Below are 115,343 nucleotides of genomic sequence, written 5' to 3'. Positions count from 1 at the left end.
ATTGCATAGTCTAATCCGTTGAGCTCAATAAATTGGGTGGCTTTGAGCACCTCAAGTTTTATAGTCGTGTGTCCTGAAAAACGCTCCTTAGATGGATCTAAGTTAAATGTGACTGCTTGTTCTATCGGTTTAGCTACGGTGGCTAGACGATGAAGTTCAGCATTAGATTGGGCATCAACAGAAGCACTAGTAGCTAGTAAAATAGCACTGCATATCAGAGATTTAGATAGCATAAAAATCCTTTATCCATATTTGTTATTGTTGTAATCAATGTGCTGTATGTTGTCACTAGGTGTGAACAACACATAATGAATGCGATGTTCCATTTACTTTAACACAACTTGTTGCAAAAAGAGTGTGGATAAAGGTTTGCTATCCGAACAATATTTAAAATACTAAGTAATATCAATAAATTGTAGCGGTGGACTAGTCGACTTTTTGTGTAACAAAAATTGTAACAGGCTCCACCGTACTTAATTAACCTGAGGTTTGGATAAGGAATGTTCCAACTCATTGTTGCTAAAGCACAACTTAGTTTTTTCCTTGTCTAGCCAGAGAGTTTTAGGGAAAACACCGCTTCCGCGTCCTGCTCTCGCTAAGGTACCTACATCCTGTAGGCAAGGCGAATTTACGCACCAATAGCTGGCTATTGGAAGTGAATTCAACGCAGTTAGCGCTAAAACTGGCTGCTAGAAAGGCATTAATTATCCGCAGCTCAGGTTAATTATGTTCCCACATATTGAAACTACTTATGTTTCACTGTGTGTTCTAACTTCAGATAGGCTCCGATTATATTTAACCAGTGTAATAACCGTGACTTTGGCTTTGATTTGCAATAATTCATTGTTGCTCCTGTCGTAGTAGTGAGTAACCTGAGTTCAGGTTAAGTAATTTATGACTGTATCTTGGGTCAAAATATGGCAGGATACCAACGATAGTTAATTACAATTAATATAAGTTGAGCTTATGGATAAGAGATTAAGGCACTTAAGTGCACTACGCTGTTTTGAGAGTGCAGCTCGGCTCCAAAGTTACACTCAAGCTGCGCTCGAATTGAACATTACGCAAGCGGCAGTAAGTCAACAAATGCGGCAACTGGAAAATGCACTTGCAGTTAAGCTTTTTGTAAGAAAAGGCCGCAATATGCACTTAACTGAAGCCGGCGAAGTGTTGTTAATGTCTACTCAAAGTGCGTTTAAGCGCATTATTGGGGGATTAAATCAAATTCAAACGCAAGAATTGGCTGGTAGCTTGACCATAACGTCAACCCAGTCTTTTTGCTCTTTATGGCTAATGCCTAACTTATCTTCGTTTTACGAGTCTCATGACGACATCCAAATTCGTGTGCTTGGCTCTAATCGCTTTGAAGATATTCGTTTAAATCATATTGATATCGCGATCCGGTTTTCTACTAAGAAAGAATTAGCGTGTCCCGCCGGACTTGAGCAGCTATATCTGGGGGAAGATAGCAACTATCCTGTTTGTTCACCAAGCTACAAAGAAGCGCTGCAAATTAAGTCTCCGAGTGATTTAGCAAGATGCAACCTTATTCACCACGACGATGACAAAGTAAGCTGGGAGCAGTGGTTTGAGTCTCAGGGGATATGCGGTTCAAGTATTTGTGCCAAAGGCCCACACACTCGAGTCTCTTCTAATGACATGGCATTGAGTGCGGCGCTTAAAGGCCAAGGTGTTGCAATCGTCTCCAAAGAGCTATTTTTAGACTTTCAACAAGCTGGACTTATTGTGCAGCTTTTTGATATCCCTCACCCTGTGGTATGGCAACGCTATGTGTTATTCGATCCCTATTCACCAAAAAGAGCTCGGATCCAAGTATTTATTGATTGGCTTATTAACCACTTGCCATAAGGCCTAGTTATGGCTCATTAATTGAGCCACTTTCGTATTATTTCATGAATGCGGAAGTAAATGTGAACTTGAAATAAATATTAAACTAAAATTTAACATTGCCGAATTAGACTCCGTTCCCGCAAGGAAAACTAGCAAGGATGCCAACATTCAAATACCGAGGAAACGATGAAAACTTATACTCTCACGCCAGCCGTGTTGATGCTCATGAGCAGCGTCGTCAATGCCGAACCTGAAGTTCACTACGAGTCTTGTAAATCCACTTTTAACTATCTAGCCGCACAGTATCAAGGGACGACGGATAAAAATAATTCAGGTTCGCAGTGGTGCTATTTAAAACAAAGCATTGAAGGCGCAACATGGGGTCATGTCAGAACAGAAACCATCCCAGAATTCAAAACAGTAACCGGAAAAGCGTGTAAAACGCCATCGGAGTATCAGGGTGAAAAATTTTATGGCTGTACAACCCGAAATCACACCGCACCTTGGTGCTATGTTGAAGAAGGTGGCTGGGAAGAGTGCCAACCAGAAGCGCCGCCAGCGCTTTTAGCTCACACTCAACCCCTACAAAGTAAGCGATTAGATAGAGTTGCACTTGGCTCATGTTTCAAAACCAAAGGAGATATGCCCGAAGCGCTCGCTAAACTGATTGGTCAACAACCGGACCTATTTCTTTGGTTAGGGGACAATATCTACGCAGATACCACCGATATGGCAGTGATGCGCCAGAAGTACGATGATAAAAAGAACAATAGTGAGTATCGCAAGTTTTTAGAGGCTAAGATCCCAGTGATGGCGACTTGGGATGACCACGATTTTGGTTGGAACAATGAAGGCAAACATTATCCACAGAGAGTAAACGCACAGAAAGAATACTTACGTCACTTTGATGTTGATAAGGCTGATCCAAGACTAAACGGTCAAGCTGGTATTTACGAAGCCAAAATGCTGGGGGGCTCGGGGGAAACCACACATGTGATCACATTGGATGCCCGTTACTTCCGCTCTCCAACCTTTTCAAGTTACGGTGCGTGTGAAGGTGAAAGTAGCACCATATTGGGAGAGGCGCAGTGGCAATGGCTTGAGCAAGAGTTACAAAAGCCATCAGAAATCAAGCTCATTGCAAGCGGCATTCAAGTACTGCCTCCGCTGCATCAAGGCAGAAGTAAAACTAACTACTGTGCTTATGGAGACGGCAAAACATTTAATGCTGCCATCGCGTCATTAGAAGAAACAAATATGTCTGGTACTAGTTATGAGTCTTGGGCTGAAATGCCAGCACAAAGAGAGCGTTTGCTTAGGTTGGTACAGAAATCAGTGAACGAAGGTAAGACTAAGGCCGTCGTGTTTTTGTCTGGCGATCAACATTGGGGAGAGCTTTTGCAAAAGACTATTCCCGCAAGCAGCACATATGGTCAAGCAGTTAACGTCTACGAAGTGACGGCATCAGGGTTTGGTCAAAACTGGCCTTATCATATCGAAAACCCATTAAGGTTACCGATCTACGCAGATGACAAAGGGGATGGCAATTTTGCCAAAGCATGTCAGTTACCGTTCAAATATGCAGGTGTAACCTACCAAGGTTGTATTACGCGAGACAACGATAAGCCCTGGTGTTATACCCAAGTGGATGATAACCAAAAAGGTATTGAAGGTGAGTGGGGCAACTGTGCGCCAGCAGGTGCCAGTATTCCAACCGGACGAGTTGGTGCAATAAGCAAAGACATCGCAAAGTTGACAACATCTAACCGCCATTTGATTAATAAATCGGGAAGTAACTACGGCTTGATAGATATAGATTGGCAAAATCGTGAACTGAAAATGTCTATTGAAACGGCAAACGAGGAAGCGGTTTCAACTATTATCAAGTTTTGATGTTTCGTTATTAGCTGAGCTTAGTGCTCAGCTAATAAGATAGTAACTCTTTGTAAACTATCGAAATAAAATGTATATTGCGTGCAATCTAGGAAGAAAGCAGGTAAACTGCACTTCGGATAGTACTTCAGGCAAATTAAAAGGACATTAATTTGAAATTTGTTATTTCACTTTTACCCGCACTTTTTTTGACTAAATTAGTTTTTTATCTTACTGATTTTGAATATTTTTTATTCGAAGATCCCTTTGACTTCGGTAAATTGCTTATCGATATCAGCGTTTTTGGATTCTTTTATTTTATCGCTATTTTAGCTTACGAGTACTTCTTTGGTGAAAAGTTAGAGCTCAAGCGCCAAGTCTCGAACAAAAGAACGAAAGGTTCAACGTAAGTCTATTGAGAGCTCGAAGGTTTTTTATAAGGCTCTAGTAAGCGAAACACCAAAAAACCAACCGCGCTTAATACAATTGCAATTTCATATCGTTGATAAGCGCTTGAGATCCCTATTGCCCCGGTTAACCAAATACCTGCAGCGGTTGCTGTGCCATGTGTGGAATTATCATTTTTCACAATAGAGCCGCCACCAATAAAGCCAATTCCAGTAATGACACCGTACATTACTCTTGCTTGCGCTTCATGTGACTCAAATACATCCATACTTGTTAAAATAAAAGCACAACAGGAAATAGCGACTAATGGGAATGTTCTAAGCCCCGCACTATCAGAGCGACTTTCTCTATTAATAGCCAAAGGTAGGGGGGGAAGGTGTTTATTGAACTTATCGCTTTTAATAAGTTAACTAACTTCTTATCCCAAGCTCAGGTTAACTAAAAATGCAAAAATAATTTGGTAAAAGTGATACCAAATGAGTGCTAAATCAATATTAATCCAATCTGGCATTTTTTATCTCCTATACTGTTATTGGGTTAATGCAAAAGGCATTCCTTTGAGTTGGCATAACCCATGCAGAATGAAAGCGTCTATAACTTTTAGGAGAGAACAATGGATTTATTGAGGATCATAATTGCAATCCTGCTTCCACCACTTGGTGTATTCTTGCAAGTCGGTCTTGGCGGGGCTTTTTGGTTAAATATTTTGCTGACATTGTTGGGTTATATACCAGGAATTGTGCATGCAGTGTGGGTGATCGCCCGTCGGTAAAAAGCGGACAACAAGTAACAATAACACGGTAATCTTTGCAGGGGATTATCCTGCAAAGATCTCCAGCACGATTGGCATTACTGAAAGCACAAGTAATGCAGCCATCACAAAATTAAACCATCCAAGGCTTTGCTCATTTTTTTAATACATGTTGCAGCGATGAACCAAGCACTAACCTGATCCCAACACAAGGAAATGACACCAACAGAAAGACAATGGTGATCATCAAGTTTTGACTCATAAAGTTTGTACCAGCGGAGGTATAAGTTGAAATAGTACCTATTGCCACAATCCTGTTTTTGCGTTTACCCAAAGGCATTTTGTTATCTGCAGTTTAGTCTTTGTTTGGTCGTGACAATTGGATTTCATACTTCACTATTGAGTTTGTGTGTAAAATAGGTAATTAGTCGAGGTGTTGTTTTTGGTTTTGTTATAAGATAACATATTTAAAGTTATGGTATAACATAAATAAAAATAGGATCTCTCTCATGGTATTAAAAGGTAAACTTTTGGCAGTTGCCATTTCTGCAATTCTTCTTTCTGCATGTGGTGGTACTGAGCACACAATCGTAAAAGTAGACCCGCCAGCACAAGATAATGGCAACGATGACGATGGTCATGATGATCACGATCATGGAGATACGATCGCAGACGCAAATGGTCGTCTGTTAGTTACTAGCGCTGAAAGTAACGTTGTGAATGTGTACTCAACGGCGGATAAATCACTTATCGACTCGATTGGCGTTACCCACTATCCAAAATATGTATATAGCTCTGAAAATCACCGCTTTGCTGTCTTGGTGCAACGTGACCAAGGTTTAGTAGAATTTATTGATGGCGGTTTATATGAAGAGGAGCATGGCGATCATCACCATACTCATGAAGAAGCGCCTGCACTTGCTTCGTTCCATTTAGAATCAGTGAAGCCAACACACGTTACAGTGGGCGAGTCGGGTATTGCTGTGTTCTCAGATGGCGACAAAGACAGCCAACAAAATGCCAGTGCCGCGATGTTTAGTGAAGCGCATATTAGCGGCGAGCAAAGCGAAGTCGCTGCATTACATTACGACACTTACATGCACGGTGCAGCGCAAGCTAGAGGTGAATTTTTAATTAGCACAATCAGAGACCCTCAAACCGAAACTTCTCTACCTTCGCAAATTGGTTTGTATCATGCGCATGGTGACCATTTTCATCAAGAGCAGGTATTTAACGTAAGTTGTCCTGCACTTCACGGCAGCGCGCAAAATGAAGAAGCTGTGGCATTTGGTTGCGGTGACGGTGTTGCGCTTATCACTCAGCAAGGTGAAAGCTTTAGTGCAGTAAAACTAGCTAACCCAGATTACTTTGCTGACGGGCAGCGAATTGGCACCCTTAAAGGCCACCATGATGCAGAGCAGTTTATCGCATCAGCAGGTAATGATGTGCTGATGGTTGACCCTGAGCATGGCCATATCGAGAAGCTTGAATGGCAAGTAAGTGATAACTATCGCATTGCTAGTTTTGGATTTAGCTTTGCGGGTGAGCATGTTGTGGTGATGGATACCTCAGGTAAACTCAGCATTTTTGCCGGTCATGATCATGATGGCGAGCACCATTTTGAAGCCGCAGGTGAAGTACAAGTAAGTGATGCTGATTTAACTACGATGCCAGAAGGTCATGGCTTCCAAATTACATTTTCTCATTCAGAACAAGCAGTATATGTGAGCGACCCAATTGCAAAACAAATTAAAAAGTTTGATTTAGAAGAAGCCAAACTGGTAGACACATTTGAGCTAGATTACGTACCAGAAAAACTAGTATGGCTTGGTATTGCAGCAGAGGAGTCTCACGACCATTAATACTTAACCTGAGGTTCGGAAAAGGAATGAGCCTACTCATGTAGTCCCTGACAATTTTTAACACTGTAGATAGTGGCTTTGCCACCTTAGTTAAGCTAAGGTGGCTTTTTTTAAGGAAAAAATATGAGAATTAGACCAGCCACCATCAACGACTTAACTAACCTGAGGTTTGGATAACGAATGTTCCAACTCATTGTTGCTAAAGCACAACTTAGTTTTTTCCTTCTCTAGCCAGAGAGTTTTAGGGAAAACACCGCTTCCGCGTCCTGCTCTCGCTAAGGTACCTACATCCTGTAGGCAATGCGAATTTACGCACCAATAGCTGGCTATTGGAAGTGAATTCAACGCAGTTAGCGCTAAAACTGGCTGCTAGAAAGGCATTAATTATCCGCAGCTCAGGTTAACTAAACTTCTAGACTTAGAACAGCAAGTGGTTGAAGCAGAGCGTCCGTATAACGCAGCAATCAAATCGCAAGACGCCAAATACTATGATCTTGAGAAATTACTCACTTGTTCAAATACGTTAGTGGTTGTTGGTGAAGTGTCAGAGCAAATAGTCGCAACAGGATATGTGCAGATAAGGGCGTCTAAACAGCAGTTACAGCACACGCAGCATGGTTATCTTGGTTTTATGTATGTAACACCAGAGCATCGTGGTAAAGGTTTAAATCAAGAGATCATGGAGCACTTAATCGCTTGGTGTAAAACCCAAAACGTCAACGACTTTTACCTTGATGTATACAGTAGTAACGCCGCAGCAATTCGCGCTTATGAAAAAGCGGGATTTACACCTTGCCTGCTTGAAATGAAGCTGCACCTAGACTAACCAAAGATCACAGCCAACCTTTGTGTTTAAAGAATAAATAAGGCGCAAAACCAGAGAGCAGCATAATAGCAATGGCAAAAGGATAGCCCCATGCCCAGTTTAGCTCTGGCATATTATTAAAATTCATCCCATACACACTGGCAACCACAGTGGGCGGCAAAAATACGACAGAGGCAATGGAAAAGGTTTTAATAATTTGGTTTTGTTCGATATTGATAAAACCCTGCGTAGAATCCATCAAAAAATTCACCTTATCGAAGAGAAAGGCGCAGTGCGACATTAGGGTTTCGATATCTCGTGTGACTTCACGTAGCGTTTCTCGCTCTTCAGATTGCACCCCCACATGACGCATTAAAAACGAGATATTGCGCTGCGTATCCATCAAACATAAGCGCACTTTACCGTTGGCATCTTCTAGCCTTGAAATACGACTAACAGCTTCTTCTAGATCTGAGTCTTCTTCCTCAAGCACATAGGCACTGAGCTTTTCAAGCTGGTGGTGCATATCCTCAAGCATATCCGCATGGTTTTCGACTTTTTGGTCGAACAAAGTCACTAACAGCTGTTTTGGGTTATCGCACGCCACTTGCCCTTTACGCGCACGCAGTCGCAGCAACCTAAAATCCGCAAGTTCGTCATCACGAATGGTTAATAAGCAGTTTTTTTGTAATAAGCAGGCCACGGTCACCGTATTAAAACGCCCGTCATTGGGAGACATAAACAAAGCGTGTACATGCAGACCTTCGCTGTCGATAAAACAGCGCGAAGAGGCTTCAATTTCCTCTACGTCATCCGCACCAGGAAGGGTAATATTTAGCGTGTTTGCTAGGGCAACTCGCTCCTCCTCAGTGGGATTAATAGTATCTATCCAATGGGCGTTTTTGATTGCTATTTCAATCGGGGTGTCGGTGCTTGGTTCCATTTCGGAAATTACACCGTGTTCAATCGAAAAAAACCTCAGCATCTCATTACTCTACACGACGACTCTTTGGCAAAGTATAAGAGTGAATGTATTAATCAACAATGACAATCCAAGGATTATCCGCAGATTATTCAGCTTGATAGGTGTAGATATTACGCGCCGCAACCGAGTTATTCATAATTGTTGTGTAATTAGCAACCAATTTAAAGCCATGGCGCTGAAATAAATGATTCACTGCTAAGGCATCTACTCGACAACGAGTGTGGATAGGTTGGCGAGTAGCGGCTAAGGTGTCTTGTAGTAATTGCTTGCCAATTCCTTTGCCGCGAATATTCTCATCAACCATAAAGTTCGAAATATATAGGCCTGACGTAAGATCAAAGCGCGCTTTATCTTTAAAATGCGCGATTGGCACTAGCGACAAACTGCCTATAAGTTGCTGTGTTGAGTCATCAAAAATAACACGTACTTCGCCTTCTTCGATTTCCTTTTCCATAAGCAAGCGAATGGCTGCTTGGTCTATTTCTTCATTACGTGGCGGCGCTGAAAAGGTCGCGATGTATAGCTCAGTAAGCTGCTCAACAATATCGCGGGTTGGGGTAGAGATTATTTCAATCATGTAGATACACTCCGTGTTTTTGGATCAGCTTGATAACTTTCAAGTAAGTGCTCAATATTACGTTTAAACAACTCGCTGGCATGTTCTGTTAGTACCGTATTTTTTGCTATCGCATGCCCTAGATACAAGTTGTATAGCTCGTACGCCGCGCACTGCGCATCAAGCTCAGGATGAAAAATACCGCTTTCTATCCCTTGCACAATTTTATGCTTAATATAGCTAAATAATCGGTTATGTTGCTCGGTAACTTTGGTATGAATAGGGCTGTCTGTATGGCAATTAAATTCAACCAACGCTTTGATAAACGGGCAAGTTGAATGTGGCTCATTAAATAGTTCACGAGTCCAGTCTGCCCAAATAGAAAAGAGCATTTTGAGTTGCACTAGGGGATCTTGGTGCCGTGCCGGTGCGACGACATGCAGCATAAATTGATCTTCACAGTAATCGAGAATCGCCAACTGCATATCTTCTTTACTGTCAAAATGCGAGATAAGCCCGCTGCGAGACAAGCCACAAAGCTTTGCCATAGAACCAATAGTGACTTCTATCAAGCCATATTGGCTACTAAAGCGCATACCTTGCTCTAAAATGGTTTGTCTCGTTCTCTCTCCTTTATTCATCACTTATGCAGTTATTCTTTGAGTAATACGTTGAATAACGCCAGTATCGCCTAAAATGCGGCGATGTCCAAGGCCTGAGGTTTGGATTAAACGCTCAGGGGTGGCAGCGATAAGCGACTCTACGTGTTCAAATGGCGCAAATCGGTCCTCGGTATCGTGAATAAATGTCGGCTTAAACTTAAGTACACCGTCGTGGAATTTATCTCTGATCAAATGCCAATGCGTGCCATATCTTGTGGTGATAGCGCCCAATACTTGGTGTAGCATTTTTTCAGAAATGCCCGCTCGCGCAACGCGCTCAAACATCAGCTCAAAAAACTGCACGGGAGTTGCAACATTAATAACCACGCGATTTTCTAGCCGATAATCTGGTAAGTTCATCAGCGCCACAGCGCCCATAGAATGGCCCACCAAAGCCACGATATCATGGCGATCGGCTTCTAGCTTCTCAATCAGGGTATCCAGTGCTTCAACAAAAGCCAGCAAATGGGCTTGCTTACCATGAGATTGCCCATGACCAACATGATCAATCGCCACAACGCAAAATCCCGCTGCTACGAGTTCAGGGATCAAAGTATCAAAGCAACTGCTGTTATCGGCCCAACCATGACTTAACACAACGGTCTTCGGACCAAGGCCAAACACGTTTACATGAACGCGACCAAGCGAGGTAAAAATATTGAACTCACCATTGGGTTTTTTATTTTTAAACTGATACTGACGCTTACCATGCGGGCTCATCAGTAGTACCTGACCTAACCTCGAAGTGATAGGTGGCGCAAGCGTGCACATAAGCCCTGTAACACCCCGACTTATCTTGGTAATAAGCGAGCCGTCTTTGTCATTAAAGTAGCTGAATTTCATCCTGACCTCTAAAAAAGAACACTTGTACTTTATTAAAATAGAACAGCTGTACTTTTTTGTAAAGCATAACTACCACCTTTTAATATTGCAGCTGGTTTACCGAGCGATACACCTCCGCGTAGGAGCTGGTTCACCCAGCGATCTTTATGAGGCACCAACCGCTGCACAAAGCACTTTATACTGACTCCACACCCCGCGTAGGAGCTGGTTCACCCTGCGATCTTTATAAGGCACCAACCTCTGCACAAAGCACCTTATACTGACTCCACACCACCGCAAAGGAGCTGGTTCACCCAGCGATCTTTATAAGGCACCAACTGCTGCACAAAGCACCTTATACTGACTCCACACCACCTCGTAGGAGCTGGTTTACCCAGCGATCTTTTTAAAACGCCGGCTGCGGATTACTCACGGCTATGGGGGCATACCCTCAATAAGGTTTGTCTTTAAAGAACGGTTAAACGTGAAAAACGATGAAAATGTTTCAAATTACGTAAAGTTGGTGAAGTATTGAGTGTTTTATTGTTTTTTCATTGCAATTTATCGAGAGAAGCTTGTCTTTATATTTAACTAAATGTAATGTTTGGGTTAATTTCAAGGGAGCTAACGTAAAACAATGGTGGACAGATGCAAACGCCAGAGGAATATGAGGTAAGCCAGCGGATAGGTAGGTTAATACTTGGGTTAAAGCGTACTAGAGGTATGACCCGAGAAGATGTCTGTAAACGTTTAGGTATAGGCTCGCGCACGTTAGACAATTACTTAAACGGGGTGAGCTCATTTAAACTTGGGACATTGTTAAAGTTTGCGGATCTTTGCAAGGTAAAGCTGGCTGATATTTTGGATGATACCGACGCGCTGAAGCGCTTGTATCCTGAGAATTTTAAAGACAAAGGCAATATCTTTTTACTATTTATGAGTTCTATTGTCAGCGTTTTAGTATTTGAAGTTATCTTCATTGCACTACTGATCTTGTTATTTTTTTATGCGCGTAATGACAAGAATAGCCAAAGCATTGTTGCAATTTTTATATTTGCTTTTTCGTTAGAAATCGCCGTTGTTTACTGGCTTAAATTTGTATTGATCCCAGCTATTGAAAGCTATTACATTGAAAATATCTATGCTTTTGCGACTCAACTTTTACTGAGTTTACTGCTGGCGTTAATGATCAAATACAGAATGTTTTTAGGTGCGTGGTTTACCAAAGGGAATTCAGCCAGCATTTTTGAGAAGAACCAAGTAGACGCGCCGCTTTATGCACTCGCATGTACGTTAGCTTTGATTGATTTTGCCGCATTGATGGAAAACTTTATCCGTAACCTAGAGCATTTAGGTATAGATGAAGAAGTTGCCAAACCATTTTGGGAGCTGACCTTTATGTTTGATTACTTTGCTTATATTAAGGCCGTGCCTTATCTGCTCTGTATGTTTGTTTTATACGCAGGAATAACAGCGCGTCGTAAGCAGGTTTTAAATAAAGCAAATGCTGCGCCTACACAATAATGTGAACATTTTCACATAAAAATAGAGAAGTTTGTGTGTTTTTAATTATTGATTTTTTATGATCTGCAAAACAACAAATAAGCAGGTTTAGCGAGGGTTGCTTGAATCAATTGATACCAAAAATTCAAATATAGCGATAAGTTTGTTTATATTTTGGGTTGTTTTGCAAGTGTGCACCTAAAAATAGTACTGTCATCTACTTGTCTTTATATTTAACCGGATGTAAACTTTTGGTTAACTTGGTTGGGGTGATTGAGAGATATGGTGGGGCGATGCAGACGCCAGAAGAATACGAGGTGAGCCAGCGTATCAGCCGATTGATACGGGGGCTAAAGCGCAAAAAAGGGATGACCCGAGAAGAGGTTAGCCGGCGTTTAGGTGTGGGTGACAGGACCCTTGATAACTATTTAAATGGCTCTAGCTCCTTTAAGCTTGGGACATTGCTTCGGTTTGCTGAAATCTGTAAAGTAAAGTTATCAGATATTTTAGAAGATACAGATAAGCTCTCTGGCCTGTATGGAGAAAAAAGTGAGGAAAAGAACAATGAAGGCTGCACAGAAAAAGCCAATAAAAATAGATCTTAGTCGTTCATTGTGTAAACAGGTCTTCGGTGCAAGCGTACTATCTGGCGGAGGACCGAGAAACCAGAAAGTCGAATCGACAGAACAAAAATCAGATGGTTAGGATTGCTTTATGAGAAGTTTATTTAGTTTGGCGCTGCTAGCGAGTGTTTTTGCCCTAGTTCTTGCCTCAGTTGCTCAGGCAACAGTTTTTGAGCCAATTACATGTATTATGCTTTTTATACTTACGTTTCTGTCCAAGAGTGACGAAAATAGTTTGCTGTTGACATTGATTTTTGCGGTAGTTTTTGCCTTGGATGCAGTTTTAGTTTTTGGTTTAAAGTATGGAGTGTTTCCGGTTGTTGAAAGTTATTTCATAGAGAACATATATGCGTATGGAGCTCAGTTAGCTGTAAGCCTTTTACTTTTGTTTCTATTGCGTCATCGAATGACTGTAGCAGTTATACTCACACGTGGAAAGTCAGCTTCTGTATTTGAAAAGAACTATGCAGAAGGTCCTTTGTATTTATTGGTTATTATGCTTGTTTTTATCGATTTTATGGCTTTAATGGAAAACTTTCTTCGGAACTTAGATCGGATGGGAGTTGATGAAGAGGTTGCTAAAGCATTTTGGGAAGTAACCTTCTTTTTTGACTATTTTGCATATCTCAAAGCGGTCCCTATTATACTCTGTATTACGCTACTTTACGTTGGCTTAATCGTTAGAACTAAAAGACAACCAATTCAAAACTAGTCTGATATCTGAGGAAGCGTAATATCTTCGATATTGCGCTTATTTCTATATTTTAACTTCTCTCTACGATAAAGAATACAGTACCTTATCCTCTTAAGCGTAATTGTGACAGGTGTATCATCGCTACCTATTTGAATATTTGTGTTATTTCATAACCGAAGTGTTATTCCGCTTGTCTTCATATTAAACAAAATGTAATGTTTGGGTTAATTTGATGTTTTGGTTAAAGGGAAAAACGGGCGATGCAAACGCCAGAAGAGTACGAAGTAAGCCAGCGTATAGGAATACTAATAAAGGGCCTTAAGCATAAACGCGGGATGTCTCGAGAAGATATATGCCGCCACCTCGGGATTGGCATGCGAACGCTAGACAATTACCTTAATGGCGTTAGCTCTTTTAAGCTTGGTACGTTAATGAAGTTTGCTGACTTATGTAGAGTCAAACTCGCCGATATTTTGGATGATACCGAAGCGCTCTCAAGACTGTATCCTGACAATATGAAGGACAAAGGCAGTATCCTAACATTGCTTTTCGGCTCTCTTGCAACGGCAATGCTTTTTGAGTCAATCACTTTGTTTTTGTTAATTATGTTGCTTTGCTATTCATACAAAGACAAAAACAATCAATGCATGGTCGCAATTTTTGTAGTGATCTATGCATTAAGTAATGCATTTGGTTACTGGCTTAAATACGTTGTTTTCCCCGCAGCTGCTAATAGCTTCATTCAAAATGTATACGCTTTTTCAATAAACTTGGCACTAAGTTTATTTTTGCTCTTTTTAATTAAATATAGAATGAAATTTGCGGTGCTTATCACGCGAGGAAGATCTTTCGAAGTATTTGAGAAGAGCCTTGTTGAAGCTCCACTTTACTTCCTTGCTCTGATCCTAGCAGTTGTTGATTTTTGTGCGCTAATAGAGAATTTTATTCGCAATTTAGATCGATTAGGTATGGATGAAGAGAAGGTAAAAATATTTTGGGAGTTGACCTTCTTCTATGATTATTATGAATACCTTAAAGCCCCGCTGATGTTGCTTAGTATAGCACTTCTCTATGCAGGGGTACTTGCACGGAAAAGAAATATGCAGCAGCCCCAAAGCGCGTAGTAATAAGTCGATAAGTAAATCATGGAAATAGAAGGATAGCGAGGCGATGCAAACGCCAGAAGAGTACGAAGTAAGCCAGCGCATAGGGCTATTGATAAAGGGCCTCAAGCACAAACGCGGGGTGTCTCGAGAAGATATATGCCGCCACCTCGGGATTGGCATGCGAACGCTAGACAACTACCTCAATGGTGTTAGCTCTTTTAAGCTTGGCACGTTAATGAAGTTTGCTGACCTCTGTAGAGTTAAACTCGCTGATATTTTGGATGATACTGAAGCGCTCTCACGACTGTATCCGGACAATATGAAGGACAAAGGCAGTATTCTTACGCTTATCTTGGGATCTATTGCTGGGTATTTTCTTATTTTCGAATCTATCGTATTCCTCCTTCTATTATTTTTGTTTTTTTGCTGTTACAAAGATAAGAATAGTCAAACTATCACAGGCATTTTCCTTTTTATTTATGCACTTGAGGTCGCTGTCGCATATCTCTTGAAGTTCATTATTTTCCCAGCGGTTGAAAGCTATTATATCGAGAATATTTATGCTTTTGGACTGCAGTTAACTCTTAGTCTCATGTTACTGTTTTTGCTTAAACATAGAATGATGATTAGTGTATTTTTAACTCAGGGAAAATCTGCACCTGTATTCGAAAAAAATGGTATAGAGGCCCCAATTTATCTTTTGGCAATGACGTTAGCACTTATCGATTTTTTGGCTCTAATGGAAAATTTTATTCGAAATTTAGAGCGCTTGGGGGTTAGTGAGGAAACAGCAAAGGTATTTTGGGAGGTGAGATTCTTTTATGATTATTTCGAGTACCTCAAGGCAATCCCAATTTTTCTCTGCATCGCTTTACTTTATGTAGGGTTTATCGCGCGAAGAAATGCGCCGCTACAAGTTAGAGCTACACTGTAACTTTAGCAATAACGAATTCAGTATTAATAACAGTTTATATAGAAGGATCGCGAGGCGATGCAAACGCCAGAAGAGTACGAAGTAAGCCAGCGCATAGGGCTATTGATAAAGGGTCTTAAGCACAAACGCGGGGTGTCTCGAGAAGATATATGTCGCCACCTCGGGATTGGCATGCGAACGCTAGACAACTACCTTAATGGCGTTAGCTCCTTCAAGCTTGGTACGTTAATGAAGTTTGCCGATCTCTGCAGAGTTAAACTCGCTGATATTTTGGATGATACTGAAGCGCTCTCACGACTGTATCCAGACAATATGAAGGACAAAGGCAGTATTCTTACACTTATCTTGGGCTCGGCTTTTGGCGTAATTATTTTTGAGTCCACTTTATTTATCTTATTGTTGGTTTTGTTCTTTTACTCTTACAAAGACAAAAATAGTCAGCTGTTGACGCTTTGCTTTGTAGTAGTATTTTTGTGTTCAACGGTAGTTGCTTATGCGCTGGTAAATGTTATTTTCCCAATTCTTGATAGTGGATATCATAAGAATATCTGTGCGTTCACCATTCAATTTTCACTCAGCCTTTTATTACTTTTTTTGCTAAAATATCGGATGGCTTTTGCGGTGTTGCTTACCCGAGGAAGAAGCCCTTCTGTGTTTGAAAAAAACTATGCGGAGGGGCCATTACATTTCTTAGTTTTGACCTTAGCGTTAATAGATTTTTTTGCGTTAATGGAGAACTTTCTGCGCAATCTGGAGCATTTAGGTATAAACGAAGAAACCGCAAAGGTGTTCTGGGAAGTAACCTTCTTTTATGACTATTTTGCTTACTTAAAGTCAGTGCCTATGTTGCTGTGTGTCGCGGTACTTTATATCGGGTTTATAGCTCGAAGAAATGCTCCGCTACAAGTTGGGTATCTTGAGTCAGTACCAAAATAGGGCTGTTAACATATCGTGCTGTATGTGGATTAGCACTCTATGGGGTAAGCTATCTCGTCGCGAGTGTTAGGATGGTGTTTAGTGGATTTAAATTACCGTAATAGCCATCTATATTTGCTTGAACCCATTCATCTTTTGATATGTCTGGCTAATTGACAGAAAAGCCTAAGAAAAATAGTAGCTCCTCAAAGAAAAAACGTTGAGTTCTACCATTGCCCTCTCTAAAGGGATGAATAATATTTAATTCACAGTAGATATCCGCAAGCTGGGCTAAGATTTCTGGTTTAGCTGCGTTTATATCCAATGTTTCAATTTGCTGGAACTGCTTTTGTACTTCAACATTGATTCGTGAACAAGTACAAAACCGAGTTTCCCCTTTGGAAATGTCAACAGTGCTAATCTCGCCAGCCCAATCATATACATCTTGAAATAAATCAGTGGAGATGTCGTAAATGATTTAAACTAAATTCGTGGAGGGATTTGATTGTAGAAGAGTATTTACTATATCTAAAGGCGGTAAACGCTAGCTCAGCTTCCGCTAACTCATTTGCATCTGTAATATTAAGCTTATTAACTAGTACGTCAGATTTTGGATAACAATAGCTATCCTGAGCAACGCCGTATTTATCTCGCATATTTTGCTTTTAAATCAGCAATTGATTTGCTCAAGCTCTCTTGTTTAAAACTTAGACCTTCGTATTTAGCGCTTATTTCAAAGTTGCTCATTTTAGGTATAAATATTTGAACATTTTTGCTTTTTTCACCGAAGTAACAGCCATAAATAGACCTCTTGTCTGACTTCTTAAGTATAACTTAGCACTATAGTTATGCCAATAGTTCAAAACAGTCCGCTTCTTTTATTTACAGCCTAGCTTGGCGTATATGAAGCGCTATTCGACTTTGATAGTTTGATATGATATTTGATGACTTAGGCTCCTGGCAAAGCTAGCTTCGTGCGTGGGTCATTCTGTCTATGTGCCTAAAAAACTCAGAGGACAACATGTCTAATAAAAGTCTTAGTGCTCGAATTCCTGCCTATAAAATGGTATTAGCAACTGGCGAACTGCAGAGAACCTATAAGGATCTCGTCGCTATTGTTCAAAGTCTCAGAGCTGAATTCAGTAGGCAGTATAAAGGCCAGTTTACAGTCGGAAACGTATTACACGGGTATATTGACTTTACATACTTTTATCTGCAAAACGATTACCTTAAAAAACACAAACTCAAATTGGCAGTGGTGTTGAACCATCAAGAGGTGCAATTCGAACTTTGGCTCCTTGGGCAAACAAAGGATGTTCAAATTGAATATTGGACAAAGTTACAGGGTAACAAATGGGTGAATCAAGAGGTTATGCCTGAGTGGTCAATCTTTGAAATTCTAATGCTTGCTGACCCTGATTTCGACAATGTAAAAGTGCTATCAGAGCGGATCCATGGTGTGTTTGCTGAACTGTCTGAGGAGATCTTTGCCACATTGAAAGCGTACCAGTAGCACACATAACATTCTGAGTTTTCGCAGGCTATCTGCGTCGTGAAGTTTAAGCTGCTAATTTTCAAGCTTTAAATTTGTTTAACCCCATTTCTAGCGAAAAAAAGAGTGCTAGTAGTAGCACTCTTGTCAATGCAAAACTCAACAGCAATAACCTTATAGTTGCTAGTCCATGCTTGGGGCGCTGGAGTACACCAACTCAATTAGGTTATTCATCGTTCTTGATTTTTGCATATAAGCCTTTTCCATATGGGCAAGCTCTTGTAGTTCAAATAAGGTCGTTTCTACGAGTGCCAGCCATTTTTCTGTGGTGTCTGGTACCGCTTCACTTTGCTTTGTTGCTTTTTTTAGTGCGTCGTAATAAATAGTTAAGTCACGATATTGGCTTTGATAGTCCATTGTTGTTCCAACCCGTCTCTTTTAATTTACAGCAAGGTAACAGGAATTCTCAGCAGAAATCTGCGGAAAATAATTTTTTTACAACTTTTTAATTCGAAAGATAATTAATATTAGCAAAGGCGGAGATCACATCTTTCGCAAAGGCAATGCGAGGGTGTTTTAACGCGCCCTTTTTCCATACCAAATAGATATTGTTTTCAGGGCCTACGGGGCCAAGTTGGATCAGTTCACCTGCTTTTATGAGATCTCGGCAGAGATAATCGGGGAGGACGGAGTAACCTATTCCAGAGCGAATAATGTTAGCAATTGCTCTAATGTCTGGACAAATGGCGATGACATTAGAGTTGCAGCTCGCATTAAATACACGGTCAAAGTATTGTCTAACTAAAGGTAAGTCTTGATCGTACGTGACGACGTTATAGCTTGAGAGTAAGTCGGCGGTAATATCGCTGTCTTGAATTTCTCTGCCCTCTAAACGGTTCATCACTAGCCACAATTGCTCTTTGTCTAGAACGAGATAGTCAAAGGTTGTGGGATCTGGCGCAGAGGCGGCAATGGCGATGTCGGCGGTGTCGTTTATTAGTGCGTCGAAAATGTTAATTTTATTGCCAATATGAAGTACCACGTTAATGTTGCCCGCTTGCAGTAAGTTGGCGATTTGTGGACCAGAGACAAAGCTTAAATACTCCGCGGGGCCAGCAATATTTAGTGTGCCAAACACCGCATTGGAGCGTGCTCGAATTGAAGTGATCTTCTGCTCTAAAATATCGATATGACCAGATACCTGCAGCGCTAAGTCATGTGCTGTTGGCGTTGGCTTTACCCCTCTTGCTTGACGTTCAAACAGGGCTTTTCCTACTACCGCTTCCATGGTTTGAATATGTGCCGTGACAGCCGGCTGCGACATCCCCAAGTTGGCCGCTGCCTTGGTGATATTTTTGCAGCGGTATACTTCCACAAAGGTTTTTAGTTGGGTGAGATGAGACATAAAATACTTGAGCCATAAATATTCTGATTGCTCCTACCAATTTATCCGAATTCTCCTGTGTCCGCAAATCGCCTAAACTCGTCGATATTGAACTGGTATGAGGAGCCGGGATGAAAAAGGGTATAGTGAATACGTTGGGCTGGGTGTCATCGTTATTGGGTGCCGCACTTACGCTTAGCGCTCATGCAAGTGAAGGTGAGGTATTAGTGTTACTTTCGAGCGAAACCTCGATGGAACTTGCCAGTGGCGAGACAATAGAAACAGGTTACTACCTCAACGAGTTTGGGATACCTGCAAAGGCATTGGTGGATGCTGGATATAAACTGATATTAGCAACACCAAAAGGCAATGCCCCTGCTGTTGATCAAAAGTCAGTGACGGTTGATTACTTTGGCGGTGATGAGACTAAATTACAAAGCATCAAAAAATTTATTGCTAACCTGCCAGATATTAATGACACCGCAAGTTTTAGCGAGATCCTTGCAGCGGGGTTAGACGAGTTTGATGCGGTATTTATTCCAGGCGGACACGCACCGTTAATTGACTTGGCGAATAATCCGCAGGTGGCTGAAATTTTGCGCCATTTTAACCGCGAGAATAAACCAACAGCCGCGATTTGCCACGGCCCAATTACGTTGCTATCGGCGCAAAGTGAACCAAAAGCGTATTATAAGAGTTTAACAACACAGTCACCTGTTCAAGCGAAAAACTGGATTTATGACGGATATCAAATGACGATATTTTCGAACCCAGAAGAAGAGGTATTTGAAAGCACGTTAAATGGCGAAAAGCTCAACTTTTACCCAGCAGCAGCTATGTCTCAGGCTGGAGGAAAAATGCAGTTTGCAAATGCATGGCAGCCAAAAGTGGTTGTTGATAGAGAGCTAATTACAGGGCAAAACCCGTTTTCAGACTCATTACTAGCAGAAAAGCTGCTAGAAATGTTAGCGAAAGAACCGAATATTAAACAGTAAGGAATTGAGCATGCTTAATTTTGTATTTAAAAATCAAACCGAAATTCTTTTTGGTAAAGGCCAAATGAGTGAAATCACCTCACGATTACCGGAGGCTGCAAAGGTGCTGCTACTGTACGGCGGTGGCTCGATTAAAAACAATGGGGTATACGACCAAGCAATGAGTGCGCTGACAGGTGTTGAGGTTGTGGAATTTGGTGGTGTGGAGCCAAACCCAACATATGAAACACTAATGCAAGCGGTCGCGACAGCAAAGCAAAACGATGTGAACTTTATTCTTGCGGTTGGCGGCGGCAGTGTTATTGACGGCGCAAAGTTTGTGGCGGCAGCTTTTAATTTTGACGGTGAGCCTTGGGATATTTTGGTAAAAGGCGCAAGCTTTAGCAACCCATTGCCGATTGGTGCTGTACTTACTTTACCTGCGACTGGCTCTGAGAGTAACGGCAACTCAGTAGTTACTAAAAAGGCAACTTCGCAAAAGCGTGCGTTTTCGTCACCAACGGTACAGCCGCAGTTTGCGGTACTCGACCCAGAATACACTTATTCACTGCCGCCTCGCCAAGTGAGTAATGGGGTAGTGGATGCGTTTGTTCACGTGATTGAGCAGTATTTAACGTATCCAGTAAATGCGCCACTGCAAGACAGATTCGCAGAAGGTATTTTACAAACGCTTATCAGCGAAGGGCCAAAGGCGTTAAGCGAGCCTAACAATTATGATGTAAGAGCAAACGTTATGTGGTCTGCAACTATGGCGCTAAATGGCCTTATTGGTCAAGGCGTGCCACAGGATTGGTCAACGCATATGATTGGTCATGAGCTAACGGCATTGTATAACCTTGACCACGCGCAAACGCTTGCGATTGTATTACCTGCGGTGATGTATGTGCAACGAGACAAAAAAGCCGAGAAAATCAAGCAACTTGGTGAGCGTGTATTTGGTATTGCAGCCGCAGACGAAGCACAGCAAATTGACCAAACGATAAAAGCAGTTCAAGACTTTTTTGAGTCGATGGCGGTGCAAACGCGTTTAGCTGATTACCAATTAGACGAAAAAGCAGTACAAGAAGTTATCGCTAATCTAGAAAAGAACGGCATGACGGCGCTAGGTGAGCACGGCGATATTGATTTAGCGAAGGCGAAAGAGATTTTAATGTTGGCGTTGTAAGCTTATTAAAATCACAAGAGCAGGCGGATCAGCGTCTGCTCTTATTTTAGCCCAGATAACATACAAAAAATTGCGTGATTGATATCGCTTTAAACACAAAACTTTAATCTATTATTGAAATTGGTTGCGTGAAATACTTGGTTTACCTCGCCTATCTTCAGTGCTAATCTACGGCAGTATTCAAAAAAGTTTAAGGAGAATTTGATGATTGTTTTATTGAGCCACCCGGTAAAAGTTGTAGCTAGGTGTGATTAGTAGACGCTAACTTTCGTCTCTTCTAAATTTTTACTCCTTTTACCCGGTGTGATGCCTAACGGGCTTCTCCGGGGTCAATGATATTCATTAACCCTGCTTGATTTTTGCAGTCTTTCTGCATTTTTGAGATTTTATAATGAATACATCTTATTCGCCAACACAGCTTGGTTGGCAAGCATTTTTTCAACAGCAACTGACACTCACAGAACTGGAATCATCAAATCTTGGCCGCGTGATAGCGCACCACAGAAGTAATTATTTAATCCAGTTGCAATCACGGCAAATTTCTTTAGCTACTCATGTATCACTGCCTAGTATGACGGTTGGTGATTGGGTTTTGTTGGATGAAAATTATCAATTTATTAGGCTATTATCCCGCAAATCGGTTATTTCAAGGAAAGCTGCGGGCAGTAAAGTCGCGGAGCAATTGATAGCCGCAAATATCGATAGCCTGTTTATTGTTTGCTCGCTAAATCAGGATTTTAATCTAAACCGGATCGAACGTTACTTAGCACTGGCTAATGAAGCGCAAGTGGAGCCAATAGTTGTTTTGACTAAGAAGGATTTGGTTGACGGTTGGCAACAGCAAGTACAACTTGTTCAGGAGTTGGACCCATTTTTGACAGTCGAAGCGATTAATGCGTTGGAGCCGAGCTCCGTTGAGTGCCTAAAAGCTTGGTGTAGCACGGGAAAAACGTTGTCATTTGTAGGTTCTTCTGGTGTGGGTAAGTCCAGCTTGGTGAACACGCTGTTAGGGTGTAAAGAGCAGCTCACCGGTTCAATCCGTGAAGATGATGCAAAAGGGCGGCACACAACAACTGCTCGCTCGTTACATTTTATGGACAATGGCTCAGTGTTGCTCGATACGCCAGGAATGAGAGAGATCCAACTAGCCGACTGCCAACAAGGGATCAGTAAAACATTTGCAGAAATTGAAGTGTTAGAAAGCGCCTGCCGTTTCAGTGATTGCTCACATCAAAATGAGCCCGGGTGTGCTGTTCAGCAAGCGATAGAGAGTGGAGAACTTGAAGTTAGGCGCTTCAACAACTTCATAAAACTAAGAAGTGAACATCAAAGAAACAACGTCAGCCTAAAAGATAAGAGAGACAAGGAAAGAGCACTTGCAAAGAAGTATCGTTTTGTACAAAGCGATACTAGAAGACTAAAAAAGGGCTACTGAGCAGTACTAGCTAGTTCTGTTTTATCTTAAAGCAAAGTGGACTCGCTCCACTTTGGTTTCGTTTTCTACGCTAAAGTACAGCTAAAGCGAAAAGCGGCTAAAAAGACACCCATTTAAATTTAGAAGAAACAGGGGGAGGCATTTAACGCTGTGACTACTCAAAAGCTATGTAAACTAAAAAGTAAACTCTAGATCTTTAATAACCCTTGATTGGATACTCCTAATTAAACTATTGTCTTTAAGTGCACCAGAAAAGCGGCCAGTTCTAACTCTCTGAACTTCCATGTCAAATTCACATGGTTTTGAAGTTGCAATCTGCTCTAGATCTATGAGGCTAGCGCTTTTTGCATTAAATGTATTGCTTGTCGAGTTTCCAAATTGTGTTGAGAAAGAGCCTGTCACTAACCCGCCCGTATTATTCGGGCATGCATAGTTAACGATAAGAGATGTCTCACTCGCTAAGTCTATTCCATCAATATGAATTTCAATATCTTCATCATATCGAAAAGTTTTCTCTGCTTCGGGGGTAAGTATCAGAAAGCCTAAAGGAAGCTCAACTGATGCAGAAGCATTTTCTTCCTTCTTCCGATTTAACTGGATAGTATATAGGCTGTTACCAGTTACAACTGAGGATCTGCCCTCGTAATCAATATCTAGAATGTCGGTATCTTTAATCAGTTGAATCGTCTGACCATTTACGATCGCTCTTAGTGTATCTCCTTCGCTTAAGTTTACATTAGAGCCGAACGAGTCCCCAACATTTAACTCGGCCACGATTCGGGCTCTTTCTCCATTTGAATTTATTGATATATCTGCACTAATTGCGTTTGTTTTCAAAAGATTAGATTCTGTTTCAGATGTGCAGGCCGTGAGAAATGTGCTGATACTGGCTACTGTTATAGGTAGCAGATAAAGTTTAGATGATTTCATTTTTTACCCGTGATTCATTTAAAAACAGATTCTCCAATTTAGAAACAGAGATTGCAAGTTAAAAAATGTAATGGAATTGTACGAAAAAAAGAAACAAAGTAGCACCCAGTCGAATTATGAGTCACACTTCAGGACTCAATTTACAAGGGGTCTCTGGCTATGGCAGAAACCAAAAAAACCTTCGTTCGTGCAAGTTTTGCAAGGTAGTGAGTTGAGTAACTTCCCCATCTGTCAGGGGGTTTCAAACACCAGAGAAGTTAGAATAAGATAGTCAGAATGAATATGTAGCGTACATAGCTATTTGGTACAGCAACGTGGTTGTACTTAATATTGTAGGTATAAAGTTCTTCAAGCTAAATCTCTCCTGTTTATGGATAATTAGCCATAATTCAAGATTATAGAGAAAGCTATGTACTGCTGCGCAGAAAATGGCAAAGCTTATCGACATCCACTATAACTTCAGCTCTGATTGATCAGCAAATAGTTAGCCAAGCATGTGTGTAGCCATTGTGCCGGTGAGAATCAATTGCACTGGGTTATTAGCGTCTCATTCAGAGAGGTAACTGCGCAATAAATTGGGGCCATACTATAGGAAATTCCAACATATTCAATCATGTAGAACTGAATCAATTAAAATGAGAGACTGCCTTAAAAACCAGTGTACGATGAAAGCAACGCCGCGTTGGACACTGAATATTTAGATAAGGTGATTAGGGCTTAGCTGTTAACAGGGCAGAGCTTATCTTCGGTTAATGGTTGTTAACGAAGTATGCTCTCACCCTGAATGAAAAAGTAACTCAAAACGCAGAAGAATTATTTAAGGCGAGTCATGAAAGATATTCTGAGAAAAATCACAGAGCAACCGAGTGCAAAGTTTATTAAAAAGTTACGCCAAGCAGAGCGGCTGTTAAAGCAAACAAAACGAGTAAAAACAAACTCTATAGCCTACACGAACCGGATGTTGAATGTATCTCTAAGGGAAAAAGTGCGAAGCCGTATGAGTTTGGTGTTAAAGTGAGTGTCGCGACAACATTGAAAGAGCAGTTTGTGGTTTGCGCTCATGCAATGAACTGTCGATAAAGATAATGCTCAGTCTGGATTGATTACTGATATAGTTCAGCCAGTCTGAGCATCAAAACCTCAATATTCAGGATCGACCACTTACTAACTCACTCACGCGTGAGTTTCTGATTATCCTAGCATGGCTATAACGCACCTGTATTTTGTAGCTTTAGGTTGATCACTTGTACCGTTTGCTCTGAGTGCGAATGGATGAAAAAATGAACGCCTTCACACAGAACTATCTCACTGTGGACAGCAAACTGATGCCATGAGTCCAACTGAGCTGAGGTGATAGTATCTTTTTTACCTGAAAGTATTGTCATGTGCTCTGCAATTAGGCTGCTTTGTTCGCATTTATGCTGCTCTGCGAGGTAAAAATCGCTCCTCAGTGTCGGCAGGAAAAGCTCGAGTAGCTCCATGTTACCCAATACTTCTGGCGGTGTACCATTGAGCTCCTTTATCACCTGAATGAATTGCGCATCATTCAGGCTGGTACAGTCTTTATCTAGGCAAGGTAATTTGGGCCCGGGACTGCCAGGTGCAACAAAGTGCTGAGGTTTACGATAACCTAAGTGAATTGCTCGGCGCACAACCTCAAGTGCGACTCTGCTGCCTAAGCTATGGCCAAATACCGCGTAATTACCATTCAAATCAGAGCTTAATTCAGGCTTCAGTGCGTCAACCAGTTGCGTCATCTCTGCGAACGGTGCAAGCTCGAAGTTTGATCCTCGGCCTGGAGGTTGAACAATACACAGTTCTATATGAGGGTGCAGCAGCTGCTGCCATGGGATAAATACGTGTGTACCTCCGCCTGCATAGGGAAAACATATCAGCTTAACTTTGGCTGCGGGTTTTTTACTGGTCTTATAATCCATTTATTCATTTTTAAATCAACTTATAGAGCTGACGTATTGATAATCATACATTGAGGCAATGCCTGACACTCATTATGAACTGCTTATCCAATGTAAAAAATATCGCGAGGATTCAACTCCTGTGACAAGAAATTCATTCATTGCTGATCTGAGTGAGCACAGATTAAATAAAAGACGTGTTTATTGTTCACCGCAGCTCAGTTGACTTGCTGCAACAAAAATTGCTGTGTTACTTTTAATTGCCCGAAAAATGTTAGAGCAAGTATCTACTGTAAGTTTATGAGTTTGTTTATCAAACTAGCTTGTACTGATATTAGGCTAAGGTAATACAGGCGAACGCCAGCATTATCAGTACAAAGCAGCCTGTAGGACAGACGACACGGTTAGGTATAAATGCGTAGTGAGGTTTACATGGAACTGAATATTAAGGACAGCATTGAAAGACACAAGCGTTCCACATCCGCTATTCAGGTAAAGCGTTTATTACTGTGTGCGGTTATTTGCTTACCACTGCTTGGCTATATGTTCTTTCCAACTGTACCAGTTATCAAGAAAGAAGAACTGAGGATCTCCAGTGTAAAGCAAGGAGAGCTGAAAATTGAAGTCGCAGGTTATGGCAAATTGCGCTCCTGAGATTTGCACGTGATTAGCAGCGATGACAAAGCGATTGTTGAAAAAGTATTTTACTATCCCGGTGATCGTGTTGAAGCCAATACCGTGATCGTAGCAATGAACAACCCAGAATTGGTGCGCAAGGTAGATCAAGCGAGGTTTGAACTAGTTAAGCATAAAGCGAGCATGGAAGAAAAAAGCTTCAGGATCAATACACGCTACTCGAGCAAGAGCAGGCGGTTCACAACTTGCGTAGCCAAATTCAGCTGGAAAAACTCAATCATGACGCACAGCTTGAGTTACATAAGAAAAATATTGTTTCAGACATTGATTTTGAGCGTACAACGTTAAAGCTGTCCGATCTTGAGAAGCAACTTGAAACCTGTATCGGCCGTCTAGCGTTTTTAAAAATTCTTCATGCAAAACGAATTGAGCTACAACAAAAAATTGAAGAGCAATTCCAGCTTAATTATGATACGGCTAAACAAATGCTGGATAGAATGCAAGTGACCGCGGGCATTGCGGGTATTCTCCAGGAACTGACGGTGGATATCCGCAGCAGCGTATCTGCCGGGGAAAAAAATAGCCTTGATGGGGTCTGACAGCAATCTGGTCGTAAGGTTAAAGGTTCCTCAATTTAATGCGGATAGAATCAATTTAGGTACACCTGGTCATATCCAGACCTTGGCGGGCAAGGTAGGCACTGTGGTACAGCGGAGCGATCCGACGGTCATTGATGGCAAAGTGAACATTGAAATGGCCTTGGTCGGCCAGTATGTTCCTGGGCTAAGGCCTGAACTCACGGTCGATGGTAATATTGAAATTGATACAATCAAAAATGCCCTCTACATTGAGTTACCTGAAAGTGTTAGGGCAAACTCGGAACAAGATTTGCTCAAAGTGGTCGATGACACCGGGCATTGGCAAAAGCTCCGGTTTGGTATGCAGTCAGACAGCCTTATCGAGATTAAAGGCGGTGCGGCTGTTGGGGATCGGTTTGTATTATCTCCCTTGGCTAATTTTAGTGACGCAGTAAGCCTGAAATTAGAATAACAAGCGTTCAGATATAAAGATGCATCTAAATTGACATTAGCATGCGTTTTGCTAGGTACTTGATGTGTCTGAATTATGAGCTGGAATATGCAGTGTTAAAGCATGCCATCTATAGTATTATAAATAAAATTTAACAATCAATAGTTTAAGGCATGAAGTATTTTTTTATAACAACAATATTTTTAAGCTCATTTTTGCTATTTGGGATCCAGCCCATGGTCGCAAAAATCATATTACCGTATTTTGGCGGGGGGAGTGCGGTGTGGACTGCCTGTATGCTTTTTTATCAGAGCTTATTATTGGTTGGTTATCTTTATTCATTTTGTATTAGTAAGCTGAGAACTGTCTATCAGCAGCTCGCGGTGCACAGTGTGTTGCTGGTTGTCGGAATGGCACTGATGCCGCTTAGTCTGGAGTCAATTGCGACGACGGAAATTTCAACACAGCCGTTTTTTGATATCTTCACTTTGCTGTTGCTGGGAATAGGTGCGCCGTATTTTGTGCTGTCGGCCACTTCGCCACTGCTTCAGTATTGGCTTAGTCATTCGGTAAAAAGCGTCCAGGTCTATCGGCTGTATTCAGTTTCGAACGTTGCAGCCATGATGGCACTGTTTTGCTATCCATTGATCATCGAATATAACTTGGCGCTGTCTATGCAGGTCTGGATGTGGTCAGGTTTATATATCGCATTTTCTTTGTTCAATTTTTACTGCCTTTATCAGGTCTATCGCAATACGGACAAGAAAGCCACTCAGCCAGTTCAAACAGCGCAATCTAAGCTGGCATCAGGGGTAAATATCACCAGATGTATTAAGTGGTTTTTACTCTCTGCGACAGGTGTTATTCTGCTTGTATCGACGACCAACAACCTGACGATCAATGTCCCACCGATCCCTTTCTTATGGACTTTACCGCTGGCGTTATATTTACTGACATATATATTGTGTTTCTTCGATGAGAGAGTGTATCTTAAGTGGTACTGGAACCTTATGTTTTCAGTTGTATCCTTGGTGGCACTGTTTTTATTCTCTATTGGCTCGCAGTTTGCGATCACTGAACAAATCTGCCTGTATCTCGTTGTGTTGTTTGTTGCTTGTATTATCTGCCATGGTGAAATAGCCAAATCTAAACCAGGCAAAGAAGACATGACCCTGTTTTACCTGATACTGGCTGCTGGCGGATGTGCAGGTAGTGTATTTGCGTCCATTCTAGCCACTGAATTGTTTACTCAGTACTATGAGTACATTGTTGGTATATGCTTGGTCTTTGTGTTGTCCATTGCAATGGAATGGCAAAAACAGCAAGGGAAAGTAGAGCGCAAATTGGTCTACCTAAATGTTGTAGGTTGCTTGGTGTTTGTCAGTTTGTTTTACCTGATGCAAAGTCAGTTTAATAAATATAATGTTTACGAATCTCGTAATTTTTTCGGTATTATACAGGTGAAGGATATTGTGAATATCGATAATCCACAACGCAGGCTAATCGATGGCTACACGTCGCATGGGGCGCAAGCATTGGCTCATCAAGGTAAGCCCATGCCATTAAGTTACTATCGCCCGGAAACAGGCGTAGGTGTTATGCTCAACCTGATGGCTAATAATGGCTCAGGTAATAAAGTGGGCATTATCGGTCTGGGTGTGGGGGCATTAGCATACTATGGGCAAGCACAGGATAAGTTTGTATTTTATGAGATCAATCCGGATGTTGAGTATGTTGCTAAAAGATACTTTAACTACCTGACAACCTCGGCGGCAACTATAGATGTGCGCTCCGGTGATGCGCGGGTGAGCTTAGCTAATGATTACCAGCAAAATGGTGCTCATGGGTTTGACATGCTGATTGTGGATGCGTTTTCAAGTGACTCTATTCCTCAGCACCTATTAACCAGAGAAGCGCTCGCCTTGTATGAGCAGCACCTGGCGGCTGATGGGGTGCTGGTGTTCCACATTTCCAACAGTTACCTAGATCTGAGAGCGATTATGTCTGGTATCGAAGCGCAAAGTGGCTTGCAGTCTCGGTACTTTAAAACATCGGACTCCGCGACCGATACAGATCAAGCTGAGTGGGTGATATTCACTAGCAATATGCGCTATTTGGCTGATCCTCAAGTGGTGAGTAAGAGTGTGCCGCTGCGGGAAGTGAGTCAGAATGTGATCCAATGGAGCGATAACCATTCCAGCCTCCTTTCGGTGATCAAGCTATGAAAGCGGGGCGCCATCATAAAAGGGTGGGGCCTGAAACAGAGAGGTTTTTTTAATCGGATATTTGTGCAGTTTGGAACTGGCCATGTCTGGCGCAGCTCTAAGCTGTCCTTAAATGTAGTGCTAGTAGGTAAACGCTGGTTGTATCTGACTTATGTTCAACAAGTCGCATACACTATCGTGATGCCAACGCCAAAACGATACCTGGTAAGCCTTGTCCTAGCAATAATTAGGGGAGAATGCAGGTGAAGTTCGGGAGAGTTATTTTTCTCAGGGGAATTTATGGGGTCTGTTTTAAAAAGGTTTGTGCTTCTGCTGCTGATTATGCTCGGTATCGCATTGGCCTATATTTTCACTACGTTTAAGTTTGATAGCGGCAAAGAAATTGAGCTCAAATATGGTCTCCTCCCTTATTGCAAGGTTTCTTTAGTAAATAATAGGGACAGGATTGCTGTCATATATATGGTCTGTTAATGAGTTCTATTTGAAACTCTGACCTAGATGTAAATCGCGCATATTGTCCTAATCAGGTTATCGGTATTTAGCTACCCCTGAGCTCGACAGGTTTTCAATATGCCGGTTTGACCTGTTATGTCATTTACTTCAGTCACTTTCGCAATTCGGTGAAAGAAATCTACTTATCTTGCTTGATATGCCTCTTTTGATACTGTAATTGCCCAAGTCACTCTAGCCATTTTATTCGCATAAGCGACACAGGCTTTATTATGCCCTCGCGTTTGTACAAGTCGATTTATCCAAAGACTCAGTTGGTCTGTTTTATACTTTGCTCTCGATACAACCGATTTCGCCCCTTGAATAAGTAAACACCTCAAATATCGATTACCACGCTTACTTATCCCGAGCAAAACTGATTTTCCACCCGTACTACGTTGCTTGGGCACGAGACCTAATGAGGCTGAAACATCTTGCCCTTTTGTATAACCACTACCATTACCCACTTCGTTAAAGTAACTACTTGCAACTATTGGCCCTATGCCCGGAATACTCTGTAAATTGACGCATATCTCATTGTTTTTAACTTGCTCTTTTATCTGTTGATTGTACGTTTCAATACTTTCATCAAGCACTTGTAGGAGTTTATAGAGTTGGCTAAGCACTTGTTTAAAGCTCGCGGTCAATACTCGCTCCTCACCTAACAAAGCAGCCACTTCTTTGCGAACATTTTCGATACCTTTAGTAATGGCAATGCCGTACTCAAGTAGCAAACCTCGAATTTGATTACTCAGTGCTGTTCGTTGACCAATTGCAAGCTCTCTCACTTTATGGATTGTTTGACTATCTTGCTGCTCTAATGTTTTCACTGGAACTGAGCGAATATGTGCCTGCTGTGATGCAATTAAAATTGCATACGCATCGTTGTAATCATTTTTATTCCCCGTCAAAAATGGCTTCACGTGTTGTGGTGGTATGAGCTCAACTTGAAAACCTAATTGGCTAATTTCACGACCCCAATAATTAGAGGTTCCACACGCTTCCATGACTAATTTACAATTTGGTATTTGTGCCAAATAAGTCAGTAGTTGACGACGTTTAATAGCTTTCTTTACTACAATCTTATTGGATAGGTTACATCCAATAAAATGAAAAATATTTTTTGCGATATCGATACTGATTGTTGTAATTTGCATTTGGTCTTCTCCCATTTTGATTGTTTGCAATTCAATCATGGCGCACCGATGCCGAGTGTGGGAGGAGACCATTACATCAAGTTACTTAGTAACGTAATACAGCATGCTAAGCCTAAAACAGCATTTACCATTCACGCTGTATGCTCATGAATATACAGCGTATTTTTAAATTGCGATTGTGGATAATAGAGTTGGGGTAGAAGCTGATATTCGCAACAAGATATTTGAGCTGTTTTATACATAGAGGCATCATATTGGCAATTTTTGCCTTTGGCTAACTTATTAGTGCTGCAACAGCTCTGTGGCGAGATACATTGTGAGGAGTCTTAATTAGGGGGCGAAAAACTCCGTTTTTCTGTAGCTAAACACATGGGCAAAGTGAGTGCACGTTCATTGCAGCTAGAGCCAGAGAGAATAAACACAGTCAATGTTAGAGACTTTGCTTTATTCGCTCTATCCGTTGCTCAAAGCTTGGGTGTGTGCTTAACCAACTATGCTGTTCGTCGCTTTCCTTGGCGAGTTTTTCAAATATAGAGATCATCGCAATACTATTACCATACAGCGTCATTAGCTTGTTGTGCGCGTACAAATCAGCCTCGAGCTCAGCGTGCTGAGAGTAATTTTGGTTGATACCTAACATTGCGCCCTGCATCATAAGATCTGAGAGCGCAGAGATGTCACCCAATACGACACTCAAACTGACAAATACGATAGACGAGCTCACAAGGGATTCCATGACGTGATTATGCTCCACATGGCCAATTTCGTGGAGTAACACTGCGCTAAGTTCTTGCTGAGTCGATGCCAGTTCGACCATGTTATCGGTGATCACAATGCTACCATTGGCCAGTGCCATGGCGTTGGCTTTATCTTTCCACTGCCTAAATTCAAGTTTAAATTCACGTTCCCTCGATGCATTGGCGCCAAGCAATGAGACAAATAAAGCTCGAGTCTCTTGCTGCTTGATTTCACTTAATTTTGATTCAGAAAATTCCGAATTATCTAGCTCATTTAGGCTACCTTCGTCGATGATTTGGTAGATTTGTTTGGGCAGTGAGGCTGAGATCTCTTCAGCGAAGTAAGGCACGCCTTTGGTATAAAACTGATAACCACTAAATAAAACGACCACAACCGTGGCCGCTATAATCCAAAGCCACTGCGTTTCTTTAGATTGTTTGATTCTGCTGTGTATCTTTGAGCTCATCTAGCACTTCTCGCATCACATCGATGTTGTATTTTCTCACTATTTTTTGGCTATTAAATAACTGAGGTAGCTCAATTAAGCACACTAAAATTAGCAGTATCCAGCCATAAAAGAGAATAAGCGCAAGCCCTATTAGCATCAAGGTGAGATTAATAGCACCACGTGCAGTTTTACCCAGATAAAAGTGATGTAAACCTGCGGCAAAGAAGTAATTGAGTACGGCGTAAGTATCAGGATCTTTTACTAGCTGTTCTTCTAGTTGGTAGTATTGCTTGCGCGCTTCAGGACTTAGCTGAGCAACTTGATTTCTCAACGCTTCTTCTTGTTCTCTTAATGCTATTTCGTCCATGGAAACTCCTAGGATTAGGTTATGGTAGGGGATCTGATTTTACTTCAATACAATCTGGATCATTGCAGCGCCTGATCCGACAAAAACCGATACGCACGCCTTTAAAGAAGCCGTATTTTTCGATTGCTTGATAGGTATATTCAGAACATGACGGTGTAAAGTTACAACTTATATTAAAGTGGGTTTTTGCTCCACCATTCGCTTGATAGCGGCGAATGGCAGACAGAGCAAAGCGTTTAAGCACGTTTACGACCAAGTGTTAAGATCACGGCTTCGCGGCTCCAAAATAGCATAAAACGTTTGTTTTCGATAACTTGGAAAACAAGCTGCCAGCCATCTTGCGCTTCCATATTTAATGTTGCTTCAAGCTTTTTTAACGGTAATCCACTTGAGCCAAGTAACAGTGTGCCGCAGCCACCTTCAACTACATGGATAACTTTATATTCGTCGTATTGGGTCATAATACATCCCTGATTTAATTAGAATAAGTGAGATTTAATTCTATAGTAGCCAAGTGATCGCGACAATAGCGATTTTGTTGTTATTTTTTTAATTACAACAAAGTTTGATATTACTCATGAATAAAGCAAGACGTTACCCCAAGTGACCACTCTACAACGGCTTCAGCATGCAGTTTGGTCGTGTCATAAAGAGGGACTTGAGTATGCACTTGTTGAACGAGCAAACCTATTTCTGTGCAACCTAAAACTACCCCTTCAGCCCCTTGTTGATAGAGTGCATCGATGATGTCTAGATAAGTTTGCCTTGAGCTTGCGTTGACTTCACCGCGACATAATTCGTCATAAATTATGTTGTGAACTAAAGTTTGTTGGTCACCATCAGGTGTTATGACCTCAATGCCGTGAAGGTCTTGCAATCGTGCTTTATAAAAGTCTTGCTGCATCGTAAACATTGTACCCAATAACGCAACTCGCTTTACGCTGTCATCTTTAAGTCGCTTCGCGGTTGCGTCGGCAATATGCAGTATCGGTAATCCTGACGCTGCGCTAATTTCATCTGAAATTTTATGCATGGTGTTGGTACAGATCACAATGGCATCAGAGCCTGCAAGCTTCAACGAAGTAGCAGCACCAGCCAAAATGGTGGTCATTTTTTGCCAATCACCAGCTGCTTGAAGCTCTGCAATTTCGGCAAAGTCGACGCTATACAAGCAAAGCTTAGCACTGTGTAGCCCGCCAAGCTTTGCTTTAACGGTTTGATTGATAAGCTGATAGTAGCTTTGTGTTGACTCCCAACTCATACCACCAATTAGCCCAAGTTGTTTCATAGTGATTGCTCGTTATTTGCTGATAATAACGACAATAACGGATCTGGATTGAAACTTGAACCATCAGCCTAAGGCGAGTTGACGGTTTTTCTTACTCTTGAGTTTCTTACGCTTTCTTTGCCACCATAAATATAACCCAGTAAAACCAAGCAATACGGGGGCGAGCCCCATAATACACCAAATTATTTTACTGGTAAGCCCTGCAAAGTGGCCAAAGTGGAGTTTTCTAAAACTGTCGATTACCCGGTCTACAGTAGACGCCGTTCGAATATCGTAGGCAAAGGTTTGTTTACCAGATTGCGCGTCAAAGCTAACCGTTGCTGCATAGTTACTAATGAACGGGTTGGCATCGGCGACGCTGCCAAAAATGGTAATGCTGGTTTGCTCTGGCTCAAATGGAAATAGCCAGTAGGTCGGTTTAAGTCCGTCAACCGCACGATGGCTTTGGGTCATCATGGCATCAAAATCTAATGAGTGGTTAAACATTGTGTGGGTGACAATATGGTGCTCATCTTCTTGATGCTCAAAAGCCTCGTGGTAATACTCCACTGCATTAAAGTAAACGCCAGTAATGCCGAGCGCGAGTAATACCGGCGCACTCCAAATACCAATTACCTTATGCAGGTCGCTCATCATGACGAGTCGAGGAGCTTGTCGTCTAAAGCTAAAGAATCGTCGCCAAAAGCGCCGATATATCACTAAGCCGGACACACCAAGCAAAGTAAAAAGTATGGCAACAACTAAACCGATAACGACACCCATGTGTGGAAAGGTTTTGCTCACATCATCAAGTAGTAAGGTGTAATGTAGGTGGAGAATAAAATCAGTAAAATCGCTGTGAATACCCACAGGTTCGCTTAGCATTTTTCCCGCGTAAGGATCTAGATACGTTTTAAACCATGTGTCTGTACCATGCTTTAATAAATAGACTCTATCAGCTTCGTAGCCGTCATCGAATATTTCCCAGCTACCAATTTCATAATTTGGGTGGGTGTCTGCGACATAATTAACGAGCATCTTCATGGGCTGACGTTGGACGTCTTGGTCCTGATAAGTCAATGTCGCTTGCTTTGGAAGTAATAGGCTATCTATCTCGAACTTAAACACCAACATGCTACCTGTGACTGACATAACGGCGAGCGGCAGTATCGCGATTAATGCCATTGCACTGTGCCATTTAAATAGTGTTTTACGCATTGTTTTCCTTTGAGTTAAAGCTAAATGAGAATGAATAAATGGATGAATTTACAGGCTGAATTAACAAGGACACCCACCTTAATGCTTGCAGGCGCGCTAAGGTGGGTGTCCGTTTAAATCTTTCAGTCTATGTCCTTCCGTAAGCTCTCCTAGATGAATGACTAAAAGCGATAGTGAAGACCAACATCGGCTTTGCGCTCAGCCCCCATCCAGCAGTTGCTTTCGTCATAGCATGCACCAACGTATCGCTTGTCACTGAGGTTACTAATGCTAAAGGTGATCCTAGCTCGCTCGCTGAGTTCATAATCAAAGGCGATGTCGAATAAGGTATAGGATGGCACGGTATCTGAGTTGTATTTGCCAACATAACTCTCGCCAACATACCGAGCGCCAACACTTACTTTAAGTGCGTCTAGCAGGCTTGGATAATAGTTCAACCAAAGCGATGCGGTGTTATCTGCAACCCACACTAAGCGTTTCCCCACCAAATCTTGGTCTAATTCATTTTTAGTGACTTTCTGGTCTAGATGCGTGGCATTGAACTGCACATCAACTTGTTCATTAAAGGTGTGAGAAGCCTCAAGCTCAATACCTTTGGACTGGATTTCACCGGCTTGAGTTTTCGTGACAAAGTCTTTGCTGTTAATGATTTCGTTCTGCTTGGTGAGATCGAATAGCGCAAATGTTAGCTGTGTATCGCGAGATTGATATTTAACGCCAAGTTCCCATTGTTCTGCTTCAGTTGGCTTGAAGGCTTGTTGAGTTACGCTATCTTCTCCTGCAACGGGTTCAAATGACTGACTATAGCTCACGTAAGGTCGCCAACCAGAATCCAGCTGATAAAGTGCGGCAATTCTTCCGGTGAGTTGGGTGTCATCAATATTTGATTCCGTTTGCCACTCGGTGCCAGCGTAGTTTTTATCAGCAGTAACATCACTGGTGAAACTGTCGTATCTAAGACCTGCCAAGAGGGTTAGCGCTGATATTGTCACTTCCTCTTGGACGTAAAACGCACGGTTACTCTGTTCAATATCGTGCGCTTCGGTATAGAAGTTAAGTGGCAAAGCGCCTACATCAAAGGCTGCATAATTGGGCGCTGCTAGATTAATGTTTGGTGTGCCTGTCCCGAGTGTATCCCAATACCCTACGGTTGAGCTTAAGGTTTTGTATTCAAAACCCAAGAGTAAGTGATGTGATGAGTCGCCAACGGTAAAGTGAGTAGACAATTGGTTGTCTAAAACATAGCCGTGTTGCGTTTCATCGGTTTTATATGCTGCACGGGCAAGTATGGTGTCGCTATCTGCTATTAAGTTTTGGTTGTAGGTATTTTGCTGCAGGCCTTCTGCATCGGTGTAACGCCAGTTGGCAAACAAAGACCAATCGTCAGACAAACTGTGCTCCAGCTTTAGCCCTGCCATTAGCGTTGTTCTATCAAAATTAGACCAATTGATATCGCCTGCAAATGCATCGGTATCTAGATAACCATAACTTGCGCGCGTAAGCGTACTAACGCTATGTAAGGGGGTAGATGGTATGGCTTTGGGATCGTCTTGGTAATAAAGCTGTGCAGTTAACGCCGTATCATGGTTCGGATGCCAGCGCAGCGAAGGTGCAAATACAGTGCGTTCTTCTTCCGTTGTTTTTTGCTGGCCATCACTTGTTCTTGATAGCGCAATGGCACGATAGCTTAGTTCATCGGTGATCACACCTCCATGATCAACGCCGATTTCTTTGAGCGCTCTACTACCGACTCTCAGGCGAACCTGTGTTTGCTCAGTGCCATTAGCAAGCTTTGCGATTTGATTCACCATGCCACCTGGCGGTGCAGAGCCATAAAGTACTGACGCAGGGCCTTTTAGCACCTCAATGGTGTCGGTGGCAAAGGCATCAACTTGAGGATATAAATTCCAAAGATTGTTAGATTGCAGTTCTAGGCCATCGTAATAGTTTCGATAAGATTCAAAACCGCGAATAGTGTATTGGTCAAAAATGGTGACTGTACTGCGGCTCTCTGGTGTGATACCAGAAACATAGCGTAACGCAGCATTGACCGAGTCAGCTTGGCGTAGCTGCAGGGTGTCTTGATCTATATGAGAAATAGAAAAGGGCGCGTTGATTGGTGCTAAAGACGACTTTGTTCCGGTACTTTTATATTGGCTGCCCTGAACTTCTATTCTTTCTAACTCATCTTTTTGGTTTTCATTGGCACTGGTGGTTTGAGAAAGCAGTGAGAGGCACACTGCAGCATAGAGCGTGTTGATTTTCATTGTTCTACTACTATGGATAATGAGAGTGATTCTTATTATATATATTTTGCACGGTTCAGTTTTGTCTAAGAGTGCACTCGTTGTGAAATTTGCTTAGGTGAAAGAGAAAATAATTGCTTAAAACGGCGGCTGAAGTGCGCCTGATTTTTAAATCCGCTATCAATAGCAATTTGATTTAATGATGCGGAACTATTGAGTAACTCAAAATAAGCGTGAGTGAGCCTAGTGCGGATCAGATATTCACTGGCACTCAGATCAGATGCGGCAAAGAGTTTGTGAATATAACGTTTTGACCAGCCAGAGTGCTCACAAAGCATATCGATACAAAATGCTTCATCACTTGCATGTGTAGAGATGAGCCGTTTTAACTCCGCCAGCGGCGACCTTGGTAATTGAGTCGGCTGGCAAGCACTTAGCTGCAGTACAATTTCATCTTCAAGCCATTTTGCCGCTGTTAAATTTAGCGTTGTGGCGGTTAAGGCGCTTTTGAATAATGTTGATAGACCAGAGGGAATTGTCAGCGCTTGTCCATGCAAAAGCCGCTTGCCGGTTCGAGCTACGAGCCAATTGATTGGAAAGTTGAAGCTAACGGCGTGATATTGTGTAGGAAGGTGAAAGACATGTTTTTGATTTGCTTCAAGATAGATTAACTGTGTTAGATCAGCACGCTGCAAGGATTGCTCAGTCAGCCACCAACCATTTCCTTCAGAGATAAGGATCAAACTACCATAGTTTTCAGGCATCATCGCCGCAGTTTGCGCAGTGCGATGGTAAATAATGCCATCGAGTTTTACTTGCGAGATACTACTACAGATGAGCGGCACTTCGGTGTGTAGTTCACCGTCAGACACATGGTCATAAAACCCTTGATGTAATAATTGGCTGTAGAGATCTAATACAATACTCATTAAAAACAAAAATGGTGGCTCAAACGAGCCACCACTGTACTTGTTTTTTCAATAAACCCCAAACGAAATGAGATTTATTTGTAATAAAGCTAATTAATAGCTTGCAACAAGTGTTACGCCAGAGAAGCTAGAATAGCCACGCAACTTGATGTAATAGGTTGCACCTTGGCCTGAACTTAAACTACAAGATTCATTATTACCATTTAAGAACGGACGACAATCATAGGTTGATGTCGTAGGTGCCGCACCTTTACGAACATACAAGTCTGCATCGCCAGAGCCGCCAGAGCTTGCAACTGTCAAGGTTACATTCGCTGGAACATCAATGGTGTATTGCAACTCTTGGCCGGATGCACCAGCTAAACCACTTACTGGGATGCCATTTTCTAAGCAATTGCTACCACAGCCTCCTGGATCAGATGAGTAAGTACCTGTGAGGGTCGCATTTGCATACGCAGCGTAACCATTTAGCATCACATACCAATCACCAGCAGTCGGATTGGTGAAATCGCATGATTCATTGTTACCATCCTGATAGGGGCGACAAGCGTAACTATTTAGTGTTGGCTGAGTGCCTTGCTGTACATACAGGTCGGCATCGCCAGTACCACCAGCAAGTGAGAAGTTCAGCGTGCTAGCACCTGCTGGAACAACCAACTTATAGAAGGTTTGCTGACCAGATGCACCAGATGCATTGACGCCTTGGCCATTAACTAGCTCTGTGATTGGATCTGGATCTGGGTCCGGATCAGTGCCATCAGCTAGTGTATAAAGTAGCTCGTTAGGTGAACCGCTTTGTGGGTTAGAGACTTTACCTTTTGATGAGCGTTGGCTCAGCAAGCTATCAATTTGTGACGGGCTTAGACTTGGGTTTTCATCCAAATATAGCGCAACAGCACCCGCAACGTGCGGAGCAGCCATCGAAGTACCGCTGATGGTATTGGTTGATGTATCTGAGTTATACCAAGCAGAAGTAATACTTGAACCCGGTGCATAAATGTCTAGACAGTTACCATAGTTTGAGAAACTAGAACGGGCATCGCTGCTTGTGGTTGAACCCACAGTGATTGCATTGGCTGCACGTGCTGGTGAGTAATTACAGGCATTGCTATTGTCATTACCCGCCGCAACAACAAAGCTAACGCCTGAGGCAACTGCGTTGTTCACTGCGTCATCAACCGCTTGAGAAACGCCACCACCCAAACTCATGTTAGCAACGGATGGGCCTGATGCATTGTTTTTAACCCAATCGATACCAGAGATAACGCCTGAATATGAACCCGAGCCGTTACAACCCAATACTCTTACGCCAACGATATTGACGTTTTTCGCTACCCCATATTCACCGCCACCAATTGTGCCTGCAACATGGGTACCATGACCGTTACAGTCTGTTGCATCATTGTCATTATCAACAAAGTCATAACCATGTGATGCACGGTTACCAAATTCATTGTGACTAATGCGAACACCCGTATCGATAACATAGGCCGTTACGCCAGTGCCATCAAAATCATAATGGTAGTTTGAGTTTAGCGGTAGATTACGTTGATCGACGCGATCTAGACCCCAAGTTGGATTTGCTTGGTCGCCGCTTGCTGTGATAGCAGGGGTCACTGTAACCACTTGGTCTTGTTCGATATAGTCAATATTTGGGTTATTAAGCAGACCTTTTAGTTGCTTTGCCGATGCATTAATCACCACACCGTTTAGCACGCCACCAAACTCTTTTGTAATGCTTACGTTATGTTTATTCTGTAACGCTTTAGCTTGCTTATTAGCGAAGGCTGCAACCGCTTTACTGTCTTTGACATTTAAAACAGAAGGTGTTGTGAACACCACAATATACTGATCATCGATTGCTTTGTTTGACTCTACGCTAAGTATTTTAGCGGCTTGTGCGTTGACTGAGGTCAAACCCGCTAATACTGCAAAACTAATAGCACTTAATTTACGCATTTTGTTGTTCCTTGCATGTTGTTTTGTTTAATTGTGTTTACCAATCTCAAGGTTATGAACTTATCTAGCTGCTGTAGACGCGTTATTCACCAAAGTTCAACGCTTGATTGCGTTTGTTTTGAGGTGATGAACAACGCCAGCTAAATAAAAATTGCACATAATTTCGACTGGTTACACTAGGATAGAAGTAAAGCTTAAAAAATAAACAAAAAATACAAAAAAAATTTACAATATGTTTTTTAATGCATAGGTTAGCTGACCAAATAAGCGAGAGGTTTATCCTTGTTCTTTATATATTATCAATAAATACAGTTGGTTAATTTTGATTTTAGAAAGGGGTAACGCGACAGGGCAAGAGGAATAAATAGGCTGAAAAAATTCCAAATGAGTATAGAGTATGTGACTTTTTGTTAATTTATCTTTACATTTAAGCTTGGTTTTTGACTTTTGAATTGTAAACAAGGACAAAGCCAATCAAGGTGAAAACCATGCTTATTATTAAACCTGGTTGATACAGCTTTTACTACTCTTAGACCCTCATTTTCTATGCCGCTTTGTTGAATATCGCGGTTATATAGCAACTTTAAAGCCACTAAACCATCCCAAGTTAAGCCCTTTTTGCAGTAACTGCATCACCATTGCTGTGCCTTGTGCTAAATCATCACTTTGCTCAGCCGCATATTCACAGACAAAACTAAACGGCAGTGCGTTCTTCATGCTTTGTAGACAAGCAAATTCGGCTTCCGTTAACGAGTGATACCCAGTGCGCATATCGCGCTCTCGGGCAAGTACCCAGTAGTTCGGTTTTGTCGACACTTCTGGGACTGCTGTACTGTTCTTTAACGCTTGCCAGCTGTCGACCGCATTATGTGTAAATCCCAATAAGTGAACGCTGGGGTGAAAAGTAAACTGCAAGTTTGGAAATTGTGCTGCTGCAATTTTTTGTAGGTGCACAAGTCCCAATTGAGGCGCATCTTCTGCGTCAAATGCACTGAGTAATGTACGTTCAAATTGTGCGATTTCAGTGAGAATAGGGTAGAGCTTAAATGGCTCAAATTGGCTTAAATATTCAGGAAGCGCGTCGCCAAACTGGCGCAATGAGGTCGAACGTGAAGGAAAGTGCTGTAGATAGCCCGAGAACATCTCATCAAACAGGGCATCACCCAAATAAAAGCCAAGCATTTCGTGATCTTGTTCTAACACTTTTTTTAATCTGATGTGGTAAGCGTTAGTGTATATTTGCGCACGTTGCGCGACATTCAGGCCACTTTGATATTCAATTTCAGCCATTAATTGGCTGTCATCGCCTTTTAGCATTGCAATAAAGGCGTGCTGCAGCGCGGCGAGATCAGCCATATGTTCTCCAACTGCTAGGGGCTATTCCTTTGGCCAAGTTCAGCTCTTGTAACAATCCCGCGAGCTCAGGAAAGTTATCATCACGCTCAATCATGGTGTTAATGGGAGATCTGTTTTGAGTATATTGTCGATATAAACTCCATACCTCTTCGCAAATTGGTTGGTCGTGCGTATCAACAATATGGGTCCCAAAATCGCTATGGCCGGCCAGGTGGATTTGCGCGACTGCTTGTGTTGGTATGGCGTTTAGGTAAGTTATTGGATCGAATTGGTGATTGCGCGAGCTTACATATACATTGTTGATGTCGAGCAATAACTGGCATCCGGTACGCTGGTGTAATTCGCTCAAAAACGCCCACTCTGTCAGTTCAGATTGTTTGTAGTTTAAATAACTTGAGACATTTTCAAAGATCATTGGACGCTCAAGGTAATCTTGTACTTGATTGATTCTTGCGGTGAGATGTATCAGCGCTTCTTCAGTGTAGGGAAGTGGCAATAAATCATGGCTATTAAATTCGCCTAAGCTGCTAAAGCAGAGGTGATCTGACACCCATTCGGGTTCAACCCGTGCGATGGTGCGTTTAAGTTGCGCAAGGTAATTCATATCTAGGGGCGAAGTACTGCCTATCGACATCGATACTCCGTGCATCACAATGGGGTAGTGCTCTTTAATTTGCGAGAGGTAATACCAAGGCTTGCCGCCGTCGACAAAGTAATTCTCAGAGATAATCTCAAACCAATCTACTTGGGGTCGGGTGTCGATAATGGCGTCAAAATAACACGTGCGTAGGCCAAGACCAAAACCCAGAAAGGGTACTGACATAATTGCGCTCTTTTAATGCATTGTGCGTGTTTATCTATTGCAATAATAAGCTTGATAGATAAACACGCGCCGAGGTTAAAGCTTATTAGCTTTCCGCTTTGCCACCAATGTCAGCACAGGCCTTTGCTGGCATGCTGACAAATCCTGTCCCTTTGCAAGAAGCGTGTCCCGCACAAGCATTACTGGCGGTTTTACAATCGTTATGGCCTCCGCAAACGTTCACATCGTGGCAGTGCACAAGGTCGGCCTTTGCGACACTGCCAACCCAAGCGTCTTTTTGATTGCCACCGACATCACTACACGCTTTGCTCGGCATGGCAACAAAGCCAGTGCCTTTGCAAGAAGCTTGTCCTGAGCAGGCATTACTCGCTGTTTTACAATCGTTATGTCCACCACAAACATTGACGTCATAACAATGCACTAAATCTGTTTCAGCTGTCGCAGCTTGTGCGCTTGTAGAATTGTTTTCTGTGCTATTACAACCCACTAAACCCGCTACCATCATCGCCATTGCAGCGCCAGTTAATGCTTTCATGTTTTTAATCCTCTTTGTTATCTATTAACGTGCTTAGCTTCGGCCAAGGGGCTGCTTATCTTTCAAGTTTGTTTTTGCAGCAGTTTGATTGCCATTTATACAAGGCAGAGCCAGCGTAGCATAGTTGTTCTATGTAAGTCTGGCGATAACACAGTAGAAATGCCAATCAAGCGCTGCCCTTCGGGTTCACCTGAGTGTGCTTCGTTCTTTGTTGCTCAACTTTAGCTTAGCCCACTATGCGGCAAGTCGAGCGCCGCGATCAAAACTCACTCAGGAGAACGAAAATCAAACAGCAAAGGTAAGCAGCCCCTGGGATTATCGAAACGCAGTCACGTTATAAAAGACCTAGTAACCGCAAGATCCATTTCAGTGTAGAAGAAAAAATGGGGGATAAAGTTAAATCTTACGAAAATAGGAAGGCGTTAATCCCGTCCAGCGCTTAAATGCGCGGCGAAAATTAGTGATGTCGCTAAACTGTAAAGCGGTTGCAATTTGTTCATTGGAATAGCCTTGCTCAGTCACGTAAAACATGGCTTGTTGACGATGCAGTCTGTCTTTTTCGTTAATAAAAGTAGTCTGATGTAGCTTGAGTTTGCGTTTAAAAGTTGCAGCGCTCATGCCCATTATTTCGGCGATTTGCTCACTATGATATTTAGGATATTTTAATTGTAAGCGATGCAGTTGGGCGAGAAATCCACGCTGTGGTGAGGGCAAGGCCTTTAGCTGCCGCGCCACTAAATAAGGAAAAGTGCCAACTTGTCGCTGAGCTAAAGCTTGGTTACTCATTACAACGGCAAAATCACTGTGATCAAAGCTGTAAGCTAGGTGTATATGGCTCAGGTATTGCGCGACTTGTTTTGGCTTTGTATACGGAAACTGCAATGTTAATGTGGTTTCTGGGCTGCGCCACTTAAGGTAGCCACAACAAAGACTTGCCATTGCTTCGCATAAAAATCGCGTGACCGCAGGCTTACCTTCTGCAATGGCGGGTGAAAACAGTAAATGGCAGCTTGTTTCTGTCTGGAGTTTTCTAATGTGGTAAAAAGGCAATATATCCAAACCTTTAAGCAGTAGAACTTTGAGTAATTGCTGTATGTTGTGGCAATTAAATAGCAGCTCGGCATGGAGACTGATCAGCGTATTAAGTAGGTATTGGCCGTAAATAAAACTGACTTCCTGACAGCTCGCCTGACTGACAAGGTTGCTTACTATTGTTTCAAATTGCTCATAACTAATGCAGGTTGGATTAGCGTGCAGATCGGTATAAAACAATTTACTGCCTTTCAAAATGACGTCTGCATGTACACCACGCTGGGAAGCCAACTCCACCAAGGGGAGTGCAAAGTAGCGACTCGCAAGTTGTTTTGTTTGGCATTCAAAATAGGACATTAAGCCGCAGCTTCCTTGGCCTGATTTAGCTCGTTCACAAGCGCTGCTATCAGAGATTCAAATTCACAGTGTTTGTCATCAACTTCGATACAGCTCCATCTCACTGCACTATATTGCGGCTGGTTTTCACCGTCATCATAGTTGGCATGGCGGGCGATAAATTCAGCCGCACGGTTGGCAAAAGCTTGGGCTTGAATATGGTTGGTTTGTGGGTGAACGACCACAAATTTATCTGCTGCAAAACGACATAGCAGATCACTCTCTCGCATGCTCAAAGAGAGCATATCGGCAATATCGCGCAGTAACTGATTACTTTTTTGCATACCATGCTGGCGAGCGTAAGCGGAAAAATCACATATATCGAATAGTGTTAAGCAAAATGGGCTATTGCCATTGGCAAGGCGGGATTGTTCATGGCGAACTTGATTTTGCATATACTCAACGCTGTAGAGGCCGGTGACAAAGTCGGTCATGCTGTGGTCACGATAAAAACGCTCTTTTTTCATTAGGGTTTGATTGAATATGCTTTGTTCTTTATACCAGTAAAAGGCTGAAATACTCATCAGCACCATGCCAAAGCAAGCAGGGATCGCTTCAAAACTGGTTAAATAATGGGGCGTGAATACCACGAGCTCATCCAAAAAATCCCACAGCATAGAAACATACATGGCACTCAACCCTGCAAACAGTAGGTTAGTGACGAGTCCTTTTGGTCGAGTGAGCAAGGTCACCGCAATCCAAATCAGTGTCATCAGCGTGAGGCCACCTTCACCAAGGCTATCGAGCCAATTGACGTCCGACAGTGGTCGCAGTACTGAGGTATAGGCCGTGATGGTAATGGCAACCAGTGTGAGTAGCACTAGTAGCAACCACCGCGATTGATGAAGTAAAAAAGGCTGAAGTTTCATGTTTGTTGTCTAGTCAAAATGTAGAGCGATATAGTAAAAATTTGCGCTTGCTGCTGATAGGGTCAATTTAGCTCAGTAAAGGCGATGTTTTTATGACAAAAACCGTAACATTTTTGCATAGCAGCAGCTAGCAAACCGATTATTATTCAGAGTTCAGGTTAAATATCGTTGCCAAAATCCTAAGGGCTGGGGGTCATATCGGCTCAAATTCACGAGTTCGGCCGGCATAAACGTCCTGTTAAAGGCTGCAGCGCACTCAAGTGAAATAAAAGCGTCACGTTTTCGCACTAGGGTAGCCGCGACGTTTTAGCGGGGCGCTAAAATTCTATTCAACCTGTGCGAGCAAATAATGAAAAAAAATCTACCGACAAGCTTTACGCTTTCTGCCGTTGCGATGATCTGTGCTGGACTGACGTTAAGCTCAGTTGCAAATGCTAACACCCTAACAGGGCAAGTTAGTTCCGTATCGCAAAAAAGCCACTTTCAAGGAGCAAAAGTGGTGATCAAAGAATTAGACAGAACCCTTATCTCTGAGCGCGATGGCCGCTTTACGGCAACTAATCTCCCCGCGGGTAATTATACGCTTGAGATAAGTTATCTTGGCGCTGAAACAGTGACTAAAAGCATCACAATTATTGATAACCAAGTCACCGATGTTCAAGTACAGCTTGGTTCTCAATCGGGCCAAATGGACGATATTATTGTTGTAGGGCAAAGAGCCGGACAAGCTGGAGCACTAAACCGACAAAAAAATGCTCTATCACTTAAGTCGATCGTCAGCGCGGATTCCATCGGTCAGTTGCCGGATCAAAACGCAGCAGAAGCACTGCAACGTCTGCCTGGACTTTCTATTCAACGAGATCAAGGTGAGGGCCGTTTTGTGGCAATTCGTGGGATCGACCCAAATCTCAACAACGTGACCATCAATGGAGCCAACGTGCCTTCTCCTGAAGCGGGCGTGCGCTCGGTGGCGATGGATGTCATCCCAAGTGAACTGGTGCAAAGCCTAGAGGTGAGCAAAACGGTCACACCGGATATGGACGCATCAGCAGTGGGCGGTAGCATCGAAGTAAAAAGCCTCAGTGCTTTTGACCGAGAAGGGCAGAGCTACAGCGTAACGTTACAAGCGTCACACAATGAACAGGTGAGCGAGACCAGCCCAAAAGCGTCGTTTAGCTTCACCGATATTTATGCCGCAGGCAAAGAGGTGGAAGTTGGGGTTGCAACGGCGGTATCTTGGTTTGAGCGTGAGTTTGGTTCTCATAATATGGAAACCGATGGCGGCTGGATGGAACTAGAAATGGACGATGTGAACTCAGGAGAAGAAGTGAGCTTCTTTGGTGCTGAGGAAATGGAACAGCGCCACTATCGTATTACGCGAGAGCGTTTAGGGGCGGCACTGAATCTTGATGTGCATCACAAAGGGTTTAACAAATACTACTTACGCACGCTCTACAGCAAGTTTTCTGACGATGAATTTCGTCAACGCAATGAGTACAAGTTTGACAAAGGCGATGTATTTGCCGATGAGCTAAGCCAAAATGCGGCCTATTTCTCGGGTGCAGAAATGGATAGAGATACCAAAGACAGATATGAAGAGCAAAGCATTTTATCTGTGGTTTTGGGCGGCGAAAACTTAGTGCAGGATTGGTTTATTGAATACAGCATTGGCTACTCGAAATCAGATGAAAGCGAGCCAAATCGCTTGGATACCTCATTTGCTGGAGAAGACTTTGCGCTAGGGTATGTACTGGATGGTAAGACACCCACGCTTGCAGCGGATGAAGCTTCCCAGCAGCTTAGCAATTTTGAAATCGATGAAATTGTCTGGGAGAACAACCTAAGTGAAGATGAAAATACCAGCTTTAGACTGGACTTAACTAAAGACTTCACTTTACTTGGTCACAATGCGCAAATTAAATTTGGTGGTAAATATGCTGACCGTGAAAAGTTTAACCGCGTTGACGCCAAACTATATGACGGCGGCTTTGATGACCTAACGGCGAAAGACTTTGCCGCCAATGAGCCTGAGTATGATCTTGGGGCCTTTGGTCCGGGTTTAAGTCGCGGCCAGATCCGCGACTACTTCTACAGTAATCGCAGTGCCCTTGAGCTAAACCAGCTTGAAACTGACATTGAAACACAAGGTCGCTCATACACCAGTGAAGAAACCGTCACCGCGCTCTATGCCATGCTGACGGTCGACATTGATAAACTCAATGTTATTGCGGGCTTTAGATACGAAGACACAGATTATGCAACGAGTGGTAATCGTGTTGAACTCATTAATGATGAAGTGAATGACGTTGAACGCGTCGAGATCAACCAATGGCAAGTTGAAGATAGCTACGACCATTTATTACCAAACTTAACATTACGCTATGAAATCAGCGATAAACTGATCACTCGTTTTGCCTATACACAAACTCTTGCGCGTCCAAGCTTTGAAGATGCAGCAGCATTTCAAATCATAGAAACAGAGACCACAGAAGATGATGGCGAAGTTGAAATTGAGCGTAAAGCCGAAGTCGGAAACCCAGACTTAGACCCATACAAGTCAACAAACTATGACTTCTCGGTAGAATATTACCCCGGCGCAATTGGCGTGTTATCCGCAGGCGTTTTTCACAAAAACGTCGATAATTTTATTGCCAAAGCCGAGGTGCAAGATAACGGTCAGTGGCAAGGCTATAAAGAAGTTATTCAAAGCGTTAATGGCGGCGCCGCTGAACTGACAGGGGTGGAGCTTGCGTACACGAAGAACTTTCAAAACGGTTTGATGCTCTCAGCTAATGGTACATTTATTGACGCTGATGACAATCTACCAAACCAATCCGACACCGTGGGCAACCTGATGTTTGGTTATGAAAATAGCCAAATAAGCGCAAGGTTAAGTGCGTCATTCAAGAGCAAAAGCTTTTTGTTTGAAGAGAATAAGCAGCGCGTTTTCCAAGACGATCATCTGCAACTCGATTTCAGCATGAAGTACTTTTATACCGAGCAAACTCAGCTTTATTTCAACGCGATCAATTTAACCGACGAGCCGATGAGCATCTATCAAGGCGACACTCGTTACAACTACCAATACGAAACCTATGGTCGTTCATTTGAGCTTGGAGTAACGGTAACGTCTTTCTAAGAGAGAAGTAGAGGTGGGTGTCCTTGTAAAAGCAAAAAGATGTATTAAAAGCGGATGTATTAAAAGGACAGCCACCGTATCGAGCTAGGATCTTAGGTATTAGCAGGACACCCACCTTATTTATATGCAGGAGGATGCAGTGGTAACACTGTGTCGATTACAATGAAAATAACATCAGTAGCTTTACTATTCGCGCTTAGTGGTGCAGCACAAGCCGCGGAAAATATTAACTTTCTGGCCTTTGGTGATGGCGGCTATCACCCAGATTATCCAAAAACAAAGCACATTAAATCGCCTAAAAATAGGGCCGAGTTTATTGCTGCTGAAAAGGCGGATTGGTTAGAAGAGCATCGCCCGCTCGAAGAGTTCAACCATGCGCCTATCTATGTTTATCCGGGAACCGAAACCGCAACGGAGGAAACCGGTGCGTTGGTGGTTGGGCAGGCAATGGCCTCTTTGTGTGAGAAAAAGCCATGCGACTTTGCTATTCAGCTTGGTGATAATATCTATCCTGACGGTGCGGCGGCTAACGATGGCAAAGACGACCAAAAGCGTATGGATGACTTGATTCTAGGACCGCTAAAGCCACTCCTTATTCAAAACCCAGAGTTGGTTGTGTATTCAGCGTTAGGCAACCACGATTGGAAGACGTCTCGTCGCGGCGTGAAATTACAGACCGAGTGGATGGCTAAGCAAGCTAATTTTCATATGGATGGCAAAGGTTATTACAGCTACACCTTTGGTGAGAAAGGCAATAACGTCGAGTTTTTTGTGCTTGATACCAATATGTTGCTCTCAGGTCAGCATTATTACGAAATTCCACTAAAACCGGATGGTAGTGAACAGGGACTGGCAAGTGCACTGGCGAGTGGTCAAGCCGAAGTTGAAGACATTGAAAAACATGAGCAACCTGTCAATGGGGAAGATCACAGGCAATTGGCTTGGCTTGCAAATGGGCTTAAAAACTCAACCGCAAAATGGAAAATTGTATATGGACACCATGTACTTTGGTCGATTGGTGGCACCAAGTACGATGAAGCTCATGTGCTACGCCGCTTAATCTTACCCGAACTATGTGAGTATGCAGATGCATATATCGCAGGTCATGAGCATGATTTGGAACTGTTAACGGACGACTGTTCGCGTGTACTCCCCGGAAACACAAAGCCTAAGTTACCACTTATTATCAGCGGCGCCGCATCAAAAATGCGTGGCACGCATACACCGCTTGCTAACTATCAAGAAAAGCGTTATCCAGAGTACGACCTAGTCTGGAATAAAGCTTTTACTTGGGGTTTTGCGCATATCGAATTAGACAACCAAAAAGACATGCTCAATGTGTCGTTTTACTCAACACCAAACGATTTAAGCAGTCAGCTGGTGCCAGAGCATAGCTTTAGCTTCGCTCACCGCAGTAAGTAACGGATCAGCAGGCGATAAACATGCGGTTTTAAGTATTTAAAAAGGGTGAAATACAGATTAAATGTAATGCTGTGTAATTGATAACTTCCGTTTTGATGAACTAGATTTAACAGGAGTTTTACATCTTAAGGAAAGCATCATGCTACCGTCATCAATTACACGCACTAAACTCCAATTACTTGGAATGTCATTATTGCTTGCTACAAGTACACTGGCTGCGCCAAGTGCGCTTGCTTACTCGAACGATACTTCTTGTAAACCGAATAACGATTGGTTTGGCAGCCCTGTGCCAAACCCTCCTGAAGGTGCAAATAGTCCGTTTGCATTTAAAGATGGTAAAGATCTCTCGACAAACTGCGATTTTCATCAGTGGTCGTGGAATAAGTTTCTTTATTTAACGCAGCCTGACAAGCGTGCTCCTGGTGGCTTGTTGATGTTTGGTTCTGGGTTTTGGCAGGTTGATAATGCGCTAAAACCTTATTTTGCCCCTTGGAATGATTTATTAAATCCAACCGGACTTCGCCCCGCAAATGTGTTGATCCTTGAAGATATAAATCAAGCAGGATCAGATGGTGTTATTTACAGCAAGTTTGGTGGGACTCCCGTACATTATTCGATCCACGTTAACGATACTTATATGAAGTCAGCAACCTCCCACCCAAAAGCAGATAGTAAAGCTGAATTTGCTGTGGGGTCGGTTGAGTTAAAGGTTGCTTGGATGGATGTCAAAGCGTTGCAGCAAGTCTATCCAAAGTTTGATTTAGCTGAGCATTTTTATATTCGTAAAGCGGTTTACCAAAAAGACAATAAATATAGCGGTACGGGAGAAGTAGCACTCGTTGGCATGCATGTTGTCGGTGTGGTTGAAAATCACCCAGAGTTTATTTGGGCGACGTTCGAGCATAAATTGAGTGCACCAGATTACTACAGCTCTGAGGGAAAGTTTAAGAAAAGCACGGCTTACTTACAGCAAGATAAAGTAGTGAGTAATAGTCACGATCTGCTATTTTATCGGGGCGGAACTGAGGTGCAAAATGCACATTTAACGTATCCAGCTTCTGAAACCACGACCAACACGTTTCGTTTATATCAGTACGGCGTGCCAAACGGCAATCCATATATAGCGGGTAATAACCCTGAGCTGGTGGGGAGTCAGACACAACAAGCTCAAGATGAAACTAACTTCAATAATATTACTGAACTAAATAGCTTAGTGAATGTAAAACTGGAACAAAAGAATCCAGTTTGGAGTAACTACTTTTACGCCGGATCAATCTGGCTGAGCACGCAAGATTACGATTTTGCAAATGGCATTAGTGGCAATATCGTGGGTAAGGGAGCCAACGAGGCGTTACGCGGCTCATTGGCAGTTGCCAATATTACTATGGAAACTTATACCCAAACTTTCAGCGATGTCACTGGCAGCGAGCCACAAATTAAACCAGCTAACTGTTTCAGCTGCCATGGTATAAGTGCAGGTAAATCAACGATGCAAGTAAGCCATATTTACAACAACTATTTAAAGTTAATGCAAAAGAGTCAGTAAATCAGGGTTCCTGAATGCGCACAGGCTCAAAATAGTAAGTCACCGATTTTAGCGGTGGCTTACTACTTCAAGGAGTTTAATCAATTTGCTTTGTGGGTTGTTTTATCTTTTGCATTAGAAAGAACAAAAGTCCTATAAAAACGATATTGATGAAAGCCATGATAAGGGCTACTTGATCCTCTGAGTGCCCGCGAAAGTCAGACAGCAAATCAGCAAAGATAAACAGGCTATAAAACGTACCTGCTATATTTAAGCCCCATCCTACAAAACGGGATGTCTTTACAAGCTGAGTGTAATCGCTAAGCTTTGCCATAATAAAGTGATACCCATACATCACACCTACGGCTGCCATCATTAAGCCGACAGCTGCATTGTCGCCTCGTTTATTTAAATAATATGCATCAAAACATAAAGCACCAACTGCAAATATGCCTATCAAAATAACAATGGCTTTAATCAAAAATTCAGCGACTGGGTTGGGCTCTCGCTTTGTTGAAACTTGAGATCTTGTTATCGTAACTTGCTGACCATTCCGGATTACTTGTTGCGGCTGTTGTTGATAAGCTTGACCATATTTGGGTTGTTGATTTTGCCCAATCACATCACTGATTGCACGAGTGGGCGTTCCTTCATCTAGAATATGCTCAACGCATTTCTTAATTAACTTTTTTATTGTCACAAAAACTCCTTGTTATAGAGATTAATTCGAGTATTACCAAAACTCTTTATCTAGTGGGCGGTTATTTTTTAGGTCATAAAAGGGGGCTTGTTTTACTAAATCTTCACCTAATATTTGAATATGGTCTTCGTGGTCAAGGTAGGGGCTTTCTATCGTTTCTTGCCAACCCTTATAAAACGAACTTGGTATGGGCTGAGTGGTATCCATAAAACGGTGAATTTCACTCCACAGCTGCACGCTGCTGTCCATATCTTTTGGCTCCCAATCGGTTGAATAAAGCGTTTGGCGCTTAAGTGTTTTTGGGTATCGCTGTGGGGCTAAAAACGCGAGGTTATGCCTCACACCTTTACCCGAGGAGACCTTTACAATATACAGTTCAACTTCATCAAGTGTTAACGAGAAACTCCCTTCGTTATTGCCAATGGGAAATGTGACAAGGCCAGTATTTCGGAAGAAGTCGACCCGTAGCACTTCAGAAGTATAGTGTTTAACACGGTAAACATAGACAAACAGGGGCAAAGCAAATGCTAGTAGTCCCGTGGTGAGCCATAAATACAAACTATCACCACTACCGAAATAAAAAATAATTGAAAGTAGCGCGATGATGGATGCCATATAGGCAAATACAATGTTTGCTAATTTACCAGTCCGTGAAAAGTCAGCACCACCAAGCGCTACTCGCCTATCAGAAGAAAAGAGGTTATTTTGTTGGACTGGTTGAGCGTGAGAAGATACGGTAGGGCTCACTTTCAGCATCCCTTTGCTAATGTTAAAGTCTCGTGGTGTCGAGTCCTCTATTTTTAGCAGCGGTGTTTCTACTATTGGCCGATCATGCACTACCTTATCTACAGGTGCCGAAGGAGTTAACGTTTGCGTTTCCTTTTTACCCTCAGTTTCCATCACCTTTTCAACAATTTTTTTTACCAAAATTACTATAAAAGCAAGAACTGATTGATTGGATTTTAACTTGTCTCTCATTGGTAGCCTTCAGTTAATTTAGGAGTCGCTGCAACACGCCAGCAGGGCTCATGCCATAATCTTCGATTTCGACGTTAATGACTTGCTCAGCCCAAAGATCTGGCTTTTCTATTTTTCCTTCTTCGTCTCTTTCTGACGCAGGTAACCTTAACTCTTGAGATGAGCCTGAGTATATTGTTGCTCCTTTGCCTCTAGGATATTTTCGACACCGCATTCTGATTTGAATTTTAGAATGATTGAATTTATCAAAATAGGGATAAAGTGCACTTTCTTCAAATTCAATAATGAAACCCGTTAAATTAGGATTAACGATGATATTGGTATTTTGCCAAAAGTAATCCAATGCTGTTTGAGCTTGCCCCGTGGGTGCAACAGCAATTAACGAGCTCCAAGGTTTTCCAGCTAATAGTGGGCGAATGTCTAGCTGAATGTCTAAGTAACCAAGCTCTGATTCTGGAATATGACCTGGAATTTGCACATTAAACTTTGCAACTTGGAACTTGCCTTTGGAGGTTACCTTGTCATATATCCGAGAGGGAGTGTGTAATTGTACAACAGATACGTCACTAAATATTTTTGGAGAAAATAACTGATCATAGAGGCTATGAAGTGCATATTCAGGGTTTGTCTTCCAGCAGTAATAGGGGTTGTCACCAAACCAATCACGCTCGCCACCACCATATGCGTCACTGCCCCAAGGGCACGCTTTAATCCAAGCTTCTAGTGGTTCATCGCGTAATAGATAATAAATACCATATCCAAGTAATACTAGAATGAGTCCTACATAGCCCAGTTTACTCATGGGGTTTAAAATAACGCCTCTGGTGATCGTGGCAAGTATGGTTGGCGCGGTTTCAACCGCTAGCGCGACAAAGCCTACAGTTGCAATACTAAGGCCAGCAGCACCACCAGAGTCGCCGCGCTTAAACGCGTAATAGGCATCAAAGCCTGACAATCCGGCACTATATGCAGATGCTAGGAGGTTTAATCTAGCTGTCCATGTAATGATGTTTGCTTTTTTCGCAAACTCAGGGCCAAATTTACGAATGGCGCTGAGATTTCCTTTCGCCATTTTGTACTGTTGAAATTCTTGATATTGGCGTAGGCTAGGTAACCCAACTTTCATCTCTGTGACCATAGAGAGAGCAGAGAAATGAATAGCCGCTAAGTCGAAAATTGCACCAGTAATATCAGCAAATTTTCTTTGTGAGAATTCAAAATTCAAAAATGCTTGTCGAAAATTAGCAATTTCAAAGATATATACAATACCGAGTATACCCGCCATTCCTCCCTTTAACGACTGCCCAGATACAGACTCCGTAACAGCCGCATTTTGCCATTTTTGTAAGTTTGCGAGCCTATCAGACAACTTTTTAAGTGTTGCATGTTGATTATCTAGCTCTGTTGTATACTGTTTTGCTTCTTCTACCGCCGTATCATATATTGCTTGGGCTGTTGATTCTGCTGACTTGGCTGATACATCAGCACCAGTAATTTTTATCAAGTATGCGATGGTTTTGTTTTTGCTTTCTATCGTTGTGATGGTTTCCGCTTGATTGAGAGACTGGGTTAGAAATTCAAGTCGTTTGTTTAAATTTAGTACGTCTTCTAACGATAGTTTGAGCTTAGAGCCTCTATATCCAACGTCTATTTTGCGTTTATTACTACCGCGAATAATTTGGTTGAGTTCTTTAATTTGCTTTTCTGCAGCCAATTTTCGAGACTGAGGATCAAGTGGCATATACCCTTCAGGAAAGTTCCCGTTGAGGTAATCTTGTACTCTCATTTCCACTTCAACTAAGTACCCAGGTGCTGAGATATCGACCAAGCGCATCAAAGGTTGCAGCACATCTGCTTTTGCATCAATGAGTTTTGCAAACGGATACTTCTTCCAAGCATTGTTTACCTTCACAAAAGAGTTAACCTGTTTTCTAGAACGACTGACGGCAACTTTTGCTTTAGCAAATTTAGCCTCTAACTCTCGTAGACGCGCACGTTCCAGTTCTAATTGTTGATCAAGCTGCGCTCTGCTCATTCCATGTTCTTGCTCTGTTAAGTTTTCAAGTACACTTTTCTTATACTCATATTCAGCACGCTTTTCTTGTAACTCTTTAAATGCTTTTGCTTTTTCTCTTTCAGCGTTGATAAGGGCTTGTTCTGACTGCGCTATCTCATGTTGTGTTGCATCCATTGCCTCACGAGTTTGGGCCTTTTGTTCCCCAAGCGTCCCCGAATGTGTAGAGAGATTATAAGCGGCCTCTGGAATTTCGAATAAACTGCCTGCTAAGCCCATAATCACTTGGGAGAGGCGGCGCCCCATTTGCTCACTCTCTTCTTGTGGCAAAACGGCTTCTTGATCATGGATCTTTTGTATTTTGGCGCTAGTTAAAGGCAATGCAAAGCGATCATATTCCGCTTTTTCGTAGTCGTGTAGTTTGTCGCCTGTAGGCTTTGGAAACAAAAATTGGGTGATTTGCTTAGCTGGTTTTGTTGGGTGTTGACCCAGACATTGCAGGATAAAATCTTGCCCCTGATAGCCTGAACTTAACTCATGCCAAAACTCTTTGTCCGTATTAAGGTGTGCAAGCGGTGCGGCTGGGTGAGGCTTTAACGCGAGAAATACATCGGTGACCAAGTCGTATGCTTCAAAGAACCTCAGATCTGATTGGTAGGCATAGTCTTTAAAGCACTCAGTAAAACCTGCACTAAGAGATTCTTGGTTTAAGAACTCGACTAGTTCGTCAGAGATTTCAGCAATGCGGCGAGCAAGTTTTTGGAAGGCGTTTTCTTCCAAAAACTTAAAGAATTTATCTTCCTCTAAATGAGAAGTGCGCCAGTCTTTTAATTTATTGGCAAAGTCGACTGCGTCTTCATCTGACTCTACAAGCTTCTCTCCACTGCTTTGAATTTCAATGTCTTTATCTAAAATCGAATCGGCTTGATGGTAAAAAACCTGCACCATAAAGCTGGCGAGTTCATACTTAGCTTGTTGTTGCAGATCAATTTTACCGGTTGCACTATCTAACCCTGATAATTTGTTGAGTAAGTGCTGAATATCCGTGGTGAGATCTTGAATTTGTGAGATGAAATATCGAGCCACATGGACCCCATCAAAAATCGGCACTTGGGCGATTTTATTACGCTCTGGAAGGTGCAGCTTTTGATGAAGTGTCGGGGTGTTAACTACTTTGCCTTGGTCGTTAAAGCCTGTGGTAAATTGCCCTAAGTTATCCAGCTTAGTCATGCGCTGTGCTCTGAGCGCTGCTGCATCTTCTGGGGCAGGGCAATGTCTTTCTTCGTCAGCGAGTGGCGTGCCGGTATTTAAGCGCGGATCCTGTTCATTAAACCCGCCAAACAACAAGATTTGTTCCCACGACCACTGTACTTCAGACCATGCGATTTCTACGCTTACTTCGTTGCCATTTAGTTTATGCGGAACGAGAATGCTGCTGGTTGGCTTACAGGTTGCTGCACGTGTGCCTTGCGGTCGTGAGTTTGGCTTATTGGCCGACTTTTTCCAACTTAAAAAGCCTTTTTGCCAATACAAATTCACATCTGAGAATAGCGCCGGAGCATCAAAGTCTTCAGGTTCGATAACTTGTAGTTCACGCCATAAATAGCCATCGACATAAATATAGATAAATCCGCTGGTTACTGGAGAGGCTGATTGTAGTTGCTGTTCTGGCGTATCGTATAAAAATGGATAAATGTGCACCAGCTCAATGTCGGCATCGCTGCTTTGTTGGTCTACCGTGTTTGAAGTGTAAAGGGGGACCTTATAATAGCCTTCTTTCGTGCCATCAACCGAGGTGTCTTTGAGCATCAAAGAGACCACTTCTTTGTCGCTTGCATAGCCCTCAAAAACAAGTTCTCTAAAATTACCGTTAGCATTGGTTTTGGTTGGTAAAGTGTGGCTCATCCTATCTTCACCTCTTCATCGCTTGGTTTACTACTGCCCGACACTTTTATATTGATCTTATTCGTACCGTCTTGGCTTAGTGGCTCCGCGCCAATTACTACATCAAGGTCTGCAGGAGTGGCACCACCGGGTTGGTTTAATGGTGCGGGGGGCGTATTTTTATTATTAGATACCATTAAATCTCCCTGCCTAACCGCCGGTTTTCCCTCGATGTAAACATCAAAGCTGCCTTGCAGAAACTCTGCTTTTTTACCCAATGTTCGACTAGCGATACCTTTTTTATTACCGGGTTGGTCTCCCGTACTTTTTGAAAAGTTAGACTTGATATTGGCTGCACCGTTACCTTGAATTTTTACTGAGCTGGCAACGCTTGCGGCGTCTGATGAGCGGGCGATGTTGCCATAAGGAATAGGCACAACCACTTTGCCTATCTTAGTCAAACATACGTCTACTGTGCTTAACACACCGCCGCTGCCAGTATGCACAGCGGTTCTACCGTTAATGAGAACATTGGTATTTGAAACGATAGCTGCTTGTCTGGCTTCGGCTTCAAAATCTCTGGCAACATCACTCTCAGTTCCTACTTGCCAACCCAGTTTAAGGGTTACCAAGTCTAAGAATGCTTGTGGATCGCTAATAGGCAGATTGACATCCATTCCCGTTATTGGCTCAATATGCGGTAGAACAGCCGTTTGGTTTTGTTCATCCCATTGTGGTGGGTCGATGATGTAGTCAGGAATAAACGCATTGACCATTTGGCCTAAGGTAAAATCGCCGTATTTGGCTCTTTCGATTTCTTCTAAAAAGGCTTGCTCTCCCGCAGCACGGTCGGGAAATATCGCAATACGGTAGGCTTGTCCCAGCGCTTGATTTCGCTTTGCACTAATATTCAATGGCAGTAAGGCTGGATTGTTGTGTCGCCAAGAAGCTGAACCTGAGGTTCGTAATTTGGCAGTTTGCGCGTCGACATTGTATTGCACGCTCTGGGCTTCGCTGCCTGCACCGGCGCCGATAAAGCTCATTGTGTTGTCCTTAAATTATTCCTTTAGTCGCAGTTGTATTGATTTCACCTAATACAAACGGCGTAATTGTTCCGCATTGTCTGCGCTTTGTCAAAGTGTGAATTATTGTGAGCGTTTATTAACGTGAGCTGTATAAAACAAGTGCGAGTGGCAATGAAGGTGGAAGTGAGTGGATAAACCACCTTACTAATGCAAAGTGGTTTGGGTCGACTTGGATTGATAAGTTCTGGGAGTTAGGCAAAGCTTTCGTTGATGAGTTCTGCGTTATAGCCTGCATTACGAATAATAGCGATAACCTCGTCTTCTCCTTTGGTGCTTGAAATTTCAACGATTTTATCGTCTAGGCGGACATTCACTTGCGCTTGGCTATCAGCCGTTTGCATTGCTTCTGTGATTGCTTTTACGCAGTGACCACAGACCATTTTTTCTACTCTTAGTCTTAACATCATTATTTCCTTTGTGGATTAAAGTGTTTGCACTGTGAAGCTTCCCTTGATGGTAAGGTCAACTACTATTTAACAATAAGAATTCCTTTTTCTTCTATTAGATGAATGAACAATTTTGTTTGACCTTACCATGAGGGTAAGGGTTAGTGTCCAACAATGAGAATGAACGCGTTTGCGGAGATAGAAATGGACAAGGTAATAAAATTTAATGTATCAGGCATGACATGCGCCTCGTGCGTTGGCCGAGTTGAGAAAGCCTTAGAGAAAGTGTCTGGCGTTGTCAGTGCCAGTGTTAACTTAGCCTTGGAAGCGGTGTCTGTTGAGGGCAGTGCGGAAGTGTCGGCGTTGGTGAGTGCGGTTAAAGATGCAGGCTACAAGGTCAATACCAATGAAGTGCAATATCAAGTTAAAGGCATGACTTGCGCGTCTTGTGTGAGCCGAGTGGAAAAGGCGGCGCAAGCATTACCACAGGTAATTAAAGCCGAGGTCAATTTAGCGACTGAAAAGCTAACCTTAACTTTAGTGGCAGAGTTACCGTTCGCTGAAATAGAAGCCAAGCTTAACGACGCCGGTTACACTGTGGTACAGCCACAAGCTGACTCGGATGAGTTAAGCGAACAAGTGGCAGCAACTCCCTTTTATCGCGCTGATTGGTTCCCAGCAGTGGCGTCACTGACGCTCACCTTACCTATGGTGTTACCCATGTTTGCCATGTTGTTTAACCAAAACTGGATGCTCCCGGCGTGGATGCAATGGGCATTGGCCACGCCTGTTCAGTTTTATTTTGGTGCGCGTTTTTATCGTGCCGGATGGGGAGCAATAAAAGCGGGAACGGGGAATATGGATTTGCTGGTGGCCATCGGCACCAGTGCGGCGTATGGCCTGTCGCTGTATTTGTGGTGGACATTCAGCGGTGAGCATGGCGCTCCACATTTATACTTCGAAAGCAGCAGTGCTGTGTTGAGTTTGGTGCTGTTGGGCAAGTATCTTGAACACCGAGCCAAGCGACGTACAACCAGCGCCCTTAAAGCGCTTGAAAGCTTAAGGCCAACATCGGCTATGGTCTGGCGTGATAACAGTTGGCAAGAAGTCCCAGCTGCGGCAGTAAAAAGCGGCGAACGACTACTGATCAAACCTGGTGAGCGTATACCGGTTGACGGCGTTGTAGTTGAAGGTCACTCACAGGTAGATGAAGCGCTTATCAGCGGTGAAAGCGTACCTGTTTATAAAGCACAAACAGATAAAGTTACTGGTGGTTCGGTGAATCTTGATGGCGTGCTTGAAGTGGATGCAACCAGTGTTGGCGCGGAATCAACGCTGGCCAAAATTATTCGTTTGGTAGAACAAGCACAAGGCGCGAAAGCACCAGTGCAAGCGTTGGTGGATAAAGTGAGTGCGATATTTGTACCAGCGGTATTGGTGATTGCGCTCATTACATTTTTTGCATGGGGGCTCAGCACAGGAGATTGGCCAACAGGTATTCTGAATGCGGTGGCTGTTCTTGTTATTGCTTGCCCGTGTGCGCTTGGTTTAGCAACACCTGCCGCGATTATGGCAGGTACTGGCACTGCCGCGCGTTATGGGATCTTAGTAAAAGATGCTGGTGCACTGGAGCAAGCAACTGCCATCGATATGGTGATTTTTGATAAAACGGGCACGCTTACGGTGGGCAAACCAGAGCTTAGCAATATGCACACTTTTACGCATCATCAAGACGACGTGTTACAGCTGGCGGCATCGTTACAGCAATACAGCGAACACCCGCTTGCCAAGGCGGTGGTCAATAAAGCACAAGAAAAGCAATTGTCATTACTTCCTGTAAGCGACTTTAAAGTGGTAGCGGGTAGAGGCGTTAAAGCACAATACCAAGATAAAACAGTCTATTTGGGGAGCGGTTTTTGGATGCAAGAGTTAGGCTTAACTTTGCCTGCGCTACCAGAAGAAATACCGGGCGCTTCTTTATCTTGGTTAGTGAGCCAAAATAGTGAACTGAGCTGCGAGTTTTTGGCGCTATTCTACTTTACTGACGAGCTTAAAGCTCATGCCTATACAGCGGTCAAACAGCTTAAGCAGCAAGGGATCAAAGTTGCAATGTTGACCGGAGACAGCCAAAGTAGTGCACAGTACAATGCTAAGTTGCTAGAACTGGACGATTATAAAGCGCAAGTTCTGCCAGAGCACAAAGCTGAGTATATTGCTAATGCCCAACAGCAAGGTTACTGTGTGGCAATGGTCGGCGACGGGATCAATGACGCCCCAGCGCTGGCACAGGCTGATCTTGGTATCGCAATGGCTACCGGTACGGAAGTGGCGGTAAGCGCGTCGGCAATGACGCTGATGCGTGGCGAGCCAAGCTTAGTGGCATCTGCTTTAGCGATGGCAAAATTAACCTATCGCAAAATCAAGCAAAATCTATTTTGGGCATTTATCTTTAATGTCATTGGCATTCCATTGGCAGCACTGGGTTACCTTAACCCTATTTTTGCAGGTGCGGCGATGGCGGCCAGTAGTTTACTAGTCATTAGCAATGCGTTGTTATTGCAACGTTGGCAACCAAAGGAGTAAACGTCATGGAAAAACTGATCACAATCGGCGAAGCCGCGCAGCGTACTGGGCTCTCGGCAAAGATGATCCGCCATTATGAAGCAAGCGGGTTACTAAAGTGCAGCAAACGAAGTGAAGCGGGTTACCGGCTGTACGACTCGCAACAATTACAATTGCTAGGTGTGATAAAGCAAGCACGAAAATTGGGGTTTCCTATTGCGCAGATCCAATCTTTACTCGATTTGTTACAAAACCCAGACCGTACTAGCCGTGAAGTCAAATCGATAGCGCAGCATCATTTGAATGAGATTGAGCATAAAATCAATGAACTTCAGCAAATGCGTGAGACCTTGAAACAGCTGTCGGACAACTGTAGTGGTGACGAAAATGCAAACTGTCCAATTTTAGATGGGCTTTGCCAAAATAGCCTAAAGTAGCCGAAGGTTAGAATAGCCAAACGTTAAAAAGCCAGTCTTCAATGATGAAGACTGGCTTTTTTGTTGTGTAGAATAGCGCTAAGCTTCGAGTAATAGTTTTGACTCGGTTAGTGCGAGCAGTGCAGTTTGTAACCTTGGCAGCGCCGCTTCAATTTCACTCGGTGAAATCGTACAAACGGCAGCGCGATACCAAAGCTGTGACGCTTTAGAACGACAGCCGAAACTGGCAAATGGCACCAGTGCTAATCCTGCGCTATCAATTAAATACCGACTGACTTGATCTGCATTTTCGAGTACGTTTCCATCGGGGGTTTCCATATTGATGGCGTCGATCTTCAAGGTCATATAAATGCCGGCATTTGGTATAAATGAATCGATTGCTATGCCTGCGCCTTTCATATCCTGAACACCCTGATGCAGTACCGCCATTGAGGTTAGTATTTTTTCTTTAAAGCCGGCTAAATAGCTTTGTAGATAGGCTTCATTTTGAAATAACACCGCGGTGGCAAGTTGCTCTGCCGTTGGAGCCATTGCACCTATATGTTCTTGGAACACCTGCATTTTTGCTATCACTTCGTGTGGGCCTGTCGCCCACCCAACTCGAATGCCTGTTGCGGCAAAAGCTTTGGTGCCAGCATCAACCACAATTAAGTAAGGCTTGATATCTGGGCAAAGCGACGCCGGATGATAATGCTCAACCTCTTGCATTGTCAGCATCCAGTACACTTGGTCGTAGATAACGTAGAGTGGTTTGGCGTTTATCGCTCTGCGGCGCGCGTTTTCTGCCACAACCATGTCGCAGATTTCACTGAGATGTTGCTTTGAAAACATGGAGCCATTAGGGTTTTGTGGTGAGCATAAGGTGATAAGGCGCGCATCAGATATATGCGCTTGAAGCTGTTCCGCTGTAGGTAAAAACTGATTTGCTTCGCTGGTTTCAATTGGCACGTGCTTGCCACCACACATGGTGGTGTAAAACATGTTATTCCAAGAAGGCACAGGGTAGATCACCTTGTCTTCTGCGCTCACTGTGGCGAGCATCGCAGAATACAGCAAAGGTCTTGCACCGCCAGAGATCAGCATCTCCGTATCTGGGTTGTAGCTGACGTTAAAGCGCTTTTTAGTTTGTTTTGCTACCTCATCGCGAAGTGATAACACCCCCTCAAGCGGGGGATAATCGTTATGCTTGTTCTCGTAGGCTTGCTGGATCTGTGCGGTAAGGTAGTCGGGCATCGGAAATTGTTGCGTGTCAAAATCTCCAATGATCAAATCACAAATTTCTTTCCCCTTTGCAAGCTGCTCCTGCACGTAAAACTCAAGGTGAATAATGTCCGAGTAATCAAGTGCATTGGCTAAATTTGATAGGTTTTCCATTGTTATATTTTTCTCCTTAAGTATTTGTTCTGGAATAATTTAGTACTATTTAAACGAGTAAAGTTAGCGCTGCGACTTCTCTAACTTTGTTGAGTGCGAAGTCAATTTCGGCTTCTGTAGTATGCCTGCCTAGGCTAAAGCGGATGGTTGCCTGTGCCAGTTCATCCGATAGCCCAAGAGCGGTTAATACGTGGCTTGGCGATAGATTGCTTGACGAACAAGCTGAACCGGTACTGACTGAAATGCTTTTCTTTAATAGGCTCAGCATTTTTTTACCGTCGGTGTCATGAAAAGAGACGTTACAAACATGGGGGAGTCTTTCTTCGCTCATGCCATTGACTTGCACCTGTTGTAGCTCCAATAAACCATCTTCTAGCTTGTCTCTTAGCTGCTCAACTTTGTCAATTGCGCCATTGCTCAGTTCTCGCTGGGCAAGTTCTACAGCCTTGGCAAAACCAACAATGCCAGGTACATTTAACGTGCCACCGCGTAGTCCTTGCTCGCTTCCACCACCGGTGATCTGCGGTCTAATATCAACCACTCTATTGCCATGCTGATGTCTTAAGTACAGGCCGCCAACCCCTTTAGGGCCATAAATTTTGTGTGCCGAGCAAGTTAAAATATCAATAGGGCAAGTGGTCAGATTAATATCGACCTTGCCTAGCGCTTGTGTGGCGTCAGACATAAATAGAATGCCATGTTGATTTGCAATAAAGGCAATGTCGTCGATTGGATTAATGGTGCCGATTTCGTTATTTGCGTACATCACGGTGATTAAAATCGTTTCAGGCGTGATCGCGGCCTTCATTGCGTCAATATCAAAGCTGCCATCTGGTAGCGGCTCAAGATAAGAAACGCGAGCGCCTTCCTGTTCTAGATCTCTAAGTGTTGCAAGCGTCGCTGGGTGCTCAATCGATGAGGTAATAATGTGTTTGCCTTTGTGATTACAAGCACGAAACACGCCGCGGATCCCTAAGTTGTTGCTTTCAGTCGCACCAGAAGTAAAGATAAAATTTTCAGGTTGTGCGCCAAGGGCATCTGCAATTTTTTCACGCGCTTGTTCGACCGCTTTATGGGCGTTCCAGCCATGTAAACCATACATGCTCGCAGCATTACCAAAGTCGTTACAAAAGTAAGGTAGCATGGCTTGTAACACAGCTTCGTCGCACGGTGTTGTGGCGTTATGGTCTAAATAGATAGGAAAGCGTAGCGACGCTTCCGTGGTGGACTTACTCTCTAGTGCTGTAATGAGTGACATAAAAAATCTCCGTATAAAATTGGGGCAACAGTCAAATTGAAGCGGATAAATGCGTGCGTTACGCTTCGCAAGCTTCGGCTTGGGTGCTGGTTTGGGTGTTAATGGAATAATCTTCCATATCAAAGTCAGACAAGAAGATATTGGAGATCTTAACGATATTGTCGCCAAGGCTTTCGTCTTGTAGGAAAAGTCCTAATGCTACTTCAGTACCGTTCACGACTTTGTGAAAGTCATCCATTTCAGAGAAGTCCATAATGTGGAATACCCCTGCTTGAGGGTTCATTTTCAGTGCTTTTTGGTATGTGTCTTTATAGTGCTGTGCCATGATAAGCGGGCATTTTGCAGTCCATATATCCTTATCTTTTGATTCAGCTAAAACGATGTCTACTCCCTTACTGTTTTCGAATAGAATTTTAGTTACACCGTTGCTCGTTGCGAGTGACAATTGTGGGAAACTTGCTAAATCTTGCGAGATGATTTTACGTAAAGATTGGATCCCACGGTTTTTACAATTGCGCTCACCTTGAAGTACTAAACGGTCGCGTTTTACAATGCTGTAATCACTTAATACGGCTTCTAGCTCGTCAGGTAATGGCGCAAGCCCTTGGCTGTCGGTGGTCATTGCTGGGGATGCAGAAATATCACAAGACTCACTACCGCACTGTAAGCCCAGATCGTCTATCAACACGCCAAGCACCACTTTAAGTTTTTTCTTGTGCTCTAGAATCGCGTTGTTAGCAACATTTAACACCTTTACCATTGAATCTATTGAGAATTCGGTAGCGGAATAACGCGGATCAAAATGCCCACCTTCTAGATAAAAGGCGGAGACAGTCGGGTAGTGTTCAGCGACATCCATACGGATCATCTCTAGGAGTTTTTGCTCTACTTCTCCAACCATTTTTTCTTTTAATTTCATTTCGTTAGTCTCTATCTGTAGTTGTGTTAAAGGTGTTTAATACCTTTGAGTAACGGCCTAATTAGTTTGTTTACCGACAAGCATGTGCCAAAGCGGTAACGCACGAAGTAATTAATTTCCATGCCCTACTAACAAAGTGAGGTTAATAAAAAGTCAACTTCACCTTAAGGATGAATCTGCCAAGTTAAATAACTGTAAAGATTGCCACGGTGGTAAGGTCAATGTTTGTTTGCGTAAAAATTGAGTTTTTTAGAAGTTTTTTTGTGAAACTTTCATTTCAATTGTTTTAATCGAGTCAGCGCTAATTGGTGAAAAAGAAAACCAAAATCATGCTAAATGACTTGTTTAATTAATAAACATCTTTTAGGCGGAATAAGAAGTAAGTAGGACTATGCGGATTTCTTCACCGAGTTGAGTCATTGCCGTTTGCACGGCATTTGCGTTAATCAAAATAAATGCGATTAGCTAAGCTAAAACATTGGGTTACATATCTATGTTGATTTAGTGAAAAGTGGTTTTTGTAGTTGCTGTAATGTCTCTGTAATCTGTTGTAACTCGGTGTAATAGATAAAATCACGACCCTTAAATATGCTTTTAAAGTAATAGCTTAAAGGAGCATATTAAAATGAATAAAGAACTAGATATTGCCATTGTGGGTGGTGGTGTATCGGGTGTATATAGTGCATGGCGCCTTCAACAAGAGCTTGGTGATACACATCGCATAGGCTTATTTGAATATAGCGATCGTATCGGTGGTCGTTTGTACAGTCGCACGCTTCCGGGGTTGCCCAACGTTGTGGCTGAGCTTGGTGGAATGCGCTTTATTCCTGAGGATCATGTGATGGTGAGTACGCTGGTGGATGAGCTAAAACTCCAAACCAAAGACTTCCCAATGGGCTCAAAGCTGCCGTTATACCCTTCAAATGCAGAAAGCTCCCCTGAAGCAGGTAGTGAAAACAACCTCTTTTACCTGCGCGGACAATATTTTAGATATCGTGATTTCGCCGAGTGTCCAGATAAAATCCCATACCAGCTTGAAGAAACAGAGCGAGGCTATGGACCGGAAGATCTTCAAGTTAAAGTCATGAACCTCATCTGCCCGGGGTTTGCCGACATGTCTCTTGCAGAGCAGATGAAAGTCAAAGTGTTTGGCAAGGAAATTTGGCGCTTTGGCTTTTGGAACTTGCTTGAGCATGTGTTGAGTAACGAAGCATACCTTTTTATGAAAGAAGCGGGGGGCTACGATGCTAATGTGGCGAATGCCAGTGCGGTTACTCAGTTGCCTGCCACTGAATATAGCGATGATACGGTATTTAAGACCCTCAAAGATGGTTTTCAGGCGTTACCGCTGAAGTTATGTGAAGAGTTTGCAGCGGCACCGGGCTGCCTTGACCGCTGTAAGCGCGTTAATATGTTGCATCGACTTGCAAAAATTGAGCTGCATGATTGTGGCGAGTATCGTTATCAACTCACTTTTCAACCAACACAAGTGAATAGCAGTGGGAAAGTGGTTGATAAAGATGCTCCAGCGTACAGCGTTAAAGTGAAGCGGCTTATTTTGGCTATGCCAAGGCGCTCGCTTGAGCTAATTGAATCGCCGTTCTTTGACGACCCTTGGTTGAAAGAAAACATTCCATCTGTGCTTATCCAAAAGGCGATTAAGATGTTTATGGCATACGAGCAACCTTGGTGGCGCAGTTTGGGCCTTGTTGCTGGTCGCTCTGTCACTGACTTACCAATCCGTCAAACTTATTACATGGGCACGGAATGCGATCAAAAAGAATGCCTTGAATACGAGACCAACGAAAAAGGCGAACAGGTATGTAAAGTAGAGCACTCCTATGGTGAGCCCAATACCAACTCGCTGCTAATGGCTTCTTACAATGATATTGGCACTATTCCTTACTGGAAAGGTTTAGAAAAGGGTGAGCATTACCAAGGCTATATGCCAGCCTATGGTGCACAAGGTTATACCGAAAATGAGATAGTACCTAAAAACCAGTATCAAATTACCACCGGGATGGTTGAAGCGGCACATCGCCAAATTCAAGCGTTACATAATCAAAAAGCGCTCCCAATGCCATATTCTGCAATCTACCAAGAGTGGGGGGATGACCCCTATGGCGGTGGTTGGCATGAGTGGAAAGCCAATTATCGTCTCGATGAGATCATGTGCAGAATGCGGCACCCGGTTGCGAGTGAAGAAATCTATATTGTTGGCGAAGCATACTCCTATGAACAAGGCTGGGTAGAAGGAGCATTAAATACGGCTGAATCAACATTGGCTGAGTTCTTTGCTTTAACAACGCCTAATTGGTTATCCAAAGACAAAGCCCAGTATGAACAGTGGCTTGAGTCACACCACAACTACTTACCAGTAGATTGCCGTAAAGGTGGCTGCTCGTGTCAGCATTCAGCGCAACAGCCAAATGCCAATTCAGACACGCTAGACGAAGTCACTGAGTTCGCTTATCGAGGTATTAATCATGAGTACCGCTAATTTTACGGTTGCTGACCATTTACTGTGGCGGTTAAAGCAGTTGGGCCTTGATAAGGTGTTTCAAGTGCCTGGTGACTATGTGCAAGAATTTATGACTGCTCTTGATAACTTTCCTGGTATTGACGCAATAGGTGATGTAACCGAGCTAGGGGCAGGCTATGCGGCGGAAGGATATGCAAGATACCGTGGAATTGGCGCGGTGTCGGTGCAATACGGCGTTGGCACGTTCAGTGTGTTAAACGCCATCGCCGGCGCTTATGTCGAGCGTAGTCCTGTTGTCGTTATATCGGCAAGCCCATCGGCTGAAAACCGTGTAGATATTGAAGAAACAGGCGTGTTATTTCATCACTCTACCGGTGACTATAGCGCTGATAAAAAGGTGTTTGCAAATGTCACTGTCGCCAGTGAAATTCTTTCGGACCCTGCTTCTGCTCCTGAGATTATTGATAATGCGTTACGCCTTGCCATGAGTGAAAAGCGGCCTATTTATCTAGAAGCATGGCAAAACGTGTGGGGCGCAGCTTGTGATAAACCAGATGGCCATTTAGTGATCCCAAAACCGGCTTCTAATCCTGCGATGATGGCAAGTTTACTCGATAAAGTAATCAACCGACTCAAAGAGGCTGAGAAGCCATTGGTATTATTAGGCATTGAGATCACGCGGCTTGGCATACAAAGGGAAGTTGAGAGCTTGCTCTGTACTCTCAATATTCCGTATACCACGACCACGCTAGCCAAATCAGTATTAAGTGAGGCGCAAGGGCTTGGGAAGGAGTTGTTTGTTGGCACCTATGCGGGTGAAGCATCATGGCCTGAAACGTTTGATTTTGTTAGTAAACGAGATTGCATTTTAGCGTTGGGCGCGATATTCACCGACGATTACCTGACCATGTTAAAAACGCAAGGTAACGAATTGATCCGCGTGAATATGGGCAAAGCAAGAATTGGTAACTGCGAGCGTTTTAGTGGTATCGATTTAGCACAGTTTATTGATGATTTAACGGTGTATATTGAGCATTACCCGATGCAGCATCGTGCGCTTTGCTCGTTGCCGGAAAACCCCTATTTGATAAGTCCCGTACAAGATTGCGATACCATCAGCTACGAAAACTTCTTTTGCACATACCAAAAGCAGCTAGCTCAATGCCAAAAGGTGCGTGACTTCAACCTTATTTTAGGTGAAAGCTCTTCGCTTTATATGGCGGCTCGTTTAACTGGTATTGATGAAAGTCGCTTTATTAGTGACGCTGCTTGGGGGTCGTTAGGTCATGAAACCGGTTGTTCACTCGGCACAGCCTTGGCTGACAATCGGCGTAGTGTAGTGGTTGCCGGCGACGGTGGGTTTATGATGATGTGTCAAACACTGTCTACCATTAGCCATAACAAACTCAATACTGCAGTGTTTGTAATGAGTAACCAAGTGTATGCAATTGAGCAGTCGTTCGTTGATATCTGTGCGTTTACTCCTGCGGGCGCATTTGCACCATTTGATGATCTGCATCGTTGGGACTATAAATCATTAGCGAATGCGTATTTTGTCGAATATTTGAATGTAGAGACCGTCGCGGATCTAAATGGGGTTTTTGCTGCGCTTCATGAAAACCCATGTAAGCCATATCTCATTAAAGTCAATATTGATAAAAAAGATCTCGCACCGGCGATACAAGATCTCGCCGAAGCCATTACGGGTAACAAAGTGGACGACTGTCCATGTGGAAATAGCACAGCGCAAGGAAACAACAATGCCTAAACAATCCAATAAACCAATCCCTGAATCTCAGTTAGAAGAAGCACAAAAGCGTATCGACCGCTATTGGCGCGCGACACAAGGATTTATACTCGCGTTAGAAAGCAAGCATGGCTTTTCTGCAAAGCAGTTGCTTACTTTATTGCCAACGGGGGGGACTTCGATGGAGCGCTTTAGAGAATATCAAGCTAAAGCGCTTATCTTTAACACACGGTTTCAGTTTTCGCCCTCGGTGATTGTGATGTGTAATAACACCGATGATGTAATGCGCGCCTATCAAGAGGCGATAGCGTTTAACTTACCCATTCGGGTGCGCTCTGGCGGCCATGATCACGAAGGGGAGTGTAGCGGCACAGATGTGGTGCTACTGGATTTAAGCGGTTTAAAAGACTTCTCCATTGAGAAAGAAGGCGATGACTATATCGCTCATATTGGTTCTGGATATCGCTTTTATCAATTAGTCCCAAAGCTTGCAGAATCTGGTTATAAAGATATTCCGCCGTTAACCATTCCGCACGGCACTTGCGCCACGGTTGGGTTAGCTGGGTATATTCAAGGCGGTGGTTGGGGCCCGTGGACGCGAGCAAAAGGGATGTGCTGTGAGTCACTCGTTGGTGCGACTGTTATTTTGCAAGATGGCTCGAGAGTTGAGGTATCTGAAACTGAAAACGAAGATATCTTATGGGCGCTACGCGGAGGCGGGGCGTTAAGTTATGGAATAGTGACGGAGTTTAGAGTTAAAGCTTTTGAGCTACCTGATGAAATCCACCGCTTTGAAATTAACTGGAATAATGAGGCGGTTGGCTCTACAGACTTAGCAACTTGGCAGCTGCTCAGCCAGTGGGAAGATGCGATTAACGATACGGGAAAGGATACCGAGAACTTAGTTGGTACTAACCTAAAAATCAACGCCATACCAGATGTTAGCGAGTGTAAAAAATCATCTGGTTACGAAAAAGCGTTAGCGCACCCAAGCACTATGTACGGCTATTGGCAAGGCTCCGAAAAGGCGCTGGTTCAGTTTGCTAAGCAGTATTTTCCTGCTGCTAAAGTGCAGGTGACGGGCACGGACACCAAGCAGAATTATAGTGAAGCATTGATGTCTGACTGGTCACGAAACTCCTTGGCTAATCTCAAAAAACTGGGATTAAAAGGAACGTTAGCTGCAAGCCTTGATGGGGAACCATTTACACCAGATTTTGATGCCCCAGCGCCACACAAGATCACCTCAAAGCTAGTGCGTGAGTCTGGCCTTACTGAACAAGGCAAGTTGGCGCTATTGCGTTCACTCACATCGCCTTTACTGTTTGCACAAAATGCCCCACTTGGACTATTTAGTTACGTCACTTTAGGAGCCATTTCGGGTAAGTTTTATGCCAATGATACGTGTGATGATGCTAAGAAGCGTGTTGCCTTTCCTTATACTACTGCGCAGTACACCATTCAATACCAAACTTGGTGGAATACCGAGTTAAAATACGACGGCAGTTACGACAGCAAACGCCTTGGTCAAGCAAATCCAGTATACCGCTATGTAAACCGTGCACTTGATTGGATTGAAGTTAGCCGCGACACCACTATTGAAGGGGCATACGGCGCGTTTATCAGCTTTAAAGACGCATCCATCCCGACGAAGACCTACTTCCAAGAGAATTATGAAAAACTCATTGAAATCAAAGAGGAGCATTCGGGTTTCACAGTTAAATTAGACTGTGGTAAAAAGGTTTACGTTAACTTTAATCGCCTAAGAACCCGTAAGACAATTATTTAACAGTGTTAAATACGAAGAGCAAAAAGCCAGTATCGGCTTTTTGCTTGGTTTCACCTTGAGGTAGGAGATGTTTTACACAGCGACTTTGTTATTTTTATATTGAATTTTTGGCTGGTGAGATGAGGGGGGGTCTTCATCAAAAATTCGTTGGAAAACATAAACTGCTCGGCGAGTGAATCGCCTCCTACACACGTATTTACGCTACACAGTAGGAGCTGTTTTACACAGCGATCTTGTTGTTTTTATATTGAATTTTTGGCTGGTGAGATGAGGGGATTTCTTCATCAAAAATTCGTTGGAAAACATAAACTGCTCGGCGAGTGAATCGCCTCCTACACGCCTATTTACGCTACGTAGTAGGAGCTGTTTTACACAGCGATCTTGTTGTTTTTATATTGGATTTTTGGCTGGTGAGATGAGGGGATTTCTTCATTAAAAATTCGTTGGAAAACATAAACTGCTCGGCGAGTGAATCGCCTCCTACAAGTATGACTTCACTACCGAGTAGGAGCTGTTTTACACAGCGATCTTGTTGTTTTTATATTGGATTTTTGGCCGGTGAGATGAGGGAATTTCTTCATCAAAAATTCGTTGGAAAACATAAACTGCTCGGCGAATGAATCGCCTCCTACAAGCATGACTTCACTACAGGGAGGAGCTGTTTCACACAGCGATCTTGTTGTTTTTATATTGGATTTTTGGCCGGTGAGATGAGGGAATTTCTTCATCAAAAATTCGTTGGAAAACATAAACTGCTCGGCGAATGAATCGCCTCCTGCAAGCATGACTTCACTACAGGGAGGAGCTGTTTCACACAGCGATCTTGTTGTTTTTATATTGAATTTTTGGCTGGTGAGATGAGGGGATTTCTTCATCAAAAATTCGTTGGAAAACATAAACCCTCGGCGGGTAAATCGCCTCCTACAAGCCTATTTACGCTACGCAGTAGGAGCTGTTTTACACAGTGATCTTGTCGCTTTTATCATGTGCTTTACGCTGCGGCCTTGAAAGCATTTTAAATATCTAACACCACCACTTCCATTTGGTCTTGCGCATCATAAGGCTGGATCTGCATTTTTATTTGGCTCTCAGAAAGCAACTCCAGCTGACCTTCTGCGGCTTTGTATTTGCTATGAACGACCTTTACCGCATGAAGACCAAACCCGATTTCTCGCTCTAAGCGTAAAACCAAACCATATGAGGTGGTGGCACCACCGTTGGTTCGGTAAAGTACATAGCTATCGTCATTGATGTTTAGTCGATTAAGTTCGGCAAAGGAGTTGTCAACGCCGCTTCGTTTGATCTCGGAATAATCACCAGCGGCAAAGATAAATACGATGAAACTCGGCACTGCTGCGGCCAAAGCGACTAAGAAGCCAGACACTTTGAGTAACTTGGTGTGTCGAAATAACGACCACAGCAACACAGAAGCGGGTAAGATGATGGCCAGTATCATAACGAAAAGGTAATTATGCTGAGGAGCCGCAAATCTTAATTCCCAAGGCAAATTACTCATATTTAGGGTGACTAGTAACACAACAATGACCAGCGCAATACTTGAAAGCAGTTTCATCTATTAAACCTAAATTACAACCAAATCAGTAAGACCGAAAATAAACCTATTACTATTTAAACAAACTGAATTTCCCAGTAAATTCTTTAAGCTCTGTGCTATCGCCAAACATGCAAATGCCAAAGTACTCTAAGTCTTGTTCTGGTGTTTCAGCGGTGGCGCTTACTTGCTGTTCGGATGTGCCAACAATCATGGTATCTGTAAAATCGGTAAAGGGGATGTTTCGAGCCTCAAGCTCTGCTCGCACTTTTCTGATTTTATTACTATTATCCGCTTTAAGCACAATAAAAGGGTAGTGCGAAATCGATGGGTGAATGCCGCCATCTTTGTCTTGATACGGTAAAAAACAGAGCTCATCGGTATTACCAATTTGGTCAATGAGCCCAGCGGTCATATGGCCAATCGCATTAAAAAGCCGACCAAGTTCAACTTTCTTATTGAGCACAGCAACAAATCGCTTCGAGTTTTCGTCTGGTAAAACGGAAAAATCAGTCATAGATTTCCTTGAGTTAAAAAAGAGGCGCTTAACCATATCATAATAAAGCGATCACCGCGCTTCGGTGTCGATAATTGATTGTAATTCCTTAAAACTTTCCTAAGGAGAGACAGTAAATTTTGTAAGGCCAATCAGTTGTCCTGAATTGGTGACAACATGCACCTCCCACTTACCTGTTGAGTCGGCGGGAAAGTTGGTTTTATGGCTCCAAGCACGATAGCCTTCCTCGCGTCCACCGCTAATATTTAAGGGGATTCGGTCAACGACTTGTTTGTTGTGTACCCACACGTGAAAGATCTTTTCGTTTAGTCCCCGTGGTGCTTTTACCGCGCTCCAACTGTATAAGCCTTGTTCGTGAAGCGAGTGGGTATCGAGGTGTTGGATACTATTCATCGGTTTTCGTTGTTGCCTATCAACCTCATAAGCCAGTGCTATATCGGTGAGTCGTAAGGCCGCCGGGGGAACCCAGCTACGTAACTGCCACAAACCAGCGCTAAGTGTACTTAGCAGCAGAGCCAATAAGGGAAAACGCCACCATCTTGCGTGTGGCATAACATTGCCAAGACTCGGTAGGGTAAGAATAATAGCGGTGACTAGCGCTATTTGTATACTTTGGTCAGTTGTCAGGTTAAGCAAAATCGGTAGCGTAACTGAAATCACAACAAACAAAGCAAAATTGTGGAATACCATAAACAGCACATTGTGCCGGGCTAGCTTTTTGTAATATATCGGGTCTACAACGGAGATAAACGCGCAGAGTGCAATTAAGCAGGTAAACGCGGCCTGTGGATGATTCCATGTCGTGGCAGCCAAGAAAAAAGGCAGTGCGAAGAATAGGCTTTCCTGTTGCACCATTTGTAGGGCAAAGCGCATAAAGTTGGGTGACAACACAATACCAAAACGTTGCTCCACTTGGTCGCGAAGCCAGTTATCAATAATAAGCCACAGCCAACTGGTGAGTAAAAGCAGAGCGATGATCTGTGAAAACGACTCTTTCCGTTCAACCAAAATAAAGCTTGCTATACCGCTACAAAAAGCTAGCACAGCCATCAGGCCGGGCCACTTTTGCATCATCAAAATAAATTTTGTTATTAGGTTTTTGAAATAACGCATTGAGATAGAAATTGCTTGCTGGTCTTTAAGATTCAAGCACTTCAACCATGAATGCAGTATGAGTTTAGCAATTAACACACATAACTGGCTAACATTGGTTTGGATGGCGTTAAATGTATTTTGATTTTTTCGCGAATATCACTCGACTGGTTTTGGCTTAACTTAAAAGCGCCATGCATCGTATTGATTTTAATCTTGAAAAAGTTAATGGCGTTAAACAGCGATTGGCGTTGATTGGCAGGCACGCTATCAAGCTGCCAATCACTATTTGAAAACTGCTCAAAATGCGTTATTTGCGCTTGCATTGACGCGTATTTTTCATCGTCAGTAGTAATAAGCGCGAGTTCACCTTCAACTATCACATTTGCGTACAACCACGTGGGGAGCTTAATGTCAGAGATAACTGCGGGTGAGAGGTAATGATCTTCACAGTGGAAAACTGCTTGAATAACACCGTCCGCGTGGAAAATTGGGTTATCTTTTGTAGCGTGTCCAAGTAAATAAGCATGGTCATCACTTAATGTTAGCGGTACAAAAACGGTGTTTATCTTGCCTTCCTGTATCACCGTCAGCGTAGCCAGCGGGTGTTTTGTGATCACAGATCTGAGTATGTTCGGATTGCTTTCAACGTAGTAATTTCTTGGGTAACTCATAACTTTTCCTCCAACCTCGCTTTCACTTCAGGCCACATCTCGTCGGTGATGGCAAATCGTGCCGTATTACGATAACTTCCGTCAGGCAGGCGTCTATCTTTTAACGACAAGCCTTCAAAATGGGCACCTAGGCGTGCGATGGCATTACGAGACTTATGATTACATTCATGCGTTTGAAATTGCACACGTACCAATCCAATCGCTTCAAAGGCATATTTGAGCAACAGGTATTTGGCGTGGGTATTAACATGCGTGCGTTGAAATTCAGTACCAATAAAAGTGTGGCCGATTTCGGCACTTAGGTTGAGTTTATCAAGTCTAAACAAGCGGCTATTACCAGCCAGTTTACCTGAGTCTTTATCAATGATTGCAACAACCAGTTGTTCGCTTTCGTCAAACTGCGCAGAGCCGTAAAACCATTGCTCTATGGTTTTTTGATCGCGACAATAATTATTAAATACCCATTTCCAGATCTCAGTTTTTTTGCCTCGAGCCAATAACTCAGGTAAATGCGCGGCTTCAAGTGGGATGAGCTTAACGCGATTGGATTCTAGCGTTTGTTTTGAAAACATCAATATTTCATTCATTCTGTGTTTTAATGCTTGCATATTGCGCTGATTTTGGTTGATATAAAACAACCAGATTTAATAATTTAATTAGACCAGTTTTGATTTCTATTAGCCCAGAAATACAGTCTCAAGATGCTAAGCATAAACGCTTAGCAGATGTTTTACGCTGCGCCATTACTGAGGGTAAGCTCACACCCGGTGACAAACTTCCTTCCGCCCGAAAGCTGGCTGAGTTACATGGTATGAACCGGCACACTGTGATGAATGCCCTACAAAATCTGGTAGCTGAAGGCTGGCTGGTGGTTAAAGAGCGTAGCGGCTATCGAGTCAATACTGAATTGCCTATTTTCAGTAGCCAACAGATAACTTCAGAGGTGCCTTCTACACCACAAATCGTACCGCAATTTGCTAAAACATTGGCACCAGTGAGCAGCACTAAGCGTACGGCCTACCGCTATAGTTTTGCAGGGGGCTTACCAGATCTTCATGCCTTTCCCTATGATGAGTTTAAGCGGTTTTTGGTAAAGGCGTGTCGCAAAACCAATGTCAGTCATTTTCACTATTCAGACATTGCGGGGTGCGAGTTACTGAAATCCCAAATTCAGGCGTATTTGCGCCGAGCAAGGGGGCTAGTATGTGATGACTTGCTGATTTGTAATGGCTCCCAAGAAGCGCTTTTTTTGGTGGCAAACGCATTTATTAATCCAGGTGATGGTGTTGCCATCGAAATGCTTGGCTATCCACCTGCGCGGCATACTTTTACCAATGCAGGTGCTGAAATTTTTGCTTTAGCACAAGACGCAGAAGGCATTAAAGTGGAGGCCTTGGCACGCTGCCTTGAACAAAATAAGGTGAAGTTGCTGTACTTAACTCCTCTACATCAATATCCAACTACAGTGACTTTATCTGTACCGAGGCGCATGGCGATTTATCAGCTGTGCCAGCAGTATGGCGTGTTTATTATTGAAGACGATTACGACCATGAGTTTCATTATCTCTGCCCGCCGTTGCAGCCTATGGCGGCAAGCGACCCAAGTGGTATTGTGATTTATATTTCTACCTTCTCAAAAATCATGTTTGCCGGTGCTCGTGTGGGCTATATGAGTGCACGGGCAGATGTGCTCGCGCAATTGGTGGCACGTAAACAGCTACTTAATCACAAAAATGATGCCCTTACCCAGTTGGCTGTGGCTTACTGGATGGAAGAGGGCGGATTTGAGCGCCATTTACGCCGCATGACCAAAGCCTATCAAGTACGCCATCAGGCGATGGGGCAGCACCTTAGCGAGCTTAAAGCCAAATTAGATATCGACTTTGAAATGCCACAAGGCGGCATGGCGTATTGGGTAAACAGCAAACGCGACGTCTCGAGATTATCCGAAAAGGCGCTTGAAAAAGGGATTTACGTACAATGTGAGCCTGAATTTACCCTCGATAAGGCTAGTAGTTTAAGTCATATTCGCTTAGGCTTTGCGGCGCAAGAAGTCGAGCATCAGCAAGCTGGGCTGAGTGAGTTATTTGCTTTGGTCGCAGAGCTGGAGAAAAATCATGAATAAGCAACAAGCACTGGCCGAATTTGTTACATTCGGCCCACACAAAGCGCAGGCGTTAAATATCCTATTGAGCGATAACAGTGCAGTATCGCTTGCTATTAGCAAGGCGATGTTAAGTGTGGTATTGGCAAAATATCTCAGTGGTGAAATCGACGAAGATGACCTCGAAAATTGGGCTGGGTTTATTGAACTGCGTGACGAGGTTGACTGCACCTTGATAGATGATTACCTCTATGCGTTGAATAATCCAGAGCTGATGGGTGGAATTAACCTCGATTCCATCGGTAATATGCTGAAACTCATTAAAGGTTAAACACAAAAGGAAATACCATGAGACTAATAGCTGCCGCATTGTTTTTATTACATAGCCAAATCACGTTGGCGGGAGGAGATGTGTGTGAAAATCCTATCTCAACCATAGACATCAACGAGTGTGCAATGAGCGAGCTTAACGTCAGAACTGAAACACTTGAACGTTACTACCAAAAAAGCCTTGAGCATAATGCCTTTGATGAGCAACTGGTGGAAGCGATTAAAGCTTCGCAGTTGGCGTGGCAAAGCTATCTCGATGCACACTGTGGCGCGGTATATACCCAATGGCGAGAAGGTACTATTCGTGGTGTGATGGCACTCGAATGTCGTAAGGAGTTAGTTAAAACCAGAACCCATACTCTTTGGGCTAACTTTTTGACTTATATGGATAGTACGCCTCCTGTGCTGCCAGAACCTGAGTAAACGCGTGGTTTTGGCGATAACTTTTCAATCGCCTCTTGGGGATATTATTCCTGCAGTGGTTGTGCCTAACTTAGTCGGGAGCGACCACTGATGATGTCTTATTCCTCAATAGCATCACGCCTAATCCAATAAACCATAGGATTTGTCCGAGACCAAATATAGCCGTAGTAATCTCAAAAAATGGGTTCTTGGCAAGGAAAGATAAACCTGAAAATAAAGTTAAAACCCCTGCTAGACTCACAAGCAAACCCCAATAATGAAGCAGTGGGCTAAATATTTTATGTTTGAGACCGACGCAACTGATTGTAAGCACCCAAATCGCGCCAACCAATTCAATGCCACCGCCAAGTGCATCTACCACTATCGAAACGGTGCGATTGATCGTTAATGCAAGCGCCGGATCCATCTCATGAAATTTTGCAATCGCTTCAATGCTGGTTAAAAAAACCATGGTACTGGCAAGGACAATCGCCGCCCAAATATAGCCCACAATGCTAGCAAACTTCATACAGTCAGGTGACATTGTGTGAAAGCGTTGATGAATTGCTTGCACCAACACAATCAGGGAAAAACTGAAAATAATCCCAATAACGATATAACCAAGAAAAAAGGTATCGCGATTTTGCACAAAAAAATCTAGATAAAGCGTTGGCGTATTGTGCTCACTAGAGTCCAACACCCCAAAAAATAAAACAAAACCAAATAAATAAGTCGCCGCTTCTGTGAGTGCTGCGACACCTCCCCATTTTTGTAATGACATAGCGATTCCAGTTAATTTGATTGTTATTGTTGTGCTCAGTTTAGCAACATATTAAGGGTCAGCTCCAGAATAGGGCGTGTTTATTTGTAACAATAGTTTATTGAGCAGGGAAGGGGATTCGGAAGAGGAGAAGAGCACCACTAGGTGCTCTCTAAGCCATATTAAAGATGAACGATGCTATCTGCATTGCCATCAGGATCGTTCGATGCTTTACCATCAGTACCTGGGTTACCATTTCGCATCATGATCACAGCACAGGCCGCAGGTGAAGCCATTGAAGTGCCTGACATCGTTGTTGTTCCACCACCATTTTTCAGTGATAAAATGCCAACACCAGGAGCTGCATAGTCTACAGGTGGGTTGCCATAGTTTGAAAAGCTTGCAAAACGGTCATTTGAATCGGTCGCTGAAATAGTGAATACACGGTTGTGTGAAGCACTAGCTGGAGATACATTTGCCGCGTGCTGGCTTTCGTTACCAGCGGCTACCACAAAGAAAGCACCAGATTGTTGAGCTGCGCTTTCAACAGCATCATTTAGCTCTTGGTTGAAGCCGCCACCCAAGCTCATATTTGCGCAGTCGCCAGGACTTGCATTGACCGCAACGTGATCGACACCAGCTAAAACACCTGACCAGCTGCCTGAGCCACGAGCATCTAACACTTTTACTGGAACTACAGTGGTGCCCGCTGCAACACCCACTACATCAATATCGTTATCGAGCGCGCCAATCGTACCCGCTACGTGTGTGCCGTGACCGTTGCCGTCGTCCATACCTGCATTTCTACCGCTAGAAAAAGCAGAGAAACCGCGGCTTGCGTCAACGTTTAAATCTTGATGATCTAAGTCGATACCAGTATCAATCACCCAAGCGGTATAACCGTTGCCATTCACAGGACCGCCAACACGCGTTACGCTCCAAGGTGTTGTTTGTGGGTTACTACCACCACCTGGTTTTCCCTTTGCTTTTGCCGGGCTTGCATACACTTTACCATCGGGAGTAAAGCGCATCACATCGCTATTTCCTGCAAACGCGGATTTAGCTTTGTCACAGCTCATGTTCACGGCCATGCCTTTAATGGTATTTTTATAGACATGTTTCGCTTGTGCATTCGCTTTTGCGACCATGCCACGCGCTTTACCTTCAACATCAAACTTTGAAACATCATCTTTAAAACGCACGATGCAGGTATTCGCAATTTCGGCATCCACGGCTGCTCCTTGATACGTTGCATCTTGTGCAAAAACGGTAGTAGCACCAAACGTCGACATGATGGACAAAGTAAGTAGTGTTTTTTTCATCTTATTGTTCCTATTTATAATTATTTTAAAATTAACCTTTGAAACAGGTTGGTAACAAAGTTAGCTGTATATTAATAATTGTCAAAGGTAGAACGAAAAAAATATCTACTTTTTCCTATTTAGGTGCATAAATGAGTAGTATTTTGATTTTAACTTATCCAATCAAGTTGAGTTTATGCGCTGTATTGGAGTGGGTGTGTTGTTAGTATTGGGCTGCATTCTAGTACTTAACTTGAGATTGGATGAAGAATGAGCAAACTTATTGTATTTAAAATTTGCCTTAATCACCCGCAGCTCAGATTACTTAATACATTAATGAATGGGGGGATTGGAAAGGAAAAAATAAAAGAAAAAATAAGGAGAAAAATAAGTGACACCCACAAGGAAAAAATAAGTGACATATATGGACGCTCAGTTGCTTGTAGTGGTCAACTAATTCCGGACAGTGAATTAAGTTTTTCTTCTGCTACTGCTGGAGCTTGCATATCGTTATGTGTACTAGCTCAGACTTGACCTGACAGTTACCCGTTTTTCAATCGGTGACTGTCAGCCTAGATTCTGCCTAGATTTGGGCTAAATTCTTTTCAACCCAGATCGATTTCCCATCTAATAATGTTTCAAATGGCGTTCTACCACAGCATTTTTTTCCTTGATGAGTTCGGTCATTATTGTAGTAATTTATCCACTCGTCCAGATCCTTTTGGAGTTCTTCCAGAGAGCTGTATAACTTTTTGCGAAATGTCACTTGATAAAACTCTTGAAGTATCGTTTTGTGGAAGCGTTCGCAGATACCGTTTGTCTGCGGCGACATTGCCTTGGTTTTGGTATGGTCTATATCGTTGATCGCTAGATAAAGCTGATAATCATGGTGCTCAACCTTACCGCAGTACTCAGTTCCACGATCAGTGAGGATCCGTAGCATAGGTAGTTCGTGCTGCTCAAAGTAAGGCAAAACTCTATCATTCAGTAGATCTGCTGCTGTGATCGGTGTTTTAGTGGTGTAGAGCTTTGCAAACGCAACTTTGCAATATGTATCAACAAAAGTTTGCTGATATATACGGCCAACTCCCTTTAGGTTTCCAACATAAAAAGTATCCTGTGAACCAAGATATCCTGGGTGCTCAGTCTCAATTTCGCCGCAGGCTTCATCGTCCTGTTTTTTCTTCTCAAGGGCTGTTACCTGGGATTCTGTGAGAATGAGACCTTCTTGGGCGACTTTAGCCTCTAGCGCTTTCAGACGCTTTTTAAAGTTTTCCAAGTCATGGCGCAACCAAACAGACCGCACGCCACTGGCAGAAACAAATACGCCTTGTTTTCTTAACTCATTGCTAGCTCTGACTTGCCCGTGAGCTGGAAATTCAATCGCATAGGTGCAAACTGCTTTTTCAGTCTCTTCATCTACACGGTTCTTCAGGTTTGGTGTTCTACGCGATTTATCGATGAGTGCATCAATACCGCCTTCATCAACGAGCTCTTGATAACGATAAAACGTATCTCGCGAAACCCCCATCATTTTGCAGGCTTTAGATACGTTTCCAAGCTCTTCAGCTAGATTGAGCAAACCAGCTTTGTGTTTAATGATTGGATTGTTAGTATGTAACATGAGAGTTACTCCTTAGTTGTTTTGAACAAAGATTCGACACCTTTATCAAAACGGGTAACTCTCAATTTTTCAAATCGAATTGTCAGGTCTGGTCAGAACTAATTCACGTTATGACTATGAGGCCTTCTCCAGTTGTAATAGTTCATCAAGTAAAAGCTAACGTCTTGTTCAGCTTCTTTAAATGAACTGTAGCCTGTACTTGGAAGCCATTCCGTTTTGAGACTTCTAAATAAACGCTCCATCGGGGCATTGACGCTCCTATGTCAAGGTCAAGTTAGCTTTGATAAATCAGAAACTATTATTGGATATAACTCTCTTGCAATATAGCGTTTTAAACAACGCTGGATCTCTTTATTTGATTTCCCTTCTGATGAACGCTTTTCTACATATTTCCTTGTTCTGAAATCATTACGCATTCGAATCAAAGCTACAGTCCAAAGTGCATTATTGGCATCTCTTGCTCCACCTCTGTTTAACCTATGACGTTGCTTTTTACCGGAAGATGCATCTAATGGACTAACTCCACATAAGGCTGCAAATGATGATTCCTTCTTGAGTCGCTCAGGGTTGTCACCAGCAGCCACAAGGAGTGTAGCTGCAACATAGCTTCCAACACCATATTGCTCTAGTAATGTTGAAGCTGCTGAGTTGGTTAAAGCTTTAAGTTTCTTATCAATTGTTTTTAGCTCTTGTGATAGCATCATCCATCGCTCTGCTAGCAGCTGTAACATTGATATTAATGTTTCTTCAAGTATGTTTACGGAGTTCATTTCTAATGTTTTACAAGCAGTAATGCACCGATAGCTCGAAGGAACATAACACTGTTGACGAATATGCTCTGGTGCTGTCACAAGTAAAGCTCGAATTTGATTAATAGCTTGTGTCTTAGACTTTACGGAGCTTTTCCTTGCGACAACTAAAAATCTCATTGCTTCAACTATGCCATCATGAGATTTTGGGATTGCAGTAGATTCTTTGGCTAATACAGAACGAGCCGCACTTTCAGCATCCGTTGGATCCGATTTCCCCCTTAACCTTCTTATAGCGCGATTAGGGCGGTTAACTTCAAAAACAGTAACCTTTTGCTCTTGTAAGAACTTACATAAGCCAGCACCATATGTGCCAGTTCCTTCTAATCCAGCTTGGTTCACCGTTCCAAATGACTTGCACCATTTGTACAGTTGGCTATAGCCGGTTGAATTTACAGTAAACTCTTGGGTGTCGACAACTTGACCAATATCATTAACGAGTACAGCAACATGGTTATCTAAATGAGTATCGACACCTAATGTTAAATTGTTAGAAATGTCATTGCGATTCATATCCTCAGTCCTCACAGTCTCAGTAACAGGACTGGACACAGATGTTGCAATACAATGCTCCTATTAGGTCACTGATACTGAATATAATGAAATTACTGACTAATGAATATCGACAGGTCAACACAAAGATATTTGATCAATCCCAGCACGGGTCAGATATTCACTGTCAGTATGACTAAGTATATTATCTATGTCCCAACAATTTCCTCTGCGGCTCATACTTTGTGTTATTTGATATCGCCATAGTCTTTGCCTAAATTTAATTGAGCTGTACTGACAGCCTTGATCAGAATGGAACATAATTCCCCTAGGTTTGCCTCTTTGTTCATATGCTCTATCTAATGCTTTGATAGTTAATGCAGTATATGGCTTTTCTGACATCGCCCACCCGACAACTCGCCGCGCGTATAAATCAATAACTACTGCTAAGTATGACCACTTCTGACCAGTCCAAATATACGTAATATCTCCACACCACACTTGATTTGGATTTTGCACATCGAACTCTCGATTTAACGAGTTTGGTATATCAGGGCGTTCATTCACCGCTACTTTATAAACGTGTGGTCCTGGTTGTTTCGACACAAGGTGCATATCACGCATTATCCGCCTGACCTTGAATAAACCAGCCTCAATCTCTAAATCTGCAAGCATTGCTAAGAGTGTACGACTACCCGCAGCGCCTCGACTGAGATTAAAGCAAGCGTTTAGTTGCGCTCTCAGCTTAATCTCATTGACGTCAATGATGTTGCGACGTCTTTTATAGTCATAAAAACTTGAACGAGCAATATCAAAGACGTTACAGACCATTTCTACCGGTTCGTGCTCACTTAATTGGTCTATTAACGAATATTGTTCATTTCTTCTGACATTAAGAGAGCTGTAGCCTTTTTTAGTATCGATTTTTCTCGCTCTAAGCGATTGATCCTGGCTTCAAGCTCTTGAATCTTTTGCTGTTCAGGGGTCAACGCTTTAGACGTAGGCGTTTCACCGTTTCGTTCACCCTCAAGCTGTTGTACCCAGCGCCTTAAGGCGGTTTCACCAATATCCAAAGAGTGACATGCATCTTGGAGGGAGTAGCCTTTATCTAAAACTAAACAAGCTGCTTCAAGTTTGAATTCTTTACTAAATGTTCGACGTTTTCTTGCCATTGGGCACCTCTAGTTGAGTGGTAATGATACCACCTAAAATAGTGTCCGGGTTTATTGAACCACAACAAGCCAATCGGTGGGCCGTGGCCACCACCGCTTTATTTTTACCGCGACGTTCTACCAATGCATTGATCCATTTGTTTAAATCATCCTGCTTTTTGTGCGCATGATTGACCACTGTACGGGCACCATGAATGAGTTGCTTTCTTAGATAACGATCACCTCGTTTGGTGATCCCTCCCATCTTATTGGTTTCACCCGAAGCATATTGACGTGGTGTGATCCCAAGCCACACAGCCAACTCCTTTTTATTAGAAAATGCTTGTCCTTTATCTATTGTGGCACTCAATGCCGATGCGTTGATAATCCCAATTCCGGGGATGGATTGGATAATTTGAGCAGCTTGGCTCTGTTCATTAAACTGCTTAAATTGTGCCTCTACATTTTTAATATTGACGTCTAACTTTTGCATTTCTTCATAAACTGCTCCGACTCACTGAGTGGCTCACCTTCAATAAATTTTTGGCTTATCCAATTATCTTTAAACAACTTGTGCCATCGTATGACAATCGCTTCATCCGACAGGCGTTAGCCTTTCTATCATCAACATATAAAACAATGTGAGTGTGATTACTCATCACAGCATAAGCACAGATATCAATACAAAACACAGACCCCAACATCAGGAGCTTTTCTTCAACCCAATCTCGGCGGTGCTCATATGATTTTCCGGTAAATTTATCTTCACCGCACAGAAAGGCGCGCCTTACGCAACGGGAGATACAGTGGTAGTATTTGGTGTCGGTTAAACTGATTTGTCTTTTACGGGCAGTTGCCATAGTTTGGTTTCTTCAATCCTTTGAGTGCAGAGTTAAAGCTTAGGTGATATCTTTAGAAGGTGCAAATTAGTGGTGGGTGTTAGCGATTTGGTGTTCTAAATGCTCGGAACTGCCTGAGCGAGGGCAGTTTACTGTGCCCGAACACCTCGAGATCTTTCCAGCCTTCACAACCAGATAAAACTGCCGAGATGATAAGAAATAAAACATCAGCAAGATCATGATGTAGATTGATAGAAGGATACTTATCTTCAACAAGTTCAAGGTGGCTAAATAACGACATAATTAACAAGTAGATAGTGATAATGTGGGCGTTATTAGATCAGAAAAAGACCGGGTGTTAAAGCCTTTTTACAAAGTGCGATCCTGCCGTGATTATTCCACATCTTTCTATGATCGCTGCAATTAAAGTACAAAAATTATTTTATAATGTATTGAAAATTTTATATACAAGTCCATAGTAGAGGGAGCTATCATCTAACATTTTCAAGAAGAAGGAATCACACAATGAAAGCAACTCTCGCAATAATACTTTCATTCGCATTTGTTGCAACATGCTCCGCTCAAGAATCACAACTTAATTTGAAAGATTTCGCACAGCAGTATTTTGATAAAATGACCGCTACTCAAGCACCAACAGCGAGCGAGAAAGAAATTGAGGCTTACTTAGCGTTACTGACAGATGATGTGGGTCATTCTCATTTACCTTGGGTAACTGACGATTCACGGCAACCGAATGGAAAAGCTCTTAAGCGAAAAGGCATGATGTTTTATTTAGGTGCGCACACGAATTACAGTGCCGAACTCTTAGATGTATTTGTATTCAACAGCTCAGCGATAGCAATTAGATACAAAAACTATGCGAAAGGTATCCACCCTGAAACCAAACGGCCAATTGAGTATAGCCAAACCATGATGGAAGTGCTAGAAATTGAAGATGACAAGGTTGCTGTAATTCGTAAATATCATGAATAAGCAGCAGCTCTTTTACACTTTGTTGTAGTTCAATGAACTTGGACACTATTTTAGAGGATATCATTAGCATTCGACTAAAGGTATCGGATGGCAAAAAAGTGTCGAACATTTAGTAAAGAAGTTAAACTTGAAGCAGCTTGTTTATTTTTGGATAAAGGCTACTTTCTCCGAGATGCATGTCACTTTTTGGATGTAGGTGAAATCGTTTTAAAGTGCTGAGGCAACAACTTAGGCTTGAACGCGACGGTGAAACGCCTAAGTACAAAGTTTTGCTCCCGAGCAACAAGAGATTCAAGAGGTTAAAACCAGAATCAACGTCAAAGAGATTGAACTTAGAGCACAACTAGATACTTGCTTCAACCTCAGTCGAGGCTTTGCGGATAGTCGTAAACTTTCAGTAATGCTTACGGATTTAGATATTGATGCTGGTTTAATTAAGGTCAGGCGGGTAACGCGTGATGTGCAACTTGTGTCAAAAAAGAACAGGAGCACACACTAATAAAGTAGCGCTGAATGAACGTTCTGATATATCAAACCTGTTAAATCGAGAGTTCGAGCTGCAAAATCCAAATCAAATGTGGTGTGGAGATATTGCAGTAGACATTGATTTATACGCGAAGCGAGTTGTCGGGTGGGCGATTTCAGAAAAGCCAGATGCTATTAGATAGAGCATATTAACAAAGAGGCAAGCTTAGAGGAGCTATGTTGCATTTAAATAAGGTGAGCAAGATGTTAGCATTTACTTGGTGAACTATTACAACTGGGAAGGTCGCATAGTTTTATAACGAGATTCAAGCTCCAGCTGTAGCAGAAGAAAAACTTAATTTACTGTGTGGAATTGGTCAACTACTACAGAGAGAAGGATTGACCGAATTGATTTTTGAAAACTAGCCCAATGGTTAAGTTGAGAATACCGTTGCTATATAAGATTCTTAATGATGAAGTAGATAAGGTGGAGAGACCTAACCAACCTAAAACATGGGTAGTTGATGGTAAATCCGATAATGGAAACGTATTAGGACTGCTTACTATTGCAATTAGTGGGTAGTCCCGACATATGAGTCATGTGGTTGTTCATCTGAAACAAATCTGTATATTAGGTATGAAGCCAGAAATATTGTTACTTCACGTTAAAATTATGTCGCTTTGGCTGTTAGCTATCATTAAAGGAGCACCGAGTGAGAAATAGTTCGACTACGTTTGGTTTTTTACTCTACTAAAGACAAGTGAAAGTTGGATGTACCTTGCTGTTGGAATGAATTTATATTATCGTCGAACTGTTGGCAGGCATGATGACTGGTTTAGTTATAAAAGACGTGATTTAGGCTTTTAACTTGAGAAAGACAGTCTAGGATTTAATGCTTAATTCTGACTATACGAATAAGCGATACCGTAAGTTGCTAAAGCAATTTGGTATGCGAGCAAGCATGGGGGCTCGTTGTGATAGCGCTGTTGCTGAAAAGTTCTTTGGTAGCTTAAAACAAGCGTGGTTTCTAAAATTTTTTCAATCAACTCACGAATACATAAAAAATGATGTTGCTGACTAGGTGAGACATTACAATTTAGAGAGACTGTAGTCAGCTAATAATGATCAGCCACACGCTGAGTATGAAAATGTTTTAAGAAAAGTGTTCGGCTGGAGTTGACCAGAAAATTCAAGCAATGGTGCAAGTAGTTTAACGTTATGCCTATTTGTTTGATATTAATAGTTTTTACAAGCTTATTTGTAGCTATTTAATCGTGCACAGTTATTTTTTTTGCTTATTAATTAATAAGGAATAGTAAGTGGATTATACCGACGATATTATAATTGATAGTCCAAAGTTACATTGGCCAATGGCCGAATACACAAAAGGGCATGAACCTCACTTTCTTTTTATAATTACACCGCCTTATTCGGGTAGTACTGCTTTGGCAGAAATTTTAAATACGAGCAATAAAACGATGCTTTTGCATGAAAGTGGTGAAGGTCAATGGCTTGTTCCTGGCCTATGTGAGGATGATAGATGGAATAGCAATAAGGTTATAGATTATGCATCTGTCAAATCTGTTTGGTTAAATCAATATCAAAAAACAAAAGCTCAAAATCCAAGTGTAAAAGTTGTAGTTGAAAAGAGCCCGTCCAATATGGTGAGGATAAAAACGCTTGCTAGTCAATTTGATTCTTGTTCATTTTTGGCAAATAACCGAGACCCTTATGCAAATTGCGCGAGTACTCTGTATCGTCATCATGAAGCGGATGAGCTTTCTCAAAACGAAAGGCTGGAGATACTTTCGGTCATGGCAGCAGCATGGTTGAAAAGAAGTATGACCATTTTAGAACTCGTTACTTCACTCAATATCCCGTTGGTTACTTATGAGAATTTTTGCGAAGACCCAATAATTCTATCTAGGGTGTTGGAGTTACCTGAAGGAGTAGCTGAGAGTATTGATCCGTATGCAAAAGTTCAGGTGAAAGACTATATGACCAATCAAATAGTCAATAAAAATGATATACAAATCAACCGACTATCATCAGCGGAAATCTCACATTTAAGTAGCATTTTTGATTGTTACTCTTTCTTATTGGAGCATTTTAACTACAAGATTCTATAAGGAATGTCTAAATAGTGAACACTAAAAAACATCTCATGCGTGAGATTCTTCCGATGTTAAAGAGGAGCACTTATTTGGTTCTATCACTGACATAGTAGCGTCGTGAGCCTTTAAAGTTTTTAAGCTGAGTTATTATAAGATACTCACTTCTGTCTAATCAATTAGCGTAAGGCTGTATTCTAATACAGCTTTTTAAAGATAAATATTTTGCAAAAATAAAAATTATTACATTAGATTCAAGGATATTTATGAGTAATGCCAATTCATCTCTGGATATGAAAATATCCAGAGAAACACTGAGGAAGATATCAAAACTCAAACGTGACAATTATAGTTGTCTATTAATAATTCTTTTTAACTGTTTAATAGTTGCTGTTTCTATATATGTGTGTGTTGTAGTTTCTTACATATTTTATCCACTGGCTGTGATATTGATTGGTTCTGTGCATCGAGTTTTCGCAAATTTGTTGCATGAAACCTCACATAATACATTCGCAGAAAACAAAATACTCAATCATATTGGTGGCACTTACCTCTCTAGTTATTTAGTATTTCATATGGCTGTTCCATACAAATGTTCTCACATGAAGCACCACAGTCACCTAGGAGATAGACAAGAAGATCCTGACTTTGAGTTTCATATTAGCTGTGGGCTATATGATAATTCTCAGCCAGTTCATTGGTTTATTATCAAAAATATTTTACTGTCTATGATTGGGTATAGATCCATTCAGTACATCAAATACATATTTAAGGATAGAATCTTTTTTGATATGACCGGTCAGTCAGATAAAACAAAACGTGAAGCGGTTCGAGAGCGCTGGGCCTTCTTCGTTTATTGGGCCGTATTGGCGTCCTTAATTGTATATTTTGGAGTTATCACTGAGTTTATTTTGTTTTGGCTTGTGCCTATGTTTACCGCTGGAATAACGATCGGCTGGCTGGCAGAGCTAGCAGAACATTATCCGCTGCCGGAATTAGAAAAAGAGAGTTTGTTTTTAACTCGTAATCGAAATGGAACTTGGCTAGAAAACTTTATAATTGGAAGGCACGGAGACAGGTATCATCTTATCCATCATTTAGCGCCTAATATTCCCTGCTATAAATACAAAGCAGCCCATCAAGCGTTATTAAATGAAGAAGCCTATCGTAATTGGAATGATATGTGTGGCGGAATTTTTACGTGGCGTAATGACAAAGAAGAGAGCTTAATTTCATTTATAATCAAATATAGAGATTGGCAAAAAACAAACCCTGATAGTGAATCATTTTGTACGTATTTAATTCAAAAGCAGGCTAGTTAAATGATTAGTTTCAGTGCTTAACCAAAAAAATGCTATGTAGAACATGGAAATATATAGTCTAAACATTGAATAGAAGTTAGTTGATTACTTCTTTTTATAGGAACATTTATAGTGTTAAAAAAACCATTACTTAGTCGATTTATTTTTCTTATTCTATTGCCGTTAGTCGCATTCTTAACTTGGCTAGGCTTTATTGCTCTTAGTAGTTTACCAAAGACAGACGGCAGTTTTGAAGTGTCTGGTATAGAAGCTCCGGTAGAAGTATTGAGGGATGACTGGGGCGTTGTTTTTATAGAAGCTAACTCAGATAAAGATGCTTTTTTTACTATGGGATATTTGCAAGCTCAAGAGCGATTATGGCAACTTGAAATACAAAAACGTATGGCAGGCGGCCGTTTAAGTGAAGTGTTTGGCAAAAGTATGGTTGAGCAAGATGTTTTTATGCGTAGTTTGGGTCTATATTCCGCAGCAGAAGCCGCTTTTGACAGCTTATCACCTGATGCAAAAATAGCTTTAACCTCATATGCTAATGGTGTGAATGCTTGGATTGATGAATCAGATGCGTTACCTTCAGAATTTATGATGTTTGACATTCAGCCTCAATATTGGAAAGAAGTTGATTCGTTAGCATGGATAAAGGTTTTTGCACTAAATTTAGGGGGGAACTACCTCGATGAGTTGGAGCACTATGCTGCATCTCAAGTACTTGATAATGACAAACTACATTTTATTTATCCCGACCTCAAAGGGGAGACTTCGCCGACAGAGGTAGCTAGTCTTTCGATCGAAAGTGGCTATTTAGCGTTAGCAAATGAGCTTTTTAATAAACAGAACATGCAACTACAACTAGGTGGAAAATTTGTAGGAAGTAATGCGTGGGCTGTCAGTGGGAAAGCAAGCAGTAACGGAGCTACCATACTAGCAAATGATCCACACCTAGGATTACAGATCCCATCGTACTGGTTTTTTGCCAACATAAAGGGAGAAGAAATTAATGCAAAAGGTGCGGCTTTAGTAGGGCTTCCCGTGATTTTGTTTGGACAAAATACGCACATTGCTTGGGGAGGCACTAATTTAGGAGCTGATGTTCAAGACCTTTTTGTGGAACAAGTTAACGTTCATAATCCGGAACAGTACTTAGTCAATGGAAAGTGGCAAGCCATTTCCGAAAGAACTGAGTTGATCTCAGTGAAGCAAGACTTTCCTGCTGCGATGAATAAACCACTTAAGCCCTTAAAAGTAAAAGTAAGAAGTACGCGTAATGGCCCAATAATAAGTGATGTATATGGCTTGATCGAAAACCCTGTTGCTTTACGTTGGACTGCTCTTGATCCTGATGACACGAGTTTTCAAGCATTCTATGAGTTGAATTATGCGAATGACTGGGACGACTTTAAAAGCTCTGCAAATAGTTTAGTCGCTCCAGCGTTAAATCTATTGTATGCAGATAACGATGGCCTAATAGGGCTTGTCGCAGCAGGTAAAATACCGGTACGTAAAACAGGTAAAGGGTTACTGCCATCTATCGGTTGGGATGATAGGTTTCAATGGCAAGGCTTTATACCTAGAAAGCAGTTACCTGAAATTAAGGATCCTCATTCAGGGTACATCGTATCAGCCAATGATAAAGCCTTTAGTGACGATTACCCTTATTTTATCAGTGCCAAATGGGCACCAACAGCTCGAGCTGAGCGAATTAGTGAATTGCTAGCGAATAAGTTAGAGTCTAATAGTAAGGTGACGATGATAGACAATGCGACGATTCAGGGTGATATAAAAGATTTGGCTGTAGCATCAATACTGCCATTATTGAAAGAGGTTCACTGCGAAACCACCACTCAATGCCAGGCAATAGAAGTGATTAAAAATTGGGACGGCAATATGACTAAATCACACGTAGCGCCGACAATAGTGACCGTCTGGCTTGATCATCTTCGTCAGACTTTATTGCTTGAAGATCTTCAAGCGCCATACAATAAGCTAGAACTTGACATGTTTTTAGGCAGGATCATAGGTAACCTAACAATTAGTCAAATGTTGGACATGCTTAGCACAGGACAAGAACATTGGTGTGATGGACCTAACTCTAGTAGTCATTCAAATTGTAATGGCGTGTTACTTTCGTCTTTGGATAGCGCTATCGAAGAGCTTACCAAACTGGCAGGAGATGATATGGAAGGTTGGATTTGGGGGGAGTTGCATAAAACGGTTTACCAGCACCAGCCAATTAGCCAAATAAAGTTACTTAAAGGGATTTTCGAGCGAAGTATCAATAATGGTGGCAGTGTGAATAGTGTAAATGTTGCTAATGCATCTTATCAACCATCTCAAGGCTATGAGCAAAGCTTTGGTGCAGGTTTTAGACAGATAATATCATTGGGTGGTGCGAGCGGGGAACACTGGTTTATGAATAGTACTGGGCAGTCCGGCAATATTTTGAGTAAACATTATGATGACATGGTTGAGCCTTTTAATAATCTAGAATATGCAACTCTTCCTTGGTTGTTAGTAAGCAAAAATCAAAAGTTAAGTTTATTACCCAAAAATAAATAAAGGCCTAGTTAATGAAATTATTTGATGCATTTATCCATAGGTCGCCAAACAAACTGTTTGCTGCGATAGTTTTTGGTTCATTAGCTGGTGTTGCGTACAGCTTGCTTATCCCTATAGTGTTAAACAGTATCACTGGAGATAGTCGTTTTGTTGCCGAAGATACAGCTAATGCTATCGTATTCGGTATTGAAGTAGCTAACCAGAGTTTTGCCACTGCGTTCTTGATTATTTGCTTATTTATATTTTTTGCTAGAACATTTTCCCAAATAACGTTAACAAGGTTAGCGCTTGATGTGACTTCTGATCTGCGCAAAGACATTTATCAAAATATAGCAAAAGCTTCGTTAATTAATTTAGAAAATGTTGGTTCGCCTAAGCTGCTAGCGACAATCACTAAGGACGTTGAAGACATAATGAGAGGCGTGAAAGTGTTGCCTGATTTGATTATTTCAATGGTTACTATTGTTAGTATGCTGAGTTTTTTGTTGCTATTAAATGCTGAAGCCTTTGGTTTTGTGTTGGCGGCTATTCTATTTGGTGCATTAACTTATCAAATTCCAATGTTAATTGGGCGTAATTACTTTATCAAAGCCAGAGAGAGGGTTGATGATTTGCATGAGGGCATTCGAGGCTTAATTTATGGCGCTAAGGAATTAAAGCTCAATACAAGTCGAAAAGAGCATTATCATCAAGTTGAGTTAAATGATGCAGAGTCTGGCTTGATTAAAACACAAAAGACAGCTTTGGCAATTGTTCGTAGCGCGATGAACTATGGTGACCTTATTGGCTTTTTTGTTATTGGAGTCATTACGTTCGTATTTGTTAATTACAGTGATATTAGTAGCGAAGAGCTGATTGGCGTCATAATGGCAATGTTATATGTTACCGGCCCTGTCGGGTCGATTTTAAATACTTTTCCAGAGTTGTCTATGGCAAAAGTTTCATTGCGAAAAATAACACATTTACGAAAGCTATTAGCAGAAGAAGCGTTTAATGAGTCAGTCGAGCCGATAAAACCTTGGCAGTCAATTACAGTTGAAAACTTGCGTTTTATTTATCCTAGTCAGGAAGAGGATACATCATTCTCTGTTGGACCTGTTTCACTTCAACTCAAGAAAGGGCAGGTTACTTTTATCGTGGGTGGTAATGGTTCGGGGAAATCTACATTAGGCAAAATGCTTACCATGCACTATTTACCAACAGCGGGCAGCATTAGCTTTGATGATGTCGAAGTAACAAAAGATAATATTAATAGTTACCGGCAATGTATTTCATCTGTTTATTCAGACTATTACCTATTTCAAAGCCTGCATGGCTTAGGTAACAAATTAGATGAAGACAAAGTACAGAAGTATTTAACCAAATTAAAGCTGCAAGACAAAGTGACAATAGAAAATGGCCGCTTTTCTACACTTAAGCTATCGGATGGACAAAGAAAAAGATTAGCACTCCTAGTGGCTTATTTAGAAGAAAAGGATTTGTATCTGTTTGATGAGTGGGCGGCGGATCAGGACCCTGACTTTAAGCACTTTTTTTATTATGAATTGCTAAAGGAATTAAGAGAGGCTGGAAAAGCCGTGATAGTAATAAGTCACGATGATAGATACTTCGACCTTGCCGATCAGGTCATTGTAATGGAAAGGGGGCTGCGCAGAGACGAGTCCAGTGTGACTATTCCTACCGAGGCGCCAGAAGAAAAACAAGAGGAATTTGTGTGAACATCCATATGATCCCAAATAAAATAGCCTTGACTTCAACCCAACGAGATATTTACTTTGCCCAGCTTAGATATCCTGCCAACCCATTGTATAATATTGGTGGCTTTATTCGTTTTAAAAATATAGACCCAAAGCGTGTGCAACGAGCGCATGCTCAGATGGTACGAAATCACGACGCGTTTGGCATACGTATTCTGTCAGAAGAAAGCGGTTTAGGGCAATATTTAACTAAAGTGCGTGATACGAGTTTACCGATAGTAGATTTTAGTGATAAGTCTGAGAGCGAAATTGATTTATGGTTAGATAAACAGTTTCAAACACCATTTGAAATCCATGACGAACCTTTGTTTCGTTCTTTCTTGATAAAAATGGCCAAGCGACATTACCGTTATGTATCATTAGCTCACCATATAGCGGTCGACGGCTGGGGATTTGCAAATCTCGCTAGGTTGATTGGTGTTTATTATAATCAAGACTTGGCTGGCAAAAGTGCACCTGAGTTGGAAATCAGCTGGCCTGATATCGTCGAACTGGATAAGTCATATGTAAGTAGTACGAAATACCAAAACGATAAAGCATATTGGCAAGAAAACCTTAAGGATTTATCTACTGAGCCACTTTTTTCGCCAGATTTGAATGTGTCTTATGAAGGCGAGGACTGCATTCCAAGTCGTAGGGAAATTAGCGTTTTACCGAAAGAAAAAGTTGTTGCATTGAAAAAGGCAGCAGCCGAATTAAACATCGCTTTCCCGCAATTGTTACTTTCAGCTTACGCACTATATTGGATATTGTCATATCGAAAAAAAGAATTAACGATAGGTGTTCCCGTTCATAATCGTAGTGGTCATAAACAAAAGTCTAAACTAGGTGTTTTTACTAGTATGAGCCCTTTACGATTAAACCTAGATGGTACGAATAGTTTTAAGTCAATCGCGGTGGAGATATCATCGCAAATAAAGCGAAATTTTCGTCATACAAAATTTCCTATTGGCGACATTTATAGTTGTATTAGTCGTTCCGCACAGAGAGCACCTTTGTATGATGTTGCATTTAATTTTCTGCATCTGGATAGTGATATAGAAATCGAAGGGCAAACAGCTGATCTTGTGTATTGGTCACACAGTCACGAACAAACACCAGCGATGCTCAATGTTTGGGAATACGGTGCAACCGACTATGTTGAGTTGCAACTCGATCACAGCTTAAAATGGCTCTCGCAATTGGCAGCAAGGCGTGTACTTGACGGCATTGTTAAAATATTGGAGCAGGTATTAGTCAACCCTGTTATGTCAATTGACAGGCTTGATACTTTTGGTGAACAAGAGCGGGCGTTGTTAAGTCACCTTTCAACACCTTCACTTTTGCCAAATAAGTTAGGGCAAGACTCAATTATTAGCGCTTTTGAACACCAAGTTTTACAGACCCCAGATAAGATAGCCGTACTTGATAGTCAACATGAAGTAAGCTTTGTTGAGTTGAATATAAAGGCTAATCAATACGCAAGAGTATTACAAAACAGTGGAGTGGTTTGCGCAGATATAGTCGGTGTTTCTTTAACGAGAGATAAGGACTTACCCGCAATTTTATTGGCTATTTTTAAACTAGGGGCTGCTTATGTTGCTCTTGACCCTTCAATTCCAGAGCATCGTCTTGCGTCAATTGTTAACGACAGTGGCTTGAAACATGTCGCTGTGAGTGAGCAAGTTACTTTTCCGCGTTTGTCTAATTATCAAATTGTTGAGTTAAGTTCGGAAAAGGTCGTTGAATTGAATGGAGAGAATCTTAATTTAACTTATTCACCTAACGATCTTGCTTACTTAATTTATACGTCTGGTTCGACTGGTATACCAAAAGGGGTGGAGATCTGTCATAAGAACTTAATGGCTTTGATTAATTGGTCTTTAGAAGAGTTTAGCAAGAGTGAGCTTCGTTGTGTCCTTGCAAGTACTTCGTTAAGTTTCGATTTATCTGCATTTGAGTTGTTCGTCCCTTTGTCGTCGGGAAATTGTATATATGTAGTCGAAAACGCGCTGGAAGCGATGAGTACGTGTCCTGTGGTGTCTATGATAAACACCGTTCCCTCCGCGATGAAAGTATGGTTGGAGCACAGAAATATCCCTAAATCTGTCGTTGCTATAAATCTTGCAGGGGAGCCATTGCCAATGGCTCTTGTAAACGATATCTTCGAACAAAACTCAAGTCAGACTGTGCGAAATTTGTATGGGCCCTCTGAGGATACAACATATTCAACTTGTATGGCTTATACCGAAAAGGTACACATTTCCCCCGCCATTGGTAAAGTCATTAGTGGTAGTTGTGCCCTTATATTAGATCAGAGAGGGAAGGAGCTACCTGTCGGACATATAGGAGAACTTTACCTTGGAGGTAGTGGCGTAGCCAGAGGTTACCGAAACCTTTCTCAATTAACAGATGAAAGGTTTCTTTTTCTTAAAGCAAGCGACAATGAATCTATGAAATGGTATCGCACTGGTGACCTCGTGCGATTGGATGATGACGGTATTTTGCATTATGTTGGCAGAATCGATGAGCAGATCAAACTGAACGGTTTTAGAATAGAGACTAATGAAATTTCAACTGTATTGACTCAATATCCCAGTATTAATGATGCGCTTGTCGTTGCTAAAGTTCAATCAGAGCATAAGTTTTTGGTAGCTTATTACTGCGCAGCACAACCTATTGATAATAAGTTGCTATTTGAGCATATTAGTAAAATATTGCCAATGTATATGGTGCCTCAACATTTTTGTTTTTTAGCAGAGTTTCCGCTGAACAAAAATGGTAAAATAGATAAAACCAAATTACCTGATATTAAAGTAGAAAGTTTAACTGAGGCGTTTGTTGCCAAAAACGAAGTCGAACGGATGTTGTTGACTCTATGGCAAGATTTGTTAGGTGTCCAATCAATTCCTATTGATCAGAGCTTATTTGAATTAGGTGGTAGCTCGCTGTTGGCAATGAGAATGTTGGCTTTAATCAATGAGACTTTTGCGACACAATTTACACTTGTACAATTGTTTTCACATGATACTTTGCCAAAGCAGTCAACACTTCTTCAACAAAACTGCGTCAAAAAGCATCAAGTTGTAATCAAGCGCATTGACTCAAACCGCGCTCCACTTTCGTTGGCTCAAAAACGTATTTGGTTCACTGAGCAAATGGCTGGTAATCAAACGATGAATAACATGGTGATTTCCTATAGGTTATCAGGTGCTCTCAACGTTGCAAAACTAAGACAAGCACTTGCAGATGTGGTTAAGAATAATGCAATATTGAGAACGACTTATCATCTAGATCATGAGTTGCCTTATCAGTTGGTAAGACATAATGCTTCCGTTGAGTTCGTTGTTGATAAACTGCCCGCAGGCGATATGAAAGATGTCCTAAATGATCTTTATGCCCAGAGGTTAAATAGCAAGTTTGACTTAGAGTCAGATACCATGTTGCGGGCCCATCTGTTCACAGAAGATGCTAGTACTAGTTACCTATTTCTTTCCTCTCATCATATTGCGTTGGATGGTTATTCGATTAATCTCTTGCTTAAAGAGTTGTCTGATATTTATGACTGCAATCTTAGTGGCAATAGGCGTGATTGTGATTTACCGCTAGAAGCGCCAGAGTATGGCGATTTTGCGACGTGGCAAAACGAAAATAAGCATCAAATTGATATAGATTTTTGGCAAACTAAGCTTGAAGGGGCGCCAAATTTACATGGGTTGCCCTTGGATAATCCAAGATTAAATAATACTCGCATTGATGGACGATGCTCGCGTACATTTGTCGATGACCAAACAACTAAACAGTTGATCAAACTGTGTGAACAGCACAAGCTGACTCTTTCTAGCATACTGTTTAGTTTGTATAGTTATCTGCTGATGGTATACAGCCGCCAGCAAGATATTATTATCGGTATTCCTGTGCTAGGTAGAGAGCATACTAGCTTGCAAAAAGTGTACGGTGTATTTATTAATATGCTGCCAATCCGAGTTCAGGCTAAGCACAATGAGTCACTTGTGAATTGGATGAGCTCTATACAGTCTGAACTTTTCGACGCTTTACCTCACCAGTCGACACCGTTTGAGCAATTAGTTGAACAATTAGCCACGGCTCATGATTCGAGCTATGCACCTATATTTCAGATCATGTTTAATTATCAAGAATATAGTTTCGATAATATGACATTACGGGAAGTATGCAGTGAACGATTAGTGCATGAACATAGTGCTGTGAAGTATGATCTAGAACTTCATGTAAACACCATGTCGGATGGGTTAGAACTTAGTTGGTTATACAACCAAGCTATATTCGATAGCACTACAATCAAGCAATGGCAGAATAGTTTTGAACTGTTGCTAAATACCTTTGTGTCAACCCCAGAAGCCAGCCTACACGAGTTAAACTTACTTAGCAGATTAGATTCAAGCAAACTGGTCCAGTGGAACAAAAGCAGTCGTGTACAAAATGCTGAGAAAAACTTCCTTGCAGCAATTTATCAAAATTTTGATTCGACAAGTATAGCGTTCGTAATGGGAAAGGATGTGATGTCATATAAGCAAGTGGGTGAGCTGTGCACCCGCTTTGCAAAGTCAATTTTAGCGGCTGGTGTCAATCAAGGAGATGTGGTTGGGATTATGTTACCGCGTGGTCAAGTGTTGCAATGTAGTATGCTTGCCACGATGCTACTGGGGGTAACATTTGTTCCTTTGCCAATAAATTTTAATGACACGCGATTAGCTTACATTATTAAAGACAGTGGCATTAGTCATATTATTACCAAAGATGAAGTTCGAGCGAGCAAGTTGTCGTGTTCGACTTTGATACAAGTGCTTGATATTGAGAATTATGATTTAGTCGCTTCAACAACAAAAGCGCTGCCAATCCGTCAACTTCATCCAGATGCAACGGCCTATATTTTATATACGTCGGGCTCGACAGGAAGCCCCAAAGGGGTGCCGATACACTACGGTGCTTTAAACAACTTTTTAAACGCAATGTTATTGGCGTTAGACTTAGGTAATGCGAAAACTTGGTTGGCCTTAACTACTAATTCTTTTGATATTTCACTTCTAGAATGGCTAGCGCCTCTAATTAGAGCAGATCGTTGTGTACTCGTTAGTGATGAGCAAGCTGCTGACCCTTTATTATTAAAAGAGTATATCGAACAACATGAAGTCGATGTTATTCAAGCTACCCCATCAAGGTGGCGGCAAATGATAGAATCAGGCTGGCAAGGAGGTAAGCGTTTAACTCTATTAACAGGTGGTGAGGCTCTAGATACACATTTGCAGCAATTACTGTCTGAGCGAAGTGGTACATTATTCAATTGCTATGGACCAACAGAGGCAACAATTTGGTCCTGTATAAACAGAGTCGACAGTCAGGCTAGTGAACGATGCCGCTTAGCCTTAGGGAAAAGTTTAAGCAATTATATCCATGCTGTAGTTGACGAAAATAATCGATTATTACCCATGGGAGCTATCGGAGAACTAGTAATCAGCGGTGTCAGTGTTACAAACGATTATCACAACTTACCTGAGTTATCTGCAACACGTTTTTTTGTTTGTCAACAGCATCCATATCAAGGGAAGCGCTTTTATTTGACTGGAGATTTGGTTCGTTTAGACGGCTCGGGTCGTCTGAATTATATAGGCCGAATTGACAACCAAATTAAAATTAGAGGGACTTTAGTTGAGCCAACAGAGGTTCAAGGGGCGCTGTGTTCATTGCCAGAGGTTAACCAAGCTTTCGTTTGTGCATTTGATAACGGGCGAGAGCAAGAGCTTGCTGCATATTTAGTGCTAAACGAAATAGCTTCTCTTGTTGATATACGAAATGCGCTACTAAAAATACTGCCCGACTATTTAGTCCCTTCTAGATTTGAGGTTTTCGATGAGATGCCGCTTACCAGTAACGGAAAAATTGATATTAAGGCGTTACCAAGCTTCAGCAGGCAAATGATTGTTGAACCAACTTTGGCTCAAGGAAAGACTCAGAAAATACTTGTTTCTCTATGGTGCAGTGAACTTGATGGAATCAATAAAAATGTATGCGTAGAAACAGACTTTTACTCGCTGGGTGGAAATTCTATGCATGTGGTTAGGTTAGTACGAAAGATTAATCAGCACTTTGACTTTATCGAGTTTTCGGTAGCAGATTTTTTGGCTGATAGTCGGATAACAACGATAGCCTCGCTATTAGATGAACGTACTTTCTATCAAAATTTGACGAGTGACGCGAGCGAATATAGCAGTATAACTGTGATCTAACAGAAATAAAAAGATGTTTTGTACTCAGTCAGTTTTGACGGCGATACGAAGTGTGTTGAAAATAAAAATAAACAGAATTTATCACTATGAATAACCAAGATATCGAAAAAGAAGAGTGTCATTTTTACTCAAGAAGTCATGAAAAATTAGTTGCAGAGCTTGCTAAAGATAAAAATAAAGCTGTAAAAGTAGCGACTGAAGTTGAACAACGACCTTTTCCAAAATTTGCTCTGGCCGAATTAGAATTATTTGAGATAAGTCCGTGGCCATTAGTTATCTCGCAGAAGTGGGAAGAACGCTTTGATAAATTCATAAAAGGAATTGGTCCAATATTGTGGAAGTCACTCTTGCTATATTTTGGTGATGATGCCGAAAAGTTTGCTGATAACACTGGACTCCCCGTTGTAGTTCTAAATATTCTCAAGGAGGCAACACTGGACCCTTACAATTTATTTGTTAGGCATGATGTGATGGTAAGTGGCAATGAGATCAAATTATTGGAAGTCAATGCAGGCACTGCGATTGGTGGTTGGGAATTGAGTTTAATTGAACGGCGAATGGCGGATGCATTGCACTTGATGACTGGTCTTGATTCTGATTCTGTTGCAGCAGCCTTGATATTTGAAAAGCTCTTTAATAGCTTGGCAACACAAATTAAAAGACTTAAAACACCTTACCATACAGGTAATATTCTTTTTGTTTTTGAACGAGAACCTCCGCAGGATCTACTAAGACTGATTGGTAAACAATTACAAGAATATTACGTTAATAGTTCAGATTATGTGGCTGGAGAGGTTATTTTAACCAGCGGAAGCCTGGGGATTAGTTTTGGGGAAGAGGGTGAAGTCCGGTTTAATGGTACGGTGATTAACGGATTGCTGATGGCTGGTGCTAGTCTTGGTGTTTCTCTAACGCTCGCTGAGGTTAGCGGACATTTAGTTTTTCCTGATAGTTTTATTTATAAAATACTCGGTCAAAAAGCATTACTCGCTTTACCTCATAAACCTCAAGTAAAAGCAAAACTGGCTAGTAATGAGCGTGAATTTGTTGATAGGCATATACCTTTTACCGTCACAATGGATGAAGAAAATGTAGAGTTTCGGGGACAAATTAGCGATTTAGCATCACTTTTGAGCGCACGACGTTCGGATTTTGTCATTAAAAAGTCCAGTTCTCTAGCTGGTAAGGATGTATATGTAGGTTGTTTTACTGAGCCAGAATTGTGGCAAGAATTAATAGAAATACTCTGTGGTAATGCACATTGGGTCGCACAAGAATATTGTGAGGCGGACAAATTCTTAGCCGCCGATAAATCCTGTAAAGTGGTTAAGTATACGCCGGTTTGGGGGGTTTTTGGCTTTGAAAATAGTTATTGTGGCGCTTTTGTAAGAGCTAGTATTGACTCAACTGAGGAAGGGAACGGAGTGATTAACTCTGCAACTGGGGCGTTGGAATTTGCGGTATTAGAGGAACAAAATAGTCAGACCGAAGAAGTTGGAGAACATCACTCAATTGATATTGCAGCGAGAGAAAACAGCTATAAGCTTGCTGCTTCTTATGGTCAATTAACCGATCAACTTGTTCAAAATAAATCGAAATTGGCACCGTTAGTTTCTGCTTTGTCAGAGCGTCGCTTTCCAGAATTTGCTCAGCGTGGATTAAATACATATCCATTAAGCCATTGGCCCTTGTTGATTGATCAAAACACTACTTCTAAGTTTGAAACATTCGTACAAAACTTTGAGTCGTTAATACGCCATGTTGTTGACTATTGTTTTGTTGAAAACTTGCAAAGTTGGAAAGATTACTTCGGTCAAGGGCAATTCTTACTTTCTATATTTTCAGAGCAAGAAGTGAATTATGATAACTTGCTTATTAGACACGACACCCTTATCAGTAATGGTACGGTTAAGATGTTAGAAGCAAATGTTGGTTGTTCAATTGGCGGCTGGGAAATAGATTTATTTGAGGCATCTACTTTAGACGCTGTCGAAAAGCTTTTACCAATCGACAGGAGTAATTTTGCTGCGAGGCCTTTCTTACAAAATCTTTTTAATCACTTTTCTGCGGCGATAGAAAGATTATCGTTGGCAAACAAAAGTCGCAATGTGTTGTTTGTTTCTAAGCCAATGGAGCCTCACTTAGAAGAGTTATTTCAACAACAACTACAGCAGATGTATCAGTCGCAAAATGATTACTTGGGAGGCGAGGTTCTTTTTGGAACTGACCCACATCAAATTACATTTGAACAAGACAATACATTAACTTATCAAGGAAGGGCGTTTAATGCGCTAGTTATGCCTAATTTAAGTGCTTACCCTGAGTTAGCTTTTAATATCACCCGAGCGGTAATTGAAGGGTATGTTATAAGTGCTGATAGCCCTATGTTTGAGTTACTCGGTAATAAAGCAATGATGGCGCTATTTCACGAGGAGGATGTTAAAAACTCCCTTCCTGATTTACTTCGAGACTTTGTTGATTCCAGCATTCCATATACTGTAAAACTAGATAGTCCCGCGGTTAGTTTTGACGGAAAAGCCTGCTCTATAAAAGATTTATTATTATGTTATCAAGATCGGTTTGTCCTCAAAAAAACAGATTCTTCTCATGGTGTTGATGTCTATATTGGACGATTTTGTGATAAGGCAGAATGGCAAAAGCTGGTCTTACAACTTTTGGGAAGTCCAGAGTGGATAGCGCAAGAGTATTGTGAACCTGATAGCGTAATTGGTGCAGATTACTTATCCAATGTTTCAGAGTTTTTACCTGTATGGGGATTATTTTCAGTTGAAGGACATTATGCAGGGGCACAAGTTCGAGCTGAAGACGTAAATCATAGGCATGGTGTCGTTAATACGCATCAAGGAGCTAGTGTATTTGTAGTTTTGGAAGACAAAAGTCCTCTTGCTAAAATATCCAATACTGCAAGCGATGCAAAAAAAAGCGCTACCAATATGCTTTATTCTGAAACATTTGCAGCTATGAGCGATTTTTATACAAGAAAAGGAACTCATACCGGTCATGTATTACCGTTTACTTTGGATGGCTTACCTAAGTTTATGGGATTTCATGAGGAGTTACATTACTTACCATTAGTTGTGTCTCAAAAGTTAGTTTTAGATTTCGAAGGTCTTATTTTGGGTTACCCAGGCGTTGTACTGCGAGCAATTCAGAGCATGTTACCTGATGAACAGACTTTTATTGAATTGCTGGATGAGTCACCTTTGCTTTTTGACGTGATGAGGGATTACGCCCCCAATCCTGCCGAACTAATGTTTAGATTCGATATTCATTGTGATGGCGAACAATTAACTATGCTGGAAGCTAACTTAGGTACAGTGATAGGTGGTTGGGAGGCTGACTGGTTAGAGCCAAGGGTGAGAGCACGTATTGCTGAATTTGAAGAGCAAAGCGAGCCCGAACTATATTACCGTCAAGTTACGCCTCAGATGTTCCGCAGTTTAATTGACTGTATTCTCGAAATGAAGCGAGAAAATGCAACGGGCATTATTTTGATTGGAACTGAAGCTGAAAGAAGTGAAGAATGGCTTAGCTTTGAAAGTGCACTTGAGCAGGTATTTGGTTCGGTCAAAAAAGGTGGATATGACCATGGGCGTCTTATTTTTTTCCACGAATGGCAAGAACTTGATTTTTCTTCACAGGGGAAAGTTTTTTACCAAGAAAGTGAAGTTGATACCGTATTTACGGTAACTCCTCGATTGGAAAATCAAAAGGTAGGATTGTTAAATGCACAATTGATGTCAGCCTATTTAGCTAAAAACCTGGTTTTCCCTGACTCTCCGTTACACCAAGTCTTTGGTAACAAGTTAGTGATGCCTTTGCTCCATGACTACAAGAACTCCGGTGAAGCAAGTAACGAGGATATTGCATTTATTGAGCGGTACATTCCTTGGTCGGCTAGGTTGAATTCGTTACTGCAAGAACGTCATATCGACAAATTGGAACAGGTTAAGCTACACCGTCAAGATTACGTATTGAAAAAATCAGCTTCTAGTAAGGGGAGTGATGTTGTGGTTGGTAAGTACAGCGGGCAAACCCAATGGCTGGAGGCAATAGAAAGAGCGTGTGTTGAGGATGATTGGCTTGTGCAGCGCTATAGCCCAGCGTCAAAAGTTTATCTGCCTGATAGGGGAGAATTAATCGAGAATGACATGGTTTTGGCCGTATATGGTATGAGAGATCGTTACAGTGGTGCTTGGGCAAGGTTAGTGCGCAAATGTGATACAGGGGTTATCAATGTTGGTACCGGCGCTGTACCAATGTTAGTTCTTGAAGAGCTTAAACAACAGCAAATCGTAATTATTTGAAGGTAGTAAAGATGGAAATTAAAGAAATATTAGAGAAAAGCGTTGCGGCTGGATTACGGATTACGCTAAACCAACAAAACCTTCAAATTCACAGTGATGCACCGCCAGCACCTGAGCTATTGGCGATGATCAAGCAGCATAAACCGGCTATCGTGGCCTTTTTGCAAAAACATATAAGTGATGTCAAACAAACCGATGAGATTGCTGTAGTTAATGTGGATAATGGCTTTCCGCTGTCTATGCAACAACAAAGTTTGCACTTTATTGGACAATTATATTCTGATCATAGTCAGTACAATTTATGCCGGGTTTTTTCTTATCAAGGGCAGCTGGATATTAATGTAGCAAACCAAACTATTCATTATTTGGTTAATAGACATCCAATGTTGAGCTTACGCTTTGATGAACATGAGGGGGAAGTTTCACAACAGTTTGTCGATCTTGCTTCGGTATCTGTGCGCAGTGAAAGTGGAAATATAGAAAGTATTTTATTGAATGAACAGAAGCATCAGTTTGCGTTAGATGGTACACCGCTGATTCGTGTTATTCATGTTCCAATCGATGATAAAAGTGGTTGGTTATTGTTTAATTTGCCACACCGTGTGGTTGATGGGAAATCAATATCAATTGTTACTCAAGAGTTCGTGGAAGTATACCAAGCGATCTCGCAAGATAGAGAAGCGTCATTGCCAGCACTGCCTATCAGGTATAGCGATTACGTCGCGTGGCAAAACAGCGCAGAACAGTTGAAAAAACACAGCGATGAATTACATTATTGGTTAAATAACTTACAGGAGTGTCCACCGCTTCATTCTCTTCAGTGTGACTTTCAACGACCTGCAATAAAGTCAACCGATGGAAAGATGTTCACGACAGAGCTCTCGGCAGAAATGAACCAGCGCATTGATGCGTTTTGCAAAGTAAATGCTGTGACACCGTTTATTTTGCTGCAAACTTTAATGGCTGTGTTAGTTAGTCGCTATAGCGGCGAAAAAGAGGTGGTTATTGGGACGCCGGTTGAATGCCGAAGCCACAAGCAGCTCGAAAATTTGGTTGGTTTATTTGCAAATAGCGTAGCGATTAAGAGTTCAATAAGTCGCAATATATCGTTTCGTGAACAGCTCGAAAATAATAAATTGCAAATACAACAAGCGATGTCGAATCAAGATGTCCCTTTGAGAAAAGTAGTTGAAAGTGTTAACCCAGACAGAGCAATGAGTCACTCACCTTTATTTCAATTATTTTTTAGCTTAGATAATGACTCTATCAATGATATTTTGCTTGATTCAGTAACACTCACTCCCGTATCACTTGGTGAAACCACGAGTAAATTTGACCTAGAACTAATGATAAAAAGGGGAGATAAGAAATCATTAGTTAATTGGCATTACGATCATAGGTTATTTACCGAGACGTCAATAGCTTCCTTTGCTCAAAGTTATTTGCAGTTGTTGGAGGAAGTACTCGATAATGTTGAAGTTCAATGCGAACAACTGGATTTAGACAGAAGCAGAGTGATACCTATAGCACTAGATCAGTCTGAAGGAGAGCTCTTACATAAATTGATAGAGCATCAAGCAGAGCGTTATCCAGACAAAGTCGCTATTGAAGGTGCTGATTCAAATATCAGCTACAAAGCTCTTAATGAAAAGGCAAACCAAGTTGCTCATTTCTTAATTAAGCAAAAGTTAAGTGCAGATGAATTTGTTGGGGTGTGTATTGAGCGAAGTATTGCGTCAGTCATTGCTATTCTAGGGGTTCTTAAAGCTGGTATTGCCTATTTACCAATTGATCCAAAACTACCTCAAGCTCGCCGTCAATACATTGTGAACGATGCTAAGATTTCACTGGTTTTGAGTGAGTTAAATGAAGACTTTTGGACATCGGTCAGCTTGTCAGACATCTTGCAAAGAGAGTATGCAACTTGCAATCCAAATATTGTTATACACCCTGAAAGTACGGCATATGCTATATATACTTCAGGCTCAACTGGTAACCCTAAAGCGGCGGCGATAAGTCATAGTAATGTATTTGCATTACTCAAAGGCTGTAACCGTCACTATGGTTTGAATGAACAAGACAGAGTTACTAATTTCCACTCTACATCATTCGATTTTTCAGTGTGGGAAATTTTCTCAGCGCTTACCAACGGCGCTACGTTATACATAGTACCAGAGCCACTTAAGTTAGATATTCGTTTGCTCACTAAATATATTACAGACAATGAAATAACCTTATTAAGCTTAACCCCGTCAGTATTTTACTTATTTGCAGATGAAATGCTGAAGCAAGGTAAAGCTCACAAGCTTCGTTATGTTGTGTTGGGTGGTGAAGCATTAGATAAACAGAAAATTCTTCCTTGGCTTGAAAGTCAGCATGACGGACAAGTACGTTTGATTAATATGTACGGAATTACCGAAACTACAGTACATGTGACTTTTCATGAGGTAACTCTTGATTCGAGTGACGCTTCTATCGGCGTTCCAATAGATGGTTATGAAGCGTATGTGGTCAATGAGCAAGGTAGCTTGCAACCTTGCAATGCTGTTGGAGAATTATGGATCGCGGGTAAAGGAGTTGCTAAAGGGTACTTAAATCGTGAGCAGTTAAATCGTGATAAATTTTCAGTGGTTGATCTAGGTGGCTACTCTAAACGAGTTTACAAAACAGGAGATTTAGCCTGCTGGAGCCCTGACGGAAGTTTGCGTTATTTAGGTAGACGTGATCAGCAAATTAAAATCAGAGGCTATAGGATTGAGCCTGGAGAGGTAGAAGCTGCAATACTGTCTTTAACTGAAGTCACAGGAACGGTAGTTGATAAAATAACATGCTCTACAGGTGAGCAGTTGGTCGCCTTTGTTAAGTGTAATTCTTCGAAAATAAAAAATATAAACGAAGTGATTAGCGCTAAAGTGAAGCAGTCTTTGCCTGCATATATGGTTCCTAACATCATTAAAGTAATCGAAGAAATACCTGTTACTCGCAATGGTAAAGTAGACAAACAGCGACTAATGGATACATTACAAGATACGGCTTTTGTTGAACGACTACCTTTATCTACAAATACAGAAGTTGAACTTGCAAATATATGGAAAGAGTTGATTGGTGTTTCACAAGTATTTGCAGATGATAACTTTTTTTCGCTAGGAGGACATTCACTCGTTATTGCTAAACTGATCGCGTTAATAGAACGCCAATTCGGTAAATCGCTTTCATTGACGTCTGTTTACGAAAACCCTCAACTTGCAGATCTCGCTCGTGTAATTGATGCGGCTAATTCAGAGAAACATATTATCGACAAGGTAAATGCACAGGTTGATGTTGAACCGACTCCAATGCAAAGCTCAATGTGGCTTGCATGTCAGATAGAAGAAAATTCGAGCAAATATAATATTCCAGTCACGCTAAAACTTGAGGGTACGGTAGATCAACAAGCTATTGTTGATGCATTGACCTCGATCGTTGAGCGTCATGAATCGTTGAGAACTCGGTTTTTGAAACGCGATGACAAATTGATTACTCAAGTTAACCCTGATATCAGTTTACAACATGAGTTTGTAGATCTAAGTGATCTAAGTCCAAACCTAAGGTTTGAAGCGCTCGCTGAGCATAAACGAATTGAAGGAGAGCGCAATTTCGATCTCAGTTCAGATACATTGATAAGAAGTCGGTTATTAAAATTTGAACCACTCGAGTATTATTTATTGTTAACGGTTCATCATCTGGCTTGTGATGCATGGTCAATCGATATTTTGTTTGATGAATTTAGCCAATTATATAATTGGACACACGATCGTCATACGCCAAAACTACCAAAATTAGATATACAATATTGTGACTACGCGGCGTGGTATAACGAGAAAAATACGTCGGCAGATATAGGAAAAAGCAAATCGTTTTGGCAGCAAGAACTGGCAGGAGCACCCTTGGTTCATAGCTTACCTTTGGACTTTGCGAGGGAAAAGTTGGTCAATAATGAAGCCGCTTATCATAAACAAGTGATTGGCGGTAAAGTGTATAGAGGATTAAAAGAGTTGGCACAAAGAGAAGCGCACTCTTTGTTTAATGTCGTTCAGCCACTGATAGCTTTACTATTAGCCCAACTAAGCAACGAAGATGATATCTTGATGTTATGTCCGTTTGCAGGGAGAGGTAATAATCAAACGGAAAATCTGATCGGTTTATTTAACCAAAACATTATTTATCGTACCACCCTATCAGCTAACGCTAGCTTTTCAGAATTGATATCAGACAGTCACGCGTGGTTTAAAAGGGCTGTTGAGCACCTAAACATCGCTCATGATGAGGTTGTCAAAAGTGTGGCTCCACTGCGTCAATACGGATTTACACCTTTGTGTCAGGTAGCTCTAAACTTTTTAGTAAAATCATCGCCAAAGCCCCAACTCAACGAGGTAGTCTGGACTGATATTTCACAAGAGTACGGTATTCAAGATTTAGATCTGCATTTTACTATTGTAGATACTGGAGAAGCGCTAGAGGTTCGGTGGCTATATAAAAAGTCTCTTTTCAAAAATGATACCATCTGTAATTGGGCAGATAAATTAGCAGCGCTCAGCGCTGTGACTGTAAATAATTCTGAAAAACCACTGGCTCAATGGCCTTCTTCTTCGTGGAAACATTATGAAAAGTTAAATAGCTTGTCTTTGTTTCCTACTGAAAGTGCAAACTATATTCATGAAGCGGTAGAGAAGATGGCTGATAAGTTTGCAGACAAAGTTGCAATCGTTGCACAAGACGCTCAGTTAGACTACAAAACATTGAATGATACGGCAAATCAATATGCTGCGTGCTTGATCGACAAAGGGGTAAAACCTGGACAGTACGTCGGAATCTGTGCTGAGCGCAATACTAACTTTGTTATAGCAATGCTTGCAGTACTAAAAGCTGGTGGCGCTTACGTTCCTCTTGTTCCAGATTTACCAGAAGATTATTTGGAAAATATTGCGTCAGACGCCGAAATAGACATTATTCTGACGGAGCAGGCTTTGTTACAGAAGTTTAATTTTCTGTCGTATAAACGAGTTATTCCAACAGATATGGCTTTTAGAAAAGTACTTTTAGCCAAGTACTCTACCGACAATGTAAAGCTAGAATTGCAACCTACCTCAGTACAACCTGCTTATGTGATTTATACTTCAGGTTCTACAGGTAAACCTAAAGGTGTAGAAGTCAGCCACAATGCGCTCGGTAACTTTGTTAAGCATGACCAGAAATTACTAGGAATGGATCAGCATAGCCGGTTACTTAATGTGTTCTCCTTCAGTTTTGATCCCGCTTCAGGCGTAATTTTTTCAGGGCTCACTGTGGGGGCTTCAATTAATATATGCCCGACACATGAAGAACTAGCTCCTTATATCGAAGAACACAAGCTAACTCACTTGATTTTCCCAACAGCCCTTGCGGCAGCTACGCCAGTAGGAGATTGGCCACATGTCAAAGTAGTGAGCGCTGGGGGAGAGGCCTGTTCTCCATCGCTCTCTCAAAAATGGGGAAATCAGTTTGAGTTTTTTAATCTATACGGACCTACAGAAGCAACTATTTACGCGTTAAATGATAAATATGTTGCAGGCAAAAAGTTGACGATAGGTAAACCGATAAGTCACTCTGGATGCTACATAATAAACAAGCTCGGCCAGATTGTTGATGTTGGTCAAGTCGGCGAGTTGGTTATATTTGGAGCTAGTGTCGGGACGAGGTATTTAGATAATGAGTTAAATGAAGTTAAATACCCCGTGATACAAACACCTAGAGGCCCTGAAAAGGTTTATAAAACAGGTGACTTAGCACTGCTAAATGAAGATGGAAATGTCGAATATAAAGGAAGAATAGATTCACAATTAAAAATACATGGCTACAGAATAGAGCCTGCACAAGTTGAGGCTCAAATAATGACGCTACCTGAAATTAAAGAGGTAGCTGTAGTGGTACATAAGCCTGAAAAGGGTGAACCACAACTTGTTGCCTATTATAGCTCAAGTGACGGCAGCAATATGTTTGATTTTGATTCTCATCTAGAGGGGAAATTACCACATTGGATGTTGCCGTCATCGTTCATTTATGTAGAGGCATTGCCACTGACTATAAATGGTAAATTAGATGTCAAAGCGCTCCCTCAGCCTTTATTGGAAAAAACAGAGATGGTTCTGCCAAAAAGCCAATTAGAGCAGGAAGTGAAAAATATTTGGTGTGAAATACTATCACTTGAAGATATGTCGATGTCCGATGACTTTTTAAATGTTGGGGGAAGTTCCTTAACGGCTATGGTTTTGGTTAACCAAATAAAAAGTAAGTATAAGATTGATATTAAAGTGAAAGATTTATTTGAACATTCAACCCCTACTAAGTTTGCAGAGTTACTTGAATCATTAAACGATAGCGTTGAAGAGGTTGAGCATGCAGTTGAGATGGAGTGGTAAAATGCAAACTAATAATAATTTTGAACATGTACAAGTTTTCTTGTCAGAATTAAATCAATTGGGAATACAGCTATTTTTAGCAGATGGAAAACTAAAAAGTAAGAGTAAAGCTGATGCAATAACACCAGAAATAGCTAAACGCATAGGAGCGTTGAAAGAAGAGCTGATTAGCTATTTATCAAGCCATGTTTTCGACTCGGGTAATATCACTGCTGTTAACAGGCAAGGCTTATTAAAAGCTTCATATGCTCAAAATCGTTTATATTTTGTAGATGCTCTAGAGCAACAGTCAAATCATTATCACAATATCGTCGCGTTGGACTTGAAAGGTACACTTGATTCAGCAGCGCTAGAGCAGTCATTAAATGATTTGATAGAAAGGCATGAAATTTTACATAGTGTTTACTGTGAGCATGAAGGAGAGGTATACCAGAGTGTTCAGCCAGGACGAAAATTAGTATTAAGCCAGGTTGAAATAGCATCTAATGAAAATGAAGTGCTTAACTTGATCGCAACCGAGGCCGACATTCATTTCGATCTATCGAAAGACTTATTGCTGAAATGCATTCTAGCAAAACATGATAAAGAGCATCATACGTTAATTATCGTGCAACACCATATAACATCAGATGGTCGGTCTGCCGATATTTTTGTTGCAGAATTAGGAGAGTTGTATCGCGCTAAGGTGACAGGTACATCTCCACAATTACCAGAGTTAACTCTCCAATATGCTGACTTCGCTCATTGGCAAAAGCACCCTGCTAACATTCAAGCTATGCCTAGTTTGCTAGAGTATTGGGACAAACAACTTGAAGGATTACCACAAGTTCACAGTTTAAATTTGTGTTATAAACGGCCAATACAAAGAACTTTTGAGGGAAGGTCTTTAGATCAGCCCTTCGAACATACAGTATATAAAGGTGTAAAGGACATTTGTTCAGCTTTTAATGTTACCCCCTTTATGTTGTTAAACTCGGTGTTTGCAGCGTTAATAGCAAGGTATAGTAATCATCAGGACATTGCTATTGGTACACCTGTTTCTGGCAGAAACTTGCAATGTCAAAATATGATAGGACTCTTTGTGAACAGCGTAGTACAAAGATTCAAAGTAGACTTAAAGGAACCTTTTACGCAATTTTTAGCGCATAGTCGAGCTATGATGAGTGAGGCGTTGAGCCACGCTGATGCACCATTTGAAAAGGTTGTTGAGCGAGTCAATCCAGAGCGAAGTAGTAGTCATGAGCCATTATTTCAAATTCAATTTTCTTATGAGAATATCGATGGAAGAACGCTTAAATTACCAGGGTTGCAAATTCAACCCTTAAATATCAAGGCGAAAGTAAGTCGATTTGATTTAGAGTTAGCGATTGTTGAGAAGGAAGGTGAATTTCACGCAGTTTGGACTTATAACAAAAATTTATTTCAACACGATAGAATCGTTTCGTTATCTCAACATTACAAAAATATAATTGAAGCCATCATTGCAAACCCTGAGTTACCAATAGAATCTTATCCTTTGATGAATGATGCACAAACCTTAGCATTGCAGGAAAAGACAAAGCCAGAACAAAGCTTTATTAGTGATTGCGATAGTGACAAAACACTCCATGAACTATTTATTGACTCTGTGATTCGAACGCCAGAGGCTATTGCAGTGTGTGATGAACAAGGGGAGATTAGCTACCGTTCGCTATTTGACTCAGCAGCTAGCTTGGCTAAGATAATAAAACCAAAGATTACGGCAGAAGAGCTTGTTGCTGTTCGATTGCCAAAAGGCCGTGGACAAGCGATCGCAACACTCGCTGTTGTTATGGCTGGTGGGGCGTATTTACCCGTAGAGGTTGACTGGCCCTGTGCTCGCTGTGAAGGCATATTTGAACAAGCACAGTGCCGCATACTTATAGGGCAGGAAGCATCGGGCCAATTAGCGCATATAAAGGAATTCATTGATATAGATAAGCTTGTCGTTGTGCCAGAGGAACCTTCAAAATGGCAAAATGATGTTCAGTCAAAACGCTTGGCTTATGTTATTTTTACTTCAGGGTCTACAGGAAAACCGAAAGGTGTGGCAATAGAGCATAGGATGGCTGTAAACACCATTCTTGACATTAACGCCCGTTTTGCCGTTACTAATCATGATAGTGTGTTGGTTGTCTCTGCATTAAGCTTTGATCTTTCAGTTTACGATATTTTTGGCTTACTCGCCTGTGGCGGCCGGGTTGTATTTCCGCAACAAGATCAAGCGAAAGAGCCTGCCCACTGGTTAGCATGTGTAGAAAAGTTCGGCATCAGTATTTGGGATACGGTACCAGTATCTGCTGGTATGCTCGTCGACCAATTGGTATACCAAAATCGAAAGAGCACAGCGTCTTTGCGCCATATTTTAATGAGTGGTGACTGGGTTCCACCTACACTACCTCCTATGCTTAAAGAGCATTTTCCAGGTGTACGTACTCATAGCTTGGGGGGGGCGACAGAAGGGTCTATTTGGTCAATTCACTATGATATTCATGAAGATACCACTCAATGGTCTAGTATCCCTTATGGTAAACCAATTACAAATCAAAGGTTTTTGATACTGAACGATGCACTAGTACCTTGTCCAATTGGTGTAGACGGAGAGCTATTCATAGCCGGTGAAGGCGTAGCGAGAGAATATTATAAGGCTGAACAACTCACGCGTGAGAGATTCATACACCATCCTGTGACTAATCAGCGGTTATATCGTACGGGTGATATTGGTCGTTATCGTGATGATGGCAACATCATTTTTGTTGGCCGTGTAGATCAACAGGTAAAAGTTAGAGGATATCGCATTGAGCTGGGCGAGATAGAAGTTCAATTAAATAAAATTACAGCAGTAGAAAAAGCGATTGTTAGAATTGTTGGTGAAGGAAGCCAGTCACGTATTACCGCTTACATACAACCTAATATTGGTGACATGGTTTGGATTGAGAAATCAGATGAACGAGATTTCTTTGAGCAAATAAAAGCGGTTTTAGCTACTACATTGGCAGATTACATGTTGCCGTCAATTTTCGTAACTGTCATGAAGTTTCCTTTAACGGCCAATGGAAAAGTTGACTTTAAAGCACTGCCTCAAGCAGAAGAAGTTACAGATAAACCAATCGTTTTACCTAAAACACCCCTACAAACAACAATGTGTAAAGTATTCTGTTCTGCCCTGCAAATAGACACGATAAGTATAGACGACGATTTTTTTGCAAAAGGAGGACACTCTTTACTCGCTAGTAAAATTGTGAATGAGTTATGTGCCCAGATAGGACTTCAGATTCCACTTCGAGTGCTATTTGAAAACCCGACAATTGAGCAATTTAGTAAACATGTTGCTACTCTCAACAAAGAAGCTAACGTGAACCAGCTGATTCAACCTGATACTAACCCGGTTAAAACGCCGTCATTTGCTCAAGCTCGAATGTGGTTTGATGAAAGGTTAGAAGGCAATTCATGCAAGTATAATATGGCGGCGGCATTTGAATTTGAAGGTGACTTAGATGTATTAAGGTTATCAAAAGCGTTTAATACAGTCGTTGAGCGAAGGGATGTATTAAGGAGTCGGTTTTTTCTTGTAGATGGCGAATTAAAAGTAGATTTTCATGACGATTCTACGTGCGAGTTTACCCAAGAAGATATCTCTCATTTTGATACATCAATTCAGCAAGATAGACTAAAAGCCATTTCTCGAGCGCATGTAATGACGCCTTTTGATTTGGCAAAAGATATATTGCTTAAAGTTAAAGTCGTTAAATTGAGTGAAGGTCGTCATTTGCTATTGGTATGCGTCCACCATATCGCTGCGGATGGGCTTTCTGTAGAGATACTTACCAATGAGGTTATTGGCTGTTATAAGAATAATGAAGAGGAAGTTAACACGTCTGCAATTAGCTACTACGATTACGCTCGGTGGCAACGAGAGCAATTGACAGAAGAAAAAATTAACAGGCATATTGACTTTTGGCGTGGTTATTTGTCGCAAGCTCCAAAAGTCCATGGCTTACCATTAAAAAATAGTCGTCCAGCACATCAAACTTTTGCTGCGACCTCTAAATATTTCCGCATTGAAGAAAACGTGTATCAAACATTGAAGTCTTATTGTGTGAAACAAAAGGTGACATTGTTTAGCGTATTGCAAACATCATTTGCAGTATTGCTGTCTAGCTATAGCCAAGATAGAAGTATCGTAATTGGCACACCTTTTAATGGCAGAGAACAGCAACAATTAACCGATATCGTTGGCTTGTTTTTAAACCTGATCCCAATTCATACACACTTTGAATTAGAGCAAACATTTAATGAGCTATTAAAGATTAATGGTCAAGGAATATTGTCAGCTTTTGAGCATAACCAACTGCCATTTGAGCATATTGTGGAAGCGTT

The 115,343-nt window shown here is 41.9% G+C and carries 84 protein-coding genes and 9 pseudogenes (2 of these 93 running past the window's edge); 44 read left to right on the top strand and 49 right to left on the bottom strand.

Going from position 1 to position 115,343, the window contains the following annotated elements:
- Positions 1–233: the 5' end (the start) of a M1 family metallopeptidase gene (locus GSF04_RS03235; protein WP_211856576.1), read on the bottom strand. The gene continues 2,356 nt to the left of window position 1, outside the view; the window shows 233 of its 2,589 coding nt (coding positions 1–233); it begins with the start codon at positions 231–233; the stop codon falls past the left edge of the window.
- Positions 234–966: 733 nt separating this feature from the next.
- Between GSF04_RS03235 and GSF04_RS03230 the strand changes: the two genes are divergently transcribed.
- The 3 genes from GSF04_RS03230 to GSF04_RS03220 all read left to right on the top strand — a co-directional run bounded on the left by GSF04_RS03230 (position 967) and on the right by GSF04_RS03220 (position 4,133).
- Complete coding sequence (locus tag GSF04_RS03230; RefSeq protein ID WP_211856574.1) at positions 967–1,869, top strand: LysR substrate-binding domain-containing protein; 903 nt, start codon at positions 967–969, stop codon at positions 1,867–1,869.
- A gap of 168 nt (positions 1,870–2,037) precedes the next feature.
- On the top strand, positions 2,038–3,744 hold the full coding sequence (locus tag GSF04_RS03225) for an alkaline phosphatase D family protein (RefSeq protein ID WP_211856573.1): 1,707 nt from the start codon (positions 2,038–2,040) through the stop codon (positions 3,742–3,744).
- Positions 3,745–3,896: 152 nt separating this feature from the next.
- Positions 3,897–4,133 (top strand): hypothetical protein, encoded by a 237-nt coding sequence (locus GSF04_RS03220; RefSeq protein ID WP_039496542.1) that lies wholly within the window; start codon positions 3,897–3,899, stop codon positions 4,131–4,133.
- 2 nt (positions 4,134–4,135) lie between these two features.
- Here the strand turns inward: GSF04_RS03220 and GSF04_RS03215 are convergent, their stop codons facing one another.
- Positions 4,136–4,534 carry an MgtC/SapB family protein gene (locus tag GSF04_RS03215; RefSeq protein WP_249122375.1) on the bottom strand — a complete coding sequence of 133 codons (399 nt, stop codon included), beginning with the start codon at positions 4,532–4,534 and terminating at the stop codon, positions 4,136–4,138.
- 210 nt (positions 4,535–4,744) lie between these two features.
- On the opposite strand from GSF04_RS03215, the gene GSF04_RS03210 reads away from it, so the two are divergent.
- The 3 genes from GSF04_RS03210 to GSF04_RS03200 all read left to right on the top strand — a co-directional run bounded on the left by GSF04_RS03210 (position 4,745) and on the right by GSF04_RS03200 (position 7,570).
- Entirely contained in the window at positions 4,745–4,903 is a 159-nt protein-coding gene (locus GSF04_RS03210; protein WP_010369885.1) for a YqaE/Pmp3 family membrane protein, read from the top strand.
- Between the two features lie 488 nt (positions 4,904–5,391).
- On the top strand, positions 5,392–6,744 hold the full coding sequence (locus GSF04_RS03205) for a hypothetical protein (protein ID WP_211856572.1): 1,353 nt from the start codon (positions 5,392–5,394) through the stop codon (positions 6,742–6,744).
- Positions 6,745–7,174: 430 nt separating this feature from the next.
- Positions 7,175–7,570, top strand: a complete 396-nt coding sequence (locus GSF04_RS03200; RefSeq protein WP_249122325.1) for a GNAT family N-acetyltransferase — start codon at positions 7,175–7,177, stop codon at positions 7,568–7,570.
- Positions 7,571–7,577: 7 nt separating this feature from the next.
- Here GSF04_RS03200 and corA read toward each other — a convergent pair whose 3' ends face one another.
- The 4 genes from corA to GSF04_RS03180 all read right to left on the bottom strand — a co-directional run bounded on the left by corA (position 7,578) and on the right by GSF04_RS03180 (position 10,595).
- Positions 7,578–8,534, bottom strand: coding sequence for a magnesium/cobalt transporter CorA (corA, locus tag GSF04_RS03195; RefSeq protein ID WP_045988330.1), 957 nt, complete (start codon positions 8,532–8,534; stop codon positions 7,578–7,580).
- An 85-nt stretch (positions 8,535–8,619) separates the two neighbouring features.
- Positions 8,620–9,111, bottom strand: coding sequence for a GNAT family N-acetyltransferase (locus tag GSF04_RS03190; protein WP_211856571.1), 492 nt, complete (start codon positions 9,109–9,111; stop codon positions 8,620–8,622).
- Positions 9,108–9,731 carry a TetR/AcrR family transcriptional regulator gene (locus tag GSF04_RS03185; protein WP_102058425.1) on the bottom strand — a complete coding sequence of 208 codons (624 nt, stop codon included), beginning with the start codon at positions 9,729–9,731 and terminating at the stop codon, positions 9,108–9,110. The genes GSF04_RS03190 and GSF04_RS03185 overlap by 4 nt, the downstream gene beginning before the upstream one ends.
- Before the next feature lie 3 nt (positions 9,732–9,734).
- Positions 9,735–10,595, bottom strand: coding sequence for an alpha/beta fold hydrolase (locus GSF04_RS03180; RefSeq protein ID WP_211856570.1), 861 nt, complete (start codon positions 10,593–10,595; stop codon positions 9,735–9,737).
- Positions 10,596–11,222: 627 nt separating this feature from the next.
- On the opposite strand from GSF04_RS03180, the gene GSF04_RS03175 reads away from it, so the two are divergent.
- The 6 genes and pseudogenes from GSF04_RS03175 (at position 11,223) to GSF04_RS03150 (ending at position 16,370) form a co-directional block, all read left to right on the top strand.
- Entirely contained in the window at positions 11,223–12,098 is an 876-nt protein-coding gene (locus tag GSF04_RS03175; RefSeq protein WP_211856569.1) for a helix-turn-helix transcriptional regulator, read from the top strand.
- 272 nt (positions 12,099–12,370) lie between these two features.
- A pseudogene (locus GSF04_RS03170) lies at positions 12,371–12,637 on the top strand (helix-turn-helix transcriptional regulator); the annotation flags it as partial.
- 154 nt (positions 12,638–12,791) lie between these two features.
- A complete protein-coding gene (locus tag GSF04_RS03165; RefSeq protein WP_211856567.1) occupies positions 12,792–13,412 on the top strand; it encodes a hypothetical protein in 621 nt (206 codons plus the stop codon).
- 242 nt (positions 13,413–13,654) lie between these two features.
- A complete protein-coding gene (locus GSF04_RS03160) occupies positions 13,655–14,518 on the top strand; it encodes a helix-turn-helix transcriptional regulator (protein ID WP_211856565.1) in 864 nt (287 codons plus the stop codon).
- A 46-nt stretch (positions 14,519–14,564) separates the two neighbouring features.
- Positions 14,565–15,434, top strand: a complete 870-nt coding sequence (locus GSF04_RS03155; protein ID WP_211856563.1) for a helix-turn-helix transcriptional regulator — start codon at positions 14,565–14,567, stop codon at positions 15,432–15,434.
- A 57-nt stretch (positions 15,435–15,491) separates the two neighbouring features.
- On the top strand, positions 15,492–16,370 hold the full coding sequence (locus tag GSF04_RS03150; RefSeq protein WP_211856561.1) for a helix-turn-helix transcriptional regulator: 879 nt from the start codon (positions 15,492–15,494) through the stop codon (positions 16,368–16,370).
- 148 nt (positions 16,371–16,518) lie between these two features.
- Here GSF04_RS03150 and GSF04_RS23280 read toward each other — a convergent pair whose 3' ends face one another.
- Positions 16,519–16,770: a Fic family protein gene (locus GSF04_RS23280; protein WP_249122374.1), complete on the bottom strand. Its 252-nt coding sequence runs from the start codon at positions 16,768–16,770 to the stop codon at positions 16,519–16,521.
- Positions 16,771–17,370: 600 nt separating this feature from the next.
- On the opposite strand from GSF04_RS23280, the gene GSF04_RS03140 reads away from it, so the two are divergent.
- Positions 17,371–17,862 (top strand): hypothetical protein, encoded by a 492-nt coding sequence (locus tag GSF04_RS03140; RefSeq protein ID WP_211856559.1) that lies wholly within the window; start codon positions 17,371–17,373, stop codon positions 17,860–17,862.
- Between the two features lie 162 nt (positions 17,863–18,024).
- Here the strand turns inward: GSF04_RS03140 and GSF04_RS03135 are convergent, their stop codons facing one another.
- Both GSF04_RS03135 and GSF04_RS03130 read right to left on the bottom strand, forming a co-directional pair.
- Entirely contained in the window at positions 18,025–18,258 is a 234-nt protein-coding gene (locus GSF04_RS03135) for a hypothetical protein (RefSeq protein WP_010369844.1), read from the bottom strand.
- Positions 18,259–18,346: 88 nt separating this feature from the next.
- Positions 18,347–19,246, bottom strand: a complete 900-nt coding sequence (locus tag GSF04_RS03130; RefSeq protein ID WP_010369842.1) for a LysR family transcriptional regulator — start codon at positions 19,244–19,246, stop codon at positions 18,347–18,349.
- 110 nt (positions 19,247–19,356) lie between these two features.
- Between GSF04_RS03130 and GSF04_RS03125 the strand changes: the two genes are divergently transcribed.
- The 3 genes from GSF04_RS03125 (at position 19,357) to rsgA (ending at position 22,820) form a co-directional block, all read left to right on the top strand.
- Entirely contained in the window at positions 19,357–20,220 is an 864-nt protein-coding gene (locus tag GSF04_RS03125) for a type 1 glutamine amidotransferase domain-containing protein (protein WP_211856558.1), read from the top strand.
- 10 nt (positions 20,221–20,230) lie between these two features.
- A complete protein-coding gene (locus GSF04_RS03120; protein ID WP_211856557.1) occupies positions 20,231–21,385 on the top strand; it encodes an iron-containing alcohol dehydrogenase in 1,155 nt (384 codons plus the stop codon).
- Between the two features lie 391 nt (positions 21,386–21,776).
- Entirely contained in the window at positions 21,777–22,820 is a 1,044-nt protein-coding gene (gene rsgA / locus GSF04_RS03115) for a ribosome small subunit-dependent GTPase A (protein WP_130127657.1), read from the top strand.
- 174 nt (positions 22,821–22,994) lie between these two features.
- Here the strand turns inward: rsgA and GSF04_RS03110 are convergent, their stop codons facing one another.
- Positions 22,995–23,750, bottom strand: coding sequence for a hypothetical protein (locus GSF04_RS03110; RefSeq protein ID WP_211856556.1), 756 nt, complete (start codon positions 23,748–23,750; stop codon positions 22,995–22,997).
- Between the two features lie 901 nt (positions 23,751–24,651).
- On the opposite strand from GSF04_RS03110, the pseudogene GSF04_RS23275 reads away from it, so the two are divergent.
- A pseudogene (locus GSF04_RS23275) lies at positions 24,652–24,803 on the top strand (IS5/IS1182 family transposase); the annotation flags it as partial.
- Between the two features lie 152 nt (positions 24,804–24,955).
- On the opposite strand, the gene GSF04_RS03105 reads toward GSF04_RS23275, so the two are convergent.
- A complete protein-coding gene (locus GSF04_RS03105; RefSeq protein WP_211856555.1) occupies positions 24,956–25,687 on the bottom strand; it encodes a thioesterase in 732 nt (243 codons plus the stop codon).
- A 411-nt stretch (positions 25,688–26,098) separates the two neighbouring features.
- Between GSF04_RS03105 and GSF04_RS03100 the strand changes: the two genes are divergently transcribed.
- The 4 genes from GSF04_RS03100 to GSF04_RS03085 all read left to right on the top strand — a co-directional run bounded on the left by GSF04_RS03100 (position 26,099) and on the right by GSF04_RS03085 (position 29,556).
- Positions 26,099–26,320 (top strand): hypothetical protein, encoded by a 222-nt coding sequence (locus tag GSF04_RS03100; RefSeq protein ID WP_211856554.1) that lies wholly within the window; start codon positions 26,099–26,101, stop codon positions 26,318–26,320.
- A 227-nt stretch (positions 26,321–26,547) separates the two neighbouring features.
- Positions 26,548–26,901 carry a hypothetical protein gene (locus GSF04_RS03095; RefSeq protein ID WP_211856553.1) on the top strand — a complete coding sequence of 118 codons (354 nt, stop codon included), beginning with the start codon at positions 26,548–26,550 and terminating at the stop codon, positions 26,899–26,901.
- Entirely contained in the window at positions 26,888–27,352 is a 465-nt protein-coding gene (locus tag GSF04_RS03090) for a hypothetical protein (protein ID WP_211856551.1), read from the top strand. Before GSF04_RS03095 ends, GSF04_RS03090 begins: the two co-directional genes overlap by 14 nt.
- A gap of 215 nt (positions 27,353–27,567) precedes the next feature.
- Positions 27,568–29,556 carry a fused MFS/spermidine synthase gene (locus GSF04_RS03085; RefSeq protein WP_211856549.1) on the top strand — a complete coding sequence of 663 codons (1,989 nt, stop codon included), beginning with the start codon at positions 27,568–27,570 and terminating at the stop codon, positions 29,554–29,556.
- Positions 29,557–30,191: 635 nt separating this feature from the next.
- On the opposite strand, the gene GSF04_RS03080 is transcribed toward GSF04_RS03085, so the two are convergent.
- The 13 genes from GSF04_RS03080 to GSF04_RS03020 all read right to left on the bottom strand — a co-directional run bounded on the left by GSF04_RS03080 (position 30,192) and on the right by GSF04_RS03020 (position 43,088).
- On the bottom strand, positions 30,192–31,202 hold the full coding sequence (locus GSF04_RS03080) for an IS110 family transposase (protein WP_249122324.1): 1,011 nt from the start codon (positions 31,200–31,202) through the stop codon (positions 30,192–30,194).
- 430 nt (positions 31,203–31,632) lie between these two features.
- Entirely contained in the window at positions 31,633–32,406 is a 774-nt protein-coding gene (locus GSF04_RS03075; RefSeq protein ID WP_211856547.1) for a M48 family metallopeptidase, read from the bottom strand.
- The gene (locus GSF04_RS03070; protein ID WP_045988345.1) at positions 32,369–32,755 is read right to left on the bottom strand and encodes a membrane protein; all 387 of its coding nucleotides are present in this window, start codon (positions 32,753–32,755) and stop codon (positions 32,369–32,371) included. The genes GSF04_RS03075 and GSF04_RS03070 overlap by 38 nt, the downstream gene beginning before the upstream one ends.
- Before the next feature lie 19 nt (positions 32,756–32,774).
- Complete coding sequence (yidD, locus tag GSF04_RS03065) at positions 32,775–32,999, bottom strand: membrane protein insertion efficiency factor YidD (RefSeq protein ID WP_211856545.1); 225 nt, start codon at positions 32,997–32,999, stop codon at positions 32,775–32,777.
- Positions 32,992–33,216: a DUF4177 domain-containing protein gene (locus tag GSF04_RS03060; protein ID WP_010369821.1), complete on the bottom strand. Its 225-nt coding sequence runs from the start codon at positions 33,214–33,216 to the stop codon at positions 32,992–32,994. The genes yidD and GSF04_RS03060 overlap by 8 nt, the downstream gene beginning before the upstream one ends.
- Before the next feature lie 110 nt (positions 33,217–33,326).
- Positions 33,327–34,043: an aspartate/glutamate racemase family protein gene (locus GSF04_RS03055; RefSeq protein WP_211856543.1), complete on the bottom strand. Its 717-nt coding sequence runs from the start codon at positions 34,041–34,043 to the stop codon at positions 33,327–33,329.
- Between the two features lie 63 nt (positions 34,044–34,106).
- Positions 34,107–35,240: a PepSY-associated TM helix domain-containing protein gene (locus GSF04_RS03050; protein WP_211856542.1), complete on the bottom strand. Its 1,134-nt coding sequence runs from the start codon at positions 35,238–35,240 to the stop codon at positions 34,107–34,109.
- 161 nt (positions 35,241–35,401) lie between these two features.
- Positions 35,402–37,507, bottom strand: a complete 2,106-nt coding sequence (locus tag GSF04_RS03045) for a TonB-dependent siderophore receptor (protein WP_211856541.1) — start codon at positions 37,505–37,507, stop codon at positions 35,402–35,404.
- 65 nt (positions 37,508–37,572) lie between these two features.
- Positions 37,573–38,415, bottom strand: coding sequence for a response regulator transcription factor (locus tag GSF04_RS03040; RefSeq protein ID WP_211856540.1), 843 nt, complete (start codon positions 38,413–38,415; stop codon positions 37,573–37,575).
- 93 nt (positions 38,416–38,508) lie between these two features.
- Positions 38,509–40,374 (bottom strand): S8 family serine peptidase, encoded by a 1,866-nt coding sequence (locus GSF04_RS03035; RefSeq protein WP_211856539.1) that lies wholly within the window; start codon positions 40,372–40,374, stop codon positions 38,509–38,511.
- Between the two features lie 570 nt (positions 40,375–40,944).
- Positions 40,945–41,730, bottom strand: a complete 786-nt coding sequence (locus GSF04_RS03030) for a DNA-binding domain-containing protein (protein WP_211856538.1) — start codon at positions 41,728–41,730, stop codon at positions 40,945–40,947.
- Positions 41,723–42,553, bottom strand: coding sequence for a DUF692 domain-containing protein (locus GSF04_RS03025; protein WP_211856536.1), 831 nt, complete (start codon positions 42,551–42,553; stop codon positions 41,723–41,725). Before GSF04_RS03025 ends, GSF04_RS03030 begins: the two co-directional genes overlap by 8 nt.
- Before the next feature lie 85 nt (positions 42,554–42,638).
- Entirely contained in the window at positions 42,639–43,088 is a 450-nt protein-coding gene (locus GSF04_RS03020) for a hypothetical protein (RefSeq protein ID WP_211856534.1), read from the bottom strand.
- A 159-nt stretch (positions 43,089–43,247) separates the two neighbouring features.
- On the opposite strand from GSF04_RS03020, the pseudogene GSF04_RS23270 reads away from it, so the two are divergent.
- Positions 43,248–43,463, top strand: a pseudogene (locus tag GSF04_RS23270) (hypothetical protein).
- A gap of 21 nt (positions 43,464–43,484) precedes the next feature.
- On the opposite strand, the gene GSF04_RS03015 reads toward GSF04_RS23270, so the two are convergent.
- On the bottom strand, positions 43,485–44,477 hold the full coding sequence (locus tag GSF04_RS03015; RefSeq protein ID WP_211856532.1) for a helix-turn-helix domain-containing protein: 993 nt from the start codon (positions 44,475–44,477) through the stop codon (positions 43,485–43,487).
- Positions 44,477–45,385: a diguanylate cyclase gene (locus tag GSF04_RS03010; RefSeq protein WP_211856530.1), complete on the bottom strand. Its 909-nt coding sequence runs from the start codon at positions 45,383–45,385 to the stop codon at positions 44,477–44,479. The genes GSF04_RS03015 and GSF04_RS03010 overlap by 1 nt, the downstream gene beginning before the upstream one ends.
- Positions 45,386–45,734: 349 nt before the next feature.
- Here GSF04_RS03010 and GSF04_RS03005 point away from each other — a divergent pair, with 349 nt between their 5' ends.
- The 3 genes from GSF04_RS03005 (at position 45,735) to GSF04_RS02995 (ending at position 51,492) form a co-directional block, all read left to right on the top strand.
- Positions 45,735–48,524 carry a TonB-dependent receptor gene (locus GSF04_RS03005; RefSeq protein WP_211856528.1) on the top strand — a complete coding sequence of 930 codons (2,790 nt, stop codon included), beginning with the start codon at positions 45,735–45,737 and terminating at the stop codon, positions 48,522–48,524.
- A gap of 162 nt (positions 48,525–48,686) precedes the next feature.
- Complete coding sequence (locus GSF04_RS03000; protein WP_211856526.1) at positions 48,687–49,946, top strand: metallophosphoesterase; 1,260 nt, start codon at positions 48,687–48,689, stop codon at positions 49,944–49,946.
- Between the two features lie 139 nt (positions 49,947–50,085).
- On the top strand, positions 50,086–51,492 hold the full coding sequence (locus GSF04_RS02995; RefSeq protein ID WP_211856524.1) for a hypothetical protein: 1,407 nt from the start codon (positions 50,086–50,088) through the stop codon (positions 51,490–51,492).
- Positions 51,493–51,568: 76 nt separating this feature from the next.
- Here the strand turns inward: GSF04_RS02995 and GSF04_RS02990 are convergent, their stop codons facing one another.
- From GSF04_RS02990 to GSF04_RS02970, 5 genes are all read right to left on the bottom strand, one after another.
- Complete coding sequence (locus tag GSF04_RS02990; protein ID WP_211856522.1) at positions 51,569–52,171, bottom strand: hypothetical protein; 603 nt, start codon at positions 52,169–52,171, stop codon at positions 51,569–51,571.
- 33 nt (positions 52,172–52,204) lie between these two features.
- Positions 52,205–53,149 carry a hypothetical protein gene (locus GSF04_RS02985; RefSeq protein WP_211856520.1) on the bottom strand — a complete coding sequence of 315 codons (945 nt, stop codon included), beginning with the start codon at positions 53,147–53,149 and terminating at the stop codon, positions 52,205–52,207.
- A gap of 13 nt (positions 53,150–53,162) precedes the next feature.
- The gene (locus GSF04_RS02980) at positions 53,163–57,068 is read right to left on the bottom strand and encodes a hypothetical protein (RefSeq protein WP_211856518.1); all 3,906 of its coding nucleotides are present in this window, start codon (positions 57,066–57,068) and stop codon (positions 53,163–53,165) included.
- A complete protein-coding gene (locus GSF04_RS02975) occupies positions 57,065–58,090 on the bottom strand; it encodes a DUF4150 domain-containing protein (protein WP_211856516.1) in 1,026 nt (341 codons plus the stop codon). The genes GSF04_RS02980 and GSF04_RS02975 overlap by 4 nt, the downstream gene beginning before the upstream one ends.
- Positions 58,091–58,323: 233 nt before the next feature.
- A complete protein-coding gene (locus GSF04_RS02970; RefSeq protein WP_249122323.1) occupies positions 58,324–58,539 on the bottom strand; it encodes a heavy-metal-associated domain-containing protein in 216 nt (71 codons plus the stop codon).
- A 183-nt stretch (positions 58,540–58,722) separates the two neighbouring features.
- On the opposite strand from GSF04_RS02970, the gene GSF04_RS02965 reads away from it, so the two are divergent.
- A complete protein-coding gene (locus GSF04_RS02965; protein WP_211856514.1) occupies positions 58,723–61,101 on the top strand; it encodes a heavy metal translocating P-type ATPase in 2,379 nt (792 codons plus the stop codon).
- Between the two features lie 5 nt (positions 61,102–61,106).
- Positions 61,107–61,517: a Cu(I)-responsive transcriptional regulator gene (cueR, locus tag GSF04_RS02960; protein WP_010369762.1), complete on the top strand. Its 411-nt coding sequence runs from the start codon at positions 61,107–61,109 to the stop codon at positions 61,515–61,517.
- 78 nt (positions 61,518–61,595) lie between these two features.
- Here cueR and GSF04_RS02955 read toward each other — a convergent pair whose 3' ends face one another.
- The 3 genes from GSF04_RS02955 to GSF04_RS02945 are packed head-to-tail and all read right to left on the bottom strand — an operon-like array spanning position 61,596 to position 65,068.
- Positions 61,596–62,891: a pyridoxal phosphate-dependent aminotransferase gene (locus GSF04_RS02955; protein ID WP_211856512.1), complete on the bottom strand. Its 1,296-nt coding sequence runs from the start codon at positions 62,889–62,891 to the stop codon at positions 61,596–61,598.
- Between the two features lie 49 nt (positions 62,892–62,940).
- On the bottom strand, positions 62,941–64,149 hold the full coding sequence (locus GSF04_RS02950) for a cysteine desulfurase family protein (RefSeq protein WP_211856510.1): 1,209 nt from the start codon (positions 64,147–64,149) through the stop codon (positions 62,941–62,943).
- Between the two features lie 58 nt (positions 64,150–64,207).
- Positions 64,208–65,068, bottom strand: a complete 861-nt coding sequence (locus tag GSF04_RS02945) for a hypothetical protein (protein WP_211856508.1) — start codon at positions 65,066–65,068, stop codon at positions 64,208–64,210.
- A gap of 625 nt (positions 65,069–65,693) precedes the next feature.
- Between GSF04_RS02945 and GSF04_RS02940 the strand changes: the two genes are divergently transcribed.
- From GSF04_RS02940 to GSF04_RS02930, 3 genes are read left to right on the top strand one after another with little or no spacing between them, the layout of a single operon-like run.
- Entirely contained in the window at positions 65,694–67,568 is a 1,875-nt protein-coding gene (locus tag GSF04_RS02940) for an FAD-dependent oxidoreductase (protein ID WP_211856507.1), read from the top strand.
- Positions 67,555–69,318 carry a thiamine pyrophosphate-binding protein gene (locus GSF04_RS02935; protein WP_211856506.1) on the top strand — a complete coding sequence of 588 codons (1,764 nt, stop codon included), beginning with the start codon at positions 67,555–67,557 and terminating at the stop codon, positions 69,316–69,318. The genes GSF04_RS02940 and GSF04_RS02935 overlap by 14 nt, the downstream gene beginning before the upstream one ends.
- The gene (locus GSF04_RS02930) at positions 69,311–71,086 is read left to right on the top strand and encodes an FAD-dependent oxidoreductase (RefSeq protein WP_039496634.1); all 1,776 of its coding nucleotides are present in this window, start codon (positions 69,311–69,313) and stop codon (positions 71,084–71,086) included. The genes GSF04_RS02935 and GSF04_RS02930 overlap by 8 nt, the downstream gene beginning before the upstream one ends.
- A gap of 497 nt (positions 71,087–71,583) precedes the next feature.
- On the opposite strand, the gene GSF04_RS02925 is transcribed toward GSF04_RS02930, so the two are convergent.
- From GSF04_RS02925 to GSF04_RS02900, 6 genes are all read right to left on the bottom strand, one after another.
- Complete coding sequence (locus GSF04_RS02925) at positions 71,584–71,961, bottom strand: hypothetical protein (protein WP_211856505.1); 378 nt, start codon at positions 71,959–71,961, stop codon at positions 71,584–71,586.
- A 140-nt stretch (positions 71,962–72,101) separates the two neighbouring features.
- Positions 72,102–72,659, bottom strand: coding sequence for a hypothetical protein (locus GSF04_RS02920; protein ID WP_211856504.1), 558 nt, complete (start codon positions 72,657–72,659; stop codon positions 72,102–72,104).
- 52 nt (positions 72,660–72,711) lie between these two features.
- Positions 72,712–73,155, bottom strand: a complete 444-nt coding sequence (locus GSF04_RS02915; protein WP_211856503.1) for a DUF2000 domain-containing protein — start codon at positions 73,153–73,155, stop codon at positions 72,712–72,714.
- 99 nt (positions 73,156–73,254) lie between these two features.
- On the bottom strand, positions 73,255–74,268 hold the full coding sequence (locus GSF04_RS02910) for a DUF5924 family protein (RefSeq protein WP_211857484.1): 1,014 nt from the start codon (positions 74,266–74,268) through the stop codon (positions 73,255–73,257).
- Between the two features lie 71 nt (positions 74,269–74,339).
- Positions 74,340–74,921 (bottom strand): FMN-binding negative transcriptional regulator, encoded by a 582-nt coding sequence (locus tag GSF04_RS02905; RefSeq protein WP_211856501.1) that lies wholly within the window; start codon positions 74,919–74,921, stop codon positions 74,340–74,342.
- Positions 74,918–75,493, bottom strand: a complete 576-nt coding sequence (locus GSF04_RS02900; protein WP_211856500.1) for a GNAT family protein — start codon at positions 75,491–75,493, stop codon at positions 74,918–74,920. Before GSF04_RS02900 ends, GSF04_RS02905 begins: the two co-directional genes overlap by 4 nt.
- A 95-nt stretch (positions 75,494–75,588) precedes the next feature.
- Between GSF04_RS02900 and GSF04_RS02895 the strand changes: the two genes are divergently transcribed.
- The 3 genes from GSF04_RS02895 to GSF04_RS02885 are packed head-to-tail and all read left to right on the top strand — an operon-like array spanning position 75,589 to position 77,778.
- Positions 75,589–77,046 carry a PLP-dependent aminotransferase family protein gene (locus GSF04_RS02895; protein WP_211856499.1) on the top strand — a complete coding sequence of 486 codons (1,458 nt, stop codon included), beginning with the start codon at positions 75,589–75,591 and terminating at the stop codon, positions 77,044–77,046.
- A complete protein-coding gene (locus GSF04_RS02890; protein WP_211856498.1) occupies positions 77,039–77,356 on the top strand; it encodes a hypothetical protein in 318 nt (105 codons plus the stop codon). Before GSF04_RS02895 ends, GSF04_RS02890 begins: the two co-directional genes overlap by 8 nt.
- A 17-nt stretch (positions 77,357–77,373) precedes the next feature.
- Positions 77,374–77,778: a lysozyme inhibitor LprI family protein gene (locus GSF04_RS02885; protein ID WP_211856497.1), complete on the top strand. Its 405-nt coding sequence runs from the start codon at positions 77,374–77,376 to the stop codon at positions 77,776–77,778.
- 70 nt (positions 77,779–77,848) lie between these two features.
- Here the strand turns inward: GSF04_RS02885 and GSF04_RS02880 are convergent, their stop codons facing one another.
- Positions 77,849–78,538: a DUF4386 family protein gene (locus tag GSF04_RS02880; protein ID WP_211856496.1), complete on the bottom strand. Its 690-nt coding sequence runs from the start codon at positions 78,536–78,538 to the stop codon at positions 77,849–77,851.
- Positions 78,539–78,699: 161 nt separating this feature from the next.
- A complete protein-coding gene (locus GSF04_RS02875; protein WP_069022850.1) occupies positions 78,700–79,839 on the bottom strand; it encodes a S8 family serine peptidase in 1,140 nt (379 codons plus the stop codon).
- Between the two features lie 249 nt (positions 79,840–80,088).
- Between GSF04_RS02875 and GSF04_RS02870 the strand changes: the two genes are divergently transcribed.
- Positions 80,089–80,352, top strand: coding sequence for a hypothetical protein (locus GSF04_RS02870; protein WP_211856495.1), 264 nt, complete (start codon positions 80,089–80,091; stop codon positions 80,350–80,352).
- A gap of 49 nt (positions 80,353–80,401) precedes the next feature.
- Here the strand turns inward: GSF04_RS02870 and GSF04_RS02865 are convergent, their stop codons facing one another.
- From GSF04_RS02865 to GSF04_RS02830, 7 genes and pseudogenes are all read right to left on the bottom strand, one after another.
- Complete coding sequence (locus tag GSF04_RS02865) at positions 80,402–81,442, bottom strand: IS481 family transposase (protein WP_211856494.1); 1,041 nt, start codon at positions 81,440–81,442, stop codon at positions 80,402–80,404.
- A gap of 98 nt (positions 81,443–81,540) precedes the next feature.
- Positions 81,541–81,693, bottom strand: a pseudogene (locus GSF04_RS02860) (integrase core domain-containing protein); the annotation flags it as partial.
- 18 nt (positions 81,694–81,711) lie between these two features.
- Positions 81,712–82,764 (bottom strand): IS110 family transposase, encoded by a 1,053-nt coding sequence (locus GSF04_RS02855; protein ID WP_211856492.1) that lies wholly within the window; start codon positions 82,762–82,764, stop codon positions 81,712–81,714.
- 192 nt (positions 82,765–82,956) lie between these two features.
- Positions 82,957–83,915 (bottom strand): annotated as a pseudogene (locus GSF04_RS02850) (IS3 family transposase); the annotation flags it as partial.
- A gap of 59 nt (positions 83,916–83,974) precedes the next feature.
- A pseudogene (locus tag GSF04_RS02840) lies at positions 83,975–84,312 on the bottom strand (transposase); the annotation flags it as partial.
- Between the two features lie 86 nt (positions 84,313–84,398).
- Positions 84,399–84,754, bottom strand: a pseudogene (locus GSF04_RS02835) (transposase); the annotation flags it as partial.
- Between the two features lie 94 nt (positions 84,755–84,848).
- Positions 84,849–85,034, bottom strand: a pseudogene (locus GSF04_RS02830) (transposase family protein); the annotation flags it as partial.
- Positions 85,035–85,258: 224 nt separating this feature from the next.
- On the opposite strand from GSF04_RS02830, the gene GSF04_RS02825 reads away from it, so the two are divergent.
- The 10 genes and pseudogenes from GSF04_RS02825 to GSF04_RS02785 all read left to right on the top strand — a co-directional run.
- Entirely contained in the window at positions 85,259–85,726 is a 468-nt protein-coding gene (locus GSF04_RS02825; protein ID WP_039496664.1) for a hypothetical protein, read from the top strand.
- 533 nt (positions 85,727–86,259) lie between these two features.
- Positions 86,260–86,373 (top strand): annotated as a pseudogene (locus GSF04_RS23265) (IS3 family transposase); the annotation flags it as partial.
- 1,138 nt (positions 86,374–87,511) lie between these two features.
- Entirely contained in the window at positions 87,512–88,321 is an 810-nt protein-coding gene (locus GSF04_RS02820) for a sulfotransferase (RefSeq protein WP_211856486.1), read from the top strand.
- 248 nt (positions 88,322–88,569) lie between these two features.
- Positions 88,570–89,625, top strand: coding sequence for a fatty acid desaturase family protein (locus tag GSF04_RS02815; protein WP_130127679.1), 1,056 nt, complete (start codon positions 88,570–88,572; stop codon positions 89,623–89,625).
- A gap of 111 nt (positions 89,626–89,736) precedes the next feature.
- Complete coding sequence (locus GSF04_RS02810; RefSeq protein ID WP_211856484.1) at positions 89,737–92,178, top strand: penicillin acylase family protein; 2,442 nt, start codon at positions 89,737–89,739, stop codon at positions 92,176–92,178.
- An 11-nt stretch (positions 92,179–92,189) separates the two neighbouring features.
- Positions 92,190–93,896 (top strand): cyclic peptide export ABC transporter, encoded by a 1,707-nt coding sequence (locus tag GSF04_RS02805; RefSeq protein ID WP_211856482.1) that lies wholly within the window; start codon positions 92,190–92,192, stop codon positions 93,894–93,896.
- Positions 93,893–100,180 (top strand): non-ribosomal peptide synthetase, encoded by a 6,288-nt coding sequence (locus GSF04_RS02800; RefSeq protein WP_211856480.1) that lies wholly within the window; start codon positions 93,893–93,895, stop codon positions 100,178–100,180. Before GSF04_RS02805 ends, GSF04_RS02800 begins: the two co-directional genes overlap by 4 nt.
- Before the next feature lie 86 nt (positions 100,181–100,266).
- On the top strand, positions 100,267–104,508 hold the full coding sequence (locus GSF04_RS02795; protein WP_211856479.1) for a hypothetical protein: 4,242 nt from the start codon (positions 100,267–100,269) through the stop codon (positions 104,506–104,508).
- 11 nt (positions 104,509–104,519) lie between these two features.
- Positions 104,520–110,945, top strand: a complete 6,426-nt coding sequence (locus GSF04_RS02790) for a non-ribosomal peptide synthetase (protein WP_211856478.1) — start codon at positions 104,520–104,522, stop codon at positions 110,943–110,945.
- A 1-nt stretch (position 110,946) separates the two neighbouring features.
- Positions 110,947–115,343 carry the 5' portion of a non-ribosomal peptide synthetase gene (locus GSF04_RS02785; protein WP_211856477.1) on the top strand. Its footprint extends 3,517 nt past the window's final position, so the window shows 4,397 of its 7,914 coding nt (coding positions 1–4,397); the start codon lies at positions 110,947–110,949; its stop codon lies off the right edge, out of view.

It is taken from the genome of Pseudoalteromonas sp. A22 (genome assembly GCF_018141345.1).
Classification (GTDB): Bacteria; Pseudomonadota; Gammaproteobacteria; order Enterobacterales; family Alteromonadaceae; genus Pseudoalteromonas; species Pseudoalteromonas maricaloris.
This window is presented reverse-complemented; position numbering and strand designations above follow the sequence as displayed.

Bases quoted from the DNA above. Each gene is read 5' to 3' on its own strand.
- GSF04_RS03230 (WP_211856574.1), top strand. From the start codon at position 967: ATGGATAAGAGATTAAGGCACTTAAGTGCACTACGCTGTTTTGAGAGT.
- GSF04_RS03225 (WP_211856573.1), top strand. From the start codon at position 2,038: ATGAAAACTTATACTCTCACGCCAGCCGTGTTGATGCTCATGAGCAGC.
- GSF04_RS03210 (WP_010369885.1), top strand. From the start codon at position 4,745: ATGGATTTATTGAGGATCATAATTGCAATCCTGCTTCCACCACTTGGT.
- GSF04_RS03205 (WP_211856572.1), top strand. From the start codon at position 5,392: ATGGTATTAAAAGGTAAACTTTTGGCAGTTGCCATTTCTGCAATTCTT.
- corA (WP_045988330.1), bottom strand. From the start codon at position 8,534: ATGCTGAGGTTTTTTTCGATTGAACACGGTGTAATTTCCGAAATGGAA.
- GSF04_RS03190 (WP_211856571.1), bottom strand. From the start codon at position 9,111: ATGATTGAAATAATCTCTACCCCAACCCGCGATATTGTTGAGCAGCTT.
- GSF04_RS03185 (WP_102058425.1), bottom strand. From the start codon at position 9,731: ATGAATAAAGGAGAGAGAACGAGACAAACCATTTTAGAGCAAGGTATG.
- GSF04_RS03180 (WP_211856570.1), bottom strand. From the start codon at position 10,595: ATGAAATTCAGCTACTTTAATGACAAAGACGGCTCGCTTATTACCAAG.
- GSF04_RS03175 (WP_211856569.1), top strand. From the start codon at position 11,223: ATGCAAACGCCAGAGGAATATGAGGTAAGCCAGCGGATAGGTAGGTTA.
- GSF04_RS03165 (WP_211856567.1), top strand. From the start codon at position 12,792: ATGAGAAGTTTATTTAGTTTGGCGCTGCTAGCGAGTGTTTTTGCCCTA.
- GSF04_RS03160 (WP_211856565.1), top strand. From the start codon at position 13,655: ATGCAAACGCCAGAAGAGTACGAAGTAAGCCAGCGTATAGGAATACTA.
- GSF04_RS03155 (WP_211856563.1), top strand. From the start codon at position 14,565: ATGCAAACGCCAGAAGAGTACGAAGTAAGCCAGCGCATAGGGCTATTG.
- GSF04_RS03150 (WP_211856561.1), top strand. From the start codon at position 15,492: ATGCAAACGCCAGAAGAGTACGAAGTAAGCCAGCGCATAGGGCTATTG.
- GSF04_RS03140 (WP_211856559.1), top strand. From the start codon at position 17,371: ATGTCTAATAAAAGTCTTAGTGCTCGAATTCCTGCCTATAAAATGGTA.
- GSF04_RS03135 (WP_010369844.1), bottom strand. From the start codon at position 18,258: ATGGACTATCAAAGCCAATATCGTGACTTAACTATTTATTACGACGCA.
- GSF04_RS03130 (WP_010369842.1), bottom strand. From the start codon at position 19,246: ATGTCTCATCTCACCCAACTAAAAACCTTTGTGGAAGTATACCGCTGC.
- GSF04_RS03125 (WP_211856558.1), top strand. From the start codon at position 19,357: ATGAAAAAGGGTATAGTGAATACGTTGGGCTGGGTGTCATCGTTATTG.
- GSF04_RS03120 (WP_211856557.1), top strand. From the start codon at position 20,231: ATGCTTAATTTTGTATTTAAAAATCAAACCGAAATTCTTTTTGGTAAA.
- rsgA (WP_130127657.1), top strand. From the start codon at position 21,777: ATGAATACATCTTATTCGCCAACACAGCTTGGTTGGCAAGCATTTTTT.
- GSF04_RS03110 (WP_211856556.1), bottom strand. From the start codon at position 23,750: ATGAAATCATCTAAACTTTATCTGCTACCTATAACAGTAGCCAGTATC.
- GSF04_RS03105 (WP_211856555.1), bottom strand. From the start codon at position 25,687: ATGGATTATAAGACCAGTAAAAAACCCGCAGCCAAAGTTAAGCTGATA.
- GSF04_RS03100 (WP_211856554.1), top strand. From the start codon at position 26,099: ATGGAACTGAATATTAAGGACAGCATTGAAAGACACAAGCGTTCCACA.
- GSF04_RS03085 (WP_211856549.1), top strand. From the start codon at position 27,568: ATGGTCGCAAAAATCATATTACCGTATTTTGGCGGGGGGAGTGCGGTG.
- GSF04_RS03080 (WP_249122324.1), bottom strand. From the start codon at position 31,202: ATGCAAATTACAACAATCAGTATCGATATCGCAAAAAATATTTTTCAT.
- GSF04_RS03075 (WP_211856547.1), bottom strand. From the start codon at position 32,406: ATGAGCTCAAAGATACACAGCAGAATCAAACAATCTAAAGAAACGCAG.
- GSF04_RS03070 (WP_045988345.1), bottom strand. From the start codon at position 32,755: ATGGACGAAATAGCATTAAGAGAACAAGAAGAAGCGTTGAGAAATCAA.
- GSF04_RS03060 (WP_010369821.1), bottom strand. From the start codon at position 33,216: ATGACCCAATACGACGAATATAAAGTTATCCATGTAGTTGAAGGTGGC.
- GSF04_RS03055 (WP_211856543.1), bottom strand. From the start codon at position 34,043: ATGAAACAACTTGGGCTAATTGGTGGTATGAGTTGGGAGTCAACACAA.
- GSF04_RS03050 (WP_211856542.1), bottom strand. From the start codon at position 35,240: ATGCGTAAAACACTATTTAAATGGCACAGTGCAATGGCATTAATCGCG.
- GSF04_RS03045 (WP_211856541.1), bottom strand. From the start codon at position 37,507: ATGAAAATCAACACGCTCTATGCTGCAGTGTGCCTCTCACTGCTTTCT.
- GSF04_RS03040 (WP_211856540.1), bottom strand. From the start codon at position 38,415: ATGAGTATTGTATTAGATCTCTACAGCCAATTATTACATCAAGGGTTT.
- GSF04_RS03035 (WP_211856539.1), bottom strand. From the start codon at position 40,374: ATGCGTAAATTAAGTGCTATTAGTTTTGCAGTATTAGCGGGTTTGACC.
- GSF04_RS03030 (WP_211856538.1), bottom strand. From the start codon at position 41,730: ATGGCTGATCTCGCCGCGCTGCAGCACGCCTTTATTGCAATGCTAAAA.
- GSF04_RS03025 (WP_211856536.1), bottom strand. From the start codon at position 42,553: ATGTCAGTACCCTTTCTGGGTTTTGGTCTTGGCCTACGCACGTGTTAT.
- GSF04_RS03020 (WP_211856534.1), bottom strand. From the start codon at position 43,088: ATGAAAGCATTAACTGGCGCTGCAATGGCGATGATGGTAGCGGGTTTA.
- GSF04_RS03015 (WP_211856532.1), bottom strand. From the start codon at position 44,477: ATGTCCTATTTTGAATGCCAAACAAAACAACTTGCGAGTCGCTACTTT.
- GSF04_RS03010 (WP_211856530.1), bottom strand. From the start codon at position 45,385: ATGAAACTTCAGCCTTTTTTACTTCATCAATCGCGGTGGTTGCTACTA.
- GSF04_RS03005 (WP_211856528.1), top strand. From the start codon at position 45,735: ATGAAAAAAAATCTACCGACAAGCTTTACGCTTTCTGCCGTTGCGATG.
- GSF04_RS03000 (WP_211856526.1), top strand. From the start codon at position 48,687: ATGAAAATAACATCAGTAGCTTTACTATTCGCGCTTAGTGGTGCAGCA.
- GSF04_RS02995 (WP_211856524.1), top strand. From the start codon at position 50,086: ATGCTACCGTCATCAATTACACGCACTAAACTCCAATTACTTGGAATG.
- GSF04_RS02985 (WP_211856520.1), bottom strand. From the start codon at position 53,149: ATGAGAGACAAGTTAAAATCCAATCAATCAGTTCTTGCTTTTATAGTA.
- GSF04_RS02980 (WP_211856518.1), bottom strand. From the start codon at position 57,068: ATGAGCCACACTTTACCAACCAAAACCAATGCTAACGGTAATTTTAGA.
- GSF04_RS02975 (WP_211856516.1), bottom strand. From the start codon at position 58,090: ATGAGCTTTATCGGCGCCGGTGCAGGCAGCGAAGCCCAGAGCGTGCAA.
- GSF04_RS02970 (WP_249122323.1), bottom strand. From the start codon at position 58,539: ATGATGTTAAGACTAAGAGTAGAAAAAATGGTCTGTGGTCACTGCGTA.
- GSF04_RS02965 (WP_211856514.1), top strand. From the start codon at position 58,723: ATGGACAAGGTAATAAAATTTAATGTATCAGGCATGACATGCGCCTCG.
- cueR (WP_010369762.1), top strand. From the start codon at position 61,107: ATGGAAAAACTGATCACAATCGGCGAAGCCGCGCAGCGTACTGGGCTC.
- GSF04_RS02955 (WP_211856512.1), bottom strand. From the start codon at position 62,891: ATGGAAAACCTATCAAATTTAGCCAATGCACTTGATTACTCGGACATT.
- GSF04_RS02950 (WP_211856510.1), bottom strand. From the start codon at position 64,149: ATGTCACTCATTACAGCACTAGAGAGTAAGTCCACCACGGAAGCGTCG.
- GSF04_RS02945 (WP_211856508.1), bottom strand. From the start codon at position 65,068: ATGAAATTAAAAGAAAAAATGGTTGGAGAAGTAGAGCAAAAACTCCTA.
- GSF04_RS02940 (WP_211856507.1), top strand. From the start codon at position 65,694: ATGAATAAAGAACTAGATATTGCCATTGTGGGTGGTGGTGTATCGGGT.
- GSF04_RS02935 (WP_211856506.1), top strand. From the start codon at position 67,555: ATGAGTACCGCTAATTTTACGGTTGCTGACCATTTACTGTGGCGGTTA.
- GSF04_RS02930 (WP_039496634.1), top strand. From the start codon at position 69,311: ATGCCTAAACAATCCAATAAACCAATCCCTGAATCTCAGTTAGAAGAA.
- GSF04_RS02925 (WP_211856505.1), bottom strand. From the start codon at position 71,961: ATGAAGAAATCCCCTCATCTCACCAGCCAAAAATTCAATATAAAAACA.
- GSF04_RS02920 (WP_211856504.1), bottom strand. From the start codon at position 72,659: ATGAAACTGCTTTCAAGTATTGCGCTGGTCATTGTTGTGTTACTAGTC.
- GSF04_RS02915 (WP_211856503.1), bottom strand. From the start codon at position 73,155: ATGACTGATTTTTCCGTTTTACCAGACGAAAACTCGAAGCGATTTGTT.
- GSF04_RS02910 (WP_211857484.1), bottom strand. From the start codon at position 74,268: ATGCGTTATTTCAAAAACCTAATAACAAAATTTATTTTGATGATGCAA.
- GSF04_RS02905 (WP_211856501.1), bottom strand. From the start codon at position 74,921: ATGAGTTACCCAAGAAATTACTACGTTGAAAGCAATCCGAACATACTC.
- GSF04_RS02900 (WP_211856500.1), bottom strand. From the start codon at position 75,493: ATGTTTTCAAAACAAACGCTAGAATCCAATCGCGTTAAGCTCATCCCA.
- GSF04_RS02890 (WP_211856498.1), top strand. From the start codon at position 77,039: ATGAATAAGCAACAAGCACTGGCCGAATTTGTTACATTCGGCCCACAC.
- GSF04_RS02885 (WP_211856497.1), top strand. From the start codon at position 77,374: ATGAGACTAATAGCTGCCGCATTGTTTTTATTACATAGCCAAATCACG.
- GSF04_RS02880 (WP_211856496.1), bottom strand. From the start codon at position 78,538: ATGTCATTACAAAAATGGGGAGGTGTCGCAGCACTCACAGAAGCGGCG.
- GSF04_RS02875 (WP_069022850.1), bottom strand. From the start codon at position 79,839: ATGAAAAAAACACTACTTACTTTGTCCATCATGTCGACGTTTGGTGCT.
- GSF04_RS02870 (WP_211856495.1), top strand. From the start codon at position 80,089: ATGAGCAAACTTATTGTATTTAAAATTTGCCTTAATCACCCGCAGCTC.
- GSF04_RS02865 (WP_211856494.1), bottom strand. From the start codon at position 81,442: ATGTTACATACTAACAATCCAATCATTAAACACAAAGCTGGTTTGCTC.
- GSF04_RS02855 (WP_211856492.1), bottom strand. From the start codon at position 82,764: ATGAATCGCAATGACATTTCTAACAATTTAACATTAGGTGTCGATACT.
- GSF04_RS02825 (WP_039496664.1), top strand. From the start codon at position 85,259: ATGAAAGCAACTCTCGCAATAATACTTTCATTCGCATTTGTTGCAACA.
- GSF04_RS02815 (WP_130127679.1), top strand. From the start codon at position 88,570: ATGAGTAATGCCAATTCATCTCTGGATATGAAAATATCCAGAGAAACA.
- GSF04_RS02805 (WP_211856482.1), top strand. From the start codon at position 92,190: ATGAAATTATTTGATGCATTTATCCATAGGTCGCCAAACAAACTGTTT.
- GSF04_RS02795 (WP_211856479.1), top strand. From the start codon at position 100,267: ATGAATAACCAAGATATCGAAAAAGAAGAGTGTCATTTTTACTCAAGA.
- GSF04_RS02790 (WP_211856478.1), top strand. From the start codon at position 104,520: ATGGAAATTAAAGAAATATTAGAGAAAAGCGTTGCGGCTGGATTACGG.